General features: G+C 64.8%; 100 protein-coding genes, 1 tRNA gene, 3 pseudogenes and 1 riboswitch (2 of these 105 running past the window's edge). Of the genes and pseudogenes, 62 read left to right on the plus strand and 42 right to left on the minus strand.

The window, feature by feature from the left end; genetic code table 11:
* Positions 1-167, minus strand: a 167-nt coding sequence (locus tag AC27GT_RS11965; protein WP_487223479.1) for a transposase family protein, incomplete at its 3' end; no start/stop codon positions are given.
* Between the two features lie 41 nt (positions 168-208).
* On the opposite strand from AC27GT_RS11965, the gene AC27GT_RS11970 reads away from it, so the two are divergent.
* The 3 genes from AC27GT_RS11970 (at position 209) to AC27GT_RS11980 (ending at position 4,051) form a co-directional block, all read left to right on the plus strand.
* Positions 209-1,030 carry a C1 family peptidase gene (locus AC27GT_RS11970; RefSeq protein WP_148228655.1) on the plus strand — a complete coding sequence of 274 codons (822 nt, stop codon included), beginning with the start codon at positions 209-211 and terminating at the stop codon, positions 1,028-1,030.
* Between the two features lie 90 nt (positions 1,031-1,120).
* Positions 1,121-2,383 (plus strand): MFS transporter, encoded by a 1,263-nt coding sequence (locus AC27GT_RS11975; RefSeq protein WP_028493939.1) that lies wholly within the window; start codon positions 1,121-1,123, stop codon positions 2,381-2,383.
* 75 nt (positions 2,384-2,458) lie between these two features.
* Positions 2,459-4,051 (plus strand): outer membrane protein assembly factor BamB family protein, encoded by a 1,593-nt coding sequence (locus tag AC27GT_RS11980; RefSeq protein WP_038032562.1) that lies wholly within the window; start codon positions 2,459-2,461, stop codon positions 4,049-4,051.
* Positions 4,052-4,351: 300 nt separating this feature from the next.
* On the opposite strand, the gene AC27GT_RS11985 is transcribed toward AC27GT_RS11980, so the two are convergent.
* Positions 4,352-4,564, minus strand: a complete 213-nt coding sequence (locus tag AC27GT_RS11985; protein WP_015717267.1) for a helix-turn-helix domain-containing protein — start codon at positions 4,562-4,564, stop codon at positions 4,352-4,354.
* On the opposite strand from AC27GT_RS11985, the gene AC27GT_RS11990 reads away from it, so the two are divergent.
* The 7 genes and pseudogenes from AC27GT_RS11990 to AC27GT_RS12020 all read left to right on the plus strand — a co-directional run bounded on the left by AC27GT_RS11990 (position 4,547) and on the right by AC27GT_RS12020 (position 8,603).
* Entirely contained in the window at positions 4,547-4,768 is a 222-nt protein-coding gene (locus AC27GT_RS11990; protein ID WP_015717266.1) for a hypothetical protein, read from the plus strand. The genes AC27GT_RS11985 and AC27GT_RS11990 overlap by 18 nt on opposite strands.
* Positions 4,756-5,326 (plus strand): annotated as a pseudogene (locus AC27GT_RS11995) (transposase); the annotation flags it as partial. The gene AC27GT_RS11990 and the pseudogene AC27GT_RS11995, both read left to right, overlap by 13 nt.
* A 146-nt stretch (positions 5,327-5,472) precedes the next feature.
* Positions 5,473-5,769 (plus strand): annotated as a pseudogene (locus AC27GT_RS12000) (helix-turn-helix domain-containing protein); the annotation flags it as partial.
* Positions 5,770-5,872: 103 nt separating this feature from the next.
* Positions 5,873-6,808: a hypothetical protein gene (locus AC27GT_RS12005; RefSeq protein WP_015717263.1), complete on the plus strand. Its 936-nt coding sequence runs from the start codon at positions 5,873-5,875 to the stop codon at positions 6,806-6,808.
* Positions 6,804-7,494, plus strand: a pseudogene (locus tag AC27GT_RS12010) (integrase core domain-containing protein); the annotation flags it as partial. The gene AC27GT_RS12005 and the pseudogene AC27GT_RS12010, both read left to right, overlap by 5 nt.
* A gap of 179 nt (positions 7,495-7,673) precedes the next feature.
* The gene (locus AC27GT_RS12015; RefSeq protein WP_015717261.1) at positions 7,674-8,354 is read left to right on the plus strand and encodes a zinc metallopeptidase; all 681 of its coding nucleotides are present in this window, start codon (positions 7,674-7,676) and stop codon (positions 8,352-8,354) included.
* A complete protein-coding gene (locus AC27GT_RS12020) occupies positions 8,355-8,603 on the plus strand; it encodes a TFIIB-type zinc ribbon-containing protein (RefSeq protein ID WP_015717260.1) in 249 nt (82 codons plus the stop codon).
* A gap of 82 nt (positions 8,604-8,685) precedes the next feature.
* Here AC27GT_RS12020 and AC27GT_RS12025 read toward each other — a convergent pair whose 3' ends face one another.
* From AC27GT_RS12025 to AC27GT_RS12055, 7 genes are read right to left on the minus strand one after another with little or no spacing between them, the layout of a single operon-like run.
* Positions 8,686-9,012, minus strand: coding sequence for a nucleoside triphosphate pyrophosphohydrolase family protein (locus AC27GT_RS12025; RefSeq protein ID WP_015717259.1), 327 nt, complete (start codon positions 9,010-9,012; stop codon positions 8,686-8,688).
* A complete protein-coding gene (locus AC27GT_RS12030) occupies positions 8,999-12,031 on the minus strand; it encodes an AAA family ATPase (protein ID WP_015717258.1) in 3,033 nt (1,010 codons plus the stop codon). The genes AC27GT_RS12025 and AC27GT_RS12030 overlap by 14 nt, the downstream gene beginning before the upstream one ends.
* Entirely contained in the window at positions 12,028-12,525 is a 498-nt protein-coding gene (locus tag AC27GT_RS12035; RefSeq protein WP_038069444.1) for a GerMN domain-containing protein, read from the minus strand. The genes AC27GT_RS12030 and AC27GT_RS12035 overlap by 4 nt, the downstream gene beginning before the upstream one ends.
* A gap of 2 nt (positions 12,526-12,527) precedes the next feature.
* Complete coding sequence (locus tag AC27GT_RS12040; protein WP_487224206.1) at positions 12,528-13,673, minus strand: N-acetylmuramoyl-L-alanine amidase family protein; 1,146 nt, start codon at positions 13,671-13,673, stop codon at positions 12,528-12,530.
* Positions 13,670-14,104, minus strand: coding sequence for an SsrA-binding protein SmpB (smpB, locus tag AC27GT_RS12045; protein WP_126170754.1), 435 nt, complete (start codon positions 14,102-14,104; stop codon positions 13,670-13,672). The genes AC27GT_RS12040 and smpB overlap by 4 nt, the downstream gene beginning before the upstream one ends.
* A gap of 47 nt (positions 14,105-14,151) precedes the next feature.
* A complete protein-coding gene (locus AC27GT_RS12050) occupies positions 14,152-14,859 on the minus strand; it encodes a carbon-nitrogen hydrolase family protein (RefSeq protein ID WP_487224207.1) in 708 nt (235 codons plus the stop codon).
* A gap of 1 nt (position 14,860) precedes the next feature.
* Positions 14,861-15,466 (minus strand): biotin transporter BioY, encoded by a 606-nt coding sequence (locus tag AC27GT_RS12055; protein WP_019550159.1) that lies wholly within the window; start codon positions 15,464-15,466, stop codon positions 14,861-14,863.
* 186 nt (positions 15,467-15,652) lie between these two features.
* On the opposite strand from AC27GT_RS12055, the gene gap reads away from it, so the two are divergent.
* The 3 genes from gap to tpiA are packed head-to-tail and all read left to right on the plus strand — an operon-like array spanning position 15,653 to position 18,626.
* The gene (gap, locus tag AC27GT_RS12060) at positions 15,653-16,648 is read left to right on the plus strand and encodes a type I glyceraldehyde-3-phosphate dehydrogenase (protein WP_015717252.1); all 996 of its coding nucleotides are present in this window, start codon (positions 15,653-15,655) and stop codon (positions 16,646-16,648) included.
* Positions 16,649-17,818: a phosphoglycerate kinase gene (locus AC27GT_RS12065; protein ID WP_015717251.1), complete on the plus strand. Its 1,170-nt coding sequence runs from the start codon at positions 16,649-16,651 to the stop codon at positions 17,816-17,818.
* A 55-nt stretch (positions 17,819-17,873) separates the two neighbouring features.
* The gene (tpiA, locus tag AC27GT_RS12070; RefSeq protein ID WP_015717250.1) at positions 17,874-18,626 is read left to right on the plus strand and encodes a triose-phosphate isomerase; all 753 of its coding nucleotides are present in this window, start codon (positions 17,874-17,876) and stop codon (positions 18,624-18,626) included.
* Here the strand turns inward: tpiA and AC27GT_RS12075 are convergent.
* Together AC27GT_RS12075 and AC27GT_RS12080 are read right to left on the minus strand one after the other, a co-directional pair.
* A complete protein-coding gene (locus AC27GT_RS12075; RefSeq protein WP_008632333.1) occupies positions 18,623-19,018 on the minus strand; it encodes a type II toxin-antitoxin system VapC family toxin in 396 nt (131 codons plus the stop codon). The two genes, tpiA and AC27GT_RS12075, sit on opposite strands and share 4 nt — an antisense overlap.
* Positions 19,015-19,239, minus strand: coding sequence for a ribbon-helix-helix domain-containing protein (locus AC27GT_RS12080; RefSeq protein WP_008632330.1), 225 nt, complete (start codon positions 19,237-19,239; stop codon positions 19,015-19,017). The genes AC27GT_RS12075 and AC27GT_RS12080 overlap by 4 nt, the downstream gene beginning before the upstream one ends.
* A 101-nt stretch (positions 19,240-19,340) precedes the next feature.
* Between AC27GT_RS12080 and AC27GT_RS12085 the strand changes: the two genes are divergently transcribed.
* From AC27GT_RS12085 to AC27GT_RS12130, 10 genes are all read left to right on the plus strand, one after another.
* Positions 19,341-20,804: an ATP-binding protein gene (locus AC27GT_RS12085; RefSeq protein ID WP_015717249.1), complete on the plus strand. Its 1,464-nt coding sequence runs from the start codon at positions 19,341-19,343 to the stop codon at positions 20,802-20,804.
* A gap of 323 nt (positions 20,805-21,127) precedes the next feature.
* A complete protein-coding gene (locus AC27GT_RS12090; RefSeq protein WP_081454917.1) occupies positions 21,128-22,102 on the plus strand; it encodes a hypothetical protein in 975 nt (324 codons plus the stop codon).
* A 13-nt stretch (positions 22,103-22,115) separates the two neighbouring features.
* A complete protein-coding gene (locus AC27GT_RS12095) occupies positions 22,116-23,252 on the plus strand; it encodes an MFS transporter (protein ID WP_015717247.1) in 1,137 nt (378 codons plus the stop codon).
* A 258-nt stretch (positions 23,253-23,510) separates the two neighbouring features.
* Positions 23,511-24,155, plus strand: a complete 645-nt coding sequence (locus AC27GT_RS12100; RefSeq protein WP_487224208.1) for a radical SAM protein — start codon at positions 23,511-23,513, stop codon at positions 24,153-24,155.
* 10 nt (positions 24,156-24,165) lie between these two features.
* Positions 24,166-24,918: an ABC transporter gene (locus AC27GT_RS12105; protein ID WP_015717245.1), complete on the plus strand. Its 753-nt coding sequence runs from the start codon at positions 24,166-24,168 to the stop codon at positions 24,916-24,918.
* A gap of 8 nt (positions 24,919-24,926) precedes the next feature.
* On the plus strand, positions 24,927-25,688 hold the full coding sequence (locus AC27GT_RS12110; RefSeq protein ID WP_015717244.1) for a hypothetical protein: 762 nt from the start codon (positions 24,927-24,929) through the stop codon (positions 25,686-25,688).
* A complete protein-coding gene (locus AC27GT_RS12115) occupies positions 25,688-26,599 on the plus strand; it encodes an ABC transporter ATP-binding protein (RefSeq protein WP_015717243.1) in 912 nt (303 codons plus the stop codon). Before AC27GT_RS12110 ends, AC27GT_RS12115 begins: the two co-directional genes overlap by 1 nt.
* Before the next feature lie 20 nt (positions 26,600-26,619).
* Positions 26,620-27,738 (plus strand): pyridoxal phosphate-dependent aminotransferase, encoded by a 1,119-nt coding sequence (locus AC27GT_RS12120; RefSeq protein WP_487224209.1) that lies wholly within the window; start codon positions 26,620-26,622, stop codon positions 27,736-27,738.
* Positions 27,735-28,775 carry a pyruvate dehydrogenase (acetyl-transferring) E1 component subunit alpha gene (gene pdhA / locus AC27GT_RS12125; RefSeq protein ID WP_038030601.1) on the plus strand — a complete coding sequence of 347 codons (1,041 nt, stop codon included), beginning with the start codon at positions 27,735-27,737 and terminating at the stop codon, positions 28,773-28,775. Before AC27GT_RS12120 ends, pdhA begins: the two co-directional genes overlap by 4 nt.
* A complete protein-coding gene (locus AC27GT_RS12130) occupies positions 28,769-29,764 on the plus strand; it encodes an alpha-ketoacid dehydrogenase subunit beta (RefSeq protein WP_015717240.1) in 996 nt (331 codons plus the stop codon). The genes pdhA and AC27GT_RS12130 overlap by 7 nt, the downstream gene beginning before the upstream one ends.
* A gap of 63 nt (positions 29,765-29,827) precedes the next feature.
* Here AC27GT_RS12130 and AC27GT_RS12135 read toward each other — a convergent pair whose 3' ends face one another.
* Positions 29,828-30,283, minus strand: coding sequence for a DCC1-like thiol-disulfide oxidoreductase family protein (locus AC27GT_RS12135; RefSeq protein ID WP_049775627.1), 456 nt, complete (start codon positions 30,281-30,283; stop codon positions 29,828-29,830).
* Between the two features lie 96 nt (positions 30,284-30,379).
* Between AC27GT_RS12135 and hemL the strand changes: the two genes are divergently transcribed.
* Positions 30,380-31,654: a glutamate-1-semialdehyde 2,1-aminomutase gene (hemL, locus tag AC27GT_RS12140; protein WP_487224210.1), complete on the plus strand. Its 1,275-nt coding sequence runs from the start codon at positions 30,380-30,382 to the stop codon at positions 31,652-31,654.
* Positions 31,655-31,657: 3 nt separating this feature from the next.
* A complete protein-coding gene (gene mnmE, locus AC27GT_RS12145; protein WP_487224211.1) occupies positions 31,658-32,956 on the plus strand; it encodes a tRNA uridine-5-carboxymethylaminomethyl(34) synthesis GTPase MnmE in 1,299 nt (432 codons plus the stop codon).
* Between the two features lie 9 nt (positions 32,957-32,965).
* Here mnmE and metX read toward each other — a convergent pair whose 3' ends face one another.
* Both metX and AC27GT_RS12155 read right to left on the minus strand, forming a co-directional pair.
* A complete protein-coding gene (gene metX / locus AC27GT_RS12150) occupies positions 32,966-34,108 on the minus strand; it encodes a homoserine O-acetyltransferase MetX (RefSeq protein WP_015717237.1) in 1,143 nt (380 codons plus the stop codon).
* The gene (locus AC27GT_RS12155) at positions 34,105-35,370 is read right to left on the minus strand and encodes an O-acetylhomoserine aminocarboxypropyltransferase/cysteine synthase family protein (RefSeq protein ID WP_038032458.1); all 1,266 of its coding nucleotides are present in this window, start codon (positions 35,368-35,370) and stop codon (positions 34,105-34,107) included. Before AC27GT_RS12155 ends, metX begins: the two co-directional genes overlap by 4 nt.
* A 130-nt stretch (positions 35,371-35,500) precedes the next feature.
* Positions 35,501-35,637: riboswitch (SAM riboswitch) on the minus strand.
* Between the two features lie 116 nt (positions 35,638-35,753).
* Between AC27GT_RS12155 and AC27GT_RS12160 the strand changes: the two genes are divergently transcribed.
* The 5 genes from AC27GT_RS12160 to AC27GT_RS12180 all read left to right on the plus strand — a co-directional run bounded on the left by AC27GT_RS12160 (position 35,754) and on the right by AC27GT_RS12180 (position 39,985).
* A tRNA-Pro gene (locus AC27GT_RS12160) sits at positions 35,754-35,830 on the plus strand.
* A gap of 40 nt (positions 35,831-35,870) precedes the next feature.
* Positions 35,871-37,361, plus strand: a complete 1,491-nt coding sequence (locus AC27GT_RS12165; protein WP_487224212.1) for a PhoU domain-containing protein — start codon at positions 35,871-35,873, stop codon at positions 37,359-37,361.
* 10 nt (positions 37,362-37,371) lie between these two features.
* Positions 37,372-37,887: an RsmD family RNA methyltransferase gene (locus AC27GT_RS12170; RefSeq protein ID WP_126206982.1), complete on the plus strand. Its 516-nt coding sequence runs from the start codon at positions 37,372-37,374 to the stop codon at positions 37,885-37,887.
* Positions 37,888-38,373, plus strand: a complete 486-nt coding sequence (gene coaD, locus AC27GT_RS12175; RefSeq protein WP_038032456.1) for a pantetheine-phosphate adenylyltransferase — start codon at positions 37,888-37,890, stop codon at positions 38,371-38,373. It abuts the gene before it with no gap.
* Positions 38,374-38,392: 19 nt separating this feature from the next.
* Complete coding sequence (locus tag AC27GT_RS12180) at positions 38,393-39,985, plus strand: aldehyde dehydrogenase family protein (protein ID WP_487224213.1); 1,593 nt, start codon at positions 38,393-38,395, stop codon at positions 39,983-39,985.
* Positions 39,986-40,016: 31 nt separating this feature from the next.
* On the opposite strand, the gene aroH is transcribed toward AC27GT_RS12180, so the two are convergent.
* Positions 40,017-40,385: a chorismate mutase gene (gene aroH, locus AC27GT_RS12185; RefSeq protein ID WP_015717231.1), complete on the minus strand. Its 369-nt coding sequence runs from the start codon at positions 40,383-40,385 to the stop codon at positions 40,017-40,019.
* Between the two features lie 68 nt (positions 40,386-40,453).
* Between aroH and AC27GT_RS12190 the strand changes: the two genes are divergently transcribed.
* Complete coding sequence (locus AC27GT_RS12190) at positions 40,454-41,107, plus strand: PIG-L deacetylase family protein (RefSeq protein ID WP_038069391.1); 654 nt, start codon at positions 40,454-40,456, stop codon at positions 41,105-41,107.
* Here the strand turns inward: AC27GT_RS12190 and AC27GT_RS12195 are convergent.
* The 7 genes from AC27GT_RS12195 to AC27GT_RS12225 are packed head-to-tail and all read right to left on the minus strand — an operon-like array spanning position 40,995 to position 47,626.
* The gene (locus tag AC27GT_RS12195; protein ID WP_487224214.1) at positions 40,995-42,371 is read right to left on the minus strand and encodes a chloride channel protein; all 1,377 of its coding nucleotides are present in this window, start codon (positions 42,369-42,371) and stop codon (positions 40,995-40,997) included. The two genes, AC27GT_RS12190 and AC27GT_RS12195, sit on opposite strands and share 113 nt — an antisense overlap.
* Entirely contained in the window at positions 42,371-43,480 is a 1,110-nt protein-coding gene (locus AC27GT_RS12200; protein WP_487224215.1) for an amidohydrolase family protein, read from the minus strand. Before AC27GT_RS12200 ends, AC27GT_RS12195 begins: the two co-directional genes overlap by 1 nt.
* Positions 43,461-44,243, minus strand: a complete 783-nt coding sequence (locus AC27GT_RS12205; protein WP_026328914.1) for a GNAT family N-acetyltransferase — start codon at positions 44,241-44,243, stop codon at positions 43,461-43,463. The genes AC27GT_RS12200 and AC27GT_RS12205 overlap by 20 nt, the downstream gene beginning before the upstream one ends.
* On the minus strand, positions 44,216-45,325 hold the full coding sequence (menC, locus tag AC27GT_RS12210; protein WP_487224216.1) for an o-succinylbenzoate synthase: 1,110 nt from the start codon (positions 45,323-45,325) through the stop codon (positions 44,216-44,218). The genes AC27GT_RS12205 and menC overlap by 28 nt, the downstream gene beginning before the upstream one ends.
* On the minus strand, positions 45,316-46,584 hold the full coding sequence (gene serS, locus AC27GT_RS12215; RefSeq protein ID WP_487224217.1) for a serine--tRNA ligase: 1,269 nt from the start codon (positions 46,582-46,584) through the stop codon (positions 45,316-45,318). Before serS ends, menC begins: the two co-directional genes overlap by 10 nt.
* A 2-nt stretch (positions 46,585-46,586) precedes the next feature.
* The gene (gene gatC / locus AC27GT_RS12220; protein WP_487224218.1) at positions 46,587-46,856 is read right to left on the minus strand and encodes an Asp-tRNA(Asn)/Glu-tRNA(Gln) amidotransferase subunit GatC; all 270 of its coding nucleotides are present in this window, start codon (positions 46,854-46,856) and stop codon (positions 46,587-46,589) included.
* Positions 46,857-46,882: 26 nt separating this feature from the next.
* Positions 46,883-47,626 (minus strand): DUF554 domain-containing protein, encoded by a 744-nt coding sequence (locus AC27GT_RS12225; RefSeq protein ID WP_487224219.1) that lies wholly within the window; start codon positions 47,624-47,626, stop codon positions 46,883-46,885.
* Positions 47,627-47,644: 18 nt separating this feature from the next.
* On the opposite strand from AC27GT_RS12225, the gene mnmC2 reads away from it, so the two are divergent.
* Positions 47,645-48,298, plus strand: coding sequence for a tRNA (5-methylaminomethyl-2-thiouridine)(34)-methyltransferase MnmC2 (mnmC2, locus tag AC27GT_RS12230; protein WP_487224220.1), 654 nt, complete (start codon positions 47,645-47,647; stop codon positions 48,296-48,298).
* Here mnmC2 and AC27GT_RS12235 read toward each other — a convergent pair.
* Positions 48,207-49,388, minus strand: coding sequence for a polysaccharide deacetylase family protein (locus tag AC27GT_RS12235; protein ID WP_487224221.1), 1,182 nt, complete (start codon positions 49,386-49,388; stop codon positions 48,207-48,209). The genes mnmC2 and AC27GT_RS12235 overlap by 92 nt on opposite strands.
* Entirely contained in the window at positions 49,379-50,545 is a 1,167-nt protein-coding gene (locus AC27GT_RS12240) for an MFS transporter (protein WP_487224222.1), read from the minus strand. The genes AC27GT_RS12235 and AC27GT_RS12240 overlap by 10 nt, the downstream gene beginning before the upstream one ends.
* A gap of 14 nt (positions 50,546-50,559) precedes the next feature.
* Between AC27GT_RS12240 and AC27GT_RS12245 the strand changes: the two genes are divergently transcribed.
* The gene (locus AC27GT_RS12245) at positions 50,560-51,243 is read left to right on the plus strand and encodes a glycosyltransferase family 2 protein (protein WP_487224223.1); all 684 of its coding nucleotides are present in this window, start codon (positions 50,560-50,562) and stop codon (positions 51,241-51,243) included.
* Here AC27GT_RS12245 and AC27GT_RS12250 read toward each other — a convergent pair.
* Entirely contained in the window at positions 51,182-52,393 is a 1,212-nt protein-coding gene (locus AC27GT_RS12250; RefSeq protein ID WP_487224224.1) for a glycosyltransferase family 4 protein, read from the minus strand. The two genes, AC27GT_RS12245 and AC27GT_RS12250, sit on opposite strands and share 62 nt — an antisense overlap.
* Positions 52,394-52,399: 6 nt before the next feature.
* Complete coding sequence (locus tag AC27GT_RS12255; RefSeq protein WP_487224225.1) at positions 52,400-53,566, minus strand: lipid-A-disaccharide synthase-related protein; 1,167 nt, start codon at positions 53,564-53,566, stop codon at positions 52,400-52,402.
* Positions 53,567-53,710: 144 nt separating this feature from the next.
* Between AC27GT_RS12255 and AC27GT_RS12260 the strand changes: the two genes are divergently transcribed.
* The 5 genes from AC27GT_RS12260 to AC27GT_RS12280 all read left to right on the plus strand — a co-directional run bounded on the left by AC27GT_RS12260 (position 53,711) and on the right by AC27GT_RS12280 (position 63,002).
* Entirely contained in the window at positions 53,711-54,556 is an 846-nt protein-coding gene (locus tag AC27GT_RS12260; RefSeq protein WP_487224226.1) for a DegV family protein, read from the plus strand.
* 54 nt (positions 54,557-54,610) lie between these two features.
* Complete coding sequence (mfd, locus tag AC27GT_RS12265) at positions 54,611-57,547, plus strand: transcription-repair coupling factor (RefSeq protein WP_487224227.1); 2,937 nt, start codon at positions 54,611-54,613, stop codon at positions 57,545-57,547.
* Positions 57,548-57,761: 214 nt separating this feature from the next.
* Positions 57,762-60,053, plus strand: coding sequence for a 3-hydroxyacyl-CoA dehydrogenase/enoyl-CoA hydratase family protein (locus tag AC27GT_RS12270; protein ID WP_487224228.1), 2,292 nt, complete (start codon positions 57,762-57,764; stop codon positions 60,051-60,053).
* A 12-nt stretch (positions 60,054-60,065) separates the two neighbouring features.
* Positions 60,066-61,259: a thiolase family protein gene (locus AC27GT_RS12275; RefSeq protein ID WP_219759120.1), complete on the plus strand. Its 1,194-nt coding sequence runs from the start codon at positions 60,066-60,068 to the stop codon at positions 61,257-61,259.
* Positions 61,260-61,268: 9 nt separating this feature from the next.
* Entirely contained in the window at positions 61,269-63,002 is a 1,734-nt protein-coding gene (locus AC27GT_RS12280; RefSeq protein ID WP_487224229.1) for an acyl-CoA dehydrogenase family protein, read from the plus strand.
* Positions 63,003-63,089: 87 nt separating this feature from the next.
* Here AC27GT_RS12280 and cysS read toward each other — a convergent pair whose 3' ends face one another.
* Positions 63,090-64,535: a cysteine--tRNA ligase gene (gene cysS / locus AC27GT_RS12285; protein WP_015717210.1), complete on the minus strand. Its 1,446-nt coding sequence runs from the start codon at positions 64,533-64,535 to the stop codon at positions 63,090-63,092.
* Positions 64,536-64,571: 36 nt separating this feature from the next.
* Between cysS and hslO the strand changes: the two genes are divergently transcribed.
* The 3 genes from hslO to AC27GT_RS12300 all read left to right on the plus strand — a co-directional run bounded on the left by hslO (position 64,572) and on the right by AC27GT_RS12300 (position 67,412).
* On the plus strand, positions 64,572-65,594 hold the full coding sequence (gene hslO, locus AC27GT_RS12290; RefSeq protein ID WP_015717209.1) for an Hsp33 family molecular chaperone HslO: 1,023 nt from the start codon (positions 64,572-64,574) through the stop codon (positions 65,592-65,594).
* 12 nt (positions 65,595-65,606) lie between these two features.
* A complete protein-coding gene (locus AC27GT_RS12295; protein ID WP_219759124.1) occupies positions 65,607-66,020 on the plus strand; it encodes a universal stress protein in 414 nt (137 codons plus the stop codon).
* Positions 66,021-66,173: 153 nt separating this feature from the next.
* Positions 66,174-67,412 (plus strand): O-acetylhomoserine aminocarboxypropyltransferase/cysteine synthase family protein, encoded by a 1,239-nt coding sequence (locus AC27GT_RS12300; RefSeq protein ID WP_487224230.1) that lies wholly within the window; start codon positions 66,174-66,176, stop codon positions 67,410-67,412.
* A gap of 117 nt (positions 67,413-67,529) precedes the next feature.
* Here AC27GT_RS12300 and AC27GT_RS12305 read toward each other — a convergent pair whose 3' ends face one another.
* Together AC27GT_RS12305 and AC27GT_RS12310 are read right to left on the minus strand one after the other, a co-directional pair.
* Positions 67,530-68,756: an aminopeptidase gene (locus tag AC27GT_RS12305; protein ID WP_041438932.1), complete on the minus strand. Its 1,227-nt coding sequence runs from the start codon at positions 68,754-68,756 to the stop codon at positions 67,530-67,532.
* A 32-nt stretch (positions 68,757-68,788) separates the two neighbouring features.
* A complete protein-coding gene (locus AC27GT_RS12310; protein ID WP_015717205.1) occupies positions 68,789-68,923 on the minus strand; it encodes a hypothetical protein in 135 nt (44 codons plus the stop codon).
* 84 nt (positions 68,924-69,007) lie between these two features.
* On the opposite strand from AC27GT_RS12310, the gene nifJ reads away from it, so the two are divergent.
* Complete coding sequence (nifJ, locus tag AC27GT_RS12315; RefSeq protein ID WP_487224231.1) at positions 69,008-72,511, plus strand: pyruvate:ferredoxin (flavodoxin) oxidoreductase; 3,504 nt, start codon at positions 69,008-69,010, stop codon at positions 72,509-72,511.
* A 15-nt stretch (positions 72,512-72,526) separates the two neighbouring features.
* Positions 72,527-73,525, plus strand: a complete 999-nt coding sequence (locus AC27GT_RS12320; RefSeq protein ID WP_487224232.1) for a dihydroorotate dehydrogenase-like protein — start codon at positions 72,527-72,529, stop codon at positions 73,523-73,525.
* On the opposite strand, the gene AC27GT_RS12325 is transcribed toward AC27GT_RS12320, so the two are convergent.
* Positions 73,491-73,739, minus strand: coding sequence for a hypothetical protein (locus AC27GT_RS12325; RefSeq protein ID WP_015717202.1), 249 nt, complete (start codon positions 73,737-73,739; stop codon positions 73,491-73,493). The two genes, AC27GT_RS12320 and AC27GT_RS12325, sit on opposite strands and share 35 nt — an antisense overlap.
* 32 nt (positions 73,740-73,771) lie before the next feature.
* Here AC27GT_RS12325 and polX point away from each other — a divergent pair, with 32 nt between their 5' ends.
* Positions 73,772-75,499 (plus strand): DNA polymerase/3'-5' exonuclease PolX, encoded by a 1,728-nt coding sequence (polX, locus tag AC27GT_RS12330; RefSeq protein WP_038032409.1) that lies wholly within the window; start codon positions 73,772-73,774, stop codon positions 75,497-75,499.
* On the opposite strand, the gene AC27GT_RS12335 is transcribed toward polX, so the two are convergent.
* The 4 genes from AC27GT_RS12335 to AC27GT_RS12350 form a co-directional block, all read right to left on the minus strand.
* On the minus strand, positions 75,477-76,148 hold the full coding sequence (locus AC27GT_RS12335; protein WP_038032408.1) for a type-5 uracil-DNA glycosylase: 672 nt from the start codon (positions 76,146-76,148) through the stop codon (positions 75,477-75,479). The genes polX and AC27GT_RS12335 overlap by 23 nt on opposite strands.
* Positions 76,149-76,204: 56 nt before the next feature.
* Positions 76,205-77,623: a hypothetical protein gene (locus tag AC27GT_RS12340; protein ID WP_487224233.1), complete on the minus strand. Its 1,419-nt coding sequence runs from the start codon at positions 77,621-77,623 to the stop codon at positions 76,205-76,207.
* Positions 77,624-77,871: 248 nt separating this feature from the next.
* Positions 77,872-78,390 carry a response regulator transcription factor gene (locus tag AC27GT_RS12345; protein ID WP_219759132.1) on the minus strand — a complete coding sequence of 173 codons (519 nt, stop codon included), beginning with the start codon at positions 78,388-78,390 and terminating at the stop codon, positions 77,872-77,874.
* A gap of 39 nt (positions 78,391-78,429) precedes the next feature.
* Positions 78,430-79,995, minus strand: a complete 1,566-nt coding sequence (locus AC27GT_RS12350) for an acyl-CoA carboxylase subunit beta (RefSeq protein ID WP_487224234.1) — start codon at positions 79,993-79,995, stop codon at positions 78,430-78,432.
* A 73-nt stretch (positions 79,996-80,068) separates the two neighbouring features.
* Here AC27GT_RS12350 and AC27GT_RS12355 point away from each other — a divergent pair, with 73 nt between their 5' ends.
* A complete protein-coding gene (locus AC27GT_RS12355; RefSeq protein ID WP_487224235.1) occupies positions 80,069-80,491 on the plus strand; it encodes a hypothetical protein in 423 nt (140 codons plus the stop codon).
* Between the two features lie 61 nt (positions 80,492-80,552).
* On the opposite strand, the gene AC27GT_RS12360 is transcribed toward AC27GT_RS12355, so the two are convergent.
* The 3 genes from AC27GT_RS12360 to AC27GT_RS12370 are packed head-to-tail and all read right to left on the minus strand — an operon-like array spanning position 80,553 to position 83,404.
* Positions 80,553-81,494, minus strand: coding sequence for an electron transfer flavoprotein subunit alpha/FixB family protein (locus tag AC27GT_RS12360; RefSeq protein WP_487224236.1), 942 nt, complete (start codon positions 81,492-81,494; stop codon positions 80,553-80,555).
* A 10-nt stretch (positions 81,495-81,504) separates the two neighbouring features.
* Complete coding sequence (locus tag AC27GT_RS12365; protein WP_038032246.1) at positions 81,505-82,248, minus strand: electron transfer flavoprotein subunit beta/FixA family protein; 744 nt, start codon at positions 82,246-82,248, stop codon at positions 81,505-81,507.
* A gap of 10 nt (positions 82,249-82,258) precedes the next feature.
* Positions 82,259-83,404: an acyl-CoA dehydrogenase family protein gene (locus tag AC27GT_RS12370; RefSeq protein WP_038032247.1), complete on the minus strand. Its 1,146-nt coding sequence runs from the start codon at positions 83,402-83,404 to the stop codon at positions 82,259-82,261.
* Between the two features lie 113 nt (positions 83,405-83,517).
* Between AC27GT_RS12370 and AC27GT_RS12375 the strand changes: the two genes are divergently transcribed.
* The 3 genes from AC27GT_RS12375 (at position 83,518) to AC27GT_RS12385 (ending at position 87,913) form a co-directional block, all read left to right on the plus strand.
* Complete coding sequence (locus AC27GT_RS12375; protein WP_487224237.1) at positions 83,518-86,424, plus strand: ATP-binding protein; 2,907 nt, start codon at positions 83,518-83,520, stop codon at positions 86,422-86,424.
* Positions 86,402-86,767 carry a response regulator transcription factor gene (locus tag AC27GT_RS12380; RefSeq protein ID WP_038032243.1) on the plus strand — a complete coding sequence of 122 codons (366 nt, stop codon included), beginning with the start codon at positions 86,402-86,404 and terminating at the stop codon, positions 86,765-86,767. The genes AC27GT_RS12375 and AC27GT_RS12380 overlap by 23 nt, the downstream gene beginning before the upstream one ends.
* 69 nt (positions 86,768-86,836) lie before the next feature.
* A complete protein-coding gene (locus AC27GT_RS12385; protein WP_015717192.1) occupies positions 86,837-87,913 on the plus strand; it encodes a TRAP transporter substrate-binding protein in 1,077 nt (358 codons plus the stop codon).
* Positions 87,914-87,931: 18 nt separating this feature from the next.
* On the opposite strand, the gene fdhF is transcribed toward AC27GT_RS12385, so the two are convergent.
* From fdhF to AC27GT_RS12410, 5 genes are read right to left on the minus strand one after another with little or no spacing between them, the layout of a single operon-like run.
* Entirely contained in the window at positions 87,932-89,971 is a 2,040-nt protein-coding gene (gene fdhF, locus AC27GT_RS12390; RefSeq protein WP_487224238.1) for a formate dehydrogenase subunit alpha, read from the minus strand.
* 1 nt (position 89,972) lies between these two features.
* Positions 89,973-90,575, minus strand: coding sequence for a 2Fe-2S iron-sulfur cluster-binding protein (locus AC27GT_RS12395; protein ID WP_487224239.1), 603 nt, complete (start codon positions 90,573-90,575; stop codon positions 89,973-89,975).
* Positions 90,565-92,037, minus strand: coding sequence for an NADH-ubiquinone oxidoreductase-F iron-sulfur binding region domain-containing protein (locus tag AC27GT_RS12400; protein ID WP_487224240.1), 1,473 nt, complete (start codon positions 92,035-92,037; stop codon positions 90,565-90,567). The genes AC27GT_RS12395 and AC27GT_RS12400 overlap by 11 nt, the downstream gene beginning before the upstream one ends.
* 35 nt (positions 92,038-92,072) lie before the next feature.
* Positions 92,073-93,116 (minus strand): galactokinase, encoded by a 1,044-nt coding sequence (gene galK / locus AC27GT_RS12405; protein ID WP_015717188.1) that lies wholly within the window; start codon positions 93,114-93,116, stop codon positions 92,073-92,075.
* 7 nt (positions 93,117-93,123) lie between these two features.
* The gene (locus AC27GT_RS12410) at positions 93,124-93,984 is read right to left on the minus strand and encodes a metal ABC transporter substrate-binding protein (protein ID WP_487224241.1); all 861 of its coding nucleotides are present in this window, start codon (positions 93,982-93,984) and stop codon (positions 93,124-93,126) included.
* 89 nt (positions 93,985-94,073) lie between these two features.
* Here AC27GT_RS12410 and AC27GT_RS12415 point away from each other — a divergent pair, with 89 nt between their 5' ends.
* On the plus strand, positions 94,074-95,405 hold the full coding sequence (locus AC27GT_RS12415; protein ID WP_287930190.1) for an aminotransferase class III-fold pyridoxal phosphate-dependent enzyme: 1,332 nt from the start codon (positions 94,074-94,076) through the stop codon (positions 95,403-95,405).
* Positions 95,406-95,414: 9 nt separating this feature from the next.
* The gene (locus AC27GT_RS12420; protein ID WP_015717185.1) at positions 95,415-97,085 is read left to right on the plus strand and encodes an ABC-ATPase domain-containing protein; all 1,671 of its coding nucleotides are present in this window, start codon (positions 95,415-95,417) and stop codon (positions 97,083-97,085) included.
* A gap of 27 nt (positions 97,086-97,112) precedes the next feature.
* Entirely contained in the window at positions 97,113-98,492 is a 1,380-nt protein-coding gene (locus AC27GT_RS12425) for a PucR family transcriptional regulator (RefSeq protein WP_487224242.1), read from the plus strand.
* Between the two features lie 71 nt (positions 98,493-98,563).
* Positions 98,564-99,862 carry a 4-aminobutyrate--2-oxoglutarate transaminase gene (gabT, locus tag AC27GT_RS12430; protein WP_126164658.1) on the plus strand — a complete coding sequence of 433 codons (1,299 nt, stop codon included), beginning with the start codon at positions 98,564-98,566 and terminating at the stop codon, positions 99,860-99,862.
* Positions 99,863-99,864: 2 nt separating this feature from the next.
* On the plus strand, positions 99,865-101,031 hold the full coding sequence (locus tag AC27GT_RS12435; RefSeq protein ID WP_126164657.1) for an ABC transporter substrate-binding protein: 1,167 nt from the start codon (positions 99,865-99,867) through the stop codon (positions 101,029-101,031).
* A gap of 78 nt (positions 101,032-101,109) precedes the next feature.
* Positions 101,110-102,039, plus strand: coding sequence for an ABC transporter ATP-binding protein (locus AC27GT_RS12440; RefSeq protein WP_041438930.1), 930 nt, complete (start codon positions 101,110-101,112; stop codon positions 102,037-102,039).
* Positions 102,039-102,947 (plus strand): ABC transporter permease, encoded by a 909-nt coding sequence (locus AC27GT_RS12445; RefSeq protein ID WP_015717180.1) that lies wholly within the window; start codon positions 102,039-102,041, stop codon positions 102,945-102,947. The genes AC27GT_RS12440 and AC27GT_RS12445 overlap by 1 nt, the downstream gene beginning before the upstream one ends.
* Before the next feature lie 8 nt (positions 102,948-102,955).
* Positions 102,956-103,744, plus strand: a complete 789-nt coding sequence (locus tag AC27GT_RS12450) for an ABC transporter permease (RefSeq protein WP_015717179.1) — start codon at positions 102,956-102,958, stop codon at positions 103,742-103,744.
* A 10-nt stretch (positions 103,745-103,754) separates the two neighbouring features.
* Positions 103,755-105,188 carry a gamma-aminobutyraldehyde dehydrogenase gene (locus tag AC27GT_RS12455; RefSeq protein ID WP_015717178.1) on the plus strand — a complete coding sequence of 478 codons (1,434 nt, stop codon included), beginning with the start codon at positions 103,755-103,757 and terminating at the stop codon, positions 105,186-105,188.
* Positions 105,181-106,530 carry a transaminase gene (locus tag AC27GT_RS12460; RefSeq protein WP_015717177.1) on the plus strand — a complete coding sequence of 450 codons (1,350 nt, stop codon included), beginning with the start codon at positions 105,181-105,183 and terminating at the stop codon, positions 106,528-106,530. The genes AC27GT_RS12455 and AC27GT_RS12460 overlap by 8 nt, the downstream gene beginning before the upstream one ends.
* Positions 106,527-107,567 (plus strand): ABC transporter ATP-binding protein, encoded by a 1,041-nt coding sequence (locus AC27GT_RS12465; RefSeq protein ID WP_015717176.1) that lies wholly within the window; start codon positions 106,527-106,529, stop codon positions 107,565-107,567. Before AC27GT_RS12460 ends, AC27GT_RS12465 begins: the two co-directional genes overlap by 4 nt.
* Entirely contained in the window at positions 107,560-108,465 is a 906-nt protein-coding gene (locus AC27GT_RS12470; protein ID WP_126170888.1) for an ABC transporter permease, read from the plus strand. Before AC27GT_RS12465 ends, AC27GT_RS12470 begins: the two co-directional genes overlap by 8 nt.
* Positions 108,462-109,252, plus strand: partial view of an ABC transporter permease gene (locus AC27GT_RS12475; RefSeq protein ID WP_487224243.1) — the 5' portion only. 1 nt of this gene lie beyond the right edge of the window; 791 of the gene's 792 nt are visible here — the first part of the coding sequence; its start codon is at positions 108,462-108,464; its stop codon straddles the right edge of the window (only 2 of its three bases are visible, at positions 109,251-109,252). Before AC27GT_RS12470 ends, AC27GT_RS12475 begins: the two co-directional genes overlap by 4 nt.
* Positions 109,250-109,252 carry the beginning of a polyamine ABC transporter substrate-binding protein gene (locus tag AC27GT_RS12480; protein WP_126170890.1) on the plus strand. 1,023 nt of this gene lie beyond the right edge of the window, so 3 of the gene's 1,026 nt are visible here — the first part of the coding sequence; its start codon is at positions 109,250-109,252; the stop codon falls past the right edge of the window. The genes AC27GT_RS12475 and AC27GT_RS12480 overlap by 4 nt, the downstream gene beginning before the upstream one ends.

The following is a 109,252-nucleotide window of genomic DNA, read 5'->3' on the forward strand; positions in this document are numbered from 1 at the left end:
TGGGGCAAGAGGTGGGGGTTGGCGCGGGCGAAGCGTTCCACGCCCCTCAGGGAGTCCACGCGGGAAAGAAAAGCCACCAGGATGAGGGCCAGGAGGCCCCAAAGGGGGTACTGCCGGTTGCGGGCCCGGGGGTCGGGGATCTGGGACAGGGCTTCGCGCAGGGTCATGCCCCCTCTTTACTCCAGGAGCCGCATATAGGTCAAGTCTGTTGACCGATTACAAACTCTTGACACGACCTCAGACCAGGATATATAATGATAGAAAGGAGCGTGAAAAAACCATGAGCGCACCGACCAGGGATATTGGAATTGTTGTTAGTAAGGTTGGCGAGCTGGCGGTGACGGGGCTCCCATGCTTCATGTACCATGACCCCTATCACGAGCGCTTTGTCAACTATATCCGCTTACTGGTGGCCCAGAACCTGCCTGTTCTGGTCCGTCTGCATCCGGGGTGGAACTACCCTATGGAGGAGGACATCCTCCGGAAGGAAGTCGACCGCACTGGGCACGCGGTGCTGGTGGTGGGCTATGACGACGCCGCCGAGGAATTCATCCTTCTCGACCCGTGGGATCAAAGCCACTGGGGGGGAAGCAGGGGCGGAGAGTGGCGTATCGGCTACCGTGAACTTGGCCTCCTTGCCGTGGACTGCACTAGAGACGCTGTGATTACCGGTGTCTTGCCGAATGTGGAAATCCAGTTCGACGGCGTGGATGCACTCCAATGCAACGTCACGTATTCTTGTCCCGAGCCTCTCTTCCGGACCTTTATTGCAGAGGAGGCATTCCTGACGCTGACCGTGCCAAAAGGCTTGCAGCTGGACACGGACGGGGACCAGATAAGCCTTGGCCAGCTGCAGCCGGGGGAAACACGCTCCGTGGTTATTCCCGTGATCTTGGAAGACCCTGTAAACGGCGAGATTACGGCAGAGATTGATCTTGTCATCCGCTCCCTCTGGTTGCGAGACTGGAAGGAGACCATCCGGGTCGTCTCCCGTCATCGTATCACTGCTATTGAGCGGGCCATGGTCTAGCCAGGTAGCGCATAGCCTTACCGTATCCCCTATTCCGTCATCTCACGGAGGCCATGCTTCCTCAAACACTAGCCTCTGCGGGGGCGTTTTATGCATAAAGCCATCGCCACCTTGAAGGCCTTGAAGGCTAGGTTAGGGCTAGTACTTCTCACCCGAGAACTCCCATTCTCGTACTTTTTCATCAGCAGGACCCTGTCCCGCATTGGCGAGAATGTATTCTCCATCGCCGTCCCGTGGCTGGTGTTTCAGCTGACGGGCAGCACCCTACAACTCGGACTGGCCTTTGCCCTCCAGGTTGTCCCTTCACTGCTGCTAGCTCCCTTTGCTGGCGTTTACGTGGACGCCGCTTCCAGAAAAAGAGCGATGCTCGTTTCGGAGGGTTGCCGGGCACTGCTCGGTCTGGCTGTGACTGGGCTGTCCCTCCTGGGTAGCCTCCAGGTGTGGCACCTGTATCTCGCGGTGGTGGCCCATGCGGTCACCGCCAGTTTTCTTACCGTGGCAGCCGGGGCTGCTATTCCGGCCCTCGTGGACCAGGTTGACTTAACGCGCGCCAACGCGCTCATCAGGTTGAGCCGCAACCTGTGCGACATCTTGGGCAAGGTCATGGCCGGCCTACTCTTGGCCTGGCTGGGCCCGGCGTACACGTTCCTGGCGAATGCCGCCTTGACTTTCGCGTCCGCGGCTCTGTTGTTGCCGCTCCGGGGCATAGACGGGGGATCCCCAGTGGTGCGGGGCTGGCGGCCAAGGGTACTACAGGACTTTGTGAGTGGAGTGGGTATCCTGCGCCGCCACAGCGCGGCTGTGCTTGCCATGGCGGATCTGGTGGTGATCAACGTCGGTATTCCGGTCCTGGCAATAGCCCTTCCCGTCATTTCTGAAGAGGTCCTGCGCCAGGGTGCCGCTGGCTATGGGCTCCTCACCGGAGCGATGGCGCTCGGGGCCATCGTTGCCACCCTGATAGCCGCTCTGCTGGTCGGACGCATGGACGAGGGCCGATTGTCTGGGCTTGCCACGGTCCTGTTCGGCCTCCTGGTTGTTTCCCTGGGCTTCGTGAGGGCACTGGAGTGGGGGCTGCTGGCGATGACGCTTATCGGTCTGACGGCCGAATTGGTTTCGGTCTACACCTCCAGCATTCTGCAGCGGACCCTTCCTTCGGATGTCCTGGGCCGGGCCTTTGCTGCCCAGTTTACGGCCCTACGGATCGTCCCCGCGGTCGTGTTCCTGAGTGCCGGTTCTGTTCTCCAAACGTTCGGCGTGCAAACGTTCTTGATCGTGGGGGGTTCTATAACTGTTCTCATCGCGGCGCTCTTGCTCCAGCTCAGGGTGCGGGGTGCGCGAGAGAAAAACCGATGAGGTGGGGTTCCAATAGGGCCATCCGGGTTGGGGAGAGACTGCGAGGAGAAGCTACAAAGAGGAGGTGATACAAAGATGAAGCTGCGGTGGATCCAGTACATCCAAGGAGTCCCACGGTATCCTGTTCTGGCTGGCGACAAAGTCATGATCGTGGCATATAACCGGACGGTACACCAGTACGAGGTGATGGCCTGCCGCTCCCACGACGGGGAGCTCAGGTGGAAGTTAGCTCTCCCTGCCGGCGGCTACGGACGTCCAGCAACGGACGGATCGAGGCTTTACATGCTCTGGGGCCAGTCCGGGTTGGCTGCCCTAAACGTCGAGAACGGAGACCTGCAGTGGGCATGGAAAACACCGTGGCGGATCAGGAGCGGCCCGGTTCTTTTTAAAGACATGGTCTACCTATGTGCTGGAGACTCTATCATCGCCGTCAACAAAGAAGATGGGCGGGAAACACGAAGGTTCCAGGTGGGGCGAACATTTCTGTTCGGCAACCCCTGCGTCTCCCTTATTGACTCCCATCCTTTGTTGTTTGTCTTGGGTGCGGAACCGTCAAACAATTACCTGTACTGCGTCTCCCTAGACGACACGGGAGCACCCGTCAGTCTTGAGTGGAAACGGCCAATTGGTAAGACCGGAGTTGTGTCGTCGGAAACGGCCGGACCTGCCGTGGGCGCCGACCGTATCGTGATCGGATCGCTCGACGGCACAGTTACCTGCTTCGCATGCGCCACGGGGCAGGTATTGTGGACAGATCACGTGGGGGAGGTCACGATTCGCAGCGCTGCCTTTACGGATGGGGAACGTGTCTACGTCACCACACTCGGGGGCTCCATTCTCGCTTACAGCCTGCACACGGGGGCCCGGTTGTGGGAGCGGCAATTGTACGCGGAGGGGATCTGGGCCCCTCCAGCCCTGGCGGCTGGACTTCTGATCGTCCTGGGTGGTGGTGTCCTCGAGGCCATCGACCCGTCCAACGGGTCGTCCGTGGCACAAGTTGCGGTGGGTCATGGCCCCTACTCCGCCCCCGTTCCCTCCGGAACTCATGTATTCGTGGGCGGTGGGGATCCCCCGTTCACGGGCTATCTCTTCGCGGTGGACCTGGCGGTGGCCGATCCCACCAGCATGGCGGACCAAAACCTCGCCGATCTTGAAATCCAAGCTAACGATTGGGAAATTCAGATTTCCTTCCGGGTTCCACCTTTGGTTACAGACCTCTGGCTCGATGGACGGCCCCTGGGGGCGGATGCGGTGATTCGTCCTGTTCGTCGGGCAGATCGGGCTTACTTTCGCATTGCGCTCGCCCCCGGCAAGCGCATCGGAAAGTACGCCCTCCCTGTGGCACTGTGGCGCCAGGATAAGCTCATCTGGAACACGATTCTCGTCGATCTCGGAATGAACCGTGGGCCTACATTGGGGTTACCTCAGCAAGCGCGGGTCTCACATCTCATCTTTGAGCCCCAGGCCGAGCCAACTGCCAGCGGTGCTGCCGCGTTGTCGATGCTGCTTGGGCATTTTGGGCTGAAGGTGTCCCAGCAGCACGTCAAGGAGATGGCGGACTATCTGGTGGAAACGTGGCAGGTGGACCCACACCACAAGTGGTCTGGCGTGGCAATGCGAATTTCCCACGCAGGCGCCCGCGATGTGCGAGCTAAGAAGCCGTCGTAAAGGTCAACGGGAAAACTCGCCTCGATTTTACATGGCCCCTAGGATCCGCTTTTACCTCCCCCGCCCTCAGCCAGGCCCTTAGCCCCTGCAGTAAGCCCATCACCCGGGTGTCCACCAGAAGGCTCAGGCCCAGGGCGTGCAGGTAGATAGGGAGGCGGTAGATGGGGTAGAGAGAGACTTCCTTCCCCAGCGCCTCCGCCACCCAGCGTTGCAGCTTGAGCCCCGTCCACAAGCCGCCTTCAGGCGGGAGGCCTTGGCGGTAGATGAGGGCCTGCAGAACCCTCTCCCGTTCTTCTGGGGTCAGCTTTGGCGGTTGTCGTGCCTCCTATCCGGGAGGGCCTCGAGGCCCTCCCGGTTGTAGCGGGCCACGGTGGCGCAAACCCAGCGGGAGGTATGGAGGGCGATGGCGGCCACCTCCTGGGCGGTGAGGCCCTGCTTGGCGTGGTACGCCGCCAGAGCCTTCTTGATCCGTTGCTGGAGCTGGGGGAGGGTCAGGTGATCAACGACGGTCATGGGGGTAAAAAGGGTATCACCTACCACGCCACCCAGGCCTGGGCCCAGGATCTCTTTCCCGAGCCCCCGCCTTCCCACCAGTCCCTGGTCTGGTTTGCCCACCGCTACCTGGACGAGGCCATGCTGGAGGCCCTACTGCAAAAGCTCCGGGCGAGACCTGAGGAAAGGCTTTCCCGGGAGGATGAGGCGGGCCCTTTCGCCTAAGGGACACCACGGGGCTTCCCTACCGAAGCAAGGACCGCCTCCCCCGGTGGCGCAGGGGACAGGAGGCGCGGCGGGTGCGAGGGCATGGGAGGCTCTGGGCCCTTGCCCGATGGTGGAGGGGGCTAAGGCTTCTGGTTCTGGAGGGGGTTTGGGTGGGGCCAGGGTATGCCTCGGACCCCCGGCTTGGGCCGAGGGTTGCGGCGGTTTGGTCGGGAGGGTGGGGTGCTTTTGGGGGACGCGGGATTTGACGGGGAGGAGGTTTGGCGGGTGGTGAAGGGGCTTGGGGTGCGGCCCCTGATCCGGTTGCGGGAGAAGGGGGAGGTCCGGGATGCAGTGCGGCGTTGGGCGGCTTTCCACTGGGAGGATGCGCTGTATCGGTTTCGTGGAGTGGTGGAGGGGGTGTTTGGGGGGATGAAGAGCCGGTGGGCCGGGGGCTACTTGATGGAGCGCAAGCCCTCTTCGGCGATGAAGCGGATCTTCCTGGAGGCCATCGCCTATGACCTCCGGATCCTCCTTACCCTCACCCCTGTTCCCAAGGGGTTCAAGCCAATTTACTAGGCAAGCCCAGGGGGCCTGAGCCCGGACAGAAACATGTGAGACTCAACATGTGAGACTCTAGAGACCCGGGATGGGATAAAAAGGAGGGGGACCGACTCCGAAAGGAGGTCCCCCAAGCGCAGCTTGCCACAGTTAGCAAAGAGGTCATAAGAGGGGCCAAGCTCGCCTTCCAGCTCGCCGAGGCTCAAGCCGGCGACCCCAAAGTCAAGGAACGCCTGCGCAAGCTCAAGCAGGTGGAGACCCTACGCCGCCACGGGGTGGACTGGGAAGAGGTCCAGGACCTGGTGGGCCTCAGCCGGGCCACCTACCACCGTTGGAAGAGGAGGCTCAAGGAAGAGGGGCTCAAGGGTTTGGTCCCCAGGTCCAGGCGCCCCAAACGCTTGCGGCGGAAGCGACACTGGACTCCTGAGCTTCTCCTGAAGGTGGAGGCTTTGAGGAAGGAGGGCTTTGGGGTGACTCAAAACTTGCACTTATCCATCCCTCTCAACCCTATGCAACCGGGGCACTTGAAAAGGGCTGCGGGTTTCCCGTCTGATGACGGGTGCCATGCCCACAGCCCAGTACCTACTCTCGGCCATCCTAGCCCTTCTGCCAAGCCCCCACCTCCAGGAGTCCCTCGAAGCCCTCCTCCTCCTGCTCTTGCAGGGCCACGGCAAAGCCAGACCCCAGCACAGCCAGACCAAGTCCCCCGCAAGGTGTTTCCCTCACGGGAAAGCAGCCGCCCTCTCCCGCTTCTTCAACCGGTATGCCTGGCCCACCCGCACCCTCATCCGCCTCGCCCGAAGGGAGGCGGAAAGGGCCCTGGACCGCGCCAGGCCCAGACGGGGTCCCAAGCCCAGGCTCCTGGTGGTCCTGGACCTGGTCACCCTGGAGAAGCGGGGCCTCCTCAGGGCCCTGCCTCTCTCCTTCTTCCACGGCAAGTGGGGCCTCCACCTGGGGGTGGTCTACCTGGTCCACGGCGAGCTCCGCATCCCCTGGAGCTACCGCGTATGGCGGGGCAAGGGGGAAAAGAGCCTCTCCCTCCTGGCCCTCAGGCTCTTAGCCTCCCTGCCCCCTTGGATGCGGAAGGCCTTCCGGGTGCGGGTGGTGGCCGATACCGCATTCGGCACCATCCGGTTTTTGCGGGGGGTCAGGGAGCTGGGATTGGAGGCGGTGGTAGGGATGCGGCGGTTTAGCATCGAGCACTTCTTCAAGGCCATGAAAAGCGAGTTCTCCCTGGGTCAGTTTGGGCAGCGGACAGCTTTGGGGGTGCACCGTTTTCTGGTGCTTTCCCCCCTGGCCTACCTGCTGGCCCACTGGGTAAAGCTGGCCTCTGAGGAGAAAGGGTGTACCTGGTGGGAGGCGGCGAGACGGCTCTTTCCTGAGCCGGTGGCCCTGATCCTTTCGCGCGAGCTCTCGCTCCTGGGGCTCTGGCCTCCACCTCCAGGGAAAGGGGTAGAAGATGCGTGTTTATGCGGGATATGCGGGAGGTGCAAGTTTTGAGGTGAGCGAGCGCACGGTGGGGCGCATCCTGGCCTACCTGGAGAGGCTAGGGAGGGTGGCGAGCGTGGCTGCCTTTTCGGCGCGGGCCCGGCGGGGGAAGGCAAGGAGGAAACCCCGGCGTCCCTACGCCCAAAGGAAGCCCAAGGGCTACGAGGCCCAAGCGCCGGGCGACCTCATCCAGGTGGACACCTTCACCGTCACCCTAGGACCCGGGGAGATGATCCGGCACTTCTCGGCCGTGGACCTTGCCACCCGCTTTGCGCTGGCGGAGGTGCACACCCGGGCTACGGCCGACCTTGCGGCCGGCTTCCTGGCCTACCTGATTGCGCAAGCGCCCTTTCCCATCCGGCCATCCAGGTGGACGGGGGGGCTGAGTTCATGGCCGGGTTTGAAAAGGCCTGCGAGGGGTTGGGCATCCGGCTCTTCGTGCTGCCTCCCAGGAGCCCCAAGCTCAACGGTCACGTGGAGCGCATACAACGGACCTTCAGGGACGAGTTCTACACCCGGTCGTTGCCTTCACAGATCCCCGAGCTCCAAAGGGAGCTTGACGCCTACCTGGACCACTACAACCGCCGGCGACCCCACCGGGCCTTGGGGGGCCTGGCCCCTTTAGAGTACCTGGCTAGAATACGGGGGGAGGCGGTCCCCACAGAGTCTCAAATGTGTTGACCGACTACAGATCCTTGCCAGAAAGGGCCGAGTCTGGTATAAAGGGAACCGCGGGGAGTAGCCGCCCCTTGTGGGGCCAGCCGGTCGTCAGTACGGGAGCAATCCCCGGTCGGCTGGGGCGCCTGAGGGCGCATGGCGAGACCACCTGTATGGGTGGCCTTGGTTTTTGCTACTCCTCGGAAGGAGGTGGACGGGAATGGACATACTGGCGCTCTTGCTCATGGGGTTGGTCTTCGTGGCCAGCCTGGTGATTCAAGGCGGTCTTCAGGCTACCTTCGCCCGATTCAGCCGGGTGGCCAACAGCCGGGGGCTTACGGGGGCTGAGGTGGCCCGGGCCATCCTGGATGCCCATGGCCTCACCCACGTCCGGGTGGAGCCGGTGCCCGGGGCCCTCACGGACCACTACGATCCTCACGCCAAGGCGGTGCGGCTTTCCGAGCCCAACTACGCCTCGCCCAGCCTGGCGGCCCTGGCGGTGGCCGCCCACGAGGTGGGGCATGCGGTCCAGGATGCCCATGGCTACACCTGGCTTCGGGTGCGGGCCAGCCTGTGGCCAGCGGCCAGCCTGGGCACTAACCTGGGCCCGATCCTGGTGGTGGGCGGGTTGATGCTGGGGGCCATCGGTTTGGCCAAGCTTGGGCTTTACCTCTACCTGGCGGTGGCCCTATTCCAGCTGGTGACCCTCCCCGTGGAGTTCGACGCCTCCAGGCGGGCCCTGGAGTTCCTGCGGCGTATGGGCTTCCTCTCCCAGCAGGAGATGGCCCCTGCCCGGCAGGTGCTCACCTGGGCAGCCCTCACCTACGTGGCTGCCTTGGCCAGCTCCTTGGCCACCATCCTCTACTATGCCAGCCTCCTCATGGGGCGGAGGGAGGAGTAGATGCCCCTTCTCCTTTGCCCAAGCTGCCAGGTGGGCATGAAGGAGGTGGAAAGGCGCGGGGTCCTCATTGACGTCTGCCCCCAGTGCGGGGGGGTGTGGCTGGATAGGGGGGAGCTGGAAAAACTCCTGGCGGAGGCCAAGGAGGTGGACCGGGCCTACGAGGAGGAGCGGGAGGCGTACTTCCGAAAGGAGGGGAAGCCCTACCGCAAGAAAAAGGGCTTCTTGGAAATCTTCGACCTCTTTGACTAGGCCTGAAGGCCAATCCCCCGGGGACCCTACCCCGGGGGATTGAGGTCTTCCCTTTCTTCGCGCAGGGGTCGGCGCCCTTGCGCTAGCGATTATCCCCCGAGCCCCCCAGTTTCCCCCGTTCCAGGCGGGAGCGAAGCTTGGCCAGGTTGCCTTGAGCCACCTCCTCCAGGCCCACCCCCAGGTCGGTGGCCAGCTGGGCCACATACCAAAGCACATCCCCGAGCTCTGCCACCAGATCCTCCCGGGCGGCCTGGCTGAGGTTTCCTCCATGGTCCCGGAGGATTTTCTTTACCTTGTTGGCCAGTTCCCCAGCTTCCCCCGCCAGGCCCAGGGTGGGGTAAAGAAGCCGGTAGGCTTCGGGGTAAAGGGCGGTTTTCTGGGCCTCCTGCTGGTACTCATTTAGGGTCATGGCTAGCCTCCTTGCGGATGGAGAACACCCGGCTCACGCCCCCTTGGGCGGTGACCCCATAGAGGGCGTGGCAGGCTTCCATGGTGCGCTTCTGATGGGTGACCAGGATGAACTGCTTGCCTGAGTTGAGGAAGCGGGTGAAGCGGACGAGGTTGGCCTCGTCAAGGGCGGCGTCCACCTCATCCAGCACGGCCAAGGGAAGGCCACCCTGGAGTTCACCCAGGGAGAAGAGGAAGGCGAGGGCTCCCAGGGTCTTTTCCCCCAGGGAGAGGAGGCGGAGGTCCTGGGTGCGCTTTCCCGCCGGAATCACCACCAGCTTTAGCCCCTGCCCTTCCCGCTTCACCTCGGCCCGGGCCCCGAGGAGGGCTAGGGCGTATTTTTGAAAGGCATTTTGGAAAACCTGGTAGCTTTCCTTCAGCCTCTCCCCGTAGGCTTTTTCCACAGCCTTGGCCTCGGCCTCGAGGCGAAGGAGGGCTTCCGTGGCCTCCTGCACCTCTTTGGCCTGGGCCTCGAGGCGGGCTTCCAACTCCATTAGCTCCCTTTCCGCCAGGGCGTTTACGGGTCCCAAGGCTGCCCGTTCCCGCTCCACCTGGGCCAGCCTGGCCTGGAGGGCCCTGGGGGTGCCGGGTAGGCGGTCTAGCGGGGGGAAGGAGGCCCTCTCCCGGCCCAGTTCCTCCAGGAGGGCTTCCCTGCGGGCCAGGAGCAGGCGGAGGTTTTCCCGCTCGCTCAAGAGGCTGTTGGCCCGGGTGAGGGCCCGGGTTTGCTGGTCCTCAAGGTTTGTCCTTTCCGCCCGCACGGCCTTAAGGCGTTCCTCTAGCTCCTGGGCCTTGGCCAGAAGGGGCTGGGTGGCGGCGAGTTTGGCCTTCAGTTCCTCCATCCTGGCCTGGGTGCGGCGCACTTCCTCCTGGGATGCCGCCCAAGCCTCCCGGGCCTGGGAGAGGAGGCGCCAGCGCTCGTGGGCCTCCGCCTGGGCCAGGATTCCTTCCAGCTCCTCTCTTTCCTTCTCCAGGGCCAGAAGCCGGGCCTCCTCCCAGGTTTCCTGAGGCGGTGTGGGGGGTTGGGGAGGCGGGGGTAGGGGGGAGCGAAGCCTGGCTTGCAGGGCTCCCACCTGGGCCCGGGCTTCCTCCAGTCGGCGATGGGGAAGAAAGGAGGCCAGGGCTTCCTCCAGGGCTTTGATCTCCCTGGCGAGCTGCTCCTGCTCGGTTTCCAGGTCCCCCAGGCGCCGCCTTAAGAGGAGGGTTTCCCCACCTCCCTTTAGGCGCCCACCGGATAGGGCTCCCAGGCGCTCCAGCACCTCGCCTTCTAGGGTGACCACCCTTTCCCGGCCCGAAGCCCTTCGGTACGCCAGGGCTGCATCCAGGTCGGCGAAGATCAGGGTATCCCCCAAGAGGGCCAGGAGGATTTTCTCCTCGGGCAGGCCCGACTGCCGGAGCCGGGCCAGGCGGAAGGCAGGTCCCAGGAGGCCGGGCACGGGAGGGGGAGAGGGAGGAGGTGGCGGGGACAGAAGGGTTAGGGGCAGGAAGGTGGCCCGGCCCCCTTCCCGTTTCAGGAGGGCGATGGCGGCCTTGGCGGCCTCCTCGTCCTGGGTGAGGACCCATTGGAGCCGGGGGCCCAGGGCCACCTCCAGGGCCAGCTCCAGCCCCGCTTCGGGCTGCACCAGGTCCGCCACTACCCCCAGCACCCCAGGAAGCTTCCGCACCTTTCGGGGTCCCTCGTGCAGGTCGCTGCCAGCCTCCAGAAGCCGCCTGAGCCGCTCGGCCTCCCTGAGGGCTCCCTGGGCCTGGGCGCGCAGTTCGGCGAGGCGGGTTTCCAACCGCTTCCGTTCGGCCATTTTCCCCTCGAGGTCCCGAAGTTCCTCAAGCCTTTGGGCAAGCTCCTCCTCCAAGCGGGTGCGTTCCGCCAGGGCTTCCTGGTAGGCCTTCAGGCGTTCCTCGTAGCGGGCGGTTTCCGTCAGGTACCGGCGGAAGGCTTCCTCGTGGCGCTTTTTGGCGGCCAGCAGGCGGGCTTCTTCCGCTTTCAAATGCCTAAGCTGGGTGCGAAGATCCTCGAGGGGCCGGGGGGGAGGGGGTATTGGGGGGCCAGGGTCTTCAGGTGGGGGACGGTCCAGGGCCCTTTGCAACCGGGCGAGTTCCTTAAGCTCCCGCTCGAAGCCCTCCCGCTCCTTTAGGCGCAGGCGCACCGCTTCCAGCTCCTGGCGCAGGGATTCCTCTTCGCGGGCCAGGGCCAGGCGCCTTTGCTCCAGGGCTTGGCGCTCCCTCTCTAGGGTTTCCTCCTCCCTGGCCAGGGCCTTAAGCCGCTCCTCGGCCCTCGCCATCTCGGCCTGGGCTTCCTCCATGCGGGCTTCCAGGAGGCTTACCTTAAGGGCCAGGGCCTCGAGGTCCAGGGCCTGGGCCTGCCTGGCCCGCTTTGCTTCCCCTCTAAGCCGTTCTGCCTGGGCCTTAAGCTCCTGGAGTTCCCGCTCGCGTTCTTCCAGAAGGCGGCTTGCCTCTTGCAGCTCCTTCTCCGCCACCCGGGCGGCTTCCGCCACCGGCCTCAGCCCGGCGGCCTCCTCGAGGTGGGCCAGCAGGACTTCCTCGGGGGCTTCCAGGAGGGCGGCCACCTCCCCCTGGCCCACGATGGCGTACCCTCCTCGGCCGAGGCCCGTGCCCGCAAGGTGGAGGGCCAGGGCCTTGGCGCTTAAGGGGCGACCGTTCACCCGAAAGAGGGAGCGGTCCCCTTCGATGCGCCGTTCCACGGTAAGCCTTTCCCTTCCCCGAGAAAGCTCCAGGCGGACCTCCGCCATGGCCTGGGGCGGGCGGCCCTCGCCCCCATGGAAGAGAAAGGTGCCCAGTTCCTGCCCGCGTAGCTCATGGGCGCGGGCTCCGGTCACGAAGCGCAAGGCCTCCACCAGGTTGCTCTTGCCGGAGCCATTGGGCCCGATGATCCCGGTGATGGGGTCCGGGAAGTCCAAGGCGGTGCGCTCCGCAAAGGACTTGAACCCCTGGAGGACGAGGCGGTCGATGCGCCAGGTATCCCTCATGGCAGGCGGAAAGGCTGGCTTAGATCCAGATGGGCTAGGCCCGGCTTGGGTTCTCCCTCCACCAGGAAGCGCACCTCCTGGGCCTGGGGGAAGGTGGAAAGGAGGGTATAGGCCAGACTGTAGAGGCGCAGGGCTTCCTGGCTGGCATCCAGACCCAGGGCAAAGTCGGCGGGAAGATCCACCACGAAAAGCTTGCCCAACCGGTAGAGGGCCCGGGGCTTGGGGGCTTGAAGGGCCTCGGCCCAGGCGGCCAGGACCTTGTTTTCCGGGGTATCCCCGGGGGCCAGCTCGAGGGTACGGGTTTCCTTCAGGAGGCCCTGGGGCGGGTTGGGTAGGTAGAGGAGCACGGGCAGGCTGCTTGCGGCCGAGGCTTCCTCCGAGGGCAAGGGCAGGGCGGATGAAGCCCGCCATCCCTGGCTTTGCCAGTAGACCAAGGCTCCCAAGGTGAAGAGGACGAGGCCAAGGAGGTTCCAGAAGGTCAAGAGTCGGCGCATGGCTACTCCAGATAGGTGCGGATGGCCTGGGCGATGGCCTCCGCCACCTGGTTGCGGGCCTCAGGGGTCTTCAACCGTTCCACTCCCACCTCCAGGACAACTCCCGACCCGGGAATGTCGGTGAGGGCGTAAGGACCCTCCGCCCGGGCCAGCACGATGCCCAGGGCGGAAAAAGCCTTTTCCAGGGCCTCGGCCAGGCGCCGTGGGTCGCCGGCGTAGACCTTTAGCAAGGTGGCTTGCTCTGCCGGGGCTGAGGCCAGGAGGGCTTCGGCGTTTTGGGCTAAGGGGGTGGAGCGGGCCTTGGGCAGGTAGAGGTTCACCGCACTGCCCTGGGTGACATGGAGGGAAACCACCACCGAGGCTGCCTGGGCCAGGCTCAAGCGGGCCTCGAGGGGCACGGTTTCATCCCCTTGCCGGGAGACCCGGGCGTTGGGCAGGCGGGCGGCCACCCGCCTGGCTAGGTCGAGGGTGAGGTCCTTCTCCAAAAGCCCCCCTGCCGAGATGCCCGGGTCCTTCCCCCCGTGGCCGGGGTCCAGGAGGACCGTGGGCCTGGGTCTGGCTGGGGGGCTCCACTCCAGGATCACCTGGCCTCCTCCGGGGTAGTAAAGCCTAGTGGGTGGGGTTTCCAGGGTGAGGCGAAGTCCCCGGGCTTCCTGGCTGAGGCCCGCTCCTTCTCCCTGGGCCAGGAGGAAGAGGACGCTATTGCCCTCCACCAGGGCGTTCACCTCCCGGGAGAAACGCAGGATAACCCGTTCTGGCCTCCGCTCTATGCCGAGAAGCCTGGCCCAGGGAAGCCGGAGGAGGATGCCCTCCTGGGCCCGGTACTCGAGGCCCAAGGCCTCGCTCAAGGGGCGCAAGGGGATGAACACCTCCTGGTCACGCAGCCAGGCTGCCCCCCGGGCGGCGGCCTGGGCCTCGTTTTCCACCAGGGGGAAAACCTTGTAGCGGCTTCCCAGGCCCAAGGCCAGTTGGTCCTGCCCCTGCCAGAGGGAAAGACCCAGCCCGCGGGCCACCAGGCGGGCTTCCCCATAGGCCAACCCCCGGCCTCCGGGGTAGATGGCTTGGCCCACCTCCCTCCCCACCGTGAGGGGTTTGGGTGCCTGGGCCAAGGCCGGAAGAAGCAAGAGGAGGATTCCCCAGGGCCTCATAGCTCCTCCAGGGCACGCCGGACCGCCTGCCGTTTGTCGTCGGCCTTCTTCTCGTACGCCTTCTTGCCCCGGCCAAGGCCCAGGAGCACCTTGGCGTAGCCCCGTTCATTGAAGTAGATCTTCAGAGGCACCAGGGTGAGGCCCTTCTGTTCCACCCTGCCCCTTAACCGGTTGAGCTCGTGGCGGTGAAGGAGAAGCTTGCGCTTTCTCCTGGGGTCCACGTTGGTGTAGGATCCCTTTTCATAGGGGGCGATGTAAAGGTTTTCCAGGTAAAGCTCGCCGTTTTCAAACTTGGCAAAGCTGCCCGTGAAATCCACCTTACCGGCGCGGAGGGACTTGACCTCGGTTCCCTTCAGGACGATCCCCGCCTCGTAGGTTTCCAGGATCTCGTAGTCGTGCCGTGCCCGGCGGTTCTCCAGCACGAAAGCCATCTTATACCACCCCACCCTGGCGAAAGCCAGGGTGGGGGCCCCGGCTATCAGAGGCGGTAGGCTTCTGGCCGCCGGTGGCGGAGGATGGGATACCGGGTGCGGTACGCCTCCAGGAAGGCAAAGTCCAGGTCAAAAAGCAGAAGCCCCTCCTCATCCTTAAGCCCCAAAAGGTGCCCGTCCGGGGCCACGGCGAAGGAGGGGCTTCCCGTGTCCGCCCGGTTGGCCAGGAGCAAATAGGCCTGGTTCTCTGCGGCTCGGGCCCGGGCCAGGACCAAGAGGAGCTCCCCGTATTCTCCGGGCCAGGCGGAGCCCACCAGAAACGCCTCCACCCCCATGAGGGCGTAGCTACGGAAAAGCTCGGGAAAGTCCAGGTCGTAGCAAAGGGCAAGCCCAAACCTGCGTCCCTGGAACTCCCACACCACGGGGCCTTCCCCAGGCTCAACGCCCTCGTCCCCTTCCTCCCCCAGGGCCAGGAAGGGATGCACCTTGTCGTAGAAGGGACCCTGGGGGAAGACGCCAAGCCGGTTCCTGGGGCCTTGGGCCAGGTAGCCCGCCACCACCCTCATGCGGCTTTCCTCGGCCAGGGCCTCGAGGGCTTGGGGAAGGTCTTCTTCCCCTTGCCTCCCCAGGACCAGCTCGGGGAGGAGGAGGGCCAAGGCTCCCTCCTCCCGGGCCTGGTGCACCAGGGGGACGAGGATCTTTAAAAGCCTAGGTAGGCTTTCCTGCCTTCCAAGGTGGGCCAGGGCCAGCCGCACGCTAGCGCCTTCCCAGGACCTTCCAGGCGGAGGGCAGGACCAAGGCCGCCACCACCGCCTTCACCAGGTCCCCGGGGATGAAGGGGAAAAGCCCCATGGCCAAAAGGGCGCCGGTGCCCGCAAACTTTCCTGCCCCCATGAGCCAGGCGGCAAGCCAGGGAAGCCCCACCAGGTAGAGCAGGGCGTTTCCCGCCAGCATGGCCAAAAGGGTTCCCAGGAAGCTCCGGTCCAGGCCGAACCGCTCCACCAGTAGCCCCACCAAGCCTGCGGCCAGGGGGAAGGCCAGGAGGAAGCCCCCGGTGGGGCCGAGAATCTTGGCCAAGCCTCCTGTACCCCCGGCAAAGACGGGTAGGCCCATGGCTCCTTCCGCCAGGTAGGCCAAGAGGGACAGGAAGCCAAGACGGCTTCCCAACGCTGCTCCCACCAGGAGGATCGCCAGGGTCTGGCCGGTGATGGGCACGGGGGTGAAGGGCAAAGGAATGCTGATCCGGGCGGCCAGGGCCACCAGGAGGCTACCCGCCAGGATCAGGGCCAGGTCCCGGGCCAGGGTGCGGTGGGGCCAGAGGGTTTTAACCAGGGGTGGATAGGGGAGAACCTCGGTTTTCATCTTCCATACCTCCCGGACCACGCGGGGTGGTCGTCAACGAAAATACGCTTTTCGGGTTGACGGGTCAAGGGGGAGGGTTTGCTTAAGGCAAGTGCCGTCAATCACTTATGAGAAAGCCGATATACTGAAGCCATAGCTCTTGACCCCTACGGTAAGGGGGCGAGGAGCCACGTGGGGAGGTAAGCTATGAAGGTAGGCATCAACGGATTCGGCAGAATCGGCCGTCAGGTGTTTCGCATCCTCCACGGGCGAGGGGTGGAGGTAGCCCTCATCAACGACCTTACCGACAACCGGACCCTGGCCCACCTGCTCAAGTACGATTCCATCTACCACCGCTTCCCCGGCGAGGTGGGGTACGATGACGAGAACATTTACGTGGACGGCAAGGCCATCCGGGCCACCGCCATCAAGGATCCCAAGGAGCTTCCTTGGGGAAGCCTGGGTGTGGATGTGGTCATCGAGTCCACGGGGGTGTTCACCGATGCCGACAAGGCCAAGGCCCACCTCGAGGCGGGAGCCAAGAAGGTCATCATCACCGCCCCGGCCAAGGGGGAGGACATCACCATCGTCATGGGGGTGAACCACGAGCAGTACGACCCGGCCCGGCACCACATCATCTCCAACGCCTCCTGCACCACCAACTCCCTGGCCCCGGTGATGAAGGTCTTGGAGGAGGCCTTTGGCGTGGAAAAGGCCCTCATGACCACCGTCCACTCCTACACCAACGACCAGCGGGTCCTGGACCTGCCCCACAAGGACCTGCGCCGGGCGCGGGCGGCGGCCATCAACATCATCCCCACCACCACCGGGGCCGCCAAGGCCACGGCCTTGGTGCTTCCTTCCCTGAAGGGCCGTTTCGACGGAAGTGCTTTGAGGGTGCCCACGGCCACGGGGAGCATCTCCGACATCACCGCCCTTCTCAAGCGGGAGGTGACCGCAGAAGAGGTGAACGCCGCCCTCAAGGCGGCGGCCGAGGGGCCTTTGAAGGGCATCCTGGCCTACACCGAGGATGAGATCGTCCTTCAGGACATCGTGATGGATCCCCACTCCTCCATCGTGGACGGCAAGCTCACCAAGGCCCTGGGCAACCTGGTGAAGGTCTTTGCCTGGTACGACAACGAGTGGGGCTACTCCAACCGGGTGGCGGATCTGGTGGAGCTGGTGCTGAAGAAGGGGGTTTAGATGCGCACCCTAAAGGACCTGGACCCCCGGGGGAAGCGCATCCTGGTGCGGGTGGACTACAACGTCCCCATCAAGGAGGGTGTGGTGCAGGACGATACCCGCATCCAGGAAAGCCTTCCCACCCTGCGCCACCTCCTCGAGGCCGGGGCTTCCCTGGTCCTCCTCTCCCACCTGGGCCGGCCCAAGGGGGTGGACCCCAAGTACTCCCTGGCCCCGGTGGCGGAGGCCTTGGGCCGGTACCTGCCCAGGGTCCGCTTTGTGCCCCATAGCCCAGGCTCGGAAGAAGCCTACCAGGCGGTGGGGGCCTTGACGGCGGGCGAGGTGGCTCTCCTGGAAAACGTGCGCTTCGAGCCAGGGGAGGAGAAGAACGATCCCGATCTTGCCGCCCGCTACGCCCGGCTGGGGGAGGCCTTTGTCCTGGATGCCTTTGGTAGTGCCCACCGGGCCCACGCCAGCGTGGTGGGGGTGGCGAGGCTTCTCCCTTCCTTTGCCGGGCTCCTCATGGAAAAGGAGGTGAAGGCTCTTTCCCGGCTCCTCCGGGATCCGGAGAAGCCCTATGCGGTGGTCATCGGGGGGGCCAAGGTTTCCGACAAGATCGGGGTCATAGAAAACCTCCTTCCCCGCATAGACCGCCTTCTCATCGGCGGCGCCATGGCCTTCACCTTCATCAAGGCCCTTGGGGGCGAGGTGGGAAAGAGCCTGGTGGAGGAGGACCGGCTGGATCTGGCCAAGGAGCTGCTTCGGCGGGCGGAATCCTTGGGGGTAAGGGTGCACCTGCCCGTGGATGTGGTGGCGGCCGAGCGGATCGAGGCTGGGGTGGAAACCCGCACCTTCCCTGCGGACGCCATTCCCGTGCCCTATATGGGCTTGGACATCGGGCCCAAGACCCAGGTGGCCTTCGCCGAGGCCTTGAAGGGGGCGAGAACAGTCTTCTGGAACGGGCCCATGGGGGTCTTTGAGGTGCCGCCCTTCGACGAGGGTACCCTGGCGGTGGGCCGGGCGGTGGCGGCCTTGGAAGGAGCCTTCACCGTGGTGGGAGGGGGCGACTCCGTGGCGGCGGTGAACCGCCTGGGCCTTAAGGACCGGTTTAGCCACGTGTCCACCGGGGGTGGGGCGAGCCTCGAGTACCTGGAGAAAGGCACCCTCCCGGGGATTGAGGTCCTGGAGTAGGAAGACCTAATCCGGCCCCGCCCCCTGGGGCGGGGTTTTCCTGTAGGATAGCGGCATGCGCAGGGTTTTGGTGGCAGGAAACTGGAAGATGCACAAGGTGCCCTCGGAGGCTAGGGTCTGGCTTGCCGAGCTCAGGAGGCTTCTGCCTCCTTTAGAGTCCGAGGTGGCGGTGCTGCCTGCCTTTCCCATGCTTCCCGTGGCCAGGGAGGTGCTTTCCGGTGCCCAGGTGGCCTACGGGGCCCAGGATGTCTCCCCCCACCGGGAAGGCGCCTATACGGGGGAGGTTTCCGCCCGGATGCTTTCCGATCTCGGGTGCCGCTACACCATCGTGGGGCACTCGGAGAGGCGGCGCTACCACCACGAGACGGATACCCTGGTGGCGGAGAAGGCGAAAAGGCTTTTGGAGGAGGGGGTTACCCCCATCCTTTGCGTGGGGGAACCCTTGGAGGTGAGGGAAAGGGGAGAGGCGGTGCCCTATACCCTGGCCCAGCTAAGGGGAAGCCTCGAGGGCCTGAACCCCCCGGGTCCTGAGGCCTTGGTGATTGCCTACGAGCCGGTCTGGGCCATCGGCACCGGGCGGAACGCCACCCCACAGGACGCCGAGGCCATGCACCAGGCCATCCGCCAGGCCCTGGCGGAGCGGTACGGCCCGGGGTTTGCCCAGCGGGTGCGCATCCTCTATGGGGGGAGCGTGAACCCCAAGAACTTCGCCGACCTCCTCTCCATGCCCAACGTGGACGGGGGGCTCGTGGGCGGGGCGAGCCTGGAGCTTGAAAGCTTCCTCGCCCTCCTCCGGATCGCGGGTTAGGGGAGTACCCGGATGGTCCCCTCCTGCGCCACCACGTGAAGGTGCCGGTCCAAGCTTAGGACCAGGCCCCCGTTCCGCTCGGCTACGGCGACGACCGCGGCGTCGGCAAAGCCCAAGGGCAGGTCCCGGTACCGGGCCACGAGCGCCCTGACCCGGGGCAGGTCTTCTTCCCCGCATTCCAGGGAGAAAGCCCCGGCCTCGAGGTCTTGGAGGAAGGCCTCGAGGGCCCCAAGGCCCAGGCGCCTTTCCGCGAGGTAGGCGATCTCGGCGAGGATGCCCATGGGCACCAGGTAGGGACCTGGATCAGAAAGAAGGAGCGCCTTAACGCGGCCGTGGTCCGGGTCCTTCCGGTTCAGGAGGGCGAAGAGGGCGGAGGTGTCCAGAGTGATCATCGCTCGGACCAGACCCTTTCCAGCCACCCCTCGGAGGCGCGCCCGGAGAGCTCCTCGTCCTCGCCCACGCCTAGGGAACGAAAGGCGGGTCTTTGGCGCTGGGTAAGGTAAGCGGCCAAGGCCTCCCGGATGAGCTCTGCCTGGCTTTTGCCCTCCCGCCGCGCGGCCTCCTTTAGGGCGCGGTGAAGCTCAGGGGGGAGGTAGAGGGTCGTCTTCTCCATGTCTTCACTGTACACCTTATATGGTAGGTGTCGTCAGCGGACCTCGAGGGTCAGAGCCGCAGGGGCGGAAGCTCAGGCCCTCACACGTCTAAAATGGCTCCATGGCCCTGGATTTCCCGGCAAGCCCCCTGGCCCCCGCCCTCCGCCTCCTGGAGGAAGGGCGGGACCGGGAGGCGGAAGCCCTCCTCCAAACTTCCCAAGAAGGCCTCCCGGAGGCCGAGCGCCTGGCCCTTCTAGGCTTCGTAGAGGCCCGTAAGGGGAACCTTCGGGCCTACCGCGCCCTGGCCCTGGAGGCCGCCCGAAGGGCCCAGACCCCCCTCACCCTCTACCACCTGGGCCTGGCCCTCCCTCCAAAGGCGGGGGCCCTGGCCCTGGAGGAGGCCCTCCACCGCTTCCAGGGAGACCCCAAGGCCGAGGCCCGCCTCGCCTTCGCCCTGGCCCGCGCCCTAAGGGGGCTTGGCCGCCTCAGGGAGGCCCTGGGCTACGCCGCTCTTGCCCTTGCCCGGGGCTTTGGCCCCTTCGCCCTCCTGGAGTGGGCCTGGCTCGCCCTCCTCGCCGAGGAGGACCCTCCCCTCCCCGACCTCCTCCGGCAGGTGGAACTCCTGGCCCTGGAGGGGGGCACGGGGCTCTACGCCCGCTTCCTCATGGCCCACCTGCGCTTCCTCCAGGGGGAGGAGGCCTCGGGGAGGGCCTACCTGCGGAAGGCCCTTGGCGAGGCCCCTCTTCCCGCCCTTCCCTACCTCGCCCCCGCCGGGGTGCGCCTCCTGGGGAAGGAGGTCCTCCCCTTCCTCCTGGCGGCGAGGCCCTGGGCCAAGGAGCCCCTCACCCAGGCCCTCCTCGCCTTGGCCGAAGGGCTCTACCGGGAGGACGAGGAAGGGGTGGCCAAGACCCTGCCCCTCCTCCTGGAGGAGGTGGCGGAGGAGGCCATGCGGGGCCTCCTCTTCCTGGGAAGGCCCCACCCCCTCCTGGGGGAGCTCTCCCGGAGGGGGCAGGAGCTCCTCTGGGCCGCAAGCCCCTCGGCCCACTTCCAGGCCCTGGGAGAGCCAAGGCTTGGGGGCAAGCCCCTCCCCCTGCGCCAGGCGGAGCTCCTCGTCCTCCTCCTCGCCCGGAAGGAGGGGTGGAGGGGGGAGGAGCTGGCCCTGGCCCTCTACGGGGAGGCCAACGGGCCCGCCCTCCGCATGGAGGTGCTCCGCCTGAGGCAACGGGGGCTTGCCGTGAAAAGCCGGCCCTACCGCCTGGCCCAGGCCCTACAGGCGGACTTCTTGGAAGTATGGGGGGCCCTGCGTCAAGGAGACCTGAGCGGGGCCCTTGCCCGCTACCGGGGCCCCCTCCTCCCCCAGAGCCAGGCCCCGGGGGTGGAGGCCCTGAGGGCGGAGCTGGAAGAGGCCCTGAGGCGGGCGGTCTTGGCCCAGGGCGAGGTGGAAAGCCTCTTCCTCCTGGCCGAGCGCCTGGGGGAGGACCTGGGGGTCTGGGAGGCCCTCCTGGAGAGGCTACCCTCCCAAGACCCCCGCCTTCCCATCGCCCAGGCCCGGGTGGAAAGGCTCAGGAGGGAGTGGGGCCTCTAAGGTACCCCACCGCAGCTTTGGCCGCGGTGGGGGCCCCAAAAGGTATTCCCACAGCCCCGGCTTGGGCATCCCATGTTGCAAAGCCGAAGTGGCGCTTAGAGCCCAAGCCCCGGGGGCGGGCAGTGGGGGGCGAGGCACTGGGGAAGGACCCCAGAGCCCCCGAGGAGGGCGAGGAGAAGCCACAGGAACTGCATGTTTAAAGGCTACCCAGGCTTACGTAACCTCCGCGTAACGCCCTGGGGTCTTTATGAGAGTCTTCTGAGTTACGCGGGCGTTACCTTCCTCTTGCTACCCTGAGGCTAACCCGTAAGGGGGTGAAGGAGATGCTCAAGGAAGTGCAGGAGGTCAAGGTCGGCGGCCGGACGCGGCGGGTTCACGTGAGGCCCTTCGCCTGGAACCTGCACGCGCCCACCCACATGGAGTGGACCCCGGACGGCAGGCTCCTGGTGGTGGAGCGCACCACGGGCAAGGTGAAGGACGTCACCAAGGGCGGGGACATGGAGGAGGCCAAGCCCTTTGCCTGGGGGCTCCAGGGGCCCTCCAGCATGTGCCCGTTGCCCGACGGCAGGATTATTCTTTCAGAGTTTTGGGGCGAAAGGGTGGTTGACATCACACATGGTGGACCTGCCTCCCAAATGCCAGTCTTTTGCTCTGGCCTGATAAGGCCTTATAGCATCACTTGTGTTAGAAGTAGGAAAGGAAGCCATCGTATCTTCGTAGTCTCGTCAGCTCGGTCTGACTCTCTGGAAGATGTCAGGGGCCTTGTCAGCGAGATTACTACCGGAACGCCAACCCCCGTGATCATAGACATCCCGAGTCGGCGTTCGGTGGGTACCGAAGGGTTTACCCCTCCAGAAACTTGGCCAGAAAACTGGAGCGCCTTTGCAAGTAAGTGCAGTAAAAACTCATGGACAACCTTCCTACCCGATGTAGAGGATACCCTCGTTCTGGCGATTTCGAGCCTAGGACGCGTAGTGGTGTTTCCACTTGAGGAGCAAAACTCTAGGCCCCAGAGTGCCTTAGAGATAGCAGAAAGGCACACGATCGGTTACGATTTGGGTGAGCTCGGAGGTATCATTGGCCATCCCTACAACCACCTGCTGTACGTCACACAACCAATTCAAGGAACTATAATTGCCCTAGATCCGCAGGAATCTAGAAGCTATGCATTTGATCCCCCGGTTGTGAGGGGCTTGCCCTCTCCGACTTGCGTGCGCTTCACCCCAGATGGGGAAAAGATGCTAGTTTGCTCTCCCACAAATGGGGTCGTCTGGGAAGTAACAGGCTTCTCTTCATGACAAGCGTCCTCTAATGCTTGTGGCCCCGCTCCTTGCTCTGGAAGCCTTCCGCCTCTTCGGGGCGGGGTTCTTCTACTTCGCCCACGCCGCCCTCACCGCTCTTGGGGCCTTGAGCCCCCTAGAGGCCAGCCTAGCCCTGGCCTTCCGCCTCCTGGCCGAGCCCCTCTTCGCCCTCTACGGGGGGCATCTGGCCGACCGGTGGCCTAGGGGAAGGCTCCTCCTCCTGGCCGCCTTGGGCCAGGGAGGGCTCACCCTGGCCCTCCTCCCCCTCCTCAGCGCCCCCTCTCCCCTCCCCCTCTACCTCTTGGGCTTCCTCTTCGCCTTCCTGGAGGCCCTGCGGATGGTGGCCGCCGGGGCCCTCCTCGCCGACCTCCTCCCCAAGGAGGCCCTGGCTCGGGCCCGGGGGCAGCTGGGGGCCTTCTATGCCGCTGCCGACGCCCTTTCCGATCTGGCCGCAGGTCTCCTCTTCACCCGAAGCCGCCCCTGGACCGTCGGCCTGGGAAGCGGGCTCCTCTTCCTCGCGGCCGGGCTCTACCGCGCCCTTCCCCTGCCCCCAAGATCCTCGGTGAGACCAGAGGGGGGAAGCCTCTTGGGCTTGCGCTTCCTTTGGGAAAGCCCCTCCCTCCGTCCTCTCCTGCTCCAGGAGGCCCTCCTGGGCCTGGCCTACGCCTTCTTCGCCGGCCTCCTGCCCTTTGTGGTTCTGCGGAGCCTGGGGGAGGTCTCCTGGATCCTGGGCCTCCTGGGCGCAGTCCAGAGCCTCGGGGGGGCCTTGGGAGGGCTCTTGGTAGGGGCGGTCCTGGGGCGGTTAGGAGAAGGAGGTACCCTGAGGCTCGCCCTGGGCCTCGCGGGGCTAGGCCTCCTGGGGACCGCCCTGCTTCCCCCCTGGCCCCTCCTCGCGGGTTTGACCTTTCTCCTGGGGGCTGGGGGCGCCCTCTTCGGCGCGGTGGCCGGGGCGGTGCGCCTGAGCCAGGCCCCCCCGGAGCTTCGGGGCCGGGTGGCGGGAGGCTTTCTCTTCCTGAGCGGAGCCCTGGCCCCCTTAGGCCCCCTCTTAGGCGGGGCCCTGGCGGGGGTGGCCCTCCCCCTTCCCTTCCTCCTGGCCGGAGGGCTCCTCCTCGCCCTCGCCCCCTGGGCGGGAAGGGGGTGGCGGTGAAGGCAGGCTAGTACGGACACTTAAAGCCCCGGCCCCGGGGGCGGGCAGTGGGGGGCGAGGCATTGGGGAAGGACCCCAGAGCCCCCGAGGAGGGCGAGGAGAAGCCACAGGAACTGCATGTTTAAAGGCTACCCAGGCTTACGTAACCTCCGCGTAACGCCCTGGGGTCTTTATGAGAGTCTTCTGAGTTACGCGAGCGTTACCTTCCCCTTGCTACCTTAAGGCCAGCCTGAGGATGGCCGAGAGGGGTGAAAGGGCATGCAAGACGGGATGTTGCAGCTACTCGTGGTGAACCTCCATGAACCCGCCCAGGCACCAGCCCGGGGAGGGGCAGCCTATAAGCCGAGCCGCTTCAACCACTTCCACACCCTGCTCACGGGCGAGAAGCTCGCCTTCAACTCCCTCTCCGGTGGCCTGGCCGTCTTGGATTCAGAAGGATGGGCGCGCTACACGGCCCTGGTCAAGGGGGAGCCCTTGGACCCCAAGAACCCTGTAGACCAGGGGCTCGTGGAAGGCCGCTTCGTCGTTCCCGAGAACTTTGACGAGCTGGCCTACCTTAAGACCCTCCACCTGCGGCAGCGCTACACCACGGAGGCCTGGAGCCTAACGATCTGTCCCACCATAGACTGCAACTTCGGCTGCGACTACTGCTTCCAGCGGCACCGGGTGAGCCGCATGACCGAAGCGGTTCAGGCCAAGCTCCTGGAGGTCTTCGCTCAAAAAGCCCCCCGCCTCAGCAAGTTCTTCGTCACCTGGTTTGGCGGTGAGCCCACCCTGGCCTGGGATGTCGTCCAGAGGCTATCCCAGGGGTTCTTGGAGGTAGCCGAGAGGAACCGCGTGGAGTACAGCGTGAGCCTCACTACCAGGTGCCAAGAAACTTCCTGCTGCCATCCACATCTTTAGCGAGGTCTGCATGCTCTGGCCGCTTTGGAGCGAGTTCCTGCTCTCTTGGGCCCGAACCCGGCGTTACTGGTTCAACACGCTGGCAAACCTGGGGGGGAGCCTCCTCTACTTCTACGCAATCCTTTTGGGCTTTAGCCGGCTTACCCCCGAGGAGGCCCGCTTCTTGGACCCAGGCCCCCTGCTTCTGGTCTTCACGGCCTTCAACCTCACCTTGTTCACCTTCCAGTCCATCGCCTACACGGTCCAGGGCGAGGCGCAACTGGGGACCCTGGAACACATGGCCCTGGCCCGGGGAGGCCTCCTGCGCCAGCTCCTCCTTCGGGCCCTGGTGCAAAGCCTATTCGGGGTTCTCTGGAGCCTTTTGGTCCTCCTACCCTTGGCCTTGGCCTTCGGCGTGACCCTAGGCCCCCTGGCCCGCTGGCCTTTGGGGTTCTTGCCCCTTTTCCTGGCCGCCTTGGGCTTCGGCCTCCTCATGGGGGCCACTGCCTTGTACTTCAAGCAGGTGGACGAGTTTTTCACCATCGTCCAGTTCCTCTTCCTGCCCTACTTCTTTTATCTGGTCCGGTTTGAGCCCTGGATGGCCCACCTGCCCTTCGCCCCCGGGGTGCACCTCCTGCGGCTTAGCCTCTCAGGGGCGGAGGCGCCTTGGGGCCTGTTGGGCCTGGCCCTCTTTCAAGGGCTCCTCCTCTTCGCCCTGGGGCTTTGGGCCATGGCCTACATGTACCGCCTGGTGCGCAGGCGGGGTATATTGGGGAGGTTCTAGGAGGTGTGATGCTCTGCTGGCAACTCTGGAGCGAGTTTCTCCTGGAGTGGAACCTGACCAGGCGCTACTGGTTTGACACCCTGGCGGGGCTTTTGGCCTCCATCCTCTTCTTCTACTCCATGGTCCTCGGCCTGGAGAACCTGACCCCCGAGGGGCTGGCGAGCCTAGGTCTGGACCTGGGCCCCCTCCTCCTGGTCTTCGCCGCCTTCAACCTGGTGGTGGGCACCTTTCAGTCCATCGCCTATTCCGTCCAGTCCGAGGCCGCCTTAGGCACCCTGGAGCATCTGGGCCTGGCCCGGGGAGGGCTTCTCCGACAGCTCCTCCTGCGCGCCCTCGTACGGGGACTTCAGGGCATCACCACAAGCGCTCTTGTCCTCCTTCCCCTCGCCCTTCTCCTCGGGGTGCGGCTCGCCCCCGCCCCCTGGTGGCCTTTGAGCCTTTTGCTTCTCTACCTCGCCGCCCTAGGCTTCGCTCTGGGCATGGGGGCCCTCGCCCTTCACTTCAAGCGGGTGGAGGGCTTCTTCACCATCGTCCAGTTCCTTTTCCTGCCCTACTTCTTCTCCCTGGTTCGCTTCGCTCCCTGGATGACCCCCCTCCCCTTTGCCCCAGGGACGCAGCTCCTGAAGCTCGCCCTCACCGGGGAGGGGGCGTTCCCCGGGCTTCTCCTCCTCGCCTTCGTGCAGGCCCTCCTCTTTCTCGGGGCGGGGCTTTTCGCCATGGCCTGGGTCTACGCGGCGGTGCGGCGGAGGGGCCTATTAGGGAGGTACTGATGCGGCTTTTGGTGCAGAACGTCCACAAGCGCTTCGGCAAGCTGGAGGCCCTCAAGGGGGTGAGCCTGGAGCTTGGGGCCGGGGAGATCCTGGGCCTTTTGGGCCCCAACGGGGCGGGCAAGACCACCCTCATCAAGGTCGTCCTCGGCCTCCTCCTCCCCGACGCGGGAGAGGTGGTCCTGGAAGAGGGCGGGGCGCGGCGCAGGCCCCAGGGCCACGAGTTCGGCGTCCTCCTGGAGGGAAGCCGCAACCTCTACGTCAACCTGAGCCTCCTGGTGAACGCCCTCTACTTCGGGGGCATCCGGGGGCTTCCCCCAAAGGAAGTCCGCCCCCGGTTTGAGGCCTGGCTGGAGCGCTTCGGCCTAAAGGACCGCCTCCACGCCCCCCTCGCCTCCCTCTCCCGGGGCATGCAGCAGAAGGCGGCCTTGGCCCTGGCCCTGGCCCTCAAGCCCCGCTTCCTCCTCCTGGACGAGCCTACCCTGGGCCTGGACCCCGTGAGCCGGAGGGAGTTTGAGGGGATCCTCCTGGAGCTTAAGAAGGAGGGCTGGGGTATCCTCCTCACCTCCCACGACCTCGAGGTGGTGGAGCGGGTGAGCGACCGGGTGGCCTTCCTCCACCGGGGGGAGGTGCGGCGGCAGGGCCCCACCCGGGCCCTCCTCCGGGACTGGGCCGGGGAGGGGTACCGGGTGCGCCTCGCCGAGCCCAAGGCGGAGGCCCTCCTCAAGGCCCTGGGCCCCGGCTGGAGTGCGGAAGGCCCCGAGGTCCTCTTCTTCCTGGGGCCGTGGGAGGCGCTGCGGGAGGTCTTGGGAACCCTCCCCGTGGAAGTGTTGGAGGTCTCCCGGGGGACGCCGAGCCTCGAGGCCCTCTTCCTCCACCTCTTCGGGGAGGCCCGCCCTTCCCCCAGCGCATAACTTTGCGCTACCCTATCCCCATGCGCCTCCACCCCCGCACCGAGGCGGCCAAGGAGAGCATCTTCCCCAGGATGAGCCAGCTCGCTCAGCGCCTTGGGGCGGTAAACCTGGGCCAGGGCTTTCCCTCCAACCCTCCTCCGGCCTTTCTCCTCGAGGCGGTGCGGCGGGCCCTGGGCCGCTACGACCAGTACGCTCCCCCCGCCGGGTTTCCCCCCTTGCGGGAGGCCCTAGCCGAGGAGTTCGGGGTGGAGCCGGAGGCGGTGGTGGTGACCTCAGGGGCCACGGAGGCCCTCTATGTCCTCCTCCAGAGCTTGGTGGGGCCGGGGGAGGAGGTGGTGGTCCTGGAGCCCTTCTTCGACGTGTACCTGCCCGATGCCTTCCTGGCCGGGGCCGAGGCCAGGCTGGTGCGGCTTGAACTTGGGGAAAAGGGCTTCCGTCTGGACCTCTTTGCCTTGGAGAAAGCCATCACCCCCCGCACCCGCCTACTTCTGGTCAACGCCCCCATGAACCCCACGGGCTTGGTCTTCCGCGAGGAGGAGCTAAGGGCCCTGGCAACCTTGGCCCAAAGGCACGACCTCTTCCTGGTTTCCGACGAAGTGTACGACGAGCTTTACTTTGGGCAGAGGCCAAGACGCCTGAGGGAGTTCGCTCCCGAGCGCACCTTTACCGTGGGGAGTGCGGGGAAGCGCCTCGAGGCCACCGGCTACCGGGTGGGCTGGATTGTGGGCCCCAAGGCCTTCATGCCCGCCCTGGCGGGGATGCGCCAGTGGACCAGCTTCTCCGCTCCAAGCCCCCTGCAGGCGGGGGTGGCGGAGGCCTTGAGGCTGGCCCGGAAAGAGGGGTTTTACGAGGCCTTGCGGGAAGGCTACCGGAAGAGGCGGGACCTGCTCCTTTCCGGGCTCAGGTCCATGGGCCTCAAGGCTTACGAGCCTGAGGGTACCTACTTCCTCATGGCCGAGCTTCCCGGCTTTGATGCCTTCCAGCTGGTGGAAGCAGCCAGGGTGGCCTTGATTCCCGCCAGCGCCTTCTACCGGGAAGACCCTCCTCCTGGGCTTTTCCGCTTTGCCTTCTGCAAGAGCGAGGAGGAGATCTCCCTGGCCCTGGACCGCCTGGCCGCCGTGGTAAACTCCCCTGCGTGAAACCCAAGGTGGTCCAGTACCTGGATAGAGGAGAGCTTCCCCTTAAGGAGGGGGAAGCCCTTGCCCTCTACCGGGCCATGCGCCGGGCCCGGTTTTTCGACGAGAAGGCCCTCCTTCTTCAGCGCCAGGGGCGGCTTGGGGTCTATGCCCCCTTTATGGGCCAGGAGGCGGCCCAGGTGGGGGTGGCCCTGGCCTTGGGGGAGAGGGACTGGGTGGTGCCCAGCTACCGGGAGTCCGCCCTGCTCCTGGCCCGGGGGCTTCCCATCCACGTCCTGATCCTTTACTGGCGGGCCCACCCCGCAGGCTGGCGCTTTCCCGAGGAGGTACGGGCGGTGAATCCCTATATCCCCATCGCCACCCAGATTCCCCAGGCGGTGGGTCTGGCCCTGGCGGGCCGGTACCGGGGGGAGGACTGGGTAGTGGCCACCTCCATCGGGGATGGCGGGACCAGCGAAGGGGATTTCCACGAGGGGCTTAACTTTGCCGCGGTTTTTGATGCCCCGGTCCTCTTCCTGGTGCAGAACAACGGCTACGCCATCAGCGTGCCCCGGAGCCGGCAAATGCGGGTGGACTTCATCGCCAGGAGGGCGGAGGGGTATGGGATTCCCGGGGTGGTGGTGGACGGCAACGACGCCGTGGCCGTTTACCTGGAGGCCAGGAAGGCGGTGGAACGGGCACGGAAGGGGGAGGGCCCCACCCTCCTCGAGGCCCTCACCTACCGCCTGGCCCCCCACACCACCTCCGACGACCCGAGCCGCTACCGCACGCGGGAGGAGGAGGAAGCCTGGCGCTCCAAGGATCCCATCCTGCGCCTCCGCAAGGCCCTGGAGGCGGCGGGGCTTTGGGATGGGGATGCGGAGGAGGTTCTTTTGAGGGAGCTGGAGGAGGAGTTTGCTCGGGAGCTGGCCTTGGCCGACCAGGCTCCCGAGCCCAGCCCTGAGAGGATTGTGGAGCACGTCTACAAGGAAATGGGTCCTGACCAGAAGCGGGCCTGGGAGGCCTTGAGGCAAGGGAAGCACGTGGAGGAGCTATGGTAGCGGAAAAGGCCAGGGTGCTGAACCTGGTCCAGGCCATCAACGAGGCCCTGGACCTGGCCTTGGCTCGGGACGAGCGGGTTTTGGTCTTCGGGGAGGACGTGGGACGGCTTGGGGGGGTGTTCCGGGTTACGGAGGGCCTCCAGGCCAGATACGGCGAGGGCCGGGTGTTCGATACCCCCCTGGCGGAAAGCGGCATCCTGGGCCTGGCCATTGGCCTCGCCATGGGAGGGATGCGACCTGTGGCGGAGATCCAGTTCGCTGGTTTTCTCTACCCAGCCCTGGACCAGATCCTTTCCCACCTGGGCCGCTGGCGCCATCGTTCCCGGGGGCGGGTGGGTCTCCCTGTGGTGGTGCGGGCTCCTTATGGGGGAGGGGTGCACACTCCCGAACAGCATGCGGACTCCCCTGAAGCCCTTTTGGCGCATGCCCCTGGGGTTAAGGTGGTGATTCCCTCGAGCCCTGAAAGGGCCAAGGGCCTCCTCCTCGCCGCCATAGAGGACGAGGACCCCGTCTTCTTCCTGGAGGCCATCAAGCTTTACCGGGGAGCCCGGGCCGCGGTGCCTGAGGGCTACTATACCCTCCCCTTGGGCAGGGCCCGGGTGGTGCGGGAAGGGAAGCATGCCACCCTGATCGGCTACGGGGGCATGGTGGAGGTGATGCTGGAGGCGGCGGAAGTAGCGGCTCGGGAGGGTGTGGAGGTCATGGTGGTGGACCTGGAAACCCTGGTCCCTTTGGACGAGGACACCCTTCTGGAAGCCGTTCGGGAAACCGGCCGGGCGGTGGTGGTCTACGAGGCCATGCGCACCGGAGGATTTGGGGCCGAGATCGCCGCCCGGATCGCCGAGGGGGCTATCGACCACCTCCAGGCTCCTGTGGTGCGGGTGGCGGGGTACGATGCCCCCTATCCTCCCTTCAGCGCCATCGAGCACCACTATCGCCCCAACGCTCGCCGGGTGCTGGCGGCCTTAAGGCGGGTGCTCACCTACTAGGGCGGTCCAGTTCAAGAGGCTTGGGCGCGGCTGGGGAGTCGACGAGCCAGGGGGGTAGTGCCCTTATTCGAGGGGAAACCGCGTGTCCTTTGGGGTGCACGCTCCACCCTTACATCCTCTGTCTGGGATAAGTGTTCGGTTTTCCGCAAGCCAGCGGTACACCTTAGGCCCGAGGCCGGTTAACTTGAGGAGGGCAAGCGCAGGCAGGAAAGGCCAGAGGGGAGGAAGGAATTTGGCCAGCAAGACGAGGGCGTCGAAGCCTCGGGCAACCTCATGTTTCTCCCCTGCTTGCCATACCACGTGGATTTCTCGATCTAGGGCTTGGGATGTGAGGCCGAAGCCTTCGAAGCCTGAGTCTTTGCGGTACGAGGTAACCTGGCAGAGGCCAAGAAGGTCCAGGCGCAGGATTAAGTGCCCTGCTCTGGTGCAGAGAGGGCAGCTGCCGTCTATGTAGACGAGGAGCCTAGGAGTACGGGCCTTTTCGACCCCGAAAAGGCCATCTTTGCCCCGCATGCTCATAAGGAACCTTACCACGTAGGTTCAGGGGCTGGGCATCCTTTGGTTACATGGCCGGGGGGTTTGGCCACGGCTTTCCACTGGCGTAAAGTGAAGGGTATGGAGAGGCCCATTTCCGAGCGGCTTTTTTCCGAGGCGCAAGCCCACATCCCGGGCGGGGTTTCCAGCCCTGTTAGGGCCTTCAAGGCGGTGGGGGGTACCCCTCCCTTCCTGGTGCGGGGGGAGGGAGCCTACGTGTGGGATGCCGATGGGAACCGGTACGTGGACTACGTGCTGAGCTGGGGGCCCTTGATTCTGGGCCACGCCCACCCGGAGGTGGTCAGGAGGGTGAAGGAGGTGGCGGAGCAGGGCCTGACCTTCGGGGCTCCCCATCCCCTCGAGGCGGAGCTGGCCAAGGCGGTGAAGCGGGCCTACCCCCAGGTGGAGCTGGTGCGTTTCGTGAACTCGGGGACCGAGGCCACCATGAGCGCCTTGCGCCTGGCCAGGGGATATACAGGGAGAAAGTATATCGTCAAGTTCCGGGGCAACTACCACGGGCATGCGGATGGCCTTTTGGTGGAGGCGGGAAGCGGAGCCCTCACCTTAGGCGTGCCCAGCAGCGCCGGGGTGCCCGAGGAGTACGCCGGCCTTACCCTGGTCCTGGAGTACAACGATCCCGAGGGGCTTAGGGAGCTTCTTAGGGCACGGGGTGAGGAGATCGCCGCCATCATCTTTGAGCCGGTGGTGGGCAACGCCGGGGTCCTTATCCCCACGGAGGAGTTCCTCAAGGCCTTGCACCAGGCCCGGGAGTACGGAATCCTCCTCATCGCCGACGAGGTGATGACGGGCTTTCGCCTGGCCTTCGGTGGGGCCACGGAGCGGCTCGGGCTTAGGCCCGATCTCATCACCCTGGGCAAAATCCTGGGAGGCGGCCTTCCCGCCGCCGCCTACGGGGGCAGGCGGGAGATCATGGAGAAGGTGGCCCCCTTGGGACCCGTCTACCAAGCGGGAACCCTTTCGGGGAATCCCCTGGCCATGGCCGCGGGCCTGGCTACCCTGGAGATCCTGGAGAGAAATCCCGGCTACTACGGGTACCTGGAAACCCTGGGGGCCAGGCTGGAGGCAGGGCTCAAGGAGGTGCTTTCCCAAAAGGGTCTTCCCCACACGGTAAACCGCCTGGGCTCCATGATCACGGTTTTCTTCACCGAAGGGCCCGTGGCCACCTTCCAGGAGGCCAGGCGCACGGATACGGAGCTCTTCAAGCGCTTCTTCCACGGCCTGTTGGACCGGGGGGTGTACTGGCCGCCCTCCAACTTTGAGGCGGCCTTTCTGTCCGTGGCGCATAAGGAGGAGGATGTGGCCCTTACCCTCGAGGCCCTGGAGAAAGCCCTTTAGCCCATGACCCTTAAGGAACCCATCTGTGCCATCGCCACCCCCTTGGGCAAGGGGGCCATCGGGGTGGTGCGGCTTTCCGGGGAGGGGGCCCTGGAGGTGGCAAGCCGGGTGTGGCGGGGAAAGGACCCCAGGAAGCTAAAAGGGGGGCGCTTTACCCTGGGGGAGGTGGTGGACCCGGAAACCGGGGAGGTGTTGGACCAAGCCCTGCTTTTGGTCTTCCGAGCCCCCAGGTCCTACACGGGGGAGGATGCCTGCGAGTTCCACACCCATGGCTCGATGGCGGTGCTGAGGAGGGTCCTGGAGGCCCTGGTGAAGGCGGGAGCCCGGGTGGCCGGTCCTGGGGAGTTCACCTTCCGGGCCTACATGAACGGGAAGCTGGACCTGGCGCAGGCGGAGGCGGTTTTGGCCCTGGTGGAGGCGGAAGGGGACCTAGCCCGCCGCCAGGCCTTGAGGAGCCTCGAGGGGAGCTTCTCCCGGAAAATCGCCGCCTTGGAGGATAGGCTTCTTTCCCTTCTTGCCCACATCCAGGCCCTTCTGGACTATCCCGAGGAGGGGGTGGAGCCCCTCGAGGCTAGACGAGTGATTGGGGAGGTGCTGGAGGAGGTGGAGGCCCTCCTTGCCCAGGCAAGGTCCTCCCGCCTGGCCCAACGGGGGGCCCGCCTGGCCTTGATCGGAGCTCCCAATGCGGGCAAAAGCTCGCTTCTAAACGCCCTTCTGGGCTACGAGCGGGCCTTGGTTTCCCCCATCCCCGGCACCACCCGGGACTACCTGGAAGCGCCTTTGGAGCTCTTCGGCATCCCCCTGGTGGCGGTGGACACAGCGGGCATTCGGGACACCTTGGATCCCCTGGAGCGGGCAGGGGTGGAAAGAGCTTTAAGAATTGCTGAGGAAGCCGATCTCGTGCTCTACGTGGCCGACCGCTCGGCTCCCAGGCCTTCCCTTCCTCCCTTACCCCCAAGGACCTTGAAGGTGGCCACCAAGGCGGACCTACCTCCCCTTTGGGAGGATGCGGAGTTTATCCCGGTGTCCAGCGTGACGGGGGAGGGATTAGGCCAGCTTAAGGAGGCCATCCGGGAGGCGTTTTTGGGCAGGGGGGGAGGGGAGTACCTCCTGAGCGAGCGGCAGATCGAGGCCCTTCATCAGGCCAGGGAGAGGCTTTTGGAGGCGAAAAACCTCCCGGAGGACCTTATGGGATTGGCCCTCGAGGAGGCCCTCAAGGCCCTGGCTTCCTTGAGGGGCAGGAAGGAGGTTTCCGAGGAGGTGGTGGCCCGGGTTTTCCAGAATTTCTGCGTGGGGAAGTAGCCAGGCCCCTCAGGGCAGGAAGGAATCCAGGATGGCCTCCACCTGGTCGGTTTCGATCAGGAAGGCGTCGTGGCCATGGGGGCTACGGATCTCCCGGTACCTTCCTCCGCTTAAGCGGGCCACCTGCCGCACCTCCTCGGCGGGGTAGAGGAGGTCGGTGTCTATGCCCACGAAGAGGGAGGGCAGGTTTTTTAGCCGCTTCAGGGCTTCCTCCACCCCACCCCTTCCCCGGCCCACATCGTGGGTATCCATGGCCCGGGAGAGAACCAGATAGCTTTCCGCATGGAAGCGCTTAAGGAACTTCTCCCCCTGGTAGTCCAGGTAGGTTTCCCCCTTTTCGGGCTCCTGGCCCCAGCGGGTTTCAAAGCCCTTGGGTGCCCGGTAGCTCATCATGGCGATGCCCCGGGCCAGGGCCATGCCCTTGGGGGCAGGATGACCGGCATGGTACTCAGGGTCTAGGAGGATAGCCTGGCGGCTTAGATGGTTGAAGGCCCGGGCCCAGGGGCCATGCCTTGCGGGAGCGGCCAGGACCACCAGTTTCTTCACCCTTTCCGGGTACATGAGGGCGAACTCCAGGGCCACCATGCCGCCCAAGCTTCCCCCGATCACGATGGCCTTCTCCACCCCCAGGTGGTCCAAAAGCCTTGCCTGGACCCGGGCCAGGTCACGGATGGTAAGGAGGGGAAACTCCTTGGCGTAGGGCCTTCCCGTGCGGGGGTCTAGGGAGAGGGGTCCGGTGGAGCCATAGCAGCTTCCCAGGTGGTTGGCGGAGATCACGTAGTAGAGAGCAGGGTCCAGGATCCGCCCGGGGCCCACCAGGGCATCCCACCACCCTTGGGGGCCGAAGGCCTTCTCCAGGGGGGAGAGGCTTTGGAAGGTGGCCTCGTCGTAGGTGCCTGCCAGGTGGGCGCTTCCCGTGAGGGCGTGGAAGACCAAGACCGCGTTGTCCCTGAGCCGGGAAAGCCGGCCGTAGGTTTCAAACCGCAGGCGCACCTCGGGCAGGAAGCCCCCAAGCTCGGTGTAAAACCCTTCCCGCCTGGGGAAGAGCACGGCGGTGCGGGGCCTGGGAGGGGGGATGGAAAGGGGGGAGCGGGGAGGCTTGAGGATGAGGGCCTCGTGCTCCCCCCAGGTTTCCAGGGCGATCTCGCTCATGCCAGGGCCTCCCTAAGCTCCGCTTTCAAGTCGTCCACATGCTCGAGGCCCACGCTCAAGCGCACCATCTCCGGCAAAACCCCCGCCAGGACCTGCTCCTCCGGGGAGAGCTGGGAGTGGGTGGTGGAGGCGGGGTGGATGGCCAGGGTCCGGGTATCCCCCACGTTGGCCAGGTGGGAGATGAGCTTAAGGCGGGAGATGAAGCGCTTGGCGGCCTCGTACCCTCCCTTCAGGCCAAAGGTGAGGACAGCTCCCGGTTTCCCCCGGAAGTACTTCTGGGCGCGGGCGTGGTGGGGATGCTGGGGGAGGCCCGGGTAGTTCACCCAGGCCACCTGGGGTTGCTCCGCAAGCCAGTGGGCCAGGTGGAGGGTGTTTTCCACGTGGCGCTCCGCCCGTAGGGAAAGGGTTTCCATGCCGAGAAGCACCACCCAGGCCTCAAAGGGCCCCAGGGCCTGTCCCTGGTCCCGAAGCCCATCCACCCGGGCCTTCACGATGAAGGCCAGGTCCCCAAAGGCCTCCACCAACCTGAGGCCGTGGTACCCGGGCTGAGGCTCGGTGAGGAGGGGGTAGCGGCCGTTGTCCCAGGGGAAGTTCCCCCCGTCCACTATGCCCCCGGCGATCACCGCCCCGTGCCCTCCCACCCACTTGGTGAGGGAATGGGTTACCACCGCCGCTCCCCATTCCAGGGGCCTAAGGAGGTAGCCCCCCATGCCGAAGGTGTTGTCCACGAAAAGGGCTACCCCCACTTCCCGGGCGGCTTGGGCCAGGGCCTCGAGGTCCGGGATGTTCAGGGCGGGGTTGCCGATGGACTCCACCCACCAGGCCCGGGTTTTCCCGTCGGTGAGGGCTAAGAACTCCTCGGGGCGCTCTTCCCTGGAGGTGAAGCGCACCTCTATTCCAAGCCGCTTCAGGGTTACCTTGAACTGGTTGAAGGTGCCCCCGTACAGGTTCGGAGTGGAAACGATGTTGTCCCCCGCCTGGGCCAGGGTGGTGAGGGCCAGGAACTGGGCGGCGTGGCCCGAAGAGGTGGCCAGCGCAGCCTTGCCCCCCTCGAGGGCCGCCAGACGCCGTTCCAGCACCTCCACCGTGGGGTTCATAATGCGGCTATAGATGTTCCCGAACTCCTTCAAGGCGAAGAGGTTGGCGGCGTGCTCGGGACTCTGGAAAAGGTAGCTGGTGGTGGGGTAGATGGGCACCTGGCGGCTTAAGGTGGTGGGCTCGGGCTCGTAGCCAGCGTGGAGCTGCAAGGTTTCAAAGCGCATCCTTGGCCTCCTTTCCAAGAACCCGCCTGGGGCGCTTGGGAAGGGGCCAATAAGAAGGCCCCTTCTGGCGGGAAGTGCAAGGGCACCGTTCTCTCGCCTAGAAGGGGTTGGGCGTGGCGCTTACCCCCCTCTCTTATCGTCCCCGGGCGTTTCCCCCACCCGGGCCGGCCTTGGCACCAGCCCCACCCGCATCCGGCCATGAAACGGAAGGGATGGGAGGTTGCCGCGGTTTCACAGGGCCGTACCCTCCACCGCTCTGGATAAGAGAACGGGCTGGTTTTCGCCGCGCCCCGGCGCGGTTAAGGGTCAGTGTAGGGGCTTGGGGCTTGGCCGTCAACACCCTTTGACCTTTTGGCCCTCCTCCCCTATACTGAACTCCGCTACGGGGAGTAGCGCAGCCCGGTAGCGCACCTCGTTCGGGACGAGGGGGTCGCTGGTTCAAATCCAGTCTCCCCGACCAGAAGGCCGGCCCACGGGCCGGCTTTTCGTATACTCCTCCCGTGGGCTTTCTGGCGGGCCTTGCCCTCTTGCTTTTGGGGTTGCACCTGATCGGGGAAGGGCTTTCCTCGGTAAAGGGGAAAAGGTACCTGCTGGCCCGGGCCTTTTCCAGGCCGGGGAGCCTTCTGCTTTCGGGTCTTCTCCTGGGGCTTCTTTCGGGTAGCGGCACCGGCCTTTCCCTCCTGGCCCTGGGGCTTTTGGAAGGGGGGATCTTCTCCCTGGGGCAGGCCGCCCTCCTTTCCCTGGCCGCCACCGCCGGGGCCGGCGCCTGGGTGGGGGTGGTGGCCCTGGCGCAAAGGGAGGTGGCCGAGGTCCTGCTGGCTCTGGGCCTTCCTCTTTTCCTCTTCCGGGGAAGCCGAAGCGGCGGGTTGGTTCTTTTGGGCTTGGGCCTTCTTTTCCTGGGCTTTTTGGAGATGGGCCAGGGGGCCAAGGCTTTTGCGCCCCTTTTGAGCCTGCTTAATCCAGGTCCATGGGCCCTGTACCTGGTGGGGATCGTCCTGGCCTTTTTCCTGGGAACCGCCAACGGGGTAGCGGCCTTGGCCCTTGCCTTTATGCCCTTTTTGGGACAGGAGGGGAGCATGGCCTTGACCCTGGGGGCGGGGGTGGGGGTTTCGGGAGCCCTTTTTCTGGCGGCCTTGGGGGGCAGGCGGGAGGGATGGGCTTTGGGGGTGGCCCTTTTGGGGCATCGCTTTCTCTTTTCCCTGCCCTTTTTGCTTCTGCTTGGGCCGCTTGGGAGCGTGGGGGTGGTGGGGCTCCACCTCCTAAGCCACCTGGCCTACGCCATAGCCTTTCTTCCCCTCCAGGGGCGTTACCTGCGCCTTACCGAAGGTCTCTTTCCCCGCCGCACCGTAAGCCCCAAGTACCTTTCCCCCGAGGCTTTGGAAACCCCTAGCCTGGCCTACGCCCTGGTGCAGCGGGAGCTTGGCCGGGTGGCGGATGCCGTGCGGAACATGCTGGCGCGGGCGGTGCGGATCCTGGCCCAGGAGGAAGGGGGCGAGGCGGAGCTCGAGGCGCTGGAGGACAAGGTGGACCGGCTTACCCGGGAGGTGGTCCTCTATACCGCCGAGCTTTCCACCCGCACCCAGGAGGAACGGGCGGTGCGGTTCTTCGTGGCGGCCAGTGAGCTTGAGCACCTCGGGGACCTGGTGCGCCGGGTGGTGCGCCAGGCGGCGAAGCTTTGGGCCCAGGGCCTGACCTTTAGCCCGGAAGGCAAGGAGGACCTCCTGGAGGCGGGAAGGTTGGTGCTGGGCCGCCTCGAGCGCATGGCGGCCGCCTTGGCCACGGGGGACAAGGCCCTGGCGGAAGGGGTTTTGTCCGAGGAAAGGGAGGTGGCGGCCTTTCTGGATCGCCTGCGCCGGGCCCACCTGAGCCGTTTGGAAAGCGGCCGGGCGGAAAGCCGGGCCACCACCTTGGCCCACCTGGACCTCCTCATCACCCTGGAGGAGGTTTCCAGCGGGGTGGACAGGCTTTGCCGCCTGGTCCTGGAGCTTTAAGCTAGGAAGCGTGGTGAGGATTCTGGGCGGCAAGGCCAAGGGGGTGCCCTTGAAGGTGCCGGCTTCGGCCAGGCCCTCCCCCGTGCGCCTGCGGAAGGCGCTTTTTGACTACCTGCGCTTGCGCTACCCCAAGCGGGGCCGGTTCCTGGACCTCTATGCGGGGAGCGGGGCGGTGGGCCTCGAGGCGGCCAGCGAGGGCTTTGAGGCCACCCTGGTGGAGAAGGACCAGGAAGCGGTGGCCCTCCTTAAGGAAAACCTCCGCCGCACGGGGCTTCGGGCCCGGATCGTTCCCCTTCCCGTGGAGGTCTTCCTGCCGGAGGCCAAGGCCCGGGGCGAACGCTACACGGTGGCCTTCATGGCCCCGCCCTATCCCCTGGACCTGGTCCAGGCCTTCCAGGCCCTCCTGGAAAGCGACCTGGTGGAGAAGGGAGGCCTTTACATCCTGCAGCACCCTAAGGACCTGCACCTGCCCTTCGGGGAGCGGCGGGTTTACGGGGAAAACGCCCTCACCCTGGTGGAGGCTTAGATGCACGTGGTCTATCCCGGAAGCTTTGATCCCCTTACCAACGGCCATTTGGACGTGATCCAGCGGGCAAGCCGCCTCTTTGACCGGGTTACGGTGGCGGTGCTGGAAAACCCCAACAAGCGGGGGCAGTACCTCTTTACCGCCGAGGAGCGCCTCAACATCGTGCGGGAGGCCACCGCCCACCTGCCCAACGTGGAGGCCCGCACCTTTTCCGGCCTTCTGGTGGATTTCGTGAGGCAGGTGGGGGCCCAGGCCATCGTCAAGGGCCTGAGGGCGGTTTCCGACTACGAGTACGAGCTCCAGATGGCCCACCTGAACCGCCAGCTTTTGCCGGGCTTGGAAACCCTCTTCATCCTGGCCGCCACCCGGTACTCCTTTGTGTCCAGCACCATGGTCAAGGAGATCGCCCGCTACGGGGGGGATGTGTCCAAGCTGGTGCCCCCGGCCACCCTTAGGGCCCTCAAGTCCAAGTTCGGCCAGGGGTAAAATCCCCTTGGAGGTTGTCATGAAGGCTTTTTCCAGCAAGTACGGGAACACCCTGGAGTTCGGTCACCTCATCGGGGGGGAGGAGGTCTTTGAAGGGAGGGTCCTGGAGAGGCGGAATCCCTCGGACCTCGAGGACCTGGTGGCCCGTTTTCCCGAGGGCACCAAGGAAACCCTGAGGAAAGCCGCCCTAAAGGCGCGGGAGGCCTTCAAGGAGTGGAGCCAGACCCCTGCGCCCGTGCGGGGGCAGGTGCTTTTCAACCTGGCCAAGATCCTGGAACGGGAGAAGCCCACCCTGACCCGGCTGATGGTCAGGGAGGTGGGGAAGACCTTCAAGGAGGCGGGGGGAGATGTCCAGGAGGCCATAGACACCGCCATATTCTTTGCCTCCGAGGGCCGGAGGCTTTACGGCCAGACCGTTCCCAGCGAGATGCGGAACAAGGAGCTCTTCACCTTCCGCAGGCCTTTGGGGGTGGTGGGGATGATCACTGCCGGGAACTTCCCCATCGCCGTGCCCAGCTGGAAGCTGATCCCTGCGGTCCTTGCGGGCAACACCGTGGTCTGGAAGCCTTCCGATGACTCCCCGGTTCTTTCCTATATCTTCGTTAAGCTCTTTGAGGAGGCGGGCCTCCCTCCCGGGGTCATCAACGTGGTCTTTGGAGGGGGGAAGGACTCCACGGGCCAGTGGCTGGTGGAACTCATGGACGAGGGTGTCCTCAACAAGTTCGCCTTCACCGGCAGCACCAAGGTGGGGCGCTGGATCGGGGAGGTGGCGGGGCGGAACCTGATCCGGCCCACCTTGGAGCTTGGGGGAAAGAACCCCCTGGTGGTGATGCGGGATGCCGATCTGGATTTGGCGGTGGAAGGGGCCTGGTGGAGCGCCTTTGCCACCGGGGGACAGCGGTGCACCTCGGCGGGGAACATCCTGGTGGATGCCCCCATCTACGAGGAGTTCAAGAAGCGCTTCCTGGAAAGGACCGAGGCCACGGTGGTGGGAAACCCTCTTCTCCACCTCGAGGTCACCTACGGCCCCTTCATCAACGAGCGCCTGTTCCAGCGCTGGCTGGAACACTACACCTGGGGGCAGGAGGATGGGGCTACCTTGCTCTTTGGCAAGGGGCGGATCACCCGGCAAAACCCCTACCCCCGCTTCCAGGGCGACCCCGAGGCGGGTCTTTACGGCTGGCCCACGGTCTGGGAGGCCAGGCCCGACATGCGCCAGTTCGCCGAGGAGATCTTCGGCCCCACCATCAACCTGGTTAAGGTGGACGGCATCGAGGAGGCCATCGAGGTGGCCAACGCTACACCCTACGGCCTATCCAGCGCCATTTACACCAACCACCGCCACTGGGCGTACCTCTTCAAGGTGGGCATCCGGGCGGGGATGACCAGCATCAACAACACCACCGTGGGCGCCGAGGCCCACCTGCCCTTCGGTGGGGTAAAGGCCAGCGGCAACGGGGCCCGGGAATCCGGGATTTGGGTCATAGAGGAGTACACCTACTGGCATGCGGTGAACGAGGAGTACTCGGGCCGCCTCCAGCTGGCCCAGATGGATACCGGCTACGTGAGCCCCAAGGCCCTTACCCCCTGGGCCGAGGTCCTGGGTTTCTAGCGCGGACTCGTTTCGCTCAAAAGGGGTAGCATCACTGGGCGCTTTCCAGGTCGGGCCTCAGGCGCACCGCATCCCTAAGGTACACGTGGCGCACCTGGTCCTGGGGTGTGTCGGTGTTCCAAAGGGCCAGGACCCGGATCACCCGGGGCAGGCTTCCCGGCACCGGCACCTCCCGGGCGGACAGCAGGGGAACCCGGTGCATGCCTATCTGGCGGGCGGCCTCGGCGGGAAAGGCCGAATGTAGGTCCTCCGTAACCGTGAAGATGATGGCTGCCAGCTCCTCGTGGCTTTGGATGCCGTTTGCCTCCAGCATCTTAAGGAGAAGCTCCCGCGTGGCTTGATGGATGGCCTCCGGCGTATCCTCCTCCACGGTGATGGCACCCCTGATGCCCCGGACCATAGTTGGGCTCCATGCTAAGGGGTTTAGGCCGTTGGCACAAGACGGGTAGACTGGGAGTTGTGAATCTGATGGCGGTGTTCGCCCATCCCGATGACGAGATCGGGGCTTCAGGCACCCTGGCCCTCCACGCCCGGCGGGGGGACCGGGTGCTTTTGGTCTGGATGACCAAGGGGGAGTTGGCGAGCCAGTTCGGGGAGCTGGAAGAGGACAGGGTGGCCGAGATACGGGAGGGGCACGGGGCCCATGTGGCCCGGTTGATCGGGGCCGAGTACCGTTTTCTACCCTTTCGCGATACCTTTCTCACCGGGGGCAGGGAGGAAGCCCTGGCCTTGGCTCGGTTGATGGCCGAGTTTCGGCCGGATGCCGTGATCACCTGGGATCCCCTGGACGTCCACCCTGACCACCGGGCCACCCATCAGGCGGTCCTTTCCGCCTTAAAGTTTTGCCGCATACCCAAACTCGTGGGGGAGGCGCACCGGAAGCCGGTACGGCTTTACCACTATCCCAGGAAGGAGCTTGTGAGACCGTGGCTTTACGTGGATACCACCGCCACCCAAGAGGTGGCCGAGGCGGTGTTTGCCTTTTACCAGGAGTTCTACCGCTGGCCCTTTACCCTGGAGGAGTTTCGCGCCCGCCGGCGGCTTCGGGGTCGGGAGACGGGGGTTCCCTTTGCGGAGGCGTTTCAGACGGACTCCCCTCCGGCGTGGCCTGCTCTTCCCTAACGCCTTCCGCAGGATTGTAGGCAGGGGTGAGCACGTAGGCTAAGAGCACTGCGGGAAGGACCAGGGGCAAGGTGGCGTACCCGCCCCACTCCGCTGCCAGAACGGTGGCCGCGAAGGGAGCGCGGGCTACCCCCGCCAGCACCGCCACACCCCCGGCCAGGGCCAGGGTTTCAGGAGGAAGGGCCAGCGGGCCCGGCAGATGGGCCAGGAAAGCTCCCAAGAGCCCTCCCAGGACCAGGGCAGGGGTGTAGGGGCCCCCGTAGGCCCTTATCCCGCTGGCCAGGAGGAGAAGGAGGAGCTTGGCGAAAAGGAGGGACAGCACGGCTAGGGGGGGCAGAAGGGGAGTGGTGGCCACGGCTACCCAGCCCAGGCCACTCCCCAAGGCTTCGGGCAGAATGAGGAGGGCCAGGGCCAAGGCCAGGCCCAAAAGGGCATGGCGCCAGGGGTAGGGAAGAGGGCGGATGCGGCCTTCCAGAAAGCGCGAACCTTCCACCCAAAGGGTGGCCAGGGCAGCGGCCACCAGCCCTACCAGGGCGCCGGCGGGGAGGGCACCCATATCCACCTGGGCCTGGAAGGTTAGAAGGGGAGTGTAGCCGTAGAAGGCCCCGTAGACGGCAAAACCCGCCAAGGCCCCGATCAAGGCTGGGGTAAGGGCCCGGGCCTCGAGGAGCAGGCTCCGGTAAAGAATCTCCGTGGCTAGGAGGGCTCCGGCCACGGGAGCGTGCAGGCTGGCTCCAAGCCCGGCGGCGAGCCCGGCAAAGGCGAGCCCCCCACCCAGTCGAGGAAAGCGCCGGTCCAGCCCCCGGCCCAGCCAAAGCCCCAGCACCCCAAAGGGACCCTCGCGCCCCATGGGGGAGTAGAGGGAAAGCTGGAGTATCCCTCCCAACACGGCCCGCAGGTGGGAGGAGGGGGGGCTTGGCCGGTCCTCCCGGGCCTGGAGAAGAAAGGCGGCAAGCCCCTGGCCGGTTCCCAGGAAGCTGGTGAGGGCGAAGAGGAGGGGCAGGAGGAAGGCAAGGGGCCAGAAAGAAGGTCCGGTGAAGGCCTGGGCCAGGCCTCCTTCCCCGGGGGGTTCGGGGGCCAGGTACCCGAAGAAAAGGCCCAAGGCCTCGGTCAAGGCTCTAAGCAAGGCGTTCAGAAAGGCCAGGAGGAGCCCGGCCAAGGCTCCGGTGAAGGCGCTATAGAGGATGAGGGGTCCCGTATGCCGGACCTCCTGGTCCCAGAGGGAGGGGAAGCTGAGCTGGGGGCCGCGGCCCAAGGGGCGCATCAGAGGGAGTGTACCAGACTGGCGGGGCTTCCCCGGGTCAGGCGGGGGGCGGGGAGGCCCAGGGCCCGGTACCCTCCCCGGGTCAGGGCCCGGATGAGAAGCCGGGGATCCACCTTCTCCCAGAGGAAAAGGGCCTCGTTTTTCACGTCCAGGTCTGGGCTGCTGGCCCGGGAGTCCGTGCCCAGGGCCAGCTCCACCCCATGGCGGGCGTAGAGGTGGATGGGAGCCTCCCCCACCTCCAGGTAAGCGTTGGACCGGGGGCAGAGGATGACCTTGGTGCCGGAATCCGCCAGCATCCTCACCTCTTCCTCGTCCGCCTGTACCCCGTGGACCAAAAGGGTGTTGGGGCCCAAGGCGCCAAGGGCCTGAAGGTAGCGGATGGGGGTTAGGCCCGGGGGTTCAAAGGGGGTTCGGCTGAAGCGTCCGTGGATTTGGGTTAAAAAACCCTCTCCTTTTTGCAGGAAGGCTACTTCTTCCTGGCTTTCCCCTGCGTGGATCATGAGGGGAAGGCCCTCGGCCCTGGCGTACTGGGCGAGCCGCCGCAACAGGGGTGCGCTCACCGAGTAGGGGGCATGGGGGGAAAGCCCCACCCTCACCCGTCCTTCCAGGCGCCGCCAGGCCTTGACCTTAGCCTGGACCTGCTGGAACACTTCCTCGGCGTCCTCGGGATCCGGGGCGAAGACCTCGTAGAAGGCCACCCCCGGCAGGGGGCTTTCCCGAAGCAGGAACTCCATGACCTCATCCTTGAACACCACGTCGGCGAAGGCCCCTGCCCCGGAGCCCAGGAGTTCCTCCAGGCCCTGCTTTGCCGCCTCGAGGCCCCGCTTTTCCCGATGGGCCACCACATGGGGGATGAAGCCGGAAAAGGGACCCCGGTAAAGGGGGTGTAGGGAAAGATCCAGGTGGGTGTGGGCGTTCACCGGGGGTGGGAAGAGGGCCTTTCCCTTGTGGACCACTTCCGCCTGGGGGAAGCGCGCCCGAAGCTCCTCCAGGCTTCCCTGGCCCACCACGGTGGGTCCCTGGACCGCTATGGCCCCCCGGAGCATGGGGGTGCCGAAACCCGTGTAGACCACCTCGGCGGTCCAGAGCTCAGTCCTTAGCCAGAACATAGCGGTTGGGGTTTCGGGCGAAGTCCACGGCCCGGTAGCCCTGGGCGAAGTAGTGGCCTAGGACCAGGCGGCTATGTTCCCGCCACGCCAGCGCCAGGGCTGGGTCTTCCCGCAGGATCCTTCCCCAGTCCTCGGGGATTTGGAAAAGGAGACGGGGGCCCTCGAGGTCCAAGAAGGCCTCCACGGGCTTTTCCGCCTCCACCCGGTTGGTCTGGGGCAACCCCTCCAGCAGGGGTTCGGGTGGCGGGGTGTAGATGCGGGCGTAGACCCTTTCCGAAAGGAGTTCCCACTCCGCCAGAAGCCGGTCCGAGGGGGCCCCGGCGTTGATGCCCGTCATGGGGCCGTAGTGGTCGGGAAGGTAGGTCTTGGCGGTGGCCCCGAGCTTCCTCAGGTTGAAGTTGGCGTTTACCCCCCGTAAGGGGTCGAAGGTCCAGACCACCTTCTTTATTCCCCGGGCCAGGCACCAGTCCCGCTGGAAGCGTTTTAGCCAAAGCGCGGCCCCCGTGCCCCGGTAGGCTTCCAGAACCCCCAGCATATGGGAGTGCTGCAGGGTGGGGTCTTGGGTGGGGAAGCCAAAGACGAAGCCCACCATCCGCCCTTCCACGAAGGCTCCCGCCACCAGGCCCCCTTCATCCTGAACCGCAATGAGAAGGCCCCTTGGCACCAGATCGCTTTCCGCACGGCCCCAGACCTCCCGCTGGAGCTCCACCACGGCCTCCATCTCCTCAGGGCCCTTTAGCTCGCGGACATGTACCTCTGCCATAGGGTGATCCGCTCCACCAAAGGAAGCTTCAGGTGCACGCCGATACCTGGACCCTCGGGCACGGGCATAAGGCCTTCCTCCGCCTCGAGGGCCTCCTCCACGATGTCCTCCTCCCAGTAGCGGCTGGCCGAGCTCACGTCCCCGGGCTTGGTGAAGGCAGGCAGGGTGGCCAGGTGAAGGTTGTGGGCCCGGCCCACCCCAGCCTCCAGCATTCCTCCCATCCAAAGGGGAATCCCGGCGCTTTGGGCCAGGGCGTGGACTTTGAGGCTTTCCCCATGGCCCCCAAGCCGGGCCGGCTTGATGTTGAACACCCTTCCCGCCATGAGCTCCATGGCCTTTCTCGCCTTTTCCGCGGAGGTGAGGCTTTCGTCCAGGCAGATGGGGGTGGCGATCTCCCGTTGAAGCCGGGCGTGGTCCAGGAGGTCATCGTAGCCCAGGGGTTGCTCGATGTAATCCAGGAAGAGCTCGTCCAGCCGTTTCAGCCGGGGAAAGTCGGAGAGGCGGTAGGCGCTGTTGGCGTCGGCGGTTAGGGTGGCTTCCGGGAAGGCCTGGCGCACGGCTTTCAGCACCTGGTAGTCCCAGCCCGGCTTGATCTTGAGCTTGATGCGCCGGTACCCCTCGGAAAGGTGCCGTTCCACTGCCTTCAGGGTGTCCGCCACTGTGGGCTGGATGCCCAGGGAGACGCCTACCTCCACCGCCTGCCGCACCCCGCCCAGGACCTGCCAAAGAGGCTTCCCCAGGCCCTTGGCAAAGAGGTCCCAAAAGGCCATCTCCAGGACCGCCTTGGCCATGGGGTTTCCCCGGAAAGGGGCGAGGGCCTGGCTTAGGGCCTCAGGGTTGGGAAAGTCCTTTCCCAGAACCTGGGGCAGGAAGACCTCCTCCAGGAGGTAGCGGGCGCTGGCCACGGTCTCCTCCCGGTAGAGGGGGAGCTTCTCCATCACCCCTTCCCCTAGGCCCTCGAGGCCCTCTCCGAAAAGCCTCAGGAGGAGGATGGTCCGCTTGGTTTGCACCCCGAAGCTGGTTTCAAACCGGAACTTCAGGGGTAGCTCCAGGATCCTAAGCTCTGCAGCTTCTAGACGCATGGCTCCAGCACCTCCTTGCCCAGGTAGGGGATAAGGGCCTCGGGTACCCTCACCCGTCCATCGGGAAGCTGATGGTTTTCCAAAAGCATCACCAGGATCCTGGGGGTGGCCAAAGCCGTGTTGTTCAGGGTGTAGGCGTACTGCACCCTGCCCTCCTTGTCCCGGTAGCGGAGGTCTGCCCTCCGGGCCTGCCAGTCCAGAAGGGCCGAGCAGGAGTGGGTTTCCCGGTACCGCCCCTCCGAGGGGACCCAGACCTCCAGGTCCACCTGCCGCCACTTCCCCGGACCCATGTCCCCTGTGGAGACCTCCAGCAGGCGGTAGGGAAGTTCCAGGAGGCCGAGGATTTCCTCGGCGTTTTGCAAAAGCTCCTGGAAGGCTTGGTCCGAGGCCTCGAGGCTCGCCTCGGTGAGCACGTACTGCTCCACCTTGTGGAACTGGTGCACCCGCATGAGGCCCCGCACGTCCTTGCCGAAGCTGCCCGCTTCCGAGCGGAAGGCGGGAGCGTAGCCGGCGTACCGCTTGGGAAGCTCTTCCTGTTGCAAAATCTCCCCGCTATGAAGGGCGTTTAAGACCACCTCGGCGGTGCCCGTGAGGTAGAGGTCCGTGCCGGCGATGGGCCAGACCTGGTCCCTGGCGGCCGGGAAGTGCCCGGTGCCGATGAAGGCCTTCTCCCTGGCGTAGGAGGGAAGGGTCAGGGGAGTGTAGCCCTTTCGCACCATGAAGTCCATAGCGAAGCGGATGAGGGCCAGCTCATAGAGGGCCAGGTCCCCCCTCAAGGCGTAGGTGCGGCTTCCCGAAACCTGGCTGATCCTGGGTTCCCACCAACCGTTTTTCTCCAGGAGGCTCACGTGGTCCAGGGGAGGGAAGGAAAACTCCGGTGGGGTTCCCACCCGCCTGATCTCCACGTTGGCGGAGTCATCAGGGCCCACCGGAGCCCCTGGCCAGGGGGGAAGGGGTACCTTAAGGAGAAGTTCCCAGAGCTGGGCTTCCTTCTCCCGCAGGGCTTCCTCCACCCTCTTGGCCTCCTCCGCCAGGGCCTTGCCCCGGGCCACCAGGTCGGGCCTCGCCTCAGGGGGTGCCTTGGGGACCTCCTTGGCGATGCGGTTGCGCTCGGTCTGAAGCTCCTGGAGCCGGGCCTTTAAGCCCTGTACCTCGGCGTCCAGGGCCAGAAGGGCATCCAGATCCAGGGCCACCCCCTTTAGGCGGATGGCTTCCCGATAGACCTCGGGGTTGCGGCGGAGATGCTTGAGGTCCACCATGGCTACTCCAGCACCTTGGGCACCTGGAAAAACCCCTCTTCAGCCTCGGGGGCTACCTTTAGGGCTTCTTCCTGGGAAAGGGAAGGAAGGGGCTCATCCTCCCTGAGGCGGCCTTGGGCTTCCTCCTCCCAGGCTTCCCCCACCTGGGGAAGGGCGTCCACGAACTCCAGGATCCGCTTGAGGTCCGTTAGCAGCAAGGCTTCCTCCTCGGGGGAAAGCCGGATTTTGGCAAGGCTTTCCAGCTTGCGCAGAAGCTCCGGGGATAGCTCCATGCCCCGCATTTTACCCTCGGGAAGCCCTACGAAAGCCAGTTGGCCAAAGCCCAGACCAAGGGGGCCAGGAGGAGGGCGGGAAGAAAGGAGCCCACCCGCACCTTGGTGAGGCCCAGGAGGTTGATCCCCACCCCCAGGACCATAAGCCCTCCCACCCCGGTCACCAGGAGGACCCGGGGGTCCTGGGCGGGGTCGGGGAGAACCTGGCTCAGGGTACCGGCCAGCAGGGCGATACCCCCTTGGTAACTGAGGATGACCAGCACGCTAAACCCAACGCCAATGCCGAAGGAGCTGGTGAGGGCGATGGCGGAAAGGCCGTCCAGGGTGGCCTTAAGAAGAAGGATGCTGGGATCCCCGGTGAGGCCGTTTTGGATGGAGCCGAGAAGGGTCATGGGGCCCACGCAAAAGAGAAGGCTTGCGGCCACGAAGCCCTCGGTGAAGCTTCCCCCGCCCCTTACGGCCCGCTTGATCTTCTCTCCGATGCCCTCGAGGGCCTCTTCAATCCGCCACCACTCCCCAAGAAGCCCTCCCAGCACCAGGGCGATGAGCCCCAGGACCACCCCGTCTATGGCTCCACCCTTGGCTTTCCCCAGGGCGCCGGCCATGGAGAACCCGATAAAAAGGGTGGTGAGTCCCACCCCCTGGACCATGATGCGGGCCATGCGTTCGGGGAGCCGGCCCCGAAGCATGAGGCCAAGCCCTGTGCCCAGGGTCACGGTGGCGGCGTTGGCCAGGGTTCCCGAGAGCTTGTCCAGAAGGCTGAGCTCCATGGGGGCTATTCTACGGGAGTGGAGCTTATCCTCACCCAGGATGGAACCCCCACCCTCTTCCACCCAGGGTACGGGGAGGCCTACCATCCCCGGCAGGGAGCCTTGCTCCAGGCCAGGCGGCTTTACCTGGAGAAGACCCTCACCCATCTGCATCCCGCTCCAAGGGTCCTCGAGGTGGGCCTGGGGCTTTTGGTGAACTTCCGCGTGACCCTGGAAAGCACCCTGGGCCGGGGGGTGTACCTTCGCTATTGGGCCATGGAACGGGAGCCGCTACCCCGGGAGGTGCTCGCGCGGGTGCGCCTTCCTCTTCCCAGGGCCGAGGAAGTGTTTGCGGAAATCCTTAAGGGCTGGCCTGATGCCAGCTTCGTGGGGCCTTGGGGTGAGCTTCGCATTTTCTTCGGGGAGGTGGAAACTTTGGCGCTTCCCCAGGACTGGGCAACGGCGGTTTACCTGGATCCCTTCAGCCCTCGGGTGAACCCGGGGCCTTGGTCCTTGCCTGTTCTAAAGGGGCTTCACCGGGCTTTGCGGCGTGGGGGAAGGCTTGCCACCTACTCCGCTCAAGGGGTTTTCCGCCGGGCCCTCAAGGAGGCGGGGTTTGCCCTTCACCGGGTGCCTGGGGTGGGGAAGCGGGAGTGGACGGTGGGAATCGCCTTAAAACCTCCTCCCGGCTGAGGTAGGTCAGCTCGGCCCAGGAGCGGTCGGGCTTGGGCAGCTCCCCCCGGTACAGCCAAAGGAACCAGGCGCTGCTCAGGGTGGCCGCGAGACGAGGCCAAGGGGGAAGGGGATGGGTGTGGAAACCAAAGAGCCTGGCCCCCTGGGCCAGGTAGCTGTAGCCGTAGACCAAGCGCACCTCGGGGTCTTGAGCCACCCGTTCCGCCACCTTCTTGAGGCTTTGTCGCACGTATCGGATGGCCTCGAGGGGGGAGAGTTCCATGCTCCGCTGGCTTTCCAGATGGAGCTCCAGGGCAGGGGTGCCCCGGGGTAGCCCGGGTAGATCGGGCCCAGGGAAAGGCTTCTTCTCCACCCGGAAGAGGTCGAAGGGACCGTATCCCGCCCGGGCCACCCGGTGCTTGGCGTTGTACCGTTCCTCAAATCCCTGGAGCCCCCGGATAAGGGCGAGCCTCGGGGTGAGGGGTAAGGGGGCGAGGCCGTCCAGGGTGACGGGTTGGTATCCCAGCCGTAGCATCTCGGGAACCACCCGCTCCAGGAGCCTGAGGGTGCGCTCCGGCCCATCGTGGAGGAGGACGATGGACCCTGGGCGCAGGTAGTAAAGAAGCCTTTCCGCCAGGGCCTCAGGGGGAAGGTCCAGCCAGTCCTTGCTTTCCAGGTCCCACAGGGCGATGCGCTTGCCCAGGAGGCGGGCAAAGAGGCGGGTAAAAGGGGTGTGGAGTCCATGGGGAGGCCGATAGTAGCGCCCGGGGTTCCGGCGCATGTGCTCCCACTCCACCCAGGGCAGGAAAAGCCTCCAGGCCTGGTGCCACTCCCCGTGGTCCTCCACCTGGTGGCCTTCGCGCTTGATGGCCTCCACCAGGTCCGGCCGGGCCTTGGCCCGTTCCCCGGTCAGGAAGAAGGTGGCCTTGACCCCGTGCTGGCGCAAAAGCTCCAAGAGGGTTTCCGTCCTCTCCGAGGGGCCGTCGTCGAAGGTCAGGGCCACCTTGGGGGTGCGCCTCGAGGCGTGGGCATAGGCTCCGAGGCCCAGAAAGCGAAAGAGGAGGTCGGAAAGCCCATAGAGTAGGAGGATCAAGCCCAGGATCAGTTCCACCGCATCCTCCAGAACAGAACCGTGTAAAAGAGGCTGAGAAGCAAAAAGGTGGCGCTACCTGCGAGAAAGGGTGCCTTTATGCCCAAGGTTTCCCATAAAAGACCTCCCACCGCAGGTCCCAAGGCCACCCCCAGCCCTTCCACGGTCATCAGCCCTCCCCATACGGCCGCCCGGTTTTCCTCGGGGAGGTTTCTGGCCAGAAAGCCATTCCACCCAGGGAGGAACAGGCTGAAGCCCAGGCCGCCCAAGGCAGCCAGCAGGGCCAGTTCGCCCGGGCTAGGGGTAAAGGCCAGGCGGGCCATCACCAGGGCCAAAAGGAGAAGCCCGCTCACCAGGGCGAAGCGGTAGCCCCTCCGGTCCACTTGCCGGCCGGTGAAGGGCAAAAGGCCGAAGGCCAGGCCTCCCCCCAAAAGGAGAAGCCCTCCCAGGGCAATGGGCTCGAGGGCCAGCTCCTCCTTGGCGTAGCGGAGGATGAAGAGGGAAACCAAGGCGGGAGCGAAGGTCTGACCGAACCCTGCAGGCAGGAAAAAGAGAAGCCGCTTAAGGGGATAGGGTTCCCGTGCCTTTTGGGGAATGGGGATGCGAAAGGGGAAGAGGCTTAGGGCAAGGAGGAGGGTGACACCCTGGGCGGCAAGGAGCAGGGTGAGGGCGGCCTCGGGTTCTTTTTGGGCCACCTGCCCCACCCCCACCAGGCCGATGCCCACCCAGGGCATCACCAGGGTGAGGGTAAAGGATAGGGCCCGTGCTTCTCGCCCGGGCACGGCGATGCGGCTCGCCAGGGTCATGAGCCCAGGGTAGAGGGTGGACATGGTGAGACCCCAGAGGATGGCGAGCCCCCAAAGAAGCCAGCCGGCGTGGGCCTTGGGAGTGAGGAGGAGAGCTAGAAGGCCAATGAAGGCTGCTAGGGTGACCGTGCGGCCGAACCCCACTCTTTCTGCCAGGAGCCCTCCGAAGGTTTTGGAGAGGTTCTCGGAGAGCTGGTGAAGGGTGAAGGCCAGGGTGAAGGTGGCGGGGCCAAGCCCCAGGTGCTCGGGAGCGTAGAAGGGGAGAAGACCTGCGAAATAGCCGCTTCGTACCCCCTCCATGAGGCCTACAGCTAGGACCAGGCGCAGGAATACGAAAAGTCCCTCCCTGGCCCATGGCAGATAGCGAAACACGCTAAAGTATACCCGTGCGCATCAGCGTGGTGATTCCCGCCCACAACGAGGAGGCTTTTTTGCCCAAGGCCTTGCAGGCGGTTTTGACGCAGACGCTGCCGCCTTTTGAGGTGATTGTGGTGGACAATGCCTCCACCGACCGCACCCGGGAGGTGGCGGAGGGATTTGGCGTGCGGGTGGTGTACTGTCCCCGGAAGGGGGTAGCCTACGCCCGCCAGGCGGGGCTTCTGGCTGCCCGTGGGGAGTGGGTGGCCATGACCGATGCCGACTCCATCCCCCTTCCCACCTGGCTTCAGACCCTAGCCCGGCATGGGGAAGGGGCGGTGGCCCTCTACGGTCCGTTGCGGTTCTATGGGGTTTCTCCCTGGACGGCTTTTGTTTCCGAGTGGGGCTACCGGGCTTTCCTGAACCTCATGGCCTTCTTGGGAAAGCCCAACCTGGCCGGGGCCAACATGATGTTTTTGCGGGAAGCCGCTCTGGAGGTGGGAGGATTTCCCGAGGTGGAGGCCCGGGAGGACGTGCTTTTGGGCTGGAGGCTTAAGCGGGTGGGAAAGGTGCGGTATGTGCCCGAGGCGTTGGTCCTCACCTCGCCCAGGAGGTTAAAGGGCGGGTGGGGGAGGTTTTTGGCCCAGCAGGTTAAAAACCTCCTGGGTGATCCTCGAGGCTACTTCGGGGAAGGCGGGGGAAGGGAAAGATGAGCCTCCGGGGTTCCACCCGCAGGATCTCGTTGGCTTCGTCGTATACGGCTACGATTTTTTCGGCGATCCGCTCCGCAGAGCGTTCCATGGCCCAGGCTCGGGCCTCGAGGCTGAAGCGCCGGCGCTTCTCCTCGTCTTTCAGAAGCTCCAAGGCCCTGGCTGCCAGGGCTTGGAAGTCCTTTGGAGCCACCAGGTACCCGGTCTGGCCGTCCACTACCCCCTCCAGTACCCCTTCTGCCCCCACGGCCACCACCGGCACCCCCATGGCCTGGGCCTCCCAGATCACCAGCCCCTGGGTTTCCGTTTCGCTGGCGAAGAGGAAGAGCTCCGCCATCCGGTAGTAGCCCCCGATGTACCGGTAGGGCACCGTGCCCAAGAAACGAACCCGATCCGCAATGCCCAGGGTTTCCGCCAGACGCTTCAAGGCTTCCAGCTCCGGTCCTTCCCCAATGTGCACCAGGAAAACATCCTCCTCCCGGGCCAACTCGGCCACAGCTTTCAAAACCACATCAAAGGACTTTTCCTTCCCGAGCCGGCCCACGGTGATGAGGCGCCTTTTGCCCTCGGGCCAGGGGGAGGGGGAGGGAAGGGGTGCTTCTTCCAGGATACGGTTGTCAATACCCGTGGGAATAACCCGTATGGGCCTTTGGATGCCGTAGCCCTCTGCCAGCCGCTTTACGGGTTCCGTGGGGGCGATGACCACCTCCACCCGGTTGTAAAAAGCCTTGGCAAGCCTGGGGATGATTCCTGTGTATTTGTCTAAGACGGCGAGACCTGGCACGTAGTGGGCGTACTTTTCGTAATGGGTGTGGAAGGTGGATACGTGGGGGAGCTCTTTATTGCGCGCGATCCTGAGGCCCCACACGCCCAGGGTTAGGGGGGTGTGAGTATGAATGATCTCAAACTCCGTGGGCAAATGGCGGGAGGAGGGCAGGGCAATCTGCTGTCCCTCGTAAAAGGGATAGGGCACGGAAGGAACCCGGACCACGCCTTCTTCGCGCTCAGGGGCTTCGGGATGGTGGGGAGCCACCACCCAGGCCTCGTGCCCCATGCGCCTAAGCTCCCTAAGGAGGAGGTAAACGCTGGTGGTTACCCCGTTGGGGTTGGGGAAGTAGACATCGGTGAAGAGGCCTATACGGTAGAGGCGCATGCGGTTCTAGCTTATCCTAAACTCTTTTTCTAAGCAGCTTCGGATGTGCCTCGCAGCACCCGGGATGCCTCCGGGTGGGCCAATGCGGGATTTCCCAGCTCGGCTGGCTTGGGTATAGACCTCCTTGCTGTGCAAAAGGAGCAGACCCTCGGCGGCTATTCGGTGGGGATCGGGCTGGACGAGGCGGAGGGCCGGGCCTAAGAGCCTTTTTTGCCGCCGCGCAAAGGCCCGGGTGTACTGAGGACCCGGGGTGGGGAAGCTTATGACCGGGATGCCTAGTCCCGCCGCTTGCTCGCTGGCGGTTCCCGCTGTGGACAAAGCGATCGCGCTACGGTGGAGGATGGCTGAGAAAGACCCCTGGAGAATCCAAGCGGTTTTGCCTTCCTTAGAAAGGCAAAGCGCACCAGGGCCTTCTTCCTGGCGGTGCCAACCGGGCAGAGGTGGAAGGGACTCCCAGCTCTTAGCCCAGGCTACCGCTGGGGTTAAAGGGATGTGGAGGCTTGCTTCCAGCATAAGGGGGAGGCTGAATCGCTCGTCCCCTCTGGTGCCCGGAAGTAAAGCCAAGAGGGGGCCATCGCCCAATAGGGGGGCTAGGTCGCGCTCTGGCGGCGGTAAGAGATCCATGGCAAAACTGCCGTACCAGTAGGCGTGGCGGACCCCCAAATGTCTAAGGCGTTCCAGGCTCTTTTGGTCCCGAACAAAGACCGCCCTCACCGCGCGGTGCAAAAAGCGTTCATATGGGGTGAAGTCGCTTCCTCCCCAGTCCAAAAGGAGCTCCCACAAGGGGGTTCCCTCGAGGTAATACGCGGAAACCAGGGGGTTAATGTGGTAGACGGGGCTTCCCTTGGCTCCCCAAAGACCAACCGTTAGGGCGTAAGCGTCACCTACGACAACCACTGCATCCACGTGGGAGGAGCGGGCAGCCTGCCATTGCTTTAGGGTCATGGTGAGGAAGCCTGCCTTAAGGTCCGCGAAGAGATTCTGCCAACTACCAAAAATGAACCCTCCTGAAGGCATCTCCTGACGTGGCCCAAGGATTTCCCGGGCGATGCCCTCGTAGGCCTTTCCTTTGCCCACCAGGGGTAGGGCCAGGATCTCATGGCCTAGCTCCTGGGCGATCCGCGCCCCGATGGCGTCCTCTGTGGGACCGTTGGACACAAAGAGGACTCTCATGGTAGTAGCACGATTTGAGCCCAGGACCATAGCAGGGTGGTGGGAAAGCTTCTGGGTGGGCTGTAGGTGAAAGAACGCGTGTTGGCGACCATACGCAAAACCCACCGGCCATTATAGCCAAGGTCTTCTTTTACCCGGTATAAGATGGGGTACGTGGAACTGGGTCTGGTGACCGATACCGCAGCGGACCTGTCCCCGCGGGTCCTGGAGGAGGAGGCGGTGGGCCTGGTGCCCATCTACGTCCACCTGGGGGGCAGGAGGTACAAGGACTGGCGGGAGCTCACCCCGGATGCCCTCTATCAGGCCATACGGGCAGGGGCCGAGCCCGTGACCGAGCCTCCAGGGGTGGAGGACTTTGCCGAGGTTTACGAGCGCTACCTCCAGATTTATGACCGCGTTCTTTCCCTGCATGTTTCCGGGGAGCTCTCCAAAACCGTGGACAGGGCCCGGGAAGCAGCCTTGAAGGTGGCTCCCACCCGCATCCGGGTGGTGGACTCGGGCATGGTATCCGCTGGGCTTGGGGCCATGGTGCTGAGGGCGGTGGAGATGCTGAGGAAGGGAGCGGAGGAGGAGGCTGTGGTGCGGGAGTGGGAGAGGCTTAAGCATTCCAGCCTCTACTTCAGCGTGGCGGATTTATCCCACTTGGCACGGAACGGCCGGCTTCCACGGTTCGGCGAGGTGGTGGGTAACCTTCTGGGCCTTCGCCCCATTTTGCGCATAGAGAAGGGGCATATCCGGTTTCTCAAGGTGGCCAGGGAGGGTGTGGTGCCCGAGGTTCTTGCCCGGCTGGTCCTCGAGGAGCTTCAAGGAAAACCGGCCCGCATCACCATTGCCCACACCGATGCCAAGAGCGAGTGGATTGAAGGCTTGAAGAAGAGCTTGGAGGGCGCTTTGCGCCTGGAAAAGGGGCGCATCACGCGAAGCGGAGCCACCATCGCCGCCAACGTGGGTCTTGGGGCCATAGCCATCCATGCGTACTCGATAGAATAGGCCAAGGGTGCCCCCTCCGGCTCCCGGGTCAGAGGGGGCGGATGTTTCTTGCCCATGGAGATCGCCCTGGAACGGTATTACGGGCACCGCCTGGCCCTGCCCCAGGTGGTGGCGGCCTTGATTTTTGCCCGGGAGAGGCCCCCGGCCCTCCTTCTAGCCCCAGAGGAGCGCTTGAGGCGCTACCGGGACCTCCTGGCCTTTGGCGTGCCGGTTTACGTGAATCCCGGCCTCGAGGCCTGGGAGGAGCGGGCCCTCTTCGTGATGAGTTACGAGGAGGCCCTCGCTCCCTTTCCTGAGGACCCCTCCGCCTGGCGGCTCGTTTTGGAGGTGGGCCGAAGCTATCCTCGAAGGGAGCTCCTGGACCGCCTCCTGCGCATGGGGTACGCCCGGGATGAGGATTACCGGGTGCTGGGGGAGGTGCTGGAGCTTGGCGGGGTGCGGCTGGAGTTCTTTGGGGAAGAGCTAGAGAGGCTTTTGGTGGAGGGAGAGGAACGCAGGCGGCACATCCTTCTACCCAAGCCGGGCAAGGCCGAAGCCTTTACCTCCAGAAAACTCCTCCACTTTCCTGGCCCCGTGTACCTGGACACCCCAGCCCTGGCCCCCAAGGAGGTCTGGTCCCTTTTAAGGGGGCGTCAGGTGGTGGCCCTGGGGAGCGGGGTGGAGCTTCCTCCCTTGGACCTGGGGGTGAGACCGCTTCCCCCGTACAGGGGAAGCCTTAAATCCCTGGAAAAGGACCTTGCCCGCTGGCTTGGGGAGGGGAGGCGGGTTAGCCTCTTCGTGGCCCACGAGCGCACCCTGGACTACCTGAAAAGGCGGCTTGCCCCCTTCCGTCCCCAGGTACCCGAGCGGTTTCCGGGTCCCAAAGGCCAGCTTTCCCTTTTCAGGGGAGCCTTCGAGGGAGGGGCGGAGTGGGGGGAGGAGGTTTTCCTCACCGAGGCCTTGGTCTTTGCCACCGGTGCGGTGCGGGCCAGGTTGCGGGTCGGGGAGGGGCTTACCGACCCCGGGGCTCTCTCCCCTGGGGATTTCCTCATCCACCCCGACCACGGCGTGGGCCAGTACCTGGGCTTGGAAACCCGGGAGGTCCTGGGGGTTAGGCGGGACTACCTGGTCCTCCGCTACAAGGGGGAGGGGAAGCTTTACCTTCCGGTGGAGCAGCTGCCCCTTCTCAGGCGCCATCCCGGCACCACAGATGACCCTCCGGAACTTTCTTCCCTGGGCAAAGGGGAGTGGCAGCGGCTTAAGGAGAAGGCCAGGAAGGATGTGGAGGAGCTGGCGGCACGGCTTCTCATCCTTCAGGCCAAGCGGAAGGCTACCCCGGGCCGGGCCTTTCCTCCCTTGCCGGAGTGGGATCCCCTTATCGAGAGGGGCTTCCCCTACGAGCTCACTCCGGACCAAAAACAGGCCCTGGAGGAGGTTCTGCGGGACCTCGAGGCTCCTTTCCCCATGGACCGGCTCATCTCCGGGGACGTGGGCTTTGGCAAGACGGAGATTGCCCTCCGGGCTGCCCACCGGGTGGTGGGGCACGGGGCCCAGGTGGCCTTTTTGGTGCCCACCACCCTTTTGGCGGAGCAGCATGGCAAGACCTTCCGGGAGCGGTTTGCCGGGCTTCCCGTGCGCATCGGGGTGCTTTCCCGCTTTACCCCCGAGAAGGAGGAGAAGTCCATCCTGGAGGGCTTGGAAAAGGGCACCCTGGACATCGTCATCGGCACCCACCGCCTTCTCCAGCCCGACGTGCGTTTTAAGGATCTCGGGCTTTTGATTGTGGACGAGGAGCACCGCTTCGGGGTGGCGCAGAAGGAGCGGATCCGCGAGCTGAAGGCCGAAGTGGATACCCTTTACCTCTCGGCCACGCCCATCCCCCGTACCCTTTATTCCGCCCTGGTGGGCCTGAAGGACCTATCCAGCATCAAAACCCCACCGCCAGGCCGGAAGCCTATTCGCACCTTCCTGGCTCCCTTTGACCCCCTTCTGGTTCGGGAGGCCATCCTTTTTGAGCTGGAAAGGGGAGGCAAGGTGTTTTATGTGCACGACCGGGTGGCCTCCATCGAGGCGAGGAGGCGCTACCTGGAAAACCTGGTGCCCGAAGCCCGCATCGGGGTGGTCCACGGCCAGATGCCCGAAGGCCTGGTGGAGGAGACCATGCTCCTCTTCGCCGAGGGAGCTTACGATGTCCTTCTGGCCACCACCATCATCGAGTCGGGCCTGGACGTGGGCGAGGCCAACACCATCCTCATCGAGCGGGCTGACCGTCTGGGCCTCGCCACCTTGTACCAGCTCCGGGGCCGGGTGGGGCGGCGGGAGCAGGAGGCCTACGCCTATCTCTTCCATCCTCCCCGGCTCACCGAGGCGGCGGAAAAGCGCCTCAACGCCATCGCTGATCTTTCCGACCTGGGAAGCGGCCATCTCCTGGCGGAGAAGGACATGGAAATCCGCGGCGTGGGGAATCTCCTGGGCCCTGAGCAACACGGGCATATCCGGGCCCTCTCCCTCGAGGTCTACAGCGAGCTTCTGGAGGAGGCCATTCGCAAGCTCAAGGGCGAGGCCAAGGAGGAGAGAAGGCACGTTACCCTGGACCTGGGAGTTTCCGCCCGGCTTCCTGCGGAGTACGTGCCGAGCCTCGAGGGCCGTAGCCGCTACTACGGCCGTCTGGCCGAGGCCCGGAGCCTGGCGGAGGTTTCCCGCATCGCCAGGGAGCTCAAGGACCGGTATGGCCCCCTTCCCGAGGAGGCGGAAAACTTCCTGGCCCTTGCCCGGCTCCGCCTGGTGGCGGAGCGGAAGGGGGTGGTCTCCATCACGGAGGACCTTGCCCACCTCCAGGTCATCTTTCCCCGCTGGCCCCTGGACTATGACGCCAAGGCTTTGAGGCAACTTCCCTTCCGGGTCGAGCTTACCCAGTATCCCCCGGGCTTTCGCCTGGAGAAAAAGGGCTTAAAGCCCCGGGACTACCCCGAGGCTTTGCTCCAGGCCCTGTACTTGTTTGCCGATGCCTAGGGGTTTGGGATCAGGTTGAAAAGCTTGAGCCTTAGTACCAGTTCTGCCTGGGTCAGGGTGTACTGGACTCGTTCCCCGCTTAGGCTTAGGCTAAGCCTGGCACCCACGCGGAACCGATTGTTTTAGAGGGGGTTGAAGGCTTGAGTGTCAAACGTCCGGTTTGACAAGCCCGCTAAACCTGCCGTAAACTTTGACTCAGTATAAGGAGGTGGCCATGATCAAGAAGGTAGGCGTGGTGGGCGCGGGAACCATGGGGAGCGGGATTGCCGCTTTGGTGGTAAGCGCCGGGATCCCGGTGGTCCTTTTGGACATCCCGGGCAGGGAGGACCGCAACGAGCTGGCCAAAAGGGGCCTGGAGAGGGCCTTGAAGGCCAAGCCCGCAGCCTTCATGGACCCTGATCTGGCCCGCTATGTGGAAATCGGCAACACCGAGGACCACCTGGAGAGGCTTGCGGACTGCGACTGGGTGGTGGAGGCCATCATCGAGAAGCCCGAGCCCAAGCGAGCCCTTTACGAGCGACTGGAGGCCATCCTAAAACCCACGGCCATCATCAGCTCCAACACCAGCGGGATCCCCATGCGGGTGCTTTTGGAAGGCCGATCGGAGGCCTTTCGCCGCCGCTTCTTGGGCACCCACTTCTTCAACCCGCCCCGCTACCTGCACCTCTTGGAGCTGATCCCCACCCCTGAAACCGACCCGGAGGTCCTAGAGGAAGTCCGCCGCTTCGGCGAGCGCATCCTGGGCAAGGGCACGGTCCTGGCCAAGGACTCCCCAGGCTTCATCGCCAACCGGCTTGGGGTCTACGGCATGGTGCAGGCGGTGCGCCTTATGGAAAAGCACGGTCTCAGCATTGACGAGGTGGATGCCCTCACGGGGCCCCTTCTGGGCCGTTCCAACTCCGCCACCTTCCGCACTGCCGACCTCACGGGGTTGGATGTGCTGAAGCTGGTTACCGAGGAGCTGGCCCAGGCCACCGGGGAGGACTTCGCCCTGCCGGACTGGGTCCTGCGCCTGGTGGAGGAAGGCCGGCTTGGGGAGAAATCGGGTGCGGGGTTTTACAAACGGGTAAACGGGGAGATCTACACCCTGGATTACCGCACCCTAGAGTACGTGCCCCGGGCCAAGGTGGACCTCCCGGAGCTTAAGGCCCTTCGGGACCTGCCCCTGGCGGAAAGGCTTCCCAAGGTGGTGGAGCTTCCCGGCAAGTACGGGGCCTTCCTCAGGGAGCTTTTCGCCCGCACCGCCCACTACACCTTGGAGAAGGCTTCCGAGATCGCCTACGACCTGGTTTCCGTGGACCAGGCCCTGGAGTGGGGCTTCGGCTGGGAGGAAGGGCCCTTCAAGAACATGGATGCCCTGGGCCACGGGCGCCTCGAGGCCCTTTTCGTGGAGCACGGCCTTCCCAAGCCCGAGCTTTTGGGCAAGGCCCAGGGGGCCTTCTACCGAAACGGTACCTACCTGGGTTTTGACGGGGCCTACCACCCCTTGCCCAAACGGGAAGGGGTTATTTCCCTGAAAGCCCTCAAGTCCGAGGGCAAGACCCTGCTGGAGGGCAAGGAGGCGGCCCTGCTGGACCTCGGGGATGGGGTGGCCCTTTTGGAGTTCCGCACCAAGATGAACGCCATCGGGGAGGGTGTGATCCGCATGCTCCAGAAGAGCCTGGAGTATGTGGAGGAAAAGGGCTATGTGGGCCTGGTCATCGGCAACGAGGACCCGAGGGCCTTCTCCGCCGGGGCCAACCTGGCCTTGATCCTCTCCCTGGCCCAGGAAGGGGACTGGGACGAGCTTTCCCTGGCGGTGCGGCAGTTCCAGAAGGCTTCCATGTCCTTGCGCTATAGCCCCTTCCCAGTGGTGGTGGCCCCCTTCGGCCTGACCCTGGGGGGCGGGGCGGAGTTTACCTTGCATGCGGATAGCGTCCAGGCCAATGCGGAGCTTTACATGGGCTTGGTGGAGGCCGGGGTGGGGCTTTTGCCCGCTGGGGGGGGCACCAAGGAAGTGCTCCTCCGGTTTACCCAGGAGCTCGAGCCCTACGAGGAGGCGGATCCCTTCGAGGGGGTGAAGCGGGCCTTCAACCTCATCGCCTTGGCCAAGACCTCCACCAGTGCCCTCGAGGCCCGCAAGATGGGCTTCTTGAGGGACCGGGACCGGATCAGCATGAACCGGGATTTCCTCATCGCTGACGCCAAGCGGCGGGTTCTGGAGCTGGCCCCGGACTACCGCCCGCCCCTTCCCCCCAGGATCCGCGTCCTGGGTAGCGAGGCCCTGGGCAACCTGCGCTATGCGGTTTGGGCCTTCCGGGAGGCAGGGGAGATCACGGACCACGACATGCGAATCGGCCTGGAGATCGCCCAGGTGCTCACGGGTGGGGAAGGCCCGGCGCGGGAGGTTTCCGAATGGGACCTTCTGGATTTGGAACGGGAGGCCTTCTTGAAGCTCCTCGGCACCCGGAAGACCCAGGAGCGGATCGCCTACACCTTGAAGACGGGCAAGCCCCTTAGGAACTAAAGAGGTGGAACCATGCGGGAAGCGGTAATCGTCAGTGCAGTGCGGAGCCCCGTGGCCCGGGGCAAGAAGGATGGAGCCTTGGCCACCTTGCATCCCGTGGACCTCTCGGCCCAGGTGATGGGGCAGGCGGTGGAGCGGGTGGGCCTGGATCCCAAGGAGCTCGAGGATGTCCTCTGGGGTTGCGCCATGCCCGAGGCGGCCCAGGGGCTGAATATCGCCCGCCTGGCCCTTTTAAGGGCGGGCTTTCCCGTGGATGTGGCGGGAGCCACCATCAACCGCTTTTGCTCCAGTGGCCTCCAGACCATCGCCATGGCCGCCCAGGCGGTGATGACCGGGATGGCGGATGCGGTGCTGGCGGGTGGGGTGGAGATGATGAGCCAGGTGCCCATGTCGGGCTACCACACCCGCCTCCACCCCGACCTCACCCCCACGGAGTGGACTCCGGAAGGGTACTCCACCTATATCGGCATGGGCTTCACCGCCGAGAGGGTGGCGGAGCGCTTTGGCATCAGCCGGGAGGACCAGGACCGCTGGGCCCTGAGAAGCCACCAAAGGGCGGCCAAGGCCTGGGCCGAGGGTCGGTTTACCGAGGTGGTGCCCATCCGGGTACCCAAGGTGCGCTACCAGGGAACCAAGAAGGTGGTGGAGGAAACCCTGTTTGAACGGGACGAAACCGTGAGGCCCGAGACCTCCCTAGAGGCCTTGGCCAAGCTCCGGCCTGCTTTCAAAAAGGGCGGCACCGTGACGGCGGGGAACGCAAGCCCCTACTCCGATGGGGCGGCGGCGGTGGTGGTCATGAGCCGGGAGAAGGCGGAGGCCCTGGGCCTGAAACCCTTGGCCCGCTTCATCAGCTTCGCCGTGGCCGGGGTGGAGCCGGATGTCATGGGCATAGGCCCCATCAAGGCGGTGCCCAAGGCCCTGAAGCGGGCAGGCCTGAGCCTGGACCAGATCAGCCTCATCGAGTTCAACGAGGCCTTCGCCGCCCAGGTACTGGCGGTGATGCGGGCCTTGGAGATGCCTGAGGAGAGGACCAACGTGAACGGCGGGGCCATCGCCCTGGGACACCCCTTGGGGGCCACGGGAGCCAAGCTCACCGCCCAGCTCATCGCCGAGCTGGGGAAGCGGGGTGGGGGGTACGGCCTGGTGACCATGTGCATCGGCGGCGGCATGGGAGCCGCCGGGGTCTTTGAGGTTTACCCAGCCTAGGAGGGAGCCATGACGGAGGAGAAGAAGCTTTGGCAGAAGGGTGGGGGTTGGTTGTTGGAGGCCCCCGAGCGGGTCTACACCCCCGAGGACTTCGACGAGAGCGTCAAGGAGATCGCCCGCACCACCCGCACCTTCGTGGAGAAGGAGGTGCTGCCCCTTTTGGAACGCATGGAGCACGGGGAGCTGGAGCTCAACGTGCCCCTCATGCGGAAGGCAGGGGAGCTTGGGCTCCTTGGGATCGACGTGCCCGAGGAGTACGGGGGGCTGGACCTTCCCAAGGTGATCTCCACGGTGGTGGCGGAGGAACTATCGGGCACGGGGGGCTTTTCCGTCACCTACGGGGCCCACACCTCCATCGGCACCCTGCCCCTGGTCTACTTCGGCACCGAGGAGCAAAAGCGGAAGTACCTCCCCAAGCTGGCGAGCGGGGAGTGGATCGCCGCCTACTGCCTCACGGAGCCGGGTTCGGGCTCGGATGCCCTGGCGGCCAAGACCCGGGCCACCCTTTCGGCGGACGGCAGGCACTACATCCTGAACGGGGTCAAGCAGTGGATCTCCAACGCCGGCTTCGCCAACCTCTTCACCGTCTTCGCCAAGGTGGATGGGGAGCACTTCACCGCCTTCCTGGTGGAGCGGGATACTCCCGGGCTTTCCTTTGGCCCTGAGGAGAAGAAGATGGGCATCAAGGCCTCCAGCACCCGCCAGGTGATCCTCGAGGACGTGAAGGTCCCCGTGGAAAACGTCCTGGGGGAGATCGGCAAGGGGCACAAGATCGCCTTCAACGTCCTCAACGTGGGCCGGTACAAGCTGGGGGCGGGGGCGGTGGGCGGGGCCAAGCGGGCCCTGGAGCTCTCCGCCAAGTACGCCAAGGAGCGCCACCAGTTCGGCCGGCCCATCGGGAGCTTCGGCCTGATCCAGCACAAGCTGGGGGAGATGGCGAGCCGCATCTACGCCGCCGAAAGCGCCGTCTACCGCACCGTGGGCCTGATCGACGAGGCCCTTCAGGGCAAGAAGGGGCCTGAAGCGGTGATGGCGGGGATCGAGGAGTATGCGGTGGAGGCCAGCATCATCAAGGTGCTGGGCTCCGAGGTGCTGGACTACGTGGTGGACGAAGGGGTGCAGATCCACGGGGGCTACGGCTACTCCCAGGAGTACCCCATCGAGAGGGCCTACCGGGATGCTCGCATCAACCGCATCTTTGAGGGCACCAACGAGATCAACCGCCTCCTCATCCCCGGGATGCTCCTGAGAAGGGCCCTGAAGGGGCAGCTACCCCTCTTCCAGGCGGCCATGAAGCTTCAGAAGGAGCTTCTGGAGCCGAGCTTTGAGGAGCCCGAGGACCTCGAGGCCCACCAGGTGGCGGCGCTCAAGAAGCTCGCCCTCATGGTGGCGGGCCTTGCGGCCCAGAAGTACGGGCAGAAGGTGGAGGAGGAGCAGGAGGTCCTTGGGGCGGTGGCGGACATCCTGATCGACGCTTACGCCGCCGAAAGCGCCCTCCTGAGGGCCAGGAGGCTTGGGGGGGTTGCGCCTGCCATGGCCCGGCTATACCTGCTCCAAGCTCTGGACCGGGCCCAGGCCTGGGCTCTTTCCGTCCTGCCCCGCTTGGTGGAAGGGGATGAGGCCCGGGTGGTGTACTCCGCAGCCCGGAGGCTCACCAAGCATGAGCCCGTGGACCTGGTGGCCTTGAGGCGGGAGGTGGCGGGGGCGGTCCTCGAGGCGGAGGGCTACCCTATCCCCCGCTGAACCTGGGCGTTTCCCTGCCGGGGCCTGGCCCCGGCAGGGGTTGTTATTGGGTTGCCTCCGCTACCCCGTGGACCTGCTTTGGTTAGGCTACTCCAAGCCAATCCGCCACTTGGGGCCTTCCTTGGTGTCCTCCACGATGATGCCTAGGGATTTGAGCCTTTCCCGGATCAGGTCGCTTTTGGCGTAGTCCTTGGCCCGCCGGGCTTCTTCCCTGAGTTCCAGAAGAAGGGCCACTAACCCCTCCAGAAGGGGCCCGGACACCTTCTCCTCCAGAACCCTTTCGGGGAAGAGGCCCAGGATGCCTTCCCCCAGGGTGTGGAAGACCTGGGCGGTTCGCCTTAGGGTGTCCCTCTTGGCCTCAGGGAGAAGCTTGTTGAGCTCGGGGAGGAAGGTGAAGAAGGCAGCCAGGGCCTCGGGGGTGCTGAGGTCGTCCTCTATGGCCTCCAGGAAATCCTTTTCCAGGGCATCCAAGGCCCTTTCCAGTTCCGGAGTGATCCCAGGGTGCGCCGCATTCAGGCGGGTCCGCACCTCGCGGTAGGCTTGGAGGAGGCGGGCATAGCCTCGCTTGGCCGCCTCGAGGCCCTCCCAGGTGAAGTCCATGGGGCTCCGGTAGTGGGTCTGGAGGAGGTAAAAGCGCAGGGCCATGGGCTCGTGGGCCTTAAGGAGGTCGTGAAGGAGGACCAGGTTCCCCGTGCTCTTGGCCATCTTTTCCCCTTCCAGGAGCACGTGGTTGTGGTGCATCCAGTGGCGGGCGAAGCGGTAGCCCGCGGCCTCTGCCTGGGCGATCTCGCACTCGTGGTGGGGAAACTGGAGGTCTATGCCCCCGGCGTGGATGTCAAACCCTTCCCCCAGGTACTTAAGGCTCATAGCGGTGCACTCGATGTGCCAGCCCGGGTACCCCTCTCCCCAGGGGCTCTTCCAGCGCATGATGTGGCCGGGCTCGGCGGCCTTCCAAAGGGCGAAGTCCAGGGGGTCTTCCTTCTCCTCCCGCACCTCCACCCTGGCCCCGGCTCTAAGCTCCTCCAGGCGCTTTCCCGAAAGCTTCCCGTACTCGGGAAAGGCCCGTACGCGGAAGTAGACGCTACCCTTGCGCTCGTAGGCGAAGCCCAGCTTTAAAAGCCTTTCCGTGAGCTCGATCTGCTCCGGGATGTGGCCGCTGGCCCTGGGGGCGATGGAGGGCCGGAGTACGTTTAGGGCGGTGATGGCGTCAAAGTAGCTCCAGGTGTACTTCTCCGCCACCTCCATGGGTTCGAGCCTTTCCAGCTTGGCCCGGCGCTCAATCTTATCCTCCCCCTGGTCGGCGTCGTCGGTAAGGTGGCCCACGTCGGTGATGTTGGAGACGAAGCGCACCCGGTAGCCTAGGTGGAGCAGGTAGCGGCGGAGCACGTCGTAAACAATGGGTCCCCGGGCATGGCCCAGGTGGGGGTCGGAGTATACAGTGGGGCCGCATACATAGATCCCCACGTGCCCCGGGGTAGCGGGGGTGAAATCCACTTTGCTCCTTTGCAAGGTATCGTAGATGCGCAGGCCCATATGGGGGATTATAGGCCCATGGCATAATGGCGGGGTATGGGCAGGATCCTGAGGGGCTTGGCAGGGGGTGGCCAGCTTAGGGTGGTGGCCGCGGACACAGGGGATGTGGTGGAGGAAGCCCGGCGCCGCCATGGGCTTTCCCCCACCGCCACCGCCGCCCTGGGCCGGGCTATGACCGGGGCCTTGCTGCTGGCCCAGCTCCTCCTAAAGACGCCCAAGGAGCGGATAACCCTGCGCATCGAGGGCACGGGGCCCTTGGGCGGGCTCGTGGCCGAGGCGGATGCGGCTGGAAACGTCCGGGGGTACGTGCGAAACCCGAAGGCGGAGGTGCCCTTGCGGGAGGATGGGAAGCTCAACGTGGGGGAACTCCTCGGGGCCGGGGTGTTGCGGGTGGACCGGAGCCTTCCGAATGGGGAGGTTTACACCAGCACTGTGCCCCTGGTTTCCGGGGAGATTGCCGAGGACCTCGCCCACTACCTTTGGCAGTCGGAGCAGATTCCCTCCGCCGTCCTCTTAGGGGTGCGGGTCAAGGGGGAGGGGGAGGTGGAGGTGGCGGGGGGTGTGGCCATCCAGGTGATGCCGGACACTCCCGAGGAGGTTCTTTCCCGCCTCGAGGCCAACCTGGCGGGTCTAAGCGGCATTACGCCCCTCTTGCGGGAGGGCTTGGAGGCTGCTTTGGAAAGGCTTCTTGCTGGCTTGGGTTTTGAAAGGACGGATCTCAAGGCCCTGGGTTACCCTTTAAACGAGATCCCCGCCCGCTTCCGGTGCCGCTGCAACCGGGAGAAGGCCCTCGAGGCCTTGGTCTTCTTCACCCCCGAGGAACGGGAGGACATGATCGTGAAGGACGGGGGTGCGGAGGTGGTCTGCCACTGGTGCGGGGAGGTCTACCGCTTCTCCCCGGAGGAGATCCGTTCCCTGGTGGCGGAGGTGCGTTGCCCTGATTGCGGCACCCTTTGGCTGTATCCCAAGGCGGACGGCACCCTTTTCCGGATCGAGGGGGATACCTGCCGTTGCGGGCGTAAGGTGGAAATTCCTTCGGAAAAACGGGCCCAGGCCTGATAAGCTGAGGCCATGTTCAAGACCATCCTCCTGGCTTATGACGGTTCGGACCATGCCAAGCGGGCGGCAAGGATAGCCAAGATGGAAGCCGAGGCCCATGGGGCCAGGCTGGTGGTGGTTCATGTCTATGAGCCTGTCCCCGACTACCTGGGGGAGCCCTTCTTCCAGGAGGCCTTGAAAAGGCGGCTGGAGCGGGCGGAAAAAATTCTGGCGGAGGCCGTGGGCCTCACGGGAGTGCCCCGGGAAGATGCCCTTCTCCTCGAGGGACGCCCTGCGGAGGCCATCCTGGAAGCCGCCATAGGGGAGCAGGCTGACCTCATCGTCATGGGTACCCGGGGCCTGGGGGCGATCGGCAGCCTCTTCCTGGGAAGCCAAAGCCAGAAGGTGTTGGCGGAGGCCCCTTGCCCCGTGCTTCTGGTGCGCTAGCCGGTAGGGGTCTGGAAGGCTTCGGGGGTGGAACAGGATTGCCTCCAGCCTTGGCGGCTGGCTGGAGGCAGCCCTTCTACCTTTCGCTAGCGGGTTTGGGATTTGCCCTTTCCTGGAGCTGAGGGCGTGGCGGCTTTCCGGTAATCTTAGGGCATGGAGTACGAGACCCTGGCAGTGCTTTCAGGTCTGCCGGAGGACCCCTATGGAGCGGTGGGGCTTCCCATCTACGCGGTGGCCGCCTACGGCTTTAAGACCCTGGAGGAAGGAGCCGAGCGCTTTGCCAGTGGGGAGGGCTACGTCTACGCCCGGCAGAAGGACCCCACCGGCAAGGCCCTGGAGGAGCGGTTAAAGGCCCTGGAAGGCGGCATGGATGCCTTGGTCTTCGCCTCGGGCCAGGCGGCCACCTTTGCCGCCCTTTTTTCCCTCCTGCGCCCGGGGGATGAGGTGGTGGCGGCCAAGGGGCTTTTCGGCCAGACCATCGGCCTTTTCCAGCAGGTCCTGGCTCCCATGGGCATAAGGGTACGCTATGTGGAGCCCGAGCCCGACCGGGTACGGGAAGCCCTCACGGAGAGGACCCGGGCCATCTTCGTGGAGACCATGGCCAACCCTGCCCTGGTGGTGCCGGACCTCGAGGGCCTGGCCTCGTTGGCGGAGGAAAAGGCCATGGCCCTGGTGGTGGACAACACCTTTGGCGCTGCCGGTGCCCTGGCCAAGCCCCTCCAGTGGGGGGCCCACGTGGTGGTGGAAAGCCTCACCAAATGGGCAAGCGGCCACGGCTCCGTGCTGGGAGGGGCGGTGGTGGTGAGGGAAAGCCGCATCTGGCAAAACTATCCCCAGTTCCTGGAGAAGGATGCCAGGGGCCAGGTTCCCTGGGAGGCCTTGGGACCTCGGTGTTATCCGGAGCGGGTGCGTACCCTGGGGCTATCCCTTATGGGCATGGCCCTTTCCCCCTTCAACGCCTACCTTCTCTTCCAGGGTTTGGAAACCGTGGCCCTGCGGGGGAGGCGCATGAGCGAAACCGCCCATCGCCTGGCCGAGGCCCTGAAGGGCCACCCGAAGATCCAGTCCCTTCGCTACCCCGGCCTGCCCGAAGATCCGGCCTACCCCATGGCCCGGAAGTACCTGGCCTCGGGGGGGCCCATGCTCACCCTGGACCTGGGAAGCCAGGAGGCAGCCAGCCGTTTCCTCAAGGCCATACCCCTGCCCAAGGCCGCCAACCTGGGGGATGCCCGCACCCTTTTGGTGCATCCCTGGACCACCACCCATAGCCGCCTTTCGGAGGAGGGGAGGCTTCAGGCGGGGGTTACCCCGGGGCTGGTGCGGGTTTCCGTGGGGCTGGAGGATCCCGAGGATCTTGTGGCCTGGTTCCGGGAGGCCTTGGAAGGAGCCTAGGGGGGAAGAAAAGCACAAGCGTCCGATATCGTGAAGCTGTGCACTAACTTGCCACCCCAAGCCTAGATCCCGCCGGTGGGATTTCCACGGCGGGATCCTCTAGGAAACTCCCAGCTTTCAGATCACCCAAAGCCCCTCGCGCATGAGGGGCACGCGGGTCCCATCCTGCAAAATTCCATCCACCTGCATCTCCATAGAGCCGATCATCCAGTCGATGTGCACCAGGCTTTCGTTGGCCCCGCGCTTCCGGAACTCCTCCCCGGTGGGGCGGCCCTCCAGGTTCTCCGCGTAGGCTTGGCCGAAGGCGATGTGGCTGGCGGCGTTTTCGTCAAAAAGGGTGTCGAAGAAGACCAAGCCCGTTCGGGCGATGGGGTTGTCGGCGGGTACCAGGGCCACCTCTCCCAGCCTGCGGGCTCCCTCGTCGGTAGCGAGGACCTTGAGGAGGACCTCCTGGCCTTTTTCCGCCCCTACCTCCACCGCATACCCCCCTTCAAACCGGGCCCAGATCCCCTCCACCAACTGGCCTCCCAGGGCCAGGGGCCGGGTTGAGCGCACCACGCCCTCCACCCGCTCCCGGTGGGGGGCGGTGAAGACCTCCTCCGTGGGCAGATTGGGGTTGCAGATGCGTCCCTTTTTGGTGGGGGTGGCCCCACCTTGCCACAGGTGGCCTTCCGCGAGGCCCACCGTCAGGTCCGTGCCCGGCCCCTGGAAGTGGAGGGCGGCAAAGCGCTTGGCGTTCAGAAAGGCCACCTTTTCGTGGAGGCTTCGGTTGTGGGCCTCCCAGGCGGCCACGGGATCCGGCCTGTCCACCCGGGTAGCCTGAAAGATGGCCTGCCAGAGCTTGGCCACGGCTTCCTCCTCGGGAAGATCCGGGAAGACCGCCCTGGCCCAGCCGGGGTGGGCGAAGGGGACGATGGTCCAGTTGGTGACGAACTCCGTGATGGCCTCGAGGGCCGGCTTGTAGGCTCGGCTCTGGGCCTGCTGGGCCCGTCCGATGCGCTCCGGGGGAAGGCCTTCTAGGGCTCTTGGGTCGTTGCCGGAAACCGCAAGCCGCGCCGCTCCCTCCCGGAAGGCCTTGGCCATACCCTCGTAAAGCCAGGCCGGGGCCTTGTCCAGGCCCTCCTCCGGGGCCAGGGAAAGGCGCTTCCGGGAAAGGACGTTGTCCCCGTAGAGGACCGTGAAGAGGCTCGCCCCGTGCTCGTAGGCCTTTTCCGCCAGGAGGCGCACGAAGTCCACTGCCTCGAGGGGCGCGGTGGCGATGACCTCCTGCCCTCGTTCCAGGTTGAGCCCCACCCGGATGGCCAGATCCGCCAGCTTTTCTAGGTTCTCCTGAAACGCGCTCACGCCCTCAAGTCTTTTGGCCCAGGGGGTTTCCGTCAAGCCCTGGGGCAGCTTCTGGGCCTTCCCAGGAGGAGGACGACCCCGGCCAGGAGGAGCAGGGGAGGCCGGTAATCCTCGAGGAGGAAAGCCGCCAAAAGGAAGAGGAGGGCCAAGGGATACCGTAGGGGCATGGCCTCATGGTACACCGAGGCGTGGCCAGGGTTGGGACATTCCTCACCCGCCCGGACCCTTATGGTAAGGGCGAGGTGAATCCTATGCGCCCCATCACCGTGGACGGCAACGAGGCGGTGGCCCGGGTAGCCTACCGCCTGAGCGAGGTGATCGCCATCTATCCCATTACCCCTTCCAGCCCCATGGCGGAGCTTTCCGACGAGTGGGCGGCCAAGGGGGAGCCCAATCTGTTCGGGTTGGTGCCCCGAGTGGTGGAGATGCAGTCCGAGGGGGGCGCGGCAGGGGCCCTGCACGGAGCCCTCCAGGAGGGTGTGCTGGCCACCACCTTCACCGCCAGCCAGGGTCTCCTGCTCATGATCCCCGACATGTACAAGATCGCCGGCCAGGCCCTTCCAGGGGTCATCCACGTGGCGGCCCGGGCTTTGGCCACCCATGCCCTGTCCATCTTCGGGGATCATCAGGACCTCTATGCGGTGCGGCCCACAGGGTGGGCGATCTTGGTGTCGGACTCCGTGCAGGCGGCCCAGGACTTGGCGGCCATGGCCCACATCACCGCCCTGAAGGCAAGCCTGCCCGTGCTTCACGCCATGGATGGCTTCCGCACCTCCCACGAGGTGCAGAAGATCATGCCCCTTTCCGACCGGGAGCTTAAGGCCCTCTTTCCCTTCGGGGCCCTCGAGGCCTACCGGCGGCGTGCCCTGACCCCCGAGGCCCCGGTGATCCGCGGCACCGCACAAAACCCCGACCACTACTTCCAGAACCGGGAGGCCATCAACCCCTACTACCTGCGCCTGCCCCAGGTGGTGGCCGAAACCATGGAGCAGTTTGCCCAGGTGACGGGGCGCCGCTACGCCCCCTACGAGTACTTCGGCCACCCGGAGGCGGAGCGGGTGGTGGTGGTCATGGGTTCGGCCTCCCTGGCGGTGGAGGAGGCGGTGGAGTACCTCCTGAGGCAAGGGGAAAGGGTGGGGATGGTGCGGGTGCGCCTTTACCGCCCCTTCCACGGGGAGGTCTTTCTCGCTTCCTTCCCCCGGACCGTCAAGAAGGTGGCCGTCCTGGACCGGGGCAAGGAGCCCGGGGCCGTGGGGGAGCCCCTTTTCCAGGAGGTGGCGGCGGCCTTTGCCCTTAGGGGTGGGGAGGTTCCGGTTCTGGTGGGAGGGAGGTACGGGCTTTCCTCCAAGGAGTTCACCCCGGCCATGGCCCTGGGGGTTTTTGAGGAACTCAAGAAGGAGGAGCCCCGGCACAGCTTCACCGTGGGGATCGTGGACGATGTGACGGGCACAAGCCTTTCCTACCCCCAGGTGGACTTTGAGGATCCGGCCTCGGTGCGGGCGGTCTTCTTCGCCCTGGGAGCCGACGGTACCGTGAGCGCCAACAAGAACACCATCAAGATCATCGGGGAGGAGACCCCCCTTTATGCCCAAGGGTACTTCGTCTATGACTCCAAGAAGTCGGGCTCCCGCACGGTAAGCCACCTGCGTTTTGGGCCAAATCCCCTCAACAAGCCCTACCTGGTGCAGAAGGCCAGCTTCGTGGGCATCCACCAGTGGAGCTTCTTGGAGCGCGTTCCCATGCTGGAGGTGGCAGAGGAGGGGGCCACGGTCCTCATCAACAGCCCCTACCCCAAGGAGGAGGTTTGGGACCGCTTGCCCAGGCCTGTCCAGGAGGAGATCCTGAGAAAGAACCTCAAAGTTTACGTGGTCAACGCCTACGAGCTGGCCAGGCGGGTGGGCCTTCCCGGGCGTATCAACACCATCATGCAGGCGGCCTTCTTCAAGCTTTCCGGGGTCTTGCCCGAGGAGGAGGCCAAGGCCCGCATCAAGAAGGGCATCGAGAAAAGCTACGGCAAGCGGGGCCGATCGGTGCTGGAAAGGAACTTCCAGGCGGTGGAGCTGGGTTTTGAGGCGGTGGAGCCCCTGCCCATACCCGGAAGGATCACCTCGGAAAAGGAACGGGTGCCTCCTATGGTGGACCACCCGCCGGCCTTTGTGCGGGAGGTGCTGGGGCCCATTGCCCTGGGGCTCGGCGACGCTTTGCCAGTTTCCGCCTTTCCCCCGGATGGAACCTACCCCACGGGGACGGCCAGGTACGAGAAGCGGGGCATCGCGGAGTTCATCCCCACCTGGGATCCGCAGGTGTGCGTGCAGTGCGGCAAGTGCGTCCTGGTCTGCCCCCATGCGGTCATCCGGGCCAAGGTGGTGCCGGAGGAGGCCTTGGCCCAGGCCCCCGAAGGTTTCCCCCACCGCAAGGCCATGTGGAAGGAACTCACCGGGGAGTTTACCCTGGCCATCAGCCCCGACGACTGCACGGGTTGCTCCCTTTGCGTGGAGGTCTGCCCGGCCAAGGACAAGCAGAACCCGAGCCGCAAGGCCTTGAACCTGGCACCCCGCCTCGAGGTGCGGGAGGCCATGAACCGGCACTGGGACTTCTTCCTCTCCTTGCCGGAAACCCCCAGGGCCGGCCTTAAGCTCCACACCGTGAAGGATGTGCAGCTTCTGGAGCCTTTGTTCGAGTTCCCCGGGGCCTGCGCGGGGTGCGGGGAAACCCCTTACCTCAGGCTACTAACCCAGCTCTTCGGCGACCGCCTCATCGTGGCCAACGCCACCGGGTGCAGCTCCATCTATGGGGGAAACCTTCCCACGACCCCCTGGAGCAAGAACAAGGAGGGGCGGGGTCCCGCCTGGGCCAACTCCCTTTTCGAGGACAACGCCGAGTTCGGCCTCGGCATGCGCCTGGCCTTGGACAAGAAGGCGGAGTACGCCCGGGAGTTGCTTAAGGATTTCCGGCAGATCCTGGGGGAGGAGCTGGTGGAGAGGCTCCTTGCGGAACCGGGGCCGGAGGAGGTGGAGAAGAGGCGGCAGGATGTGGCCCTCCTACGGGAAAAGCTCAAGGACCTGGCGGATCCCAGGGCCAAGGACCTCCTGGCGGTGGCGGATGCCCTCATCCCCCATTCCGTGTGGATTGTGGGCGGGGATGGCTGGGCCTACGATATCGGCTACGGGGGCCTGGACCACGTGCTGGCCAGCGGGGCCAACGTGAAGGTTTTGGTCCTGGATACTGAGGTCTACTCCAACACAGGGGGACAGGCCTCCAAGGCCACGGGTCTGGGGGCGGTGGCCAAGTTCGCCGCGGCAGGCAAGCCCACCCCCAAGAAGGACCTGGCCTTCATGGCCATGAGCTACGGGCATGTCTACGTGGCCCAGGTGGCCATGGGGGCCAGCGACGCCCATACCCTGAAGGCCTTCCTCGAGGCGGAGGCCCATAAGGGCCCGGCCCTCATCATCGCCTACAGCCACTGCATCGCCCACGGCATCGACATGGCCAAGGGGATGGAGCACCAGAGGCTGGCGGAGCGCACAGGGTACTGGCCCCTCTTCCGCTACATCCCTGGTCAGGGGCTCATCCTGGACTCCAAGCCCCCCACGCTGCCCCTCAGGGAATACCTCTATGCGGAAAACCGCTACCGGCTTCTCCTCCAGACCCACCCCGAGGGAGCCGAGGCCTTCTTAAAGCTGGCGGAGGAAGCGGTGCGGGAGAGGTGGGAAAGGCTTTCCCGCATGGCCCAAAGGGAAACCGTGCCAAGCTAGAGGAGGGAGGAGGGTATGGACCTCAGCACCACCTACATGGGATTGAAGCTGGAGCACCCCTTGGTGGCCTCGGCCTCACCCCTTACGGAGCGGCTGGACGGGTTTCTCCGCCTGGAGGACGGGGGTGCGGCGGCCATCGTGATGCACTCCCTCTTTGAGGAGCAGGTGACCCTCGAGGAGGAGATGCTGGACCATTACCTGCACTACGGCCACGAGAGCTACGCCGAGGCCCTTTCCTACTTTCCCCGGGCCCACGAGTACCGCCTGACCCCTGAGCGCCACCTGGACCTTCTTGCCCGGGCCAAGGAACGGGTTTCCATCCCCATCATCGCCAGCTTGAACGGCATCAGCCGGGGGGGCTGGGTGGAGTACGCCAAGCTTCTGGAGGAGGCAGGGGCCGACGCTATAGAGCTTAACCTCTACTACATTCCCACCGACCCTGCCCTTTCCGGGGCGGAGGTGGAGGCCATGTACCTGGATACCATCCGGGCGCTGGTGGAAAGCGTGCGGATCCCTGTGGCGGTCAAGGTGGGGCACGCCTTCACCGCCTTCGCCCACTTTGCCAAACAGGTGGAGGCCACAGGGGCCCGGGCCCTAGTCCTCTTCAACCGTTTCTACCAGCCCGACTTGGACCTGGAGACCCTTTCCGTGGTGCCTACCTTAAGCCTTTCGCGTCCCTACGAGGCCCTTTTGCGCATCCACTGGATCGCCCTCCTCTACGGCCGGGTCGGCCTGGAGCTGGCCTTGACCGGGGGCGTGCATTCGGGGAAGGAGGCGATTAAGGGGCTTCTTTCCGGGGCCCAGGTGGTGATGATGACCTCGGCCGTCCTGGAAAAGGGGCCCGGGCACTTCCGCACCGTACTGGAGGAACTCAAGGCCTTTATGGAGGAAAAGGAGTACGCAAGCGTGGAGGAGATGCGGGGGGTGATGAGCTACCTGAAGGTGGCGGAACCCGCCGCCCTGGAAAGGGCCAACTACCTCAAGGTTCTGGGCTCGTATCGCCTTCTTCCCTAAGGGCGTAAAACCCCTTTCCCAGGGCCACCACCGGGCTTCTGGACCAGCGGGCTAAGGCGGAAAGTCGGATCTTGGCGATCTTTTCCGGCTCCTTCACTTCGGCCCAGAGCCCTGCTTCCTTCAGGCGGCGGCCCACCTCGGTATAGTGAAGGGGCCGGCCCTCCTGTTTCAGCATCTCCAACACCGCCTTGCGGAACCGGTCCGGTGGGGGCATGGGCAGGCCCAGTATACCCGTATAGTGAGGGCATGAGGAACCAGGAGCTGGCCCGCCTCTTTGAGGAGATCGGGCTCATGAGCGAGTTCTTGGGGGACAACCCCTTTAGGGTCCGGGCCTACTACCAGGCGGCTCGCACCCTGTACGACCTGGATACCCCCATTGAGGAGGTGGCCAAGGGAGGAAGGGAAGCCCTGCTGGCCCTTCCCGGGATCGGGCCCGATCTGGCGGAAAAGATCTTGGAGTTTCTCAAAACCGGGGAGATTAAAAAACACCGGGAGCTTGCGGGGCGGGTGCCAAAGGGGGTTTTGGCGGTGATGGAGGTGCCCGGGGTGGGACCCAAGACCGCCCGGCAGCTCTACGACGAGCTGGGCATCGACTCCCTGGAAAAACTAAGGGAAGCCCTGGATAGGGGCGATCTCCTTCGCCTGAAGGGCTTTGGCCAGAAGAAGGCGGAGCGCATCCGGGAGGGCTTGGCCCTGGTGCAGGTGGCGGGCAAGCGAAGGCCCTTGGGGGCGGTGCTTTCCTTGGCGCGGAACCTCCTCGCTGCCATCCGGGAGCTGCCCGGGGTGGAGAGGGCGGAACTTTGCGGGTCCGCCCGGCGGTATAAGGACACGGTGGGGGACCTGGACTACCTGGTGGCCAGCGAAAGAAGCGAGGAGGTGGTGAGGGCGTTCGTGAAGCTTCCCCAAGTGAAGGATGTGTACGCCCAGGGCAAGGAGCGGGCCACGGTGTTTTTGAAAAACGGCCTCCAGGTGGACCTGAGGGTGGTGCCGCCCGAGAGTTGGGGCTCCGGGCTCCAGTACCTCACGGGGAGCAAGGAACACTCCATCCGGCTTCGGAGCCTGGCCCAGGAAAAGGGTTTGAAGCTTTCCGAGTACGGGGTTTTTAGGGGCGAAGAGCGCCTGGCAGGGGAGACCGAGGAAGGGGTTTACGAGGCCCTGGGGCTACCCTTCATTCCCCCTGCCTTACGGGAGGACCACGGGGAGATCGAGGCAGCCTTGGAGGGAAGGCTTCCCAGGCTTCTCGAGCTTTCCGAGGTGAAGGGAGACTTGCAGGTCCACTCCACGTACTCCGACGGGCAGAATAGCCTCGAGGAGCTCTGGCAGGCGGCCAAGTCCCTCGGTTACGAGTACCTGGGGGTCACCGACCACTCCCCGGCGGTGCGGGTGGCGGGAGGTCCTTCCCCAGAGGAGGCCCTGAAGCGGATAGAAGCCATCCGCCGCTTCAACGAAACCCATGGTCCTCCCTACCTGCTGGCGGGGGCCGAGGTGGACATCCGGCCCGATGGCTCCCTGGACTACCCGGACTGGGTTTTGCGGGAGCTGGACCTGGTGCTCATCTCCATCCACTCAAGCTTTAAGCTTTCCAAGGCCGAGCAGACCAAAAGGATCCTGCGCGCCCTGGAAAACCCCTTCGTGCACGTGCTGGCCCACCCCACGGCCCGGCTCATCGGGAGGCGGGCGCCCGTTGAGGCGGATTGGGAGGCGGTGTTTAAAAAGGCCATGGAACGGGGCGTGGCGGTGGAGATCGATGGGTATTACGACCGCATGGACCTCCCGGATGACCTGGCCCGCATGGCCTACGGGATGGGCCTATGGATCAGCCTTTCCACCGATGCCCACCAGGTGGAGCACCTGCGCTTCATGGAGCTTGCGGTGGGCACGGCGCAGAGGGCCTGGATAGGGCCCGAGCGCGTGCTCAACGTGCTCTCCTACCCGGAGCTCACCGCCTGGCTTAAAGGCCGGCGAGGCCTTTAGCCTTTAGCAGGATTTCCAGGAACATCTCCCGGGTGAGCCTGCCCGTCTGGGTATTCTGTCGGGAAACGTGGTAGCTGGCCAGGAGGTGGCGGCCATCCGGCAGGAGGTAGTGGGCCCCGTGGAAAAAGGGATGGGCGGACTTCTTCATGCCGAAGTGGTCCAGGAGGGCCTCGAGGGCGATGCGGCCCAAGGCCAGGTAGACCCTGGCCTCCCGAAGGAGCCCGAGCTCCAACCGGGTCCAAGTGCTACAGGCCAGGAGTTCTTCCCGGGTGGGCTTGTTCTCCGGGGGAGCGCACCGCACGGCGGCGGTAAGGTAGGTTCCGTAGAGCCTTAGGTCGTCGTGGGGCTCGCTTTCCGGCTTGCTGGAGAGGCCCGCCTGGTAAAGGAGGGGGTAGAGGAAGGCTCCGGAGGCATCCCCGGTGAAGGACCGGCCCGTGCGGTTGGAACCATGGGCCCCGGGGGCCAGGCCGAAGAGAACCAGGCGTGCCTGGGGGTCCCCGAAACCGGGGACGGGCCTGGCCCAGTAGGTCCAATCCTGAAAGGCGCGGCGCTTTTTCCGCCCCACCTCTTCCCGGTGGGCCACCAGCCGTGGGCAGCGGGTGCAGGCGGTGAGTTCCTGTTTAAAGGCATCCCACGAGAAAAGATCCATCGGCTTATAAGCATAACCCCCGCCCTAGGGCGGGGGTTATCGGGAGGGTTTGCGGCTTACTCGCTACAGTGCCCGGGACCGATCTTGCCCTCGTTGTACTGGCCCAGGATTCCCGCGTAGTAACGGGCTTGGCTGGTAAGGCTCTTGCCGAAGTTGTAGCTGGGTGGGTAGAGGTTAAAGAATTGGTTTTCTGCCCAGGCAATGGCCGCCTGCACCTCGGGCGGAGCGTAAGCTCCCTTCAGCACGTTCAGCTTGGCGGCGATGTACTGGTGGGCCAGCTGGTAGTAGGGATTGCCGCCGCTGGGCGGGGTCCAGAGGACCCGGTAGTAGCTCTGGTTGGAGAGGAAGAAGGTGGTGTTCTCACCGATCAGGTCCCAGGTGGCGTCCCGGGGCTTGGCGGGGCCGTATTTGGTGTGGGTCTTCCAGTAACCCTGGGTGAGGGTGCAGCCCGTGGGACAGGCGGGCACCCTTACCGTAACCGTCCAGCTGGAGGACCTTACGGCGCCGGTGGTGTTGGTGGTGAGGGTGGCGGTGTTGGTGAAGGCGTGGTACATATCCTGGGCCTGGCATGCGTAGGGCCCCACTTCCAGGGTGTAGGTGAAGGTCTTGGGGGCTTCGCCTGCGCTCACGGTACCCAGGGGGCCGTACCGGTCATCGGTCACGTTCACCTGGTTGTCCACCAGCGTGGTGGGGTCACCGAAGGTCACCGGGGCGGTGGCGCTTGCGGTGCGCACCCAGTCCTGGTCCTGGCGCACGTAGTTGACGGTGGCGGTGTTGGTGCGGTTCGTCTTGTCGGGCAGGTTGGCGCTATAGGTGCAGGTCAGGCTACCGCCTGGGGCCAGGGTGTGGGGGAGGGCCCCACAGTTCACGCTGGCGGCGATGTCCGGTGTGACCACATCGGAAACGCTTTGCACCACAAAGGTGATCGGGGTGTTGTTCTCTATGGTGATGGTGCCGCTTACAGCGAAGTCCCGCTCCTCATAGCCCGTGACCTCCACCCGAACCTGGTAGTTGACGGGGAAGACCTGGCCGTCGCTCAGGGTGAGCGCCGTCTGGTCGCCCGTCTTCTGGATCTCCCAGAAGTACTGACGGGTGTAATGGGTTTCGGCCGTCTTGCTTACCTTCAAGCGGTACTGGAAGCAGAAGGTCACGTGGCTGACATTGGGGATGGCTCCCTTCTGGTTGGGCGGGGCGTGGAGGCCGGTATCGGAGGTGGCGGGGGGATCGTAGCGGTAGACGTTGGCCCCGGGCCCTCCCTTGACGATCACCGCGGTCATGGCCAGGGTGGAGCTCCAGTCCACGTACTTGCCATCGCTGGAGAGAGTCACGGTGATGGTGTTGCCATACGAATCAACGGTGTAGGTGGAGGTGCCGCTGGTGGGTGAGTCGAGCTTGTAGGCTCCATCAAAGTTTACCCCAGCCCGTGTGCATTCGGTGTCGGCGTTTCCTGATTGCCAGTCGGGGTAGGTGTCCACCGACCTGTTTACCGCGGTGGCTGGTTTCAGGATCTGGCCCAACCTCTCTCCAGTCTGTCCTCCACAGGCGGATAAAGCGAGGAGCAAAAGCGTTCCAAGAGGAATGCCAAGTTTTAGCCATGATGGTATAGCCCTCATACAGTCCTCCTTTGAAAACCAAGATAGGGTCCTTCTAATCAGTAAACAACCCACCTTTGCCCTAGGCCCTGTGAAAGAAAAGGTACTAGGTCTTTAGGTAGGGTTTTCCCCTAGGAAAGGAACCGGATCTGGGCCAGCTGGCTCCGCCGCTTCACACCGGCCTTCTGAAAGATGGCCGATAGGTGGGCCTTTACCGTGCGCTCGGAGATGCCGAGTTCTTTGGCGATCTCCTTGTTGCTGAGGCCCATGGCGGCCAGGGCGGCCACCTCCTTTTCCCGCTGGGTAAAGCGGGGGCTAGGTTCCCCTACCAGGCCCGCCAGCATGCGGCGCTCGGCCCAAAGCTCGCCTCGAGCCACGGCGTTTAGGGCCTTGGCGAGGACCTCGAGGCCTTGGTCGGGGTAGAGGTAGCCTTTATACCCTTGCTTGAGGGCCTGGGCCGCTTGCTCCGGGTTCCGGAGGAGCACCACCGCTGGGAGGGGTGGGGGTGGGGGGACTTCCCTTACCGCCTCCGTCAAGCCCACCTGGGCGGTGTAGGGATGTTCCTCCACGTGAAATCCCCGGGTACGGAGGGCCTCAGCCAGGGCTTCCTGTAGGGAGGCCAGGGAAAGATTGAGCCAGACCCGAACCATGGTCTAGCCCCATTGTAGTCCGGCGGGCAAAACGGAAACCTAAAGGGGTATGTTGTCGTGCTTCTTGAAGGGGCGTTCCTCCTTCTTGTCCCAGAGCATCCTCAGGTGCTGGTAGAGGATGCGGCGGGTGTGGGTGGGGTCTATGACATCGTCAATGTAACCCCGGCCGGCGGCCACCCAGGGGTTGTCAAAGGCCCTACGGTACTCCTCGATCTTGCGGCGGCGGGTTTCCTCGGGGTTGGGGGAGGACTGGATCTCCCGCCGGTAGATGATGTTGGCGGCTCCCTCGGCCCCCATCACCGCCACCGCCGCCGTGGGCCAGGCCAGGACCACGTCCGCCCCCATGTCCTTGGAGTTCATGGCCAGGTAGGCTCCGCCGTAGGCCTTGCGGGCGATGAGGGTGATCTTGGGCACCGTGGCCTCGGCGTAGGCGAAAAGCATCTTGGCCCCGTGGCGGATGATGCCCCCGTGCTCCTGGGCCACCCCGGGCAGGAACCCGGTGACATCCACCAGGGTGAGGATGGGGATGTTGAAGGCATCCATGGTGCGGATGAAGCGGGCGGCCTTGTCGGAGGCGTTGATGTCCAAGGCCCCGGCCATGAAGCGGGGGTTGTTGGCCACCACCCCCACGGGGTAGCCGCCAAGCCGGCCCAAGCCCACGATGATGTTCCTGGCGAAGCCGGGCTGGATTTCCAAAAACTCCCCATCGTCCAGGAGGGTCCTGATCACCTGGTGCATGTTGTAAGGCCTTTTGGCATCGGGATGGACGATGCTCAGGATCTCCGGGGTGGGGCGGAGGGGATCGTCCTTGGGTTCCACCACCGGAGGCTTTTCCCGGCTGTTTTGGGGCAGGTAAGTGAGAAGCTTCTTGATGAGGTCCAGGACCTCCTGGTCGTTTTGGCCCTCGAGGTGGGCCACCCCGCTTTTCTCCATGTGCACGTCCGCCCCGCCCAGCTCCTCAAAGCTCACCTCCTCCCGGGTCACGCTCTTGATCACCTCGGGGCCGGTGATGAACATGTAGCTGGTCCCCCGGCTCATGAGGATGAAGTCGGTCATGGCGGGGCTGTAGACCGCTCCCCCGGCGCAGGGCCCCAGGATGGCGGAGATCTGGGGCACTACCCCGGAGTAGATGGCGTTGCGGTAGAAGACCTCCCCGTACCCCGAGAGGCTATCCACTCCCTCCTGGATGCGGGCCCCGGCGGAGTCGTTGAGACCGATGATGGGAGCCCCCACCTTAGCCGCCAGGTCCATGAGGCTTGCGATCTTGCGCCCATGCATCTTGCCTAAGGAGCCGCCCAGGACGGTGAAGTCCTGGCTGAAGACGAAGACCAGCCGGCCCCCGATGGTGCCGTAGCCGGTCACCACCCCGTCGGCTGGAGCCTCAACCCCCTCCATGAGGCCGGTTTCCAGGTGCTCGGCGAAGGGCATGAGTTCCACGAAGCTTCCCGGGTCCAAAAGGTAGTCTATTCGCTCCCGGGCGGTGAGTTTCCCCTGCTGGTGCTGCTTGCGGATGCGTTCCTCTCCCCCGCCGAGGAGGATCCTTTTCCGCCTTTCCTCCAGCTCAGCCAGTAGCTCATCCAGGATAAGCTTGGCGTTATCGGCCATACTGGCCGCATGATATACTAAGAAGCCGGGTTTGCTTCCACGGTAAGGGGGCCCGGCAGAGGAGGTGAGAGGAATGAAGCGCTGGTTAAGCCTGGTCCTGTTGCTGGTGGTGGCACTTCTTGTGGTCTGGGCTGGCTACCAGGGCTATGCCCGCCTCCGGGCCCTCGAGGGCCAGGTGGCCGCCTTGGAGAGCCGGGTGCAGGCCCAGGAGCAAGCCCTGAAGGCCTTGGGCGATCGGGTGGGCAAGCTGGAGCAGGAGGTCTTCAAGGCTCCGTCTCCACCTCTTTCCCTTCCCGAGGTGCCAAAGACCCCAAGCGCCCCCGCCTGGCCCTATGCGGTGGGCGTGGTGGTGGCGGCGGTGCTCCTTTTCTTCCTGTTGCAGCTTCTTCGCGGCAACCGGGGCAAGGAAGGGGCCGAGGGGCAGGGATCACCGGGGCAGGAGAACCACGAGGCCTCCCGTATGGAGAACGAGGGAGCTCCGCCCAAGAAGGAGTAGGGATGGACTAAAGCTCCAGGCGGGCAGGGATTTCCCTGCCCGCCGTTGCCACCCGCCGTAGCTAGTCCTTAAGTTTCTTGACCGCCTGGATCAAGGCGGGAAGCACCTGGTGCACATCCCCCACGATGCCGTAGTCGGCGTGCTTGAAGATGGGGGCCTCGGGGTCCTTGTTCACCGCCACGATGTACTTGCTCTTGTTCATCCCCGCCAGGTGTTGGACCGCCCCGGAAACTCCCAGGGCAATGTACAGGGAAGGTTGCACGGTCTTCCCCGTCTGGCCCACCTGTTCGCTATAGGGACGCCAGCCGGCATCCACCACCGCCCGGGTGGCTCCCACAGCCCCGCCCAGGAGGGCGGCAAGCTCCTCCACCTGCTTGAAGGCCTCGGGGCCACCCATGCCCCGGCCTCCCGTGACCACCACATCCGCTTCGGTGAGGGAAACACCCTTTTTTTCCTCCTGCACCCTCTCCAGCACCTCCACGGTGGGAACCGGAGGGATGGGAAGCGCCACCACCTGGCCCGCCTGGCCCAGGGGCTCCGCCAGGGGAGTGGTGTTGGGCTTCACCGTGAGGACCACTGGGGGAGCGCTTTTCACCTTCTGGGTCACCCGGTTCAGGTAGGCGTAGCGGGTGGCGTAGACCTCGCCTCCTTCCGCCCAGGACTCCAGGGTGTCCTCCAGGAGCCCAGCCCTTAAGGCATAGGCCACCCGGCCCATGTAGGTGCGGCTTTGCCGGGAAGAAGGGGCGACGATGATTCTTGCCCCGGCCTTGGCGGCTTCCAGGATCCCCGCCGCCCACTTCTCGGCGGTGTAGGGACCGAGCTCCGCCACGTAAAGGGTTTCCACGTAGCCTCGGGCCTCTTCCACGGGGGCTTGGCCCTCCGCCAAAAGCACCCCGGCCACCCGTTCTCCAAAGGCCTCGGCCAGCTTCCGGGCCCGGGTCAGGGCCTCGAGGCTCGCCTTTCTCAGCTTGTTTCCATCATGGTCCAGAACCACCAGGATCATGGATGCCTCCTCAGATCACCTTGGCTTCCTCGTGGAGAAGCCGCACCAGCTCCTCGGCCGCCGCCACGGGGTCCTTGCCGTCCAGGATCTTCTGAAGCCGGGTCTTCTCCTGGATGCTCTCCTGGAGGATTTCCACCCGGCTTGCGCCCTGAAAGGCCACCTTTTTGATCTCCTTCTTCTTGGCCTTCATGATGCCGGGCAGGGTGGGGTAGCGGGGCTCGTTCAGGCCTTGTTGCGTGGTGAAGACCGCAGGAAGCCGCACCCGTACCCACTCCGCTCCCTCGTCCAGGTCGTGCTTGGCCCTGGCGGTTTCCCCTTCCAGCTCGAGGGCTGTGGTCCAGGCCACCACCTGCACGCCCAGGGCTTCCGCTAGAGCCCCGCCCAGGGCCTGGCTATCCCAGTCCGCCTGTTGCCCGCCCGTGAGGATGAGGGTAGGGGATTCCTCCTTCAGGATGGGGGCCAGGGCCTCGGCCACGGTCACGGGATCGGCATACCCCTCGTAAACCACGTGGATGCCCCGGTCCATCCCCATGGCCAAGGCGGTGCGGATGGCTTCCTCGGTGCGCTCGGGGCCGAAGCCCACCACGATGGCCTCGCCCCCGTGCTTCTCCTTTAGGCGAAGGGCTTCCTCCACCCCGTACTCGTCCATCTGGTCCAGGATCAGGGTGGCCCCGGAAAGGTCCACCCGATCCCCCTGGATCCTCAGCCTGCTTTCCCCGTCCGGTACCTGCCTGATGACCGCCACGAACTTCATCCGTTACCTCCTATTCCGCCAGGAGATGCCTGGCGATGATGAGCCTTTGGATCTCGTTGGTGCCCTCGTAGATCTGGTTGAGCTTCACGTCCCTCAAGAGCTTCTCCACCGGGAACTCCCGCACGTACCCGTAGCCCCCGTGGATCTGGATGGCCTGGTTGGCGGCTTCAAAGGCGATCTCCGAGGCATAGGCCTTGGCGATGGCGCTGGCGTGGGCATGGGGCAGGCCCTGGTCGGCGAGCCAGGCGGCATAGTAGGTGTACATGCGGGCGGTTTCTATGCCGATCATCATGTCCGCCAGCTTGAACTGGATGGCCTGGAAGCTCGCGATGGGCTGGCCGAAGGCTTCCCGTTCCTTGGCATACTTTTTGGCCTCGTCCAGGGCCCTTCGCGCCACCCCCACGCTTCCCGCCGCCACGGGGATGCGGGTTTTGTTGAGGGTGTTCATGGCGATCTTGAACCCTTCTCCTTCCTCCCCCAGGCGGTTTTGCACGGGTACCTTGACGTCCTCAAACACCAGCTCGTAGGTTCCCGAGGCCCTTTGCCCCATCTTCCCGTGGATCTTCACAGCGCTGAAGCCCGGGGTGCCCTTTTCCACCACCAGGGCCACCACCCCCTTGTGGCGTAGCTCGGGGTTCAGGGTGGCGAAGACCACCACCCACTCGGCCTCGCCCCCGTTGGAGATCCACATCTTGGTGCCGTTAAGGATGTAGTAATCCCCCTGGCGCACCGCTCGGGTCTTGAGGGCGGCGGCATCCGAGCCGTTTCCCGGCTCGCTGAGGGCGAAGGCGGCCAGGGCGGGTTTCTCGGTAAGGGGTTTGAGGAAGCGGCGCTTTTGCTCCTCGTTCCCGGCTAGGAGCACGGGGGTAATCCCCAGGTCGCTGGCCATGGGGATGGTGTAGATGCCCATGCAGGCGTAGGCCAGCTCTTCCCCCACGATGACCTCGTCCAGCATCTTGAGGCCCATCCCCCCGTACTCCTCGGGGATGATGGCGTTCAGGAGGCCCACCTCGTGGAGCTTTTCTATGACCGGCCAGGGCACCTCTTCCTTCTCGTCGTACTCCTGGGCCACGGGGAGGATGACCTCCTTGGCGAAGCGCCGGGCCAGGGCCTGGAGCTGCCGTTGTTCCTCGGTGAGGCTGAAGTCTATGGGCATAACCTCCTCCTTGGCGGCCTGCCAGGGGTGGGGCCTAGGGCCCACTCTTTGACCCAGTCTAAGATTTTGCCCACCCCCTTGCAACCCCGCCCCCATGCTACCATTGGAGGCAGATGAGAACCTCGGGCCAATTGGAGATCCTTGGACGTTTTCAGCGAGCCTTATTGAAGGACCTGGAGCCTGTGCAAATACTTCGGAACCTCCTCGAGGTGGCCACGGAGGAGGGAGTGGAGCGGGCAGCCCTCTTCCTCTACCACCGGGAAACCCGGGAGCTGGTGGGGGAGGTGGCCTCGGGCCGGGGCCGCCACTACACGGTTTCCGCCATCGCCCTTCCCCTATACGCAAAAGGGCCTGTGCAGGAGGCCTTTTTCGCCGAAGGTCCCGTGCGGCGGGGAGAGGAATGGCTTTTGCCGGTGGTGGGGGAGGAGGCCTCCTACTGCTGGGCCGATCCCGAGGCCCGCTGCACGGTCCGCCCCCGGGCCACCCGGGAAACCCGCTTCCTGGTCTGTCCCAGCTGCGCTTACTTTTCGCCCAAGGGGGTGTTGAGCCTGGAGGGAGTTCCCCAGACCCTGAGGCCTCTTCTGCCCCTTCTGGCCCAGCTCACGGCCCTGGCTTTGAAAAACGGCGAGCTCCTGTCGGAGCGAAACCGGGCTTTGGCGGAGCTTTCCCGTCACGCGGAGGCCCTATCCCACGTGAGCGCCTTGGCCCGGGAGGTGGTCAAGGCCCTGGAGCCCGCTGCCGTGCTGGAAACCTTGGCCCAGGCCCTTTCGGAGCGCTTCGGTTTCTTCCGGGTGACCGTGGCCCTGGTGAAGGGGGAGGAGGGTAAGGACTGCCTGGAGGGTTACCTCACGGTGCGGGGAAAAGACGTGTACTGGACGGAGGGCATCAGCCGCATCCGCCTGCCCCTGGCTTCTTCCCCCGATCCCCTGGCCCAGGCGGTGCGGGAACGGAGGACCCTGGTTCTGGGAAGGGAGAGCCTGCCCCCGCATCTGGCCCAGGAGATGGGTCCAAGTGTCGCCTTTGTTCCCATTCTGGCTGAGGAAGAGGCCTTGGGGGCAGTGGCCGTGGACCACGGGCCTGGGGGGCCAGGGGTGAGCGAGGCGGAGGTGCGTTATGTGGAGCTCCTCACGGGTGTGGCGGGGGTGGCCCTCAGGAATGCCCAGCTTTACCGGGAAAAGAAGGAGCTTTCCCTGGCCTTGGCTGCGGAGCGGGGGCGGCTTTTCCAGGTGCTGGAGGAGCTTCCCGACGGGGTGGTGGTTCTTTTCGGTTCCGAGGGTTTTGCCAACGGGAAGGCCCGCCAGGCGCTTTCCGTGGGGTCCACGGTGTCCCTCGAGGACCTTCCCGCGGCCCTGGAGCCCGCCTTGGAAGGAGGAAGGCTGGAGTTCAGCCTGGGAGGGGCCACGTATAGCGTCCGGGGAAAACAGGTGGGGGAGATGCGGGTCTTGGTTTTCCACGACATCACCGAGCGCACCCGCATGGAGCGGGCCTTGAGGGAGCAGGTGGCCTTCACCCAGACCTTGGTGGACCTGGCCAAGGAAGCCTTGCGCCAGCCGGGTCTCGCTCCCCTGACCGAGGCCATTGTCAAGCGCCTGCAGGCTCTTTTCAGCGCGGATGAGGGGTTGCTCTTGGCGGAGGAGGGGGGTAGCCAAAGGGTGCTTTACAGCACTTGCACCCTTCCCGGACCCCTTCCCCGGCCCAACCTTCTGGAAAAGGCCTTGATGGAGGGAGAGCCCCTAGGGGCGGAGGTCTTGGAGGCCCAGGATTGTGGGGTGGCGGAGGCGCTGGGCCTTAAGAGCGCCTTGGTGGTTCCCTTCCGGGCGGGGGGGTTCCGGGGTGGACTCCTGCTGGGCTTTCGGCGGGAGAGGCGTTTTTCCGAGAGACTCCTCTCCCGGCTGGTTCAGGTGGGGACCCTGCTGGCTTTGGTGCTGGAAAAGGCTCGCTTTTTGGAACTGATGGAGGCCGAGGAGGAACGCCTCAAGGCACTTTTGGAGCACTCCCAGGACGTGGTTTACGTACTGGATGGGGAAGGGCTTATCCGTTATGTGAGCGCCAGCGTGCGCCCGGTGCTGGGCTATGACCCCGAGGGGTACAAAAGGGCTCCCTTGAGGGCCCTGGACTTCGTTCACCCCGAGGACCGGGGGCTGGCGGAGGCCCTGTTCCGCGAGCTTTTGCGCCACCCGGGGGAGGTGCGCACCGGGGAGTTCCGGGTCCTTCATGCGGACGGCATCCCGATTCCCGTGGAGGCCTGGGGGCGGAACCTCCTGGCTGACCCCCGGGTGCAGGGGGTGGTGGTGGACCTGCACGACCTGCGTCCCAGGCTGGAGGCCGAGCGGCTTAAGGGGGAGTTCATCGCCGCCGTAAGCCACGAGCTCCGCACCCCTTTGGCGGTGATCATGGGCCTGGCCGAGCTTCTTCGCGAAGAGGGGCTTTCCCCCTCGGCCCAGGAGTCGGTGGACCTCATCCTGGAAAGCGCCTTCCGGCTAAAGACCATGGTGGATAACCTCCTGGACACGAGCCGCCTCGAGGCTGGCCGCTTTGAGGTGAGCCGAAGACCCGTGAACCTGAGGCCCCTTCTTCAGGACCTGGCCAGGAGCTTCCAGGGCGTGGCCCGGCTTTCCGGGGTGGAGTTCCAGGTGGCTTTGGAGGAGCTTCCCCTTTTGGAGGCGGACCCCGACCGGGTGGTTCAGGTGGTGGGAAACCTTCTTTCCAACGCCTTCAAGTTCACCCCGCCGGGCGGGCGGGTTTACCTTCGGGCCCGACAGGAAGGGGACAGGGTGGTCCTGGAGGTGGAGGACACGGGCCCTGGCATCCCCAGGGAGGAGCTTCCCAAGCTTTTCCAGCGCTACGCCCGGGCCAAGAATGCCCAGACCCGGGGGGTTTCGGGCACGGGGCTTGGCCTTTTCATTTCCAAGCACATCGTGGAGGCCCATGGGGGCCGGATTGAGGTGGAAAGCGAGGAGGGAAAAGGAAGCCTCTTTAGGGTTATCCTACCTGTATATGGCCCGCATCCTTCTGGTTGAGGACGAACCCTTGGTGGCCCACATGGTGCGCCGCATTCTGGAGCGGGCCGGGCACCAGGTAGACTGGGTCTCTTCCGGCCAGGCGGCCTTGGACAAGCTTTCCGAACCCTACGATCTCGTGGTGTGCGATCTGGTGATGCCCGGGGTATCGGGCCTCGAGGTGATCCAGAGGATGCGGGCTTTGGGTCTTTCCACGCCCATTCTGGCCCTTTCCGCCAGCGTTTCCGAGAAAAGCCGGCGGGAGGCCCTCGAGGCGGGGGCGCAAGCCTTCCTGGGCAAGCCCTTTGAAACCCAGACCCTGTTGGCCCAGGTGGACCGGCTGTTGGCCCGGGAAGAAGGGTAATGGGCCTTCGGACGGCCTGAATAGCCTGGGGCGGGCTGGTGTATACTCATACGCGAAAAGGAGGAAGGTATGAGGCGGAGGGAGTTTCTCAAAGGGGTAGGGGTGGGTTTAGCGGCAAGCCTTTCCTACAGGGCCTTTGCCCAGGCCGCTCCGCAGGTGCGCTGGCGGCTGGTGTCCAGCTATCCCCGGAGCCTGGATACCCTCTATGGCGGTGCCGAGGATTTGGCCAAGCGGGTGGCGGAACTCACCGGCGACCGCTTCCAGATCCGGGTTTACCAGGCGGGGGAGATCGTGCCCGGGGGCCAGGTGCTGGATGCAGTCCAGCAGGGCACGGTGGAGGCGGGCCACACCTATGGCCCTTTCTATGTGGGAAAGAACCCCACCCTGGCCTTTGACGGGGGCGTGCCCTTTGGCATGACCTACCGGCAGCACAACGCCTGGATGCGGTATGGGGGTGGTTTGGACCTCCTGCGCGCGGTCTATGCCGACTTCGGGGTGATCCAGTTCCCTGGGGGAAACACCGGGGCCCAGATGGGAGGATGGTTCCGCAAGGAGATCAAGAGTGTGGCGGACCTTAAGGGCCTAAGGATGCGCATCCCTGGCCTTGGGGGACTGGTGATGGGGCGGCTTGGGGTGGTGCCCCAGACCCTGGCCGCCGGGGATATCTACCCGGCCCTGGAACGGGGCACCATCGACGCCACCGAGTTCTCCGGCCCCTACGACGACGAGAAGCTGGGCTTTTACAAGGTGGCCCGCTACTACTACTACCCCTCCTTCTGGGAACCCAGCGCCCAGCTTTCCTTCCTGGTTTCCCAAAGGGAGTGGCAGAGGCTTCCCAAGGAGTTCCAGGAGGCCTTCCAGGTGGCGGCGGCGGAGGTCAACCTCACCATGATGGCCAAGTACGATGCCCAGAACCCTCCGGCCCTGAACCGCCTTCTCAAGGCGGGGGTGCGCCTGCGCCGCTGGCCCGGGGAGATCATGAAGAAGGCCCTCGAGGAAGCCCGGGCCCTGTACGAGGAACAGGCGGCCAAGGACGCCACCTACCGCAAGGTGTATTCCGCTTACTGGGCCTTCCGCAACGAGCAGTACCGCTGGTTCTCCGTGGCCGAGCTGGGCTATGAGAGCTTCGCCTTCCCCACCGTTTGAGAAAGCTTAGGGAGGTTCTCAGTCCAGCTTTTCCAGGCGCACCGCCGCCACCTTGTACTCGGGGATGCGGCTGAAGGGATCCAGGGCGTCCAGGGTGAGGCGGTTGGCGGGGGCTTCGGCGAAGTGGAAGGGAGCGTAGACCACTCCTTCGGGGGTGCGGTTCGTGACCCAGGCCCGGGCCCGGATCCTGCCCCGGCGGCTCACCACCTGGATGATCTCCCCATCCCCTATACCCAGTTTCTGGGCGTCCTTGGGGTTCACCTCCACCTTGAGTTCGGGGTAGGCTTCCTTGAGCTGGCTGTTCCTGCTTAGGGTGCCCCCGTGCCAGTGGAAGAGGACCCGGCCGGTGGAGAGGGTAAAGGGGTACTCCTCCGAAGGGGTTTCCGCCGGAGGGGTGAAGTGCACGGGGAAGAAACGGGCCTTCCCCGAGGGGGTGTTGAAGCGTTCTCGGAAAAGCACCGCCTCGCCGGGATGGTCCTCGTGGGGGCAGGGCCAGCGAACGCCCTCGCTTTCCAGGCGGCGGTACGTGATCCCGCCCATCATCTCCGGAATGGCCCGGCGGACCTCCTCCCAGATGGCCTCGGGGCCGGGGTAGAGGGCCCAAGGACGGCCCAAGGCCTGGGCCAGGCGCTTGCCCAGCTCCTGGACGATCCACCAATCGGGCCGGGCCTCCCCTGGGGGGTCCAGCAACTTCCGAATCCTCTGGACCCTGCGGTCGGTGTTGGTGAAGGTTCCGTCCTTTTCCAGGAAACTGGCCGCCGGCAGGACCACGTGGGCAAAGGAGGTGGTTTCGTTTTCCAGGATGTCCTGCACCACAAGGAAGGGGAGGGCCTCCAGCTTGGCCTTAAGGTGGTCCTGGTAAGGCTCGCTGGTCACGGGATCCTCCCCGATGAGATAGATGGCCTCTACCTCGGGGATCCTCTCGAAGACCTCGGTCATGCGCAGGCCCGGCTTGGGGTTCAACTCCACCCCCCAGAGGGCCTCAAAGCGTTTCCTTGCTGCCTGGTCCGACACCTTCAGGTACCCGGGGAAAACATCGGGCAGCGCTCCCATGTCCCCCGCCCCTTGCACGTTGTTCTGGCCTCGCAAGGGGTTCAAGCCCGCTCCCTCTTTACCCACCTTGCCCGTGAGAAGGGCCAGGTTCACCAAGGCCTGGGCGGTGGCGGTCCCTTTGGTGTGCTGGGTGACTCCCATGGCCCAGTAAGCCCCCGCCCTCTTTGTGGTGGCGTAGAGCCGGGCGGCTAGGGCGATTTTCTCCTTTTCCACCCCGGTGATGCGCTCGGCCTCCTCCAGGGTGTAGGGCTCCAAGGAGGCCTGCCACTCGGCGAAGCCCTCGGTGCGCTCCTCCACGTACCCTTGGTCCCAGAGGCCCTCCTCGAGGATATAGCGGGCCATGGCGTTCAGGAGGAAAAGATCGGTACCCGGGCGTACCCGTAGCCACAGGGTGGCCGCCTCGGCCATGCCGGTGTAACGGGGGTCCACCACGATGAGCTTGGCCCCTTGCCGCACCCTCTTCTTGATCATGGCCCCGATCACGGGGTGGGTTTCCGTGGTGTTGGAGCCCACCACCAGGAAGAGATCGGTTTTCCAGATGTCCTCTATGGGATTGGTCATGCTGGCCCCGCCCAGGGAACGGGAGAGGGCCACGGTGGAGGAGGAGTGGCAAAGCCTGGAGCAGTGGTCCACGTGGTTGGTGGAGAGGAGGACGCGGGCCAGTTTCTGCGTGAGGTAGACCTCCTCGTTGGTGGTCTTGGCGGAGGGGAAGACGGCGATGGCCTCGGGGCCTCGCCTTTTCAGCACGGCGAGAAGCTTGCTTGCCGTATAGTCCAGGGCCTCGTCCCAGCTAACCCGGCGGAAGGCCTGGCGGCGGTCTTCCCGCACCATGGGGTAGAGGAGGCGCTTACCCGAGAAGGCGAAGTCCAGGCCGAAGCGGCCTTTCACGCAGAGAGCCCCGTGGTTAGGGGGGATGTCGGGGGCCAGCACCCGGAGGATGCGGCCCCCTTGGATCTCGGGCTCCACCTGGCAACCCACACCGCAGTAAGGGCACGTGGTACGCATCCTACACCTCCATGCTCAAGGGCCTGAGGGCCCCTGTGGGACAAACCTGGATGCAGTTGCCGCAGAAGACGCAGGGGGTTTCGGGAAGGGGCTGGTCCAGGGGGGTGGTGGGGTGGGCCATGAGGCCCCTTCCCTCCAGGGTGAGGGCGTACACCCCCATGATCCCGTCCCCGCAGGCATCCACGCAACGGCGGCAGTTCACGCACTTGGCGTAGTCCCTGAGGAAGAAGGGGTTGTCCCGGATGGGCTCCCGTTCCCTTCGGCTCAGGGATACGCTGCCCCAACGCTGGGGTTGGCCCTGATGGGCCTTCAGGAGCTCTAAAAGGGAGGGAGCCTGGCTCAGGTCTGTGGTCAGGGCCAGCCATTCCAGGAGGGTTCGGCGGAGGATTCGGAGGTCTTCCGTGTCCGTCCTCACCTCCATGCCCTCCTGGGCCTGGGTGGCGCAGGCGGGAAGCAGGCGGCCATCCACCTCCACCAGGCAGAGGCGGCAAAGCCCCCGGGTTTCCGTGTGGGGATGGTAGCACAGGTGGGGAGGATCCGTGATCTCCAGGAGGAGGGTTCCCTCCTGGACCTCCACCTCTTGTCCGTTCACCTTAAGCCGCACCTTCCACCTCCAACAGGCTTTGGTAGGCCCAGTAGGCGGACTGGCCCAGGCCGCACAGGCTTCCCTTGAGGGTTTGTCCCAGGTGGTGAACCAGGTCCCGGTTCCTTTCCTGCCGCCTCACCATCTCCACCTGCACCGCCGTGCCCAAAGGACAGGGGAAGCACTTCCCGCAGGACTCCTCCTGGAAAAACTCGGCCAGGCCCAAAAGGACTTCCCACAGGTCCACCTCCTTTCCGAAGGCCACGATGGCGCCGGCTCCCAAGGGAAGCCTACCCTTGTAGCGCAAAGGGAAGGCGAAATCGCGGGTAAACACCCCTGCGGCTCCGCCCAGGAGCACGGCCTTCAGCCCCTCTGGCTCGCCTTCAGCTTTCCGTAAGGCGTCTTCCAAGGATGTTCCCAGGGGAAGCTCGTAAAGCCCCGGCCTGGCCACGTCCCCGGTGATGGAGAAAAGCTTGGGCTCCTTTTCACGCCAGGTTCCCGGGCCCTCCCTCAGGATCAGGGGCAGGTTGGCCAGGGTTTCCACGTTTTGCACCAGGGTGGGCCTTCCCCACAGGCCTTTTTCCACGGGAAAAGGGGGCTTTAAGCGGGGCTCGGCCCTTTTGCCCTCCATGGACTCCAGAAGGGCGGTTTCCTCGCCGCAGATGTAGAGGCCCCCGCTGGTAAAGACCTGGGTGGGAACGGGAAGGAGGCCAGCTTCCTCAAGTTGGTGGATGGCTTGTTCCAGGCCCAGGATGGCGGCTTCGAACTCATCCCGCACGTAGAGGAAGACCTGGCTTGCCCCAACGGCCAGGGCGGCCAAAAGCGTTCCCTCCAGGACCAGGAGGGGATGGTGCTCCAGGAGGAAGCGGTCCTTGAAGTTGCCCGGTTCCGATTCGTCGGCGTTCACCACCAGATACCTGGGGGGCTCCCCCCGGGCCACGGCCCGCATCTTGATGTGGGCGGGAAAGGCGGCTCCTCCCCGGCCCAGGAGCCCAGCCTCCTCCACAGCCTCGAGGATGGCCTCCGGGGCCAGGAGGTTTTTCAGGGCCCTCCGCAGGAACACCAACCCTCCCAGCGCTTCATACCGGTCAAGTTCCAGGATGGGTTCGGGAGGGAGGAGCCGGTCCCCATGCCCGAGGGCGAAGGGAAGGCGAAACTCCTTAAAGGGGATCAGCCGGCCTTCCCATTCCACATAGCGTTTTTCCCCTTCCACCCGCACGTGGATGGGGGAGAGGGCCTCGAGGCCCAAGGGAGGATGGGTTCCATCGGCTCCCTTTAGGAGGCGGGCGAATCCCCGGGCCCGGGCCACGGGATCGTCCACCAGGAGCCTCCCCTGGGGCAGGCCCCGGTACCGGGGGTAGTAGCGCACCACCCCCCAGGCCTGGGCCAGGGGTATCCCGGCAAGCCGGGCGGCCTCGGCCACCTTCTCCTCGCTTAGGGGAAGGCGGGCATCCAGGAGGGGGAGGAGGCTTGGCTTTTCCATGCCCTTAGCTTACCTGACCGAGGGGGCTAGGCCGGTCAAAGGAGGCGGAGATGGGGAAAACGGGAGAGGAGGTGGTGTTGGAAACCTTCCATGCGGTCTTCGGGCACCAGGGCCACCACCGCTCCGCCGAACCCTGCCCCCGTGAGCTTGGCCCCGTAGGCTCCGGCCCTCAAGGCTTCTTCCACCAGGGCGTCCAGCTCCGGGAGGCTTACCTCATAGTCTTGGGAGAGGGAGCGATGGCTTTGTACCATCAGTTCGCCGAAGGCCCGGGCATCCCCTCTTCGTAGGGCTTCTACCCCCCTTAGCACCCGGAGGTTCTCTCCCACGATGTGCCGCGCCCTTTTGTCCAAGGGGGAGGGAAGGCTCTCCACCAGGCAAAGGTCCCCAATGTCCCTCAGGCTTCGCACCCCAAGCCGCCTGGCTGCCTCCTCCGCTTCCTTGCGCCGTTCGTTGTACCCGGCGCTGGCCAGGTGTCGCTTTAAGCCCAGGTCTAGGACCGCCACCCGGCTTTTTGGAGGAAGGGGTAGGTTCTCGTGTTCCAGGGTCCGGGTGTCCAGGAAGAGGGCCTTGCCCAACTCGCCCAGGCTGGCGGCCATCTGGTCCATGATGCCGCAGCGCACCCCCACGTACTCCACCTCTGCCTTCTGGCCCAGAAGGGCGATTTCCTTGTCGGAAAGGGGCAGGCGGTAGAGGAGGCGCAGGGCCTTTAGCGCCGCCACCTCGAGGGCCGCCGAGCTGGAAAGCCCCGCTCCTATGGGTACCCTGCTCCGCACGTAAAAGCGAGCCCCGGGAACCCCGTACCCCGCCTCCCTCAGGGCCCAGACCACCCCCAGGAGGTAGTCCAGAAAGTCCCCCTGGGCCGGGCTTTCCAAAGGCCGGGCCCTGAGCTCCTTGAGCTCCTCGCTGTAGGCCTCTACCCGGCCCTCCCCTTTGGCGGCCTCCACTTGGGTGAAGTAGGGGAGGGGGGTGGGAAGGACGTAGCCCTCCTGGTAGTCGGTGTGCTCCCCCAAGAGATTCACCCGCCCCGGGGCCTGGGCGCTGGCCTCGGGCAGGGTGCCGAAGATTTCTTTAAACCCCATGCCTCCATTATGGGCATAGGGCTTTGAGGTTATGGTCCAGTAGATCCAGATAGGTGGGCACCCTTCGGTCCAGGGTGTCGGTATAGAGGACGACGATGCGGGCTCCCAGGGCCTCAGCCAGGGCCTTGAGGGCGGTTCCCTGGAACTGGGGTTCGGCCAGGACCAGCTTTACCCCCTCCCGGCGCGCTCGCTCCAGGAGCGTGAGGAAGGTCCGGCTTCCCGCCTCCTGCACCCCCGAGGCGGTGAGGCTACCCACCACCCGCAGGCCGTACCGGCGGGCAAAATAGGCGAAGGCATCGTGCTGGGTGACCACCTTGAGGCCCTTCAGGTTGCAGGCTTGGAAGGCCTTATCGCGCCTTTCCACCTCCGCCTTAAAGCGCTTTAGGTTGGCCTGGTAGATGGCCCTTCCTTTGGGGTCCAGCTGGGAGAGTTCCTGGGCGATGCGCTCGGCATAGCGCAGGGCATAGGTGGGGTCCAGCCACAGGTGGGGGTTGCAGGGGCCGTGGGCGTGCTCGCGTTCTTCTAGGTTTTCCTCTTGGTGCTCCTCCTGGCAGATGAGGCCGGGTTGCCCTTCCGCCAGCTTCACCACCCGGGCGCCTTGGGGGAGGAGGCGTTGCAGCTTGGGCAAGAAGGCCTCGAGGCCCAGGCCATTGGCGAAGAGAAGGCGGCTTCGGGCCAGGTTTTTGGCGGTGCTGGGGGTGGGTTCAAAGGTGTGGGGGTCGGCCCCTGGGGGGACCACGCTTTCTACCTTGACCCGGTTCCCCCCCACCTGGGACACCAGGTCGGCCAGGAGGGGGGTGGTGGCCGCCACCTGCACCTGGGCCCAGGCTTGGGAAAGGAGAAGGAGCAACAGGGCTAGCCGTGGCATGAGGTAATGATAAACCATTATCGGTATAGCCGCAAGCCTCCCTGGGCCGCCCACGGGCTTATGAAGGGGCACGGTATACTCAGGGGGAAATGAGCCTAAAAGCCCTCCACAAGAAGCACGTCCTTACCCCCTGGGTGGCCCAGGCTTCCCTTAACCCCCCCTTGGTGGTGCGGGGTGAGGGGGTCTGGCTGTACGACGAGGAGGGGCGGCGCTACCTGGACCTTTCCAGCGGCCTGGTGGCCTTGAACCTGGGCCATGGCCACCCTAGGCTGGTGCGGGCCATTGCCGAGCAGGCGGCCACCTTGGCCTATGCGGCCCCTAGCCTTTTCCACGATAAGCGGGCCCTTCTCGCCAAGGCCTTGTCCGACCTTTCTCCCTGGCCCGAAGGAGCCAGGGTCTTTTTCACCCCCTCGGGCACCGAGGCCAACGAGGACGCCCTGAAGTTCGTGCGCCACCTCACCGGCCGCTTCAAGGTCCTTGCCGCCTACCGGTCCTTCCACGGGGCCACCCACGCCTCCGCCAGCCTTACCGGGGAAAACCGCCGCTGGCCGTCCGAACCGGGCAATGCCCCCGGGGTGGTCCACTTCTTCGCCCCCTATCCCTACCGGAGCCCCTTTTACACGGAAGACCCCAAGGAGGAAACCGCCCGGGCCCTGGACCACCTGGAGAGGGTTCTCCTCCACGAGGATCCCAAGCGGGTGGCGGCCATCTTCTTAGAGCCTGTGGTGGGCTCCAATGGCGTCATCGTCTACCCGGAAGGGTACCTCGAGGGGGTACGGGCTCTTTGCGACCGGCATGGCATCCTTCTGGTCTTTGACGAGGTGATGACCGGCTTCGGGCGCCTGGGGGCAGCCTTTGCCGCCCTGCGGTTTGGCGTGGTCCCCGACCTCATCACCTTCGCCAAGGGGGTCACCTCCGCCTACGTGCCCTTAGGAGGGGTGCTCGTGCGGGAGACCCTGGCCCGCTACTTTGACGAGAATCCCTTGCCCACAGGGCACACCTACTCTGGTCATCCCTTGGCGGTGGCGGCGGGGCTGGCCTCCCTTGAGGCCTACCGGGAGGAAGGCCTCTTCGAACGGGTTTTGGCCATGGAGGGTTTCTTCCAGGAAAGCCTTAAGGCCCTAAAGGACCGGCATCCCGTGGTGGGGGATGTCCGGGGGCTTGGGGCCTTTTACTCCTTGGAGCTGGTTCGGGACCGGAGCACCAAGGAGCCCCTTTCTCCCTGGCACGCTCCCTTTAGCCCTGCCATGCAGGCGCTGCAAAAGGCCTTGTGGCAGGAGGGGGTTTACCTCCTGGCCAAGCACAACATCCTGGTGGTGGCCCCACCCCTCACCATCAGGGAGGAGGAGTTCTTAGAAGGTGTGGAGCGCCTTTCCCGCGCCCTCAGGCAGGTGGAGGTGGAGGTGGAGGCTTTGGGCTAACCTGGAAGGGTGCGGCGGCTGGAGGAGCTTTTCCCTTTCCTGGCCTCCCTCGAGGGGAGACCTTACCCTTTTTACAAGGATCTAAAGGGAACCTGGAGGGGTGAGGGGTTTGACCTGCGCTTTGTCCACGTGCAGGGGGATCCCTTCGCCACCCCAAGCGTTGTGGAGGTGCGCTACCCCGCCAAGGCCCTGGAGAAACTTCGGGTCTACCGCCACCCTACGGGTAAGGTGGCGGTAGAGGACTTCCTCCTCAGGGCCCTCAAGGCCCGGTTCCGCCACCTGCCCTTTTTCGGAGGGAGCGGGCACTCGGGGAGGGTCTTTGTGGAGGTGGAAAGCCCCAAGGTGTTGCGGCGGGCTGGGGCCCATCTTGGCCAGGAGGCGCTTTACCTGCGCTTCCGGGTGGGGCTTCCCGCCTCGGGCCGAAGGATTTTGGGTAAGGAGGCGGAGAGGCTTTTCCGGGCCCTGGTGGAGCACCTTCGGGGGTTTTTGGGGGAGCTGGATGGGAGGGCCCTGGTGTCCCAGGTCCAGCAGGTGGAGGACTTCGCCTACCTTCAGGAGAGCCTTCCCCAAAGGGGCCTGGTGGCCTTCGTGGGGGATGGGGCCATCCTTCCCCGGGAAAGCGGGGTAAGCCAGAAGCCCTTAAGGGGGGCGGTTCCCTTCCAAAGCCCCCCTTCCTTGCGGGTTTCCTTTCGGGTACCCCACAAGGGCGAGGTCGTTGGGATGGGTCTTCCCCAGGGCCTCATCCTCATCACCGGCGGAGGCTTCCATGGGAAAACCACCCTCCTCGAGGCCTTGGTTCACGGGGTCTATCCCCATATTCCCGGGGATGGGCGGGAGTGGGTGGTGGCCCATGCCCTGGCCCAGAGGGTCCAGTCGGAGGATGGCCGAAGCGTGAAGGGCGTGGACCTAAGGCCCTTCGTGCACGACCTTCCCCTGGGCCAGGACACCTCTTTCTTCTCCACGGAGGATGCCTCGGGGTCCACCAGCCTGGCGGCCGCCATCCTGGAGGCCCTGGAGCTGGGTGCGCGGGTGCTTCTCCTGGACGAGGATACCTCTGCCACCAACCTCCTGGTGCGGGATGCCCGCATGCAGGCCCTGGTGCAGCGGGAAACCCTTACCCCTCTTCTGGACCGGGTTCAGGACTTTAAGGCCAGGGGGGTGAGCCTGATCCTGGTGGTGGGCGGGGTGGGGGACTACCTGGACCTGGCGGACACGGTCTTGCTTCTGGAGGAGTACCGGCCGAGGGAGGCCACCCTGGAGGCCAAGGCCATCGCCCAAGCCCATCCCACAGGGCGGGCTTTTGGCGAGCCCCCGTATCCCCTTGCCGTGGCTTCCCGGGCTCCCTTGCCCGAAAGCTTTGATCCCAGGCGGGGCAGGAAGGCCCGGGTGAAGGGTCGGGGCCTCAGGGAGCTGGTCTACGGGGAGGAGGTGGTGGACCTATCTGCCTTGGACCTCTTTGAAAACGCCCAGGTGCGGGCCTTGGGGGCATGGTTCCAACGGCTTTGGCGGCAGGCGGACGGCAAGACACCCTTGCGGAAGCTGGTGGAGGCAGTGCTGGGCGGGGTAGAGGATCTTTTTTCCCTGGAAGAGGCCCCTGAGGTGGCGGAGGTGCGTCCTCTGGAGCTGGGAGCGGCGGTGAACCGGCTTCGGGGCTTGGAGGTCAGGCGGGTGGAGGAGTAAGCGGTTAAGCTAAAGGGTAAGCGCATCATGGGCCTTGCGCTACAGGAACTCCTCCAACTTCCTGCCCTGTCCCGGGCCCGGGTGCTGGGTGGGGACCTGGCAAGGCAGGTTTCCTGGGTCCATGTGGTGGACCTGCCGGAACCGGCACCCTGGGTGCGCCCGGGCCAGTTGGTCTTGACCACGGGCTACGCCTGGCCCAGGGAGGCAGAGCGCCTCGAGGCCTTCGCCCACACCCTGGCGGAGCGGGAGCCTGCGGGGGTGGCCCTGGCGGTTCCCCAGTTCTTTGAACACTTCCCCCTAGTGGCCCTCGAGGTCCTGGCGGGCAAAGGGGTGGCCGTCCTCGAGCTTCCCTGGGAGATACCCTTTGCCCAGGTTACCGAGGAGGTGTTGCGCAGGCTCCTGGCCCGGCAGCTGGAGGTGCGGGAACGGGTGCATCTCCTCCACCGGGCCCTCATGCAGGCGGTGCTGGGGCGGGAGGAGCTGGAAACCCTTTTGGAACGGCTTTCCCAGCTTTTGGGCCGGCCGGTGCGCTATGCCGATGCCCCCTTGGGTTTTTCCGTGCCCGTGCCCCTGGGACGGGAACGGGGTGGGTACCTGGTCCTGGAGGGAGAGGCGGATGAGGTGGAGCGGCAGGCCCTGGAGAACGCCGCATTGGTGGCCGGGCTCATCGTGGCCCACCAGCGTGCTTTGGCGGAGCAGGAGGCCAGGCTGGGCTACGCCTTCCTGGATGCCCTCCTGGAGGGCCGAAAGGAGGCCTTAACCTGGGAGCGGGCGCGAGCCTTCGGCCTGGACTTGGACGAGCGCTACCGGCTTGGGGTGTTGGTGCTGCCCCTTTCCCTGCCCTTGAGCGAGCGGGATTTCCAGGAAAGGGAGAGGGTTTCGCAAAGGGTACGGGACCTTCTGAAGCGGCAGGGAGCCTCTGCCCTCTTGTCCTTGAGCCTGAACCAGGTGCGCTTTTTGTTGCCGGAGCGCCTGGATCCCCAGGGGTTCCTTAGGGAACTTTCGGGAGCCTGGCCCCTCTACCTCTCTAGGCCCCGGAGACCAGGGGAGCTTAGGGGAGCCCTCGAGGAAGTGGAACGGCTTTTTGCCTTCCAGGAGCCCGGGGTTTACGTGTACGAAGCCCACCTGGTTCCCAGGTTTCTCCTCGGGGATGAGGAGGCCCGTGAGGAACTTAGGGCTTGGCTTGGAGCGCTTCGGCCCGGGGAGTTGGAGGCCCTCCTGGCCTGGGTGCAGGCGGGCTTTTCCCACAAACGGGCGGCCAGGGCCCTGGGCATCCACCTCAATACCCTTCGCTACCGCCTGCGGCGGGTGGAGGAGAAGCTTTCCGTGTCCCTGCAGGACCCTGAGGACCGGTTCCACCTGGAGCTTGCGGCCCGGATCTTGTTATTGCAGAACAAAAAGAGGTAGCGATACTTGTTCGCCAAGGCCGTAGTTTCCCCTGGTTCCAAGGCCTAACCTCTTAACTCAAAGGAGGCAAGGTGGCCTTGGTGGATTCGCGGAACCAGACGCTTTGGCAGTTGCGGGAGCGGTATGTCCCCCGGGGGGTGGCCCAGGCCCATCCCGTCTTCGTGGCTCGAGCCGAGGGAAGTCGCATCTGGGATGTGGACGGCAAAGAGTACCTGGACTTCGCCGGGGGCATCGGGGTGATGAACGTGGGGCATGGGCACCCCCGGGTGCTCCAGGCGGTGCGCGCCCAGCTGGAGCGCTTCACCCACGCCTGCTTCCAGGTGACTCCCTACGAAGCCTATGTGCGCCTGGCTGAGCGCCTGGCCAAGCTGGCCCCAGGGGATTTCAGCAAAAAAACCCTCTTCCTCACCACGGGGGCCGAGGCGGTGGAGAATGCGGTCAAGATCGCCCGGGCTTATACAGGCCGTCCGGCGGTGGTGGCCCTTACCCATTCCTTCCACGGGCGCACCTTGCTGGGCATGTCCCTGACCGGGAAAGCCTCCTACTACAAGCAGAACTTCGGTCCCTTTGCCCCGGAGGTCTACCATGCCCCTGCCCCCTACCCCTACCGGGGTGTGTCCGATGAAATGGCCCTGGAGGGTCTTAGGGAACTCTTCCGCACGGCGGTGGACCCCGAGCGGGTGGCGGCCTTGGTCGTTGAGCCCGTGCTGGGGGAGGGGGGCTTTATCCCTCTTTCGGAAACCTACCTGCGGGAGATCCGGGAGATCACCGCCTCCCAGGGAATCCTCCTCATTGCCGATGAGATCCAGTCCGGTTTTGGACGCACGGGGAGAATGTGGGCCGTGGAGCATAGCGGCGTGGTCCCCGACCTCATCACCTTTGCCAAAAGCGTGGCCGCAGGGCTTCCCCTTTCCGGGGTGGTGGGGAGGGCCGAGGTGATGGATGCTCCCAAGCCCGGCGGCCTGGGGGGAACCTATGCGGGCAATCCCCTGGCCTGTGCCGCTGGGCTGGCGGTCCTGGACATCTTTGAGGAGGAGGGATTGCTGGAAAGAGCAAGGGCCCTGGGCAGGGTGCTCTGGCAGGCGTTGGGACGCTTGAAGGACCGTTTCCCTCAGGTGGGGGAGGTCCGCGGCCTCGGTCCCATGGTGGCCTTGGAGCTGGTGCGGGACCCCAAGACCCGGGAGCCTGCCCCCGATCTGGCCCAGGCAACCCTCGAGGAGGCAAGGCGGAGGGGGCTTATCCTCCTCAAGGCGGGGATGTACGGCAACGTGATCCGGGTGCTGGTGCCCCTGGTGGCCACTGAGGCTGAGGTACACGAGGGGCTGGCTCGCTTGTCTGCGGCTTTGGAGGTTGCGCTAAAGGAGGGATGAGGATGAGGGGATGGAAAGTGTGGATGCAGGGTTTGGCGGTCCTGGCCTTACTGAACCCGGGCTATGCCCAGGTTCCAGCCTCCAGGATGAGGCAGAGCCTGGGAAAGTTGGAAGGGCAACTTAACATCTTGGCTTGGCCTGGCTACATTGAACGGGGTCAGTCGGACCCCAATTACGACTGGGTCACGCCCTTTGAAAAGGCCACGGGATGCAAGGTGAATGTTAAGGTGTTTGCCAGTTCGGACGAGGCGGTGGCCCTCATGAACCAAGGCGGTTACGACCTGGTAACCGCTTCGGGAGATGCCACGCTGAGGCTCATCTACGGTAACAAGGTGCAGCCCGTTAACTACAAGCTTGTGCCCAGCACGGCGAAGCTGGATAAGAGGTTGCGCAATGGGCCTTGGTACGTGGTGAATGGGGTGCCCTATGGGGTGCCTTACCAGTGGGGACCCAACGTGCTGGCCTACAACACAAAGGTCTTCCCCACGCCCCCCACCAGCTGGAAGGTGGTGTTTGAGGAAACCATGCTTCCCGATGGCAAGTCCAATAAAGGGCGGGTCCAGGCTTACTATGGCCCCATCTATGTGGCGGACGCTGCCTTGTACCTCATGAAAACCCGTCCCGATCTAGGGATAAAAGACCCTTACGAGCTGAACGAGAAGCAGTACCAGGCGGTATTGGGGCTCTTGCGGCAGCAACGGAAGATTGTCCAGCGGTACTGGTCGGATGCTAACCAACAGGTACAAGACTTTATCAACGAAGGGGTGGTGGCCGCACCTTCCTGGCCTTTCCAGGTGAACACCCTTAAAGCAGGGAATCACCCGGTTAGCAGCACCATTCCCAAAGAAGGGGCGACTGGGTGGGCGGACACCACCATGATGCACGTGGATGCCAAGAACCCCAACTGTGCTTACAAATGGTTGGAGTGGAGCTTGAACCCCAAGGTGCAGGGAGACATCGCTGCCTGGTTCGGCTCCAACCCGGTGGTACCGGAAGGGTGCACCGCGAGTGCGTTGCTGGGTAAGGAGGGGTGCGCTGCTAACGGGTTCAACGACTTTGACAAAATCTATTTCTGGAAGACGCCTGTGGCTAACTGCAAAACCCAGGGACAGTGCGTTCCCTACTCGCGGTGGGTGAGGGACTACATCGCGATCCAGGGGGGTAAGTAGCGGATGCAATCCCGTTCCGCCTCCGCACCGATCTTGCGGGAGAAAAGCTTGGAAGCCGCTCGCCTGGACAAGGTGGGGATGCGGTACGGGCGGGTGGTTGCCCTGGAGAGCATAAGCTTTTCGGTCCAGGAGGGAGAGTTTTTCTCCCTCCTGGGTCCTTCAGGGTCAGGAAAAACCACAACGCTCAGGCTTATCGCCGGTTTTGATCGGCCCAGTTCGGGGAAAGTTTACCTGTTTGGACAGGACGCCACGCACGTGCCCCCGTATCGTCGGGCCGTGAACACCGTCTTTCAGGATTATGCTCTCTTTCCCCACATGAACGTACGGGACAATGTGGCGTATCCTTTGTTGATCCGAAAGGTGCCCCGTACGGAGCGCTACCGCAAAGCTGAGGAGATGCTGGCCCTTGTGAAGCTGGAGGGTTTTGGTGATCGAAGGATTAGCCAGCTTTCCGGAGGGCAGAAGCAGCGGGTAGCCTTGGCCCGTGCGCTTATCTTGAAGCCGCGAGTCCTCCTTTTGGACGAGCCCTTGGGAGCTTTGGACTTGAAGCTACGACAGGAGATGCAGGTGGAGCTAAAGCGCCTGCAACAGCTCCTGGGAATCACCTTTATTTACGTAACCCATGACCAAGGTGAGGCCCTTTCCATGTCAGACCGAGTGGCGGTGTTCTCCAGGGGGCGAATTGAACAGATTGCGCCACCGAAGGAGCTCTACTACCGTCCGCGAACTCAGTTTGTGGCTGAGTTCGTGGGCGGGGCTAACGTTCTTGTGGTGGGAGGGAAGCGATTTGCCCTGCGCCCCGAGCGAATAAGAGTGGTTAAGCCCTCCGAAGGAATCTTGGGCAGGGTGGAAGCAGCGAGCTTTGTGGGTTACGGCAACCAGGTGGAGGTTCGTTTGGGCGATGGCACCTTAATTCGTGTGCTGATGGCGGGAGACAGTGTGTTTACACCTGGGGACGAAGTTGGGCTTGCTTGGGACGCCGATGCTCTCTGGCCTCTGGAGGAGTGATGTTAGGCTTGCTGGCCGATAGGCTTTACATGCATCCCAGGCTTCTGCTTTTCGTCCTCTTGGTGCCCCCTTTCCTTTGGATTGGGGTGCTTTACCTGGGAAGTTTATTCCTCTTCTTAAGCCACGCTTTTTTTCGGATAGATGATTTCACGGGCCAGATTCAGTATAGACCCACCTTGCAGACTCTGGGTGCCGTGCTTACCACGCCGGCCAACTTGGACATCGTGTTGCGCACCTTGGCCATGGCGGTGCTCACCACGTTGGCGTGCATGGTTTTGGCCCTGCCCGTGGCGGTCTACGTATCTTTTCACACCCAGGGGCTCCAGCGGTTAATCTGGCTCCTCCTGATTGTTTTACCCCTCTGGTCCAGTTACCTTATTCGAGTGTACTCCGGAAAGCTGATCTTGGCACAAGAGGGCATACTGGCTTGGGTTGCCGGGCGCTTGGGCCTCGAGGGGGTGCTCGCTTCCCTCCTAAGTACTCCCCTTCTAGGGGGACCCAGCTTGTCCAGCTCGTACTTCGGCCTGTTGCTGGTGTTCACATATATTTGGCTTCCCTACATGATACTTCCTGTCCAGAACGCTCTGGACCGTGTTCCTAAAAACCTCCTGCAGGCGGCCAGCGACCTTGGGGCAACCCCTTGGCTAGCCTTCCGGACGGTGGTGCTGCCCCTGGCCGTACCCGGTTTGGCGGCCGGATCCATCTTCACCTTTTCCTTGACCTTGGGGGATTACATCATTCCCACCCTTCTCGGACCGCCCGGATACTTTGTGGGGCAGATGGTGTACATCCAGCAGGGTACGGCGGGGGATCTTCCTTTGGCGGCGGCCTTTTCCCTGGTGCCGGTCGCCTTGGTAGCCGTTTACCTGAGGTTGGCCCGCAAACTGGGCGCCTTTGAGAACCTTTAGGAGGCGTGATGGAACGACCGGGATGGCTCCTCAGGATGATGGCCTACGGAGCTTTGTTGTTCCTGCACTTTCCTGTACTGGTGGTGATCCTTTACGCCTTTACCACCGAGGATCGAACCTACCACTTCCCTCCGCCCGGGCTCACCCTGAAGTGGTTTGGAGTGGCTTTTGCGCGTGAAGACATGTGGGCAGCTCTGGGCTTGTCGTTCCGGGTGGCCTTGGTCAGTACGGTCGTCGCTCTTGGACTGGGCCTTTTCCTGGCTTTGGGAATGCGCTTCTTCCGCTTCGCCCTGCAGGATTCGCTGTCGCTTTTAGTTACCTTGCCCATAGCGCTACCAGGCATCGTGACGGGGATCGCCTTGCTCACCACTTTTCGTCGGTTGGGGGTAGAGCTGGGTTTTTGGACCATTGTGGCAGGTCATGTGACCTTCACCGTGGTGGTGGTCTACAACGCCGCGGTGGCTCGCCTTCGGAGGCTACCGGACAGCTGGATAGAGGCCAGTTTGGACTTGGGAGCGAATCTTCTCCAGACGTTTCGGCATGTTCTTTTACCTCCCTTGGTGCCCGCCTTGCTCTCCGGGGCGATGCTGGCCTTTGCTTTGTCCTTGGACGAGGTGATCGTTACCACGTTTACGGCTGGGCAGGAGAAGACCCTGCCCATTTGGCTTTTTTCGGAACTGTTCCGCCCGAGAGAACGGCCGCTGACCAACGTGGTGGCCGTCTTGGTGATGGGAATTACCCTGGTTCCCTTGGTGGTTTCACAGTGGCTGGCGTACCGTGACGAGGGACGGGCATAGGAGGTGGGTGATGGTAAGGGAAACGCAGATGCTGATCGCGGGTGAGCTGGTAGCTGGGGAAGGGGAAAGCCTCCCGGTGTACGACCCCAGCACCGGCCAGGTAGTAGCGGAGATACCTGAGGCTACCTTTGAACAGGTGCACCAGGCGGTGATGGCTGCTCGCCAGGCCTTTCCCTCCTGGAGCGAGACCACACCCAGGGAACGCTCCTACCTGCTTTTGGAGCTGGCCCGCCGGGTAGAGGAGGAAGCGGAGGCCTTTGCCCGCCTCGAAGCCCTGGATGTGGGGAAGCCCTTTCAGGCGGTTCTGAACGACGAGATTCCTGCTATCGTGGACACCTTCCGCTTCTTTGCGGGGGCTGCCCGGGTGCTGCCGGGGTCAGCGGCGGGGGAGTATCTGCCGGGCCATACCAGTCTCATCCGCCGCGACCCCGTTGGGGTGGTGGCCTCCATCGCTCCTTGGAATTACCCCCTGATGATGGCTGCTTGGAAGCTCGGGCCTCTGTTGGCTGCAGGGAATACCGGGGTGCTGAAGCCCTCCGAGATTACTCCCCTCACTACCTTGAAGTTGGCCCGGCTTCTGGCAGAGATTTTCCCCAAGGGGGTGGTCAACGTGGTCCATGGCCGGGGGCCCACGGTGGGCCAGGCCCTTATTGACCATTCTGAGGTGGAGATGATCTCCCTTACAGGCTCCATTTCCACCGGGGAGAAGGTGCTACTTGCAGCCGCTAGGGGTATTAAGCGCACCCATCTGGAGCTGGGGGGAAAGGCGCCAGTGATCGTCTTTGCGGATGCGGACCTCGAGGCGGCGGCGGAGGCTGTGCGGTTCTTCGGCTATTACAACGCTGGCCAAGACTGTACCGCGGCCTGCCGGGTCTACGTAGAGCGCCCGGTGTATGAGCGCTTCCTGTCCCTACTATCTGAGAAAGTACAGTCGATCCGGGTAGGAGCTCCCTTTCAGGAAGGGGTGGAGATGGGCCCCCTGGTGTCTCAGGAGCACCGGGAGCGGGTGCGGGGGTTTGTGGAGCGGGCCCTAGCCACGGGCCACGTGGAGGCGGTGGTGGGGGGCAGACCCATGGAGGGGCCTGGCTACTTCTACGAGCCCACAGTGCTGGCCCACGCCAGGCAGGAGGACGAGATCGTCCGCAAGGAGGTTTTCGGGCCTGTGGTTTCGGTGACGCCTTTTTCTGGGGCCGAGGAGGCCATTGCCTTGGCCAACGACTCAGATTATGGCCTAGCCTCCAGCGTTTTTACCGGGGACGTGGGACGGGCCATGCGGGTGGCAGCACGCTTGCGCTATGGCACCACCTGGGTGAATACCCACTTCATGTTGGTGAACGAGATGCCCCACGGGGGGCTCAGGCGCTCAGGGTACGGCAAGGACATGAGCCTTTATGCCCTCGAGGACTATACCGTGGTGCGGCACGTGATGATTAAGCATGGATAGGGTCCGCATAGAGCGCCTTTTGCGAAGGGAGCGGGAAGTCTTTGCCCGTAGGAACCCTCGCTCCCAAGCGCTGGCCCAAAGGGCCCAAAGTCACCTACCTGGGGGAGTGCCCATGCCCTGGATGACCCGTTATGCCGGGCCTTTCCCCCTCTTCCTCTCCTGGGCCCAGGGGGCTAGGGTCCAGGACGTGGACGGTCACACCTACTTGGATTTTGCCTTAGGCGACACTGGGGCCATGACCGGGCACAGCCCGGGGGCGGTGGTGACGGAACTGCAGGCCCGGCTTTTGCAGGGCCTCACGGCCATGCTTCCCACAGAGGATGCCCTTTGGGTGGCGGAGGAGCTTTCCCAGCGCTTTGGGCTCCCTTTCTGGCAGTTCACTCTTTCTGCTACCGACGCTAACCGCGCTGCTTTGCGCATCGCCCGGGCTGTCACCGGGCGGCCCAAGGTCCTGGTCTTTCACGGGTGCTACCACGGTACCGTGGACGAGGCCTTTGTCGCCCTGGAAGGGGGCATCCCCAGGAGCCGCAAGGGCAACCTGGGCCCGCCAGTGGACCCCTTGCTCACCACCAAGGTGGTGGAGTGGAATGACCCCCAGGCTCTGGAAGGGGCTTTGGCTGAAAAGGACGTCGCTGCGGTGCTTACCGAGCCCGTTCTTACCAATGTGGGCATCGTCCATCCAGTCCCCGGTTTTTTGGAAATGCTTAGGTCTCTCACGCGCAAATACGGGACGCTTCTCGTTCTGGATGAAACACACACCCTGTGCGCCGGGCCTGGCGGCTGCACGGCCCGCTTCCACCTGGAACCCGACCTCCTCACCCTGGGCAAAGCCCTGGGCAGTGGGGTACCTATCGGGGCGTACGGGCTGTCCCGGGAGGTGGCGGAGGCTTATGCGGAGCTCCTCCGGGGTCCTCACGCGGACACTGCCGGGGTGGGGGGTACCCTGGCGGCCAACGCCTTCTCCCTGCGGGCAGCCCGACTCACGTTAGAAAGGGTGCTCACCGAGGAGAGCTTTGCTCGGATGGAGGCGTTAGGGGAGCGTTTTCAGGCAGGAGTGGAGGCGGTGATCCGCCAGGCCGGGTTGCCCTGGCATGTCACCCGCCTCGGGGGGCGGGTGGAGTACCTGTTCCGCCCTGAGGCAGCGGAAAATGGCACCCAGGCTCTGGAGGGACAGGATCCCCTTTTGGACCCCTTCATTCACCTTTTTCTTTTGAACCGTGGGGTGCTCCTGACTCCCTTTCACAACATGGCCCTTATGAGCCCTGTCACCACGGAGGCGATGGTGGACCGCCACACCGAGCTATTTGCTGAGGCGGTGGCATCCCTCTTGGGGGTAGCATGACGGAGGTGCTGGAAAAAGTAGAAGGGCTGCTCCTCCAGGACCTCCGCAAGCGCTTTGGCGAGCTGGAGGTGCTCAAAGGGATTACCCTCGAGGTCAAGAAGGGGGAGTTTTTCACCCTCCTTGGACCCTCGGGATGCGGGAAAACCACCCTGCTTCGCCTGGTGGGAGGGTTTGAACTCCCCGATGCGGGGCGGATCGTGCTCTCGGGCAGGGATCTTACAGGCCTTCCCGCCCACAGGCGTCCGGTGAACACGGTCTTCCAGAACTACGCCCTTTTCCCCCATCTCACCGTCTACGAGAACGTGGCCTTCGGCTTGCGGAGTCGCCGCTTTCCCGAGGCGGTGATCCGGAGCAAGGTGGAGTACGCCCTGGGGCTTGTGCGCTTGGAGAGCCTGGTCCATCGCTACCCCCATCAGCTTTCGGGAGGGCAGAAGCAACGGGTGGCCTTGGCCCGGGCCCTGGTCAACGAGCCGGAGGTTCTGCTCCTGGACGAGCCCATGAGCGCTTTGGATGCCAAGCTCCGGGCCGAGGTGCAGGTGGAGCTGAGAAACCTTCAGAGGCGTCTGGGAGCCACCTTTATCCTGGTCACCCACGACCAGGAGGAGGCCATGGCGGTTTCCGACCGCATCGGGGTCATGGAGGGGGGCGTCCTTTTGCAGGTGGGGACACCCGACGAGGTCTACGAAAGGCCCAGGACCCGGTTCGTGGCGGAGTTTCTGGGGGTGGCGAACCTGATTCCCGCCCGGAAGGTAAGGGAAGGCGCAGAAACCCCTTTGGGTGTTTTCCCCCTGAAGGTGCCCTGGAACGAGGGTTTCTTGGCCCTGCGTCCGGAGCGGGTGGAGATTCACGAGGTCCCTGTTCCTGGAAGCCTGCCCGCAAGGGTGAGGCAGGTGATCTACCGGGGAGCCTACCTCGAGGTGTTTTTGGAAGCACTGGGCCAGGTGCCCTTGCGCGCCCGCAACTCCTTGCGGTTGGAGGTGGGGCAGGAGGTCTTCGTCCGACTTCCCCTGGAGGGGCTGGTGGTGCTGGATGGCTAGGGTGCTGGTCTGGTACGGGGAGCTGGCCACCGCCAGGAGCCTCGTGTGGCGTGGGGTGCTCCTGGTCCTGCCCGGGCTTCTTTGGCTCATGGCCTTTCTGGTGCTTCCTGGGCTGGTGCTCATTCCCTTATCCTTCGCCGAGCGGGGGCCGTATGGGGAGGTGATCTGGACCTTCACCTGGGAAAACTACCGCCGGCTTCTTGGCTTTGGTGTCCTGGGCTTTAGCCTGGACAACCTGCTGGCCCTGGTGCGCACCGTATGGGTGGCCTTGGTAACCACCCTGCTGGCCGCGGTGCTGGCCTATCCCATCGCCTTCTTTATACGGGCCCAGCATCCCCGCCGCCGCTACCTTGTCCTTTCCCTGGTCCTCATTCCCTTCTGGACCAACATTGTGATCCGCACCTACGCCTGGCAGCTTCTCCTGGCCCCGGAGATGCCCTTCGCCCGGATCCTGGCCGCCTTGGGCCTGGTGGAGCCGGGCATGGCCTTGTTCCCCAGCAGCCTCGCCGTTTACCTGGGCATGCTGAGCGCCTTCCTTCCCTTCATGGTCTTGCCCCTTTACTCCAGCGTGGAGCGGATGGACGAGAGCCTCCTCGAGGCGGTCCGGGACCTTTACGGGGGGCCGGTGAGGGTCTTTCTCCACGGCATCCTGCCCCAGACCCTGCCTGGCCTCACCGTGGGGGTTATCCTCACCTTTATCCCCGCCATGGGCATGTTCGTGGTGCCGGACCTCTTGGGTGGGGCCAAGCACCTGCTGGTGGGTAACCTCATCCAGCAGGCCTTTTACACCATGCGGGACTGGCCTTACGGGGCAGCCTTGAGCCTGGTACTCATCCTCCTGACCCTGGTGGCCCTTAGGCTGTACCGCCGCTACGGGAAGGAGGTGGAGCTGGCATGAGGCTTCACTGGCTGACCTCGGCGGTGGCCCTAGGCGCCTTGGCCTTTTTGTACCTGCCCATGCTGGCGGTGGCCCTTTTCTCCTTCAACCGCACCCGGCACGGCCTGGGCTGGGGAGGGTTCACCTGGGACTGGTATGTGAGGCTTTTCCAGAACCCCGCCCTCTTGGAGGCGGCGCAGAACACCCTGGTTCTGGCCCTTCTTTCCACCCTGGTGGCCACGGTTCTGGGAACCCTCTTGGCCCTAGGGCTGGAACGGCATCCTTTCGGTCCTCGAGGGCGTGCCCTTCTGGAAACCACCCTGTACCTTCCCGTGGTCACCCCCGACCTGATCCTGGCGGCCGCCCTGATGGTGGCCTTTGGCTTCCTGCGGCAGGCCTTCTCCCTCTTTGAGCCCGGCCTTCCCGCCATGGTGGTGGGCCACGCCACCTTTCAAGTGGGATTTGTGGCCCTGGTGGTGATGAGCCGCCTCAAGAGTCTGCCCAGGGAGCTGGACGAGGCAGCCCGGGATCTCTACGCCACCTACTCCCTCTACCTGCGCCGGGTCCTTCTGCCCTTGCTGGCGCCGGGGATTGTGGCTGGGGCCATGCTGGCCTTTACCCTTTCCCTGGATGATTTCGTCATCAGCTTCTTCACCGCCGGTCCCGCCAGCCAGACCCTGCCCCTGGTTATCTACGCCTCGGCCCGCAGGGGGATTACCCCGGAGATCCATGCGGTGTCCACCCTGCTTTTTCTGTTCACGGTGGTGTTGGTGTTGAGCGCAGAGCGCTTCACAAGGAGGTCAGCATG

It is taken from the genome of Thermus sp. KWY1, assembly GCF_057547025.1.

What these genes read in the sequence shown, in the direction of transcription:
- AC27GT_RS11975 (WP_028493939.1), top strand. Translation starts at nt 1,121, where the DNA reads ATGCATAAAGCCATCGCCACCTTGAAGGCCTTGAAGGCTAGGTTAGGG.
- AC27GT_RS11980 (WP_038032562.1), top strand. Translation starts at nt 2,459, where the DNA reads ATGAAGCTGCGGTGGATCCAGTACATCCAAGGAGTCCCACGGTATCCT.
- AC27GT_RS11985 (WP_015717267.1), bottom strand. Translation starts at nt 4,564, where the DNA reads ATGACCGTCGTTGATCACCTGACCCTCCCCCAGCTCCAGCAACGGATC.
- AC27GT_RS12005 (WP_015717263.1), top strand. Translation starts at nt 5,873, where the DNA reads ATGCCCACAGCCCAGTACCTACTCTCGGCCATCCTAGCCCTTCTGCCA.
- AC27GT_RS12015 (WP_015717261.1), top strand. Translation starts at nt 7,674, where the DNA reads ATGGACATACTGGCGCTCTTGCTCATGGGGTTGGTCTTCGTGGCCAGC.
- AC27GT_RS12020 (WP_015717260.1), top strand. Translation starts at nt 8,355, where the DNA reads ATGCCCCTTCTCCTTTGCCCAAGCTGCCAGGTGGGCATGAAGGAGGTG.
- AC27GT_RS12025 (WP_015717259.1), bottom strand. Translation starts at nt 9,012, where the DNA reads ATGACCCTAAATGAGTACCAGCAGGAGGCCCAGAAAACCGCCCTTTAC.
- AC27GT_RS12030 (WP_015717258.1), bottom strand. Translation starts at nt 12,031, where the DNA reads ATGAGGGATACCTGGCGCATCGACCGCCTCGTCCTCCAGGGGTTCAAG.
- AC27GT_RS12035 (WP_038069444.1), bottom strand. Translation starts at nt 12,525, where the DNA reads ATGCGCCGACTCTTGACCTTCTGGAACCTCCTTGGCCTCGTCCTCTTC.
- AC27GT_RS12040 (WP_487224206.1), bottom strand. Translation starts at nt 13,673, where the DNA reads ATGAGGCCCTGGGGAATCCTCCTCTTGCTTCTTCCGGCCTTGGCCCAG.
- smpB (WP_126170754.1), bottom strand. Translation starts at nt 14,104, where the DNA reads ATGGCTTTCGTGCTGGAGAACCGCCGGGCACGGCACGACTACGAGATC.
- AC27GT_RS12055 (WP_019550159.1), bottom strand. Translation starts at nt 15,466, where the DNA reads ATGAAAACCGAGGTTCTCCCCTATCCACCCCTGGTTAAAACCCTCTGG.
- gap (WP_015717252.1), top strand. Translation starts at nt 15,653, where the DNA reads ATGAAGGTAGGCATCAACGGATTCGGCAGAATCGGCCGTCAGGTGTTT.
- AC27GT_RS12065 (WP_015717251.1), top strand. Translation starts at nt 16,649, where the DNA reads ATGCGCACCCTAAAGGACCTGGACCCCCGGGGGAAGCGCATCCTGGTG.
- tpiA (WP_015717250.1), top strand. Translation starts at nt 17,874, where the DNA reads ATGCGCAGGGTTTTGGTGGCAGGAAACTGGAAGATGCACAAGGTGCCC.
- AC27GT_RS12075 (WP_008632333.1), bottom strand. Translation starts at nt 19,018, where the DNA reads ATGATCACTCTGGACACCTCCGCCCTCTTCGCCCTCCTGAACCGGAAG.
- AC27GT_RS12080 (WP_008632330.1), bottom strand. Translation starts at nt 19,239, where the DNA reads ATGGAGAAGACGACCCTCTACCTCCCCCCTGAGCTTCACCGCGCCCTA.
- AC27GT_RS12085 (WP_015717249.1), top strand. Translation starts at nt 19,341, where the DNA reads ATGGCCCTGGATTTCCCGGCAAGCCCCCTGGCCCCCGCCCTCCGCCTC.
- AC27GT_RS12090 (WP_081454917.1), top strand. Translation starts at nt 21,128, where the DNA reads ATGCTCAAGGAAGTGCAGGAGGTCAAGGTCGGCGGCCGGACGCGGCGG.
- AC27GT_RS12095 (WP_015717247.1), top strand. Translation starts at nt 22,116, where the DNA reads ATGCTTGTGGCCCCGCTCCTTGCTCTGGAAGCCTTCCGCCTCTTCGGG.
- AC27GT_RS12100 (WP_487224208.1), top strand. Translation starts at nt 23,511, where the DNA reads ATGCAAGACGGGATGTTGCAGCTACTCGTGGTGAACCTCCATGAACCC.
- AC27GT_RS12105 (WP_015717245.1), top strand. Translation starts at nt 24,166, where the DNA reads ATGCTCTGGCCGCTTTGGAGCGAGTTCCTGCTCTCTTGGGCCCGAACC.
- AC27GT_RS12110 (WP_015717244.1), top strand. Translation starts at nt 24,927, where the DNA reads ATGCTCTGCTGGCAACTCTGGAGCGAGTTTCTCCTGGAGTGGAACCTG.
- AC27GT_RS12115 (WP_015717243.1), top strand. Translation starts at nt 25,688, where the DNA reads ATGCGGCTTTTGGTGCAGAACGTCCACAAGCGCTTCGGCAAGCTGGAG.
- AC27GT_RS12120 (WP_487224209.1), top strand. Translation starts at nt 26,620, where the DNA reads ATGCGCCTCCACCCCCGCACCGAGGCGGCCAAGGAGAGCATCTTCCCC.
- AC27GT_RS12130 (WP_015717240.1), top strand. Translation starts at nt 28,769, where the DNA reads ATGGTAGCGGAAAAGGCCAGGGTGCTGAACCTGGTCCAGGCCATCAAC.
- AC27GT_RS12135 (WP_049775627.1), bottom strand. Translation starts at nt 30,283, where the DNA reads ATGAGCATGCGGGGCAAAGATGGCCTTTTCGGGGTCGAAAAGGCCCGT.
- hemL (WP_487224210.1), top strand. Translation starts at nt 30,380, where the DNA reads ATGGAGAGGCCCATTTCCGAGCGGCTTTTTTCCGAGGCGCAAGCCCAC.
- mnmE (WP_487224211.1), top strand. Translation starts at nt 31,658, where the DNA reads ATGACCCTTAAGGAACCCATCTGTGCCATCGCCACCCCCTTGGGCAAG.
- metX (WP_015717237.1), bottom strand. Translation starts at nt 34,108, where the DNA reads ATGAGCGAGATCGCCCTGGAAACCTGGGGGGAGCACGAGGCCCTCATC.
- AC27GT_RS12155 (WP_038032458.1), bottom strand. Translation starts at nt 35,370, where the DNA reads ATGCGCTTTGAAACCTTGCAGCTCCACGCTGGCTACGAGCCCGAGCCC.
- coaD (WP_038032456.1), top strand. Translation starts at nt 37,888, where the DNA reads ATGCACGTGGTCTATCCCGGAAGCTTTGATCCCCTTACCAACGGCCAT.
- AC27GT_RS12180 (WP_487224213.1), top strand. Translation starts at nt 38,393, where the DNA reads ATGAAGGCTTTTTCCAGCAAGTACGGGAACACCCTGGAGTTCGGTCAC.
- aroH (WP_015717231.1), bottom strand. Translation starts at nt 40,385, where the DNA reads ATGGTCCGGGGCATCAGGGGTGCCATCACCGTGGAGGAGGATACGCCG.
- AC27GT_RS12190 (WP_038069391.1), top strand. Translation starts at nt 40,454, where the DNA reads ATGGCGGTGTTCGCCCATCCCGATGACGAGATCGGGGCTTCAGGCACC.
- AC27GT_RS12195 (WP_487224214.1), bottom strand. Translation starts at nt 42,371, where the DNA reads ATGCGCCCCTTGGGCCGCGGCCCCCAGCTCAGCTTCCCCTCCCTCTGG.
- AC27GT_RS12200 (WP_487224215.1), bottom strand. Translation starts at nt 43,480, where the DNA reads ATGTTCTGGCTAAGGACTGAGCTCTGGACCGCCGAGGTGGTCTACACG.
- AC27GT_RS12205 (WP_026328914.1), bottom strand. Translation starts at nt 44,243, where the DNA reads ATGGCAGAGGTACATGTCCGCGAGCTAAAGGGCCCTGAGGAGATGGAG.
- menC (WP_487224216.1), bottom strand. Translation starts at nt 45,325, where the DNA reads ATGCGTCTAGAAGCTGCAGAGCTTAGGATCCTGGAGCTACCCCTGAAG.
- serS (WP_487224217.1), bottom strand. Translation starts at nt 46,584, where the DNA reads ATGGTGGACCTCAAGCATCTCCGCCGCAACCCCGAGGTCTATCGGGAA.
- gatC (WP_487224218.1), bottom strand. Translation starts at nt 46,856, where the DNA reads ATGGAGCTATCCCCGGAGCTTCTGCGCAAGCTGGAAAGCCTTGCCAAA.
- AC27GT_RS12225 (WP_487224219.1), bottom strand. Translation starts at nt 47,626, where the DNA reads ATGGAGCTCAGCCTTCTGGACAAGCTCTCGGGAACCCTGGCCAACGCC.
- AC27GT_RS12250 (WP_487224224.1), bottom strand. Translation starts at nt 52,393, where the DNA reads ATGCGCCTCTACCGTATAGGCCTCTTCACCGATGTCTACTTCCCCAAC.
- AC27GT_RS12255 (WP_487224225.1), bottom strand. Translation starts at nt 53,566, where the DNA reads ATGAGAGTCCTCTTTGTGTCCAACGGTCCCACAGAGGACGCCATCGGG.
- AC27GT_RS12260 (WP_487224226.1), top strand. Translation starts at nt 53,711, where the DNA reads ATGGGGTACGTGGAACTGGGTCTGGTGACCGATACCGCAGCGGACCTG.
- mfd (WP_487224227.1), top strand. Translation starts at nt 54,611, where the DNA reads ATGGAGATCGCCCTGGAACGGTATTACGGGCACCGCCTGGCCCTGCCC.
- AC27GT_RS12270 (WP_487224228.1), top strand. Translation starts at nt 57,762, where the DNA reads ATGATCAAGAAGGTAGGCGTGGTGGGCGCGGGAACCATGGGGAGCGGG.
- AC27GT_RS12275 (WP_219759120.1), top strand. Translation starts at nt 60,066, where the DNA reads ATGCGGGAAGCGGTAATCGTCAGTGCAGTGCGGAGCCCCGTGGCCCGG.
- AC27GT_RS12280 (WP_487224229.1), top strand. Translation starts at nt 61,269, where the DNA reads ATGACGGAGGAGAAGAAGCTTTGGCAGAAGGGTGGGGGTTGGTTGTTG.
- cysS (WP_015717210.1), bottom strand. Translation starts at nt 64,535, where the DNA reads ATGGGCCTGCGCATCTACGATACCTTGCAAAGGAGCAAAGTGGATTTC.
- hslO (WP_015717209.1), top strand. Translation starts at nt 64,572, where the DNA reads ATGGGCAGGATCCTGAGGGGCTTGGCAGGGGGTGGCCAGCTTAGGGTG.
- AC27GT_RS12295 (WP_219759124.1), top strand. Translation starts at nt 65,607, where the DNA reads ATGTTCAAGACCATCCTCCTGGCTTATGACGGTTCGGACCATGCCAAG.
- AC27GT_RS12300 (WP_487224230.1), top strand. Translation starts at nt 66,174, where the DNA reads ATGGAGTACGAGACCCTGGCAGTGCTTTCAGGTCTGCCGGAGGACCCC.
- AC27GT_RS12310 (WP_015717205.1), bottom strand. Translation starts at nt 68,923, where the DNA reads ATGCCCCTACGGTATCCCTTGGCCCTCCTCTTCCTTTTGGCGGCTTTC.
- nifJ (WP_487224231.1), top strand. Translation starts at nt 69,008, where the DNA reads ATGCGCCCCATCACCGTGGACGGCAACGAGGCGGTGGCCCGGGTAGCC.
- AC27GT_RS12320 (WP_487224232.1), top strand. Translation starts at nt 72,527, where the DNA reads ATGGACCTCAGCACCACCTACATGGGATTGAAGCTGGAGCACCCCTTG.
- AC27GT_RS12325 (WP_015717202.1), bottom strand. Translation starts at nt 73,739, where the DNA reads ATGCCCCCACCGGACCGGTTCCGCAAGGCGGTGTTGGAGATGCTGAAA.
- polX (WP_038032409.1), top strand. Translation starts at nt 73,772, where the DNA reads ATGAGGAACCAGGAGCTGGCCCGCCTCTTTGAGGAGATCGGGCTCATG.
- AC27GT_RS12335 (WP_038032408.1), bottom strand. Translation starts at nt 76,148, where the DNA reads ATGGATCTTTTCTCGTGGGATGCCTTTAAACAGGAACTCACCGCCTGC.
- AC27GT_RS12345 (WP_219759132.1), bottom strand. Translation starts at nt 78,390, where the DNA reads ATGGTTCGGGTCTGGCTCAATCTTTCCCTGGCCTCCCTACAGGAAGCC.
- AC27GT_RS12350 (WP_487224234.1), bottom strand. Translation starts at nt 79,995, where the DNA reads ATGGCCGATAACGCCAAGCTTATCCTGGATGAGCTACTGGCTGAGCTG.
- AC27GT_RS12355 (WP_487224235.1), top strand. Translation starts at nt 80,069, where the DNA reads ATGAAGCGCTGGTTAAGCCTGGTCCTGTTGCTGGTGGTGGCACTTCTT.
- AC27GT_RS12360 (WP_487224236.1), bottom strand. Translation starts at nt 81,494, where the DNA reads ATGATCCTGGTGGTTCTGGACCATGATGGAAACAAGCTGAGAAAGGCG.
- AC27GT_RS12365 (WP_038032246.1), bottom strand. Translation starts at nt 82,248, where the DNA reads ATGAAGTTCGTGGCGGTCATCAGGCAGGTACCGGACGGGGAAAGCAGG.
- AC27GT_RS12370 (WP_038032247.1), bottom strand. Translation starts at nt 83,404, where the DNA reads ATGCCCATAGACTTCAGCCTCACCGAGGAACAACGGCAGCTCCAGGCC.
- AC27GT_RS12375 (WP_487224237.1), top strand. Translation starts at nt 83,518, where the DNA reads ATGAGAACCTCGGGCCAATTGGAGATCCTTGGACGTTTTCAGCGAGCC.
- AC27GT_RS12380 (WP_038032243.1), top strand. Translation starts at nt 86,402, where the DNA reads ATGGCCCGCATCCTTCTGGTTGAGGACGAACCCTTGGTGGCCCACATG.
- AC27GT_RS12385 (WP_015717192.1), top strand. Translation starts at nt 86,837, where the DNA reads ATGAGGCGGAGGGAGTTTCTCAAAGGGGTAGGGGTGGGTTTAGCGGCA.
- fdhF (WP_487224238.1), bottom strand. Translation starts at nt 89,971, where the DNA reads ATGCGTACCACGTGCCCTTACTGCGGTGTGGGTTGCCAGGTGGAGCCC.
- AC27GT_RS12400 (WP_487224240.1), bottom strand. Translation starts at nt 92,037, where the DNA reads ATGGAAAAGCCAAGCCTCCTCCCCCTCCTGGATGCCCGCCTTCCCCTA.
- galK (WP_015717188.1), bottom strand. Translation starts at nt 93,116, where the DNA reads ATGGGGTTTAAAGAAATCTTCGGCACCCTGCCCGAGGCCAGCGCCCAG.
- AC27GT_RS12410 (WP_487224241.1), bottom strand. Translation starts at nt 93,984, where the DNA reads ATGCCACGGCTAGCCCTGTTGCTCCTTCTCCTTTCCCAAGCCTGGGCC.
- AC27GT_RS12415 (WP_287930190.1), top strand. Translation starts at nt 94,074, where the DNA reads ATGAGCCTAAAAGCCCTCCACAAGAAGCACGTCCTTACCCCCTGGGTG.
- AC27GT_RS12425 (WP_487224242.1), top strand. Translation starts at nt 97,113, where the DNA reads ATGGGCCTTGCGCTACAGGAACTCCTCCAACTTCCTGCCCTGTCCCGG.
- AC27GT_RS12435 (WP_126164657.1), top strand. Translation starts at nt 99,865, where the DNA reads ATGAGGGGATGGAAAGTGTGGATGCAGGGTTTGGCGGTCCTGGCCTTA.
- AC27GT_RS12440 (WP_041438930.1), top strand. Translation starts at nt 101,110, where the DNA reads ATGCGGTACGGGCGGGTGGTTGCCCTGGAGAGCATAAGCTTTTCGGTC.
- AC27GT_RS12445 (WP_015717180.1), top strand. Translation starts at nt 102,039, where the DNA reads ATGTTAGGCTTGCTGGCCGATAGGCTTTACATGCATCCCAGGCTTCTG.
- AC27GT_RS12450 (WP_015717179.1), top strand. Translation starts at nt 102,956, where the DNA reads ATGGAACGACCGGGATGGCTCCTCAGGATGATGGCCTACGGAGCTTTG.
- AC27GT_RS12455 (WP_015717178.1), top strand. Translation starts at nt 103,755, where the DNA reads ATGGTAAGGGAAACGCAGATGCTGATCGCGGGTGAGCTGGTAGCTGGG.
- AC27GT_RS12460 (WP_015717177.1), top strand. Translation starts at nt 105,181, where the DNA reads ATGGATAGGGTCCGCATAGAGCGCCTTTTGCGAAGGGAGCGGGAAGTC.
- AC27GT_RS12465 (WP_015717176.1), top strand. Translation starts at nt 106,527, where the DNA reads ATGACGGAGGTGCTGGAAAAAGTAGAAGGGCTGCTCCTCCAGGACCTC.
- AC27GT_RS12470 (WP_126170888.1), top strand. Translation starts at nt 107,560, where the DNA reads ATGGCTAGGGTGCTGGTCTGGTACGGGGAGCTGGCCACCGCCAGGAGC.